101 protein-coding genes and 4 tRNA genes (2 of these 105 running past the window's edge) are annotated in these 114,570 nt (G+C 65.9%); 47 read left to right on the top strand and 58 right to left on the bottom strand.

The features are described 5' to 3' along the window. The 5 genes from EV687_RS18620 to EV687_RS19465 all read left to right on the top strand — a co-directional run. Nucleotides 1–516, top strand: the 3' portion of a protein-coding gene (locus tag EV687_RS18620; RefSeq protein ID WP_122225851.1) for an ABC transporter permease. 498 nt of this gene lie to the left of the window's left edge; the window shows 516 of its 1,014 coding nt (coding positions 499–1,014); its start codon lies beyond the left edge, outside the window; it ends in the stop codon at nt 514–516. 1 nt (nt 517) lies between these two features. Continuing rightward, entirely contained in the window at nt 518–1,414 is an 897-nt protein-coding gene (locus tag EV687_RS18615) for an ABC transporter permease (protein ID WP_122225850.1), read from the top strand. Then, nucleotides 1,411–3,147 carry a dipeptide ABC transporter ATP-binding protein gene (locus tag EV687_RS18610; protein WP_122225849.1) on the top strand — a complete coding sequence of 579 codons (1,737 nt, stop codon included), beginning with the start codon at nt 1,411–1,413 and terminating at the stop codon, nt 3,145–3,147. Before EV687_RS18615 ends, EV687_RS18610 begins: the two co-directional genes overlap by 4 nt. 76 nt (nt 3,148–3,223) lie before the next feature. Further along, the gene (locus EV687_RS18605; RefSeq protein ID WP_122225848.1) at nt 3,224–4,612 is read left to right on the top strand and encodes an LLM class flavin-dependent oxidoreductase; all 1,389 of its coding nucleotides are present in this window, start codon (nt 3,224–3,226) and stop codon (nt 4,610–4,612) included. Between the two features lie 199 nt (nt 4,613–4,811). Then, a complete protein-coding gene (locus EV687_RS19465) occupies nt 4,812–5,165 on the top strand; it encodes a tripartite tricarboxylate transporter permease (RefSeq protein ID WP_122225847.1) in 354 nt (117 codons plus the stop codon). Nucleotides 5,166–5,167: 2 nt separating this feature from the next. Here EV687_RS19465 and EV687_RS18595 read toward each other — a convergent pair whose 3' ends face one another. Then, a complete protein-coding gene (locus tag EV687_RS18595) occupies nt 5,168–5,890 on the bottom strand; it encodes a response regulator (protein ID WP_122225846.1) in 723 nt (240 codons plus the stop codon). Then, nucleotides 5,887–7,275 carry a sensor histidine kinase efflux regulator BaeS gene (gene baeS / locus EV687_RS18590; RefSeq protein ID WP_122225845.1) on the bottom strand — a complete coding sequence of 463 codons (1,389 nt, stop codon included), beginning with the start codon at nt 7,273–7,275 and terminating at the stop codon, nt 5,887–5,889. Before baeS ends, EV687_RS18595 begins: the two co-directional genes overlap by 4 nt. Before the next feature lie 245 nt (nt 7,276–7,520). On the opposite strand from baeS, the gene EV687_RS18585 reads away from it, so the two are divergent. The 5 genes from EV687_RS18585 (at nt 7,521) to EV687_RS18565 (ending at nt 17,201) form a co-directional block, all read left to right on the top strand. Next, nucleotides 7,521–8,732 carry an efflux RND transporter periplasmic adaptor subunit gene (locus EV687_RS18585; protein WP_122225844.1) on the top strand — a complete coding sequence of 404 codons (1,212 nt, stop codon included), beginning with the start codon at nt 7,521–7,523 and terminating at the stop codon, nt 8,730–8,732. A 30-nt stretch (nt 8,733–8,762) separates the two neighbouring features. After that, complete coding sequence (locus EV687_RS18580) at nt 8,763–11,924, top strand: efflux RND transporter permease subunit (protein ID WP_122225843.1); 3,162 nt, start codon at nt 8,763–8,765, stop codon at nt 11,922–11,924. Beyond that, nucleotides 11,924–13,378: an efflux transporter outer membrane subunit gene (locus EV687_RS18575; protein WP_122225842.1), complete on the top strand. Its 1,455-nt coding sequence runs from the start codon at nt 11,924–11,926 to the stop codon at nt 13,376–13,378. Before EV687_RS18580 ends, EV687_RS18575 begins: the two co-directional genes overlap by 1 nt. A 203-nt stretch (nt 13,379–13,581) precedes the next feature. After that, nucleotides 13,582–15,333, top strand: coding sequence for an ABC transporter ATP-binding protein (locus EV687_RS18570; RefSeq protein WP_122225841.1), 1,752 nt, complete (start codon nt 13,582–13,584; stop codon nt 15,331–15,333). Beyond that, the gene (locus tag EV687_RS18565) at nt 15,330–17,201 is read left to right on the top strand and encodes an ABC transporter ATP-binding protein (protein ID WP_122225840.1); all 1,872 of its coding nucleotides are present in this window, start codon (nt 15,330–15,332) and stop codon (nt 17,199–17,201) included. Before EV687_RS18570 ends, EV687_RS18565 begins: the two co-directional genes overlap by 4 nt. A 230-nt stretch (nt 17,202–17,431) precedes the next feature. Here the strand turns inward: EV687_RS18565 and EV687_RS18560 are convergent, their stop codons facing one another. Beyond that, a complete protein-coding gene (locus tag EV687_RS18560; RefSeq protein ID WP_122225839.1) occupies nt 17,432–18,652 on the bottom strand; it encodes an acyl-CoA dehydrogenase family protein in 1,221 nt (406 codons plus the stop codon). Nucleotides 18,653–19,175: 523 nt separating this feature from the next. Here EV687_RS18560 and EV687_RS18555 point away from each other — a divergent pair. The 7 genes from EV687_RS18555 (at nt 19,176) to EV687_RS18525 (ending at nt 25,868) form a co-directional block, all read left to right on the top strand. Next, the gene (locus EV687_RS18555; RefSeq protein ID WP_122225838.1) at nt 19,176–20,081 is read left to right on the top strand and encodes a LysR family transcriptional regulator; all 906 of its coding nucleotides are present in this window, start codon (nt 19,176–19,178) and stop codon (nt 20,079–20,081) included. A 72-nt stretch (nt 20,082–20,153) separates the two neighbouring features. After that, nucleotides 20,154–21,182, top strand: coding sequence for an amino acid ABC transporter substrate-binding protein (locus EV687_RS18550; RefSeq protein WP_207226505.1), 1,029 nt, complete (start codon nt 20,154–20,156; stop codon nt 21,180–21,182). A gap of 26 nt (nt 21,183–21,208) precedes the next feature. Continuing rightward, complete coding sequence (locus tag EV687_RS18545; protein WP_162846494.1) at nt 21,209–22,366, top strand: ABC transporter permease subunit; 1,158 nt, start codon at nt 21,209–21,211, stop codon at nt 22,364–22,366. Continuing rightward, nucleotides 22,350–23,417 carry an amino acid ABC transporter permease gene (locus tag EV687_RS18540; RefSeq protein ID WP_122225836.1) on the top strand — a complete coding sequence of 356 codons (1,068 nt, stop codon included), beginning with the start codon at nt 22,350–22,352 and terminating at the stop codon, nt 23,415–23,417. The genes EV687_RS18545 and EV687_RS18540 overlap by 17 nt, the downstream gene beginning before the upstream one ends. Beyond that, the gene (locus EV687_RS18535) at nt 23,407–24,174 is read left to right on the top strand and encodes an amino acid ABC transporter ATP-binding protein (RefSeq protein WP_122225835.1); all 768 of its coding nucleotides are present in this window, start codon (nt 23,407–23,409) and stop codon (nt 24,172–24,174) included. The genes EV687_RS18540 and EV687_RS18535 overlap by 11 nt, the downstream gene beginning before the upstream one ends. 43 nt (nt 24,175–24,217) lie before the next feature. Continuing rightward, a complete protein-coding gene (locus tag EV687_RS18530; protein WP_122225834.1) occupies nt 24,218–25,246 on the top strand; it encodes a D-cysteine desulfhydrase family protein in 1,029 nt (342 codons plus the stop codon). A gap of 148 nt (nt 25,247–25,394) precedes the next feature. Continuing rightward, nucleotides 25,395–25,868, top strand: a complete 474-nt coding sequence (locus tag EV687_RS18525) for a GNAT family N-acetyltransferase (RefSeq protein WP_165392841.1) — start codon at nt 25,395–25,397, stop codon at nt 25,866–25,868. 238 nt (nt 25,869–26,106) lie between these two features. Here EV687_RS18525 and EV687_RS18520 read toward each other — a convergent pair whose 3' ends face one another. From EV687_RS18520 to EV687_RS18440, 17 genes are all read right to left on the bottom strand, one after another. After that, nucleotides 26,107–26,931, bottom strand: coding sequence for an ABC transporter permease (locus tag EV687_RS18520; protein ID WP_122225832.1), 825 nt, complete (start codon nt 26,929–26,931; stop codon nt 26,107–26,109). Further along, nucleotides 26,928–27,950, bottom strand: coding sequence for an ABC transporter permease (locus EV687_RS18515; protein WP_122225831.1), 1,023 nt, complete (start codon nt 27,948–27,950; stop codon nt 26,928–26,930). The genes EV687_RS18520 and EV687_RS18515 overlap by 4 nt, the downstream gene beginning before the upstream one ends. 14 nt (nt 27,951–27,964) lie before the next feature. Beyond that, on the bottom strand, nt 27,965–29,665 hold the full coding sequence (locus EV687_RS18510) for an ABC transporter substrate-binding protein (RefSeq protein WP_122225830.1): 1,701 nt from the start codon (nt 29,663–29,665) through the stop codon (nt 27,965–27,967). Nucleotides 29,666–29,709: 44 nt separating this feature from the next. Beyond that, entirely contained in the window at nt 29,710–31,401 is a 1,692-nt protein-coding gene (locus EV687_RS18505) for an ABC transporter substrate-binding protein (RefSeq protein WP_122225829.1), read from the bottom strand. A gap of 40 nt (nt 31,402–31,441) precedes the next feature. Beyond that, on the bottom strand, nt 31,442–33,196 hold the full coding sequence (locus EV687_RS18500; RefSeq protein WP_122225828.1) for an ABC transporter ATP-binding protein: 1,755 nt from the start codon (nt 33,194–33,196) through the stop codon (nt 31,442–31,444). A 40-nt stretch (nt 33,197–33,236) separates the two neighbouring features. Then, entirely contained in the window at nt 33,237–34,472 is a 1,236-nt protein-coding gene (locus tag EV687_RS18495; RefSeq protein ID WP_122225827.1) for an acyl-CoA dehydrogenase family protein, read from the bottom strand. A gap of 56 nt (nt 34,473–34,528) precedes the next feature. Further along, entirely contained in the window at nt 34,529–35,344 is an 816-nt protein-coding gene (locus EV687_RS18490) for a MetQ/NlpA family ABC transporter substrate-binding protein (RefSeq protein WP_122225826.1), read from the bottom strand. 76 nt (nt 35,345–35,420) lie between these two features. Further along, nucleotides 35,421–36,782 (bottom strand): LLM class flavin-dependent oxidoreductase, encoded by a 1,362-nt coding sequence (locus tag EV687_RS18485; RefSeq protein WP_122225825.1) that lies wholly within the window; start codon nt 36,780–36,782, stop codon nt 35,421–35,423. Nucleotides 36,783–36,815: 33 nt separating this feature from the next. After that, complete coding sequence (locus EV687_RS18480) at nt 36,816–37,643, bottom strand: MetQ/NlpA family ABC transporter substrate-binding protein (RefSeq protein WP_122225824.1); 828 nt, start codon at nt 37,641–37,643, stop codon at nt 36,816–36,818. 56 nt (nt 37,644–37,699) lie between these two features. Then, nucleotides 37,700–38,581: a MetQ/NlpA family ABC transporter substrate-binding protein gene (locus EV687_RS18475; protein ID WP_122225823.1), complete on the bottom strand. Its 882-nt coding sequence runs from the start codon at nt 38,579–38,581 to the stop codon at nt 37,700–37,702. A gap of 4 nt (nt 38,582–38,585) precedes the next feature. Continuing rightward, entirely contained in the window at nt 38,586–39,989 is a 1,404-nt protein-coding gene (locus EV687_RS18470; protein ID WP_122225822.1) for an LLM class flavin-dependent oxidoreductase, read from the bottom strand. Then, nucleotides 39,989–41,269 (bottom strand): SfnB family sulfur acquisition oxidoreductase, encoded by a 1,281-nt coding sequence (locus EV687_RS18465; protein ID WP_122225821.1) that lies wholly within the window; start codon nt 41,267–41,269, stop codon nt 39,989–39,991. The genes EV687_RS18470 and EV687_RS18465 overlap by 1 nt, the downstream gene beginning before the upstream one ends. A gap of 37 nt (nt 41,270–41,306) precedes the next feature. After that, on the bottom strand, nt 41,307–42,590 hold the full coding sequence (locus EV687_RS18460) for an SfnB family sulfur acquisition oxidoreductase (RefSeq protein WP_122225820.1): 1,284 nt from the start codon (nt 42,588–42,590) through the stop codon (nt 41,307–41,309). 154 nt (nt 42,591–42,744) lie between these two features. Further along, entirely contained in the window at nt 42,745–43,407 is a 663-nt protein-coding gene (locus tag EV687_RS18455; protein WP_122225819.1) for a methionine ABC transporter permease, read from the bottom strand. Beyond that, nucleotides 43,379–44,572: a methionine ABC transporter ATP-binding protein gene (locus tag EV687_RS18450; protein WP_122225818.1), complete on the bottom strand. Its 1,194-nt coding sequence runs from the start codon at nt 44,570–44,572 to the stop codon at nt 43,379–43,381. Before EV687_RS18450 ends, EV687_RS18455 begins: the two co-directional genes overlap by 29 nt. 22 nt (nt 44,573–44,594) lie before the next feature. Then, on the bottom strand, nt 44,595–45,407 hold the full coding sequence (locus EV687_RS18445; protein ID WP_122225817.1) for a MetQ/NlpA family ABC transporter substrate-binding protein: 813 nt from the start codon (nt 45,405–45,407) through the stop codon (nt 44,595–44,597). A 48-nt stretch (nt 45,408–45,455) separates the two neighbouring features. Beyond that, nucleotides 45,456–46,268, bottom strand: coding sequence for a MetQ/NlpA family ABC transporter substrate-binding protein (locus EV687_RS18440; protein WP_122225816.1), 813 nt, complete (start codon nt 46,266–46,268; stop codon nt 45,456–45,458). 414 nt (nt 46,269–46,682) lie between these two features. Here EV687_RS18440 and EV687_RS18435 point away from each other — a divergent pair, with 414 nt between their 5' ends. Both EV687_RS18435 and EV687_RS18430 read left to right on the top strand, forming a co-directional pair. After that, nucleotides 46,683–47,456, top strand: a complete 774-nt coding sequence (locus tag EV687_RS18435; protein ID WP_122225815.1) for an SDR family oxidoreductase — start codon at nt 46,683–46,685, stop codon at nt 47,454–47,456. Between the two features lie 147 nt (nt 47,457–47,603). After that, the gene (locus tag EV687_RS18430; RefSeq protein ID WP_122227023.1) at nt 47,604–48,539 is read left to right on the top strand and encodes a LysR family transcriptional regulator; all 936 of its coding nucleotides are present in this window, start codon (nt 47,604–47,606) and stop codon (nt 48,537–48,539) included. Nucleotides 48,540–48,668: 129 nt separating this feature from the next. Here EV687_RS18430 and EV687_RS18425 read toward each other — a convergent pair whose 3' ends face one another. The 5 genes from EV687_RS18425 to EV687_RS18405 form a co-directional block, all read right to left on the bottom strand. Beyond that, nucleotides 48,669–50,810, bottom strand: coding sequence for a family 2A encapsulin nanocompartment cargo protein cysteine desulfurase (locus EV687_RS18425; RefSeq protein WP_170164183.1), 2,142 nt, complete (start codon nt 50,808–50,810; stop codon nt 48,669–48,671). 15 nt (nt 50,811–50,825) lie between these two features. After that, nucleotides 50,826–51,764 carry a family 2A encapsulin nanocompartment shell protein gene (locus EV687_RS18420; RefSeq protein WP_122225814.1) on the bottom strand — a complete coding sequence of 313 codons (939 nt, stop codon included), beginning with the start codon at nt 51,762–51,764 and terminating at the stop codon, nt 50,826–50,828. Between the two features lie 256 nt (nt 51,765–52,020). After that, nucleotides 52,021–52,320: a helix-turn-helix transcriptional regulator gene (locus EV687_RS18415; RefSeq protein ID WP_122227019.1), complete on the bottom strand. Its 300-nt coding sequence runs from the start codon at nt 52,318–52,320 to the stop codon at nt 52,021–52,023. A 101-nt stretch (nt 52,321–52,421) separates the two neighbouring features. Next, nucleotides 52,422–53,342, bottom strand: coding sequence for a serine O-acetyltransferase EpsC (epsC, locus tag EV687_RS18410; RefSeq protein WP_122225813.1), 921 nt, complete (start codon nt 53,340–53,342; stop codon nt 52,422–52,424). Nucleotides 53,343–53,408: 66 nt separating this feature from the next. Next, on the bottom strand, nt 53,409–53,888 hold the full coding sequence (locus EV687_RS18405) for a rhodanese-like domain-containing protein (RefSeq protein WP_122225812.1): 480 nt from the start codon (nt 53,886–53,888) through the stop codon (nt 53,409–53,411). Nucleotides 53,889–54,276: 388 nt separating this feature from the next. On the opposite strand from EV687_RS18405, the gene EV687_RS18400 reads away from it, so the two are divergent. Next, nucleotides 54,277–55,008, top strand: a complete 732-nt coding sequence (locus EV687_RS18400; protein WP_122225811.1) for a VIT1/CCC1 transporter family protein — start codon at nt 54,277–54,279, stop codon at nt 55,006–55,008. A 21-nt stretch (nt 55,009–55,029) separates the two neighbouring features. Here EV687_RS18400 and EV687_RS18395 read toward each other — a convergent pair whose 3' ends face one another. Next, the gene (locus tag EV687_RS18395) at nt 55,030–56,184 is read right to left on the bottom strand and encodes an anhydro-N-acetylmuramic acid kinase (protein ID WP_122227017.1); all 1,155 of its coding nucleotides are present in this window, start codon (nt 56,182–56,184) and stop codon (nt 55,030–55,032) included. A 356-nt stretch (nt 56,185–56,540) separates the two neighbouring features. Here EV687_RS18395 and EV687_RS18390 point away from each other — a divergent pair, with 356 nt between their 5' ends. Both EV687_RS18390 and EV687_RS18385 read left to right on the top strand, forming a co-directional pair. Next, nucleotides 56,541–58,544: an ABC-F family ATP-binding cassette domain-containing protein gene (locus EV687_RS18390; RefSeq protein ID WP_122225810.1), complete on the top strand. Its 2,004-nt coding sequence runs from the start codon at nt 56,541–56,543 to the stop codon at nt 58,542–58,544. A gap of 557 nt (nt 58,545–59,101) precedes the next feature. Beyond that, on the top strand, nt 59,102–59,584 hold the full coding sequence (locus EV687_RS18385) for an outer membrane lipoprotein (RefSeq protein WP_122225809.1): 483 nt from the start codon (nt 59,102–59,104) through the stop codon (nt 59,582–59,584). Between the two features lie 92 nt (nt 59,585–59,676). Here the strand turns inward: EV687_RS18385 and EV687_RS18380 are convergent, their stop codons facing one another. Then, on the bottom strand, nt 59,677–60,207 hold the full coding sequence (locus tag EV687_RS18380) for an FKBP-type peptidyl-prolyl cis-trans isomerase (RefSeq protein ID WP_122227015.1): 531 nt from the start codon (nt 60,205–60,207) through the stop codon (nt 59,677–59,679). Between the two features lie 124 nt (nt 60,208–60,331). Here EV687_RS18380 and EV687_RS18375 point away from each other — a divergent pair, with 124 nt between their 5' ends. The 4 genes from EV687_RS18375 (at nt 60,332) to EV687_RS18360 (ending at nt 63,243) form a co-directional block, all read left to right on the top strand. Next, on the top strand, nt 60,332–61,453 hold the full coding sequence (locus tag EV687_RS18375) for a cupin domain-containing protein (protein WP_122227013.1): 1,122 nt from the start codon (nt 60,332–60,334) through the stop codon (nt 61,451–61,453). Further along, complete coding sequence (locus EV687_RS18370; RefSeq protein ID WP_130466555.1) at nt 61,443–61,949, top strand: hypothetical protein; 507 nt, start codon at nt 61,443–61,445, stop codon at nt 61,947–61,949. The genes EV687_RS18375 and EV687_RS18370 overlap by 11 nt, the downstream gene beginning before the upstream one ends. 97 nt (nt 61,950–62,046) lie before the next feature. Then, on the top strand, nt 62,047–62,532 hold the full coding sequence (locus EV687_RS19240; RefSeq protein ID WP_242612717.1) for a hypothetical protein: 486 nt from the start codon (nt 62,047–62,049) through the stop codon (nt 62,530–62,532). Between the two features lie 303 nt (nt 62,533–62,835). Beyond that, nucleotides 62,836–63,243 carry a group II truncated hemoglobin gene (locus tag EV687_RS18360; protein WP_122225807.1) on the top strand — a complete coding sequence of 136 codons (408 nt, stop codon included), beginning with the start codon at nt 62,836–62,838 and terminating at the stop codon, nt 63,241–63,243. A 56-nt stretch (nt 63,244–63,299) separates the two neighbouring features. Here the strand turns inward: EV687_RS18360 and fnr are convergent, their stop codons facing one another. After that, a complete protein-coding gene (gene fnr, locus EV687_RS18355) occupies nt 63,300–64,013 on the bottom strand; it encodes a fumarate/nitrate reduction transcriptional regulator Fnr (RefSeq protein WP_122225806.1) in 714 nt (237 codons plus the stop codon). 308 nt (nt 64,014–64,321) lie between these two features. Between fnr and hemN the strand changes: the two genes are divergently transcribed. Together hemN and EV687_RS18345 are read left to right on the top strand one after the other, a co-directional pair. Then, a complete protein-coding gene (gene hemN / locus EV687_RS18350) occupies nt 64,322–65,752 on the top strand; it encodes an oxygen-independent coproporphyrinogen III oxidase (protein WP_122225805.1) in 1,431 nt (476 codons plus the stop codon). Nucleotides 65,753–65,784: 32 nt separating this feature from the next. Then, the gene (locus EV687_RS18345) at nt 65,785–66,579 is read left to right on the top strand and encodes a sulfite exporter TauE/SafE family protein (protein WP_122225804.1); all 795 of its coding nucleotides are present in this window, start codon (nt 65,785–65,787) and stop codon (nt 66,577–66,579) included. 99 nt (nt 66,580–66,678) lie between these two features. Here the strand turns inward: EV687_RS18345 and EV687_RS18340 are convergent, their stop codons facing one another. Continuing rightward, entirely contained in the window at nt 66,679–67,098 is a 420-nt protein-coding gene (locus tag EV687_RS18340) for a BLUF domain-containing protein (RefSeq protein WP_122225803.1), read from the bottom strand. A 38-nt stretch (nt 67,099–67,136) separates the two neighbouring features. Beyond that, entirely contained in the window at nt 67,137–67,859 is a 723-nt protein-coding gene (folE, locus tag EV687_RS18335; RefSeq protein ID WP_122225802.1) for a GTP cyclohydrolase I, read from the bottom strand. Between the two features lie 135 nt (nt 67,860–67,994). On the opposite strand from folE, the gene EV687_RS18330 reads away from it, so the two are divergent. Further along, nucleotides 67,995–69,440 (top strand): DUF2868 domain-containing protein, encoded by a 1,446-nt coding sequence (locus EV687_RS18330; protein ID WP_162846493.1) that lies wholly within the window; start codon nt 67,995–67,997, stop codon nt 69,438–69,440. Nucleotides 69,441–69,574: 134 nt separating this feature from the next. Then, a complete protein-coding gene (locus EV687_RS18325; RefSeq protein WP_162846492.1) occupies nt 69,575–71,110 on the top strand; it encodes a DUF3482 domain-containing protein in 1,536 nt (511 codons plus the stop codon). A gap of 57 nt (nt 71,111–71,167) precedes the next feature. Here the strand turns inward: EV687_RS18325 and EV687_RS18320 are convergent. The 13 genes from EV687_RS18320 to EV687_RS18260 form a co-directional block, all read right to left on the bottom strand. Further along, nucleotides 71,168–71,244, bottom strand: a tRNA-Asp gene (locus EV687_RS18320). Nucleotides 71,245–71,294: 50 nt separating this feature from the next. Next, nucleotides 71,295–71,370: transfer RNA gene (locus tag EV687_RS18315), tRNA-Glu, on the bottom strand. 19 nt (nt 71,371–71,389) lie between these two features. After that, nucleotides 71,390–71,466, bottom strand: a tRNA-Pro gene (locus EV687_RS18310). A 21-nt stretch (nt 71,467–71,487) separates the two neighbouring features. Then, the gene (locus EV687_RS18305) at nt 71,488–71,967 is read right to left on the bottom strand and encodes a MerR family transcriptional regulator (protein WP_122225799.1); all 480 of its coding nucleotides are present in this window, start codon (nt 71,965–71,967) and stop codon (nt 71,488–71,490) included. Nucleotides 71,968–72,137: 170 nt separating this feature from the next. After that, complete coding sequence (locus EV687_RS18300; protein ID WP_122225798.1) at nt 72,138–72,461, bottom strand: integration host factor subunit alpha; 324 nt, start codon at nt 72,459–72,461, stop codon at nt 72,138–72,140. Nucleotides 72,462–72,485: 24 nt separating this feature from the next. Then, nucleotides 72,486–74,945: a phenylalanine--tRNA ligase subunit beta gene (pheT, locus tag EV687_RS18295; RefSeq protein WP_122225797.1), complete on the bottom strand. Its 2,460-nt coding sequence runs from the start codon at nt 74,943–74,945 to the stop codon at nt 72,486–72,488. Nucleotides 74,946–74,990: 45 nt separating this feature from the next. Further along, nucleotides 74,991–76,049, bottom strand: coding sequence for a phenylalanine--tRNA ligase subunit alpha (gene pheS / locus EV687_RS18290; RefSeq protein ID WP_122225796.1), 1,059 nt, complete (start codon nt 76,047–76,049; stop codon nt 74,991–74,993). A gap of 158 nt (nt 76,050–76,207) precedes the next feature. Further along, on the bottom strand, nt 76,208–76,567 hold the full coding sequence (gene rplT / locus EV687_RS18285; protein WP_122225795.1) for a 50S ribosomal protein L20: 360 nt from the start codon (nt 76,565–76,567) through the stop codon (nt 76,208–76,210). 20 nt (nt 76,568–76,587) lie between these two features. Next, nucleotides 76,588–76,791 (bottom strand): 50S ribosomal protein L35, encoded by a 204-nt coding sequence (rpmI, locus tag EV687_RS18280; RefSeq protein ID WP_122225794.1) that lies wholly within the window; start codon nt 76,789–76,791, stop codon nt 76,588–76,590. Nucleotides 76,792–77,270: 479 nt separating this feature from the next. Then, nucleotides 77,271–77,897: a translation initiation factor IF-3 gene (gene infC / locus EV687_RS18275; protein ID WP_122227011.1), complete on the bottom strand. Its 627-nt coding sequence runs from the start codon at nt 77,895–77,897 to the stop codon at nt 77,271–77,273. A 66-nt stretch (nt 77,898–77,963) separates the two neighbouring features. Continuing rightward, a complete protein-coding gene (thrS, locus tag EV687_RS18270; RefSeq protein WP_122225793.1) occupies nt 77,964–79,883 on the bottom strand; it encodes a threonine--tRNA ligase in 1,920 nt (639 codons plus the stop codon). 255 nt (nt 79,884–80,138) lie between these two features. Further along, nucleotides 80,139–81,458: an isocitrate lyase gene (gene aceA / locus EV687_RS18265; protein WP_122225792.1), complete on the bottom strand. Its 1,320-nt coding sequence runs from the start codon at nt 81,456–81,458 to the stop codon at nt 80,139–80,141. Between the two features lie 509 nt (nt 81,459–81,967). Beyond that, nucleotides 81,968–82,044: transfer RNA gene (locus EV687_RS18260), tRNA-Pro, on the bottom strand. 253 nt (nt 82,045–82,297) lie between these two features. On the opposite strand from EV687_RS18260, the gene EV687_RS18255 reads away from it, so the two are divergent. Together EV687_RS18255 and EV687_RS18250 are read left to right on the top strand one after the other, a co-directional pair. Next, complete coding sequence (locus EV687_RS18255) at nt 82,298–82,741, top strand: universal stress protein (RefSeq protein ID WP_122227009.1); 444 nt, start codon at nt 82,298–82,300, stop codon at nt 82,739–82,741. A gap of 201 nt (nt 82,742–82,942) precedes the next feature. Beyond that, nucleotides 82,943–84,154: a CaiB/BaiF CoA transferase family protein gene (locus tag EV687_RS18250; protein ID WP_122225791.1), complete on the top strand. Its 1,212-nt coding sequence runs from the start codon at nt 82,943–82,945 to the stop codon at nt 84,152–84,154. Between the two features lie 144 nt (nt 84,155–84,298). On the opposite strand, the gene EV687_RS18245 is transcribed toward EV687_RS18250, so the two are convergent. The 6 genes from EV687_RS18245 to EV687_RS18220 all read right to left on the bottom strand — a co-directional run bounded on the left by EV687_RS18245 (nt 84,299) and on the right by EV687_RS18220 (nt 93,347). Further along, on the bottom strand, nt 84,299–86,599 hold the full coding sequence (locus EV687_RS18245) for an NADP-dependent malic enzyme (RefSeq protein WP_122225790.1): 2,301 nt from the start codon (nt 86,597–86,599) through the stop codon (nt 84,299–84,301). Between the two features lie 202 nt (nt 86,600–86,801). Then, complete coding sequence (gene leuA / locus EV687_RS18240; protein ID WP_122227007.1) at nt 86,802–88,484, bottom strand: 2-isopropylmalate synthase; 1,683 nt, start codon at nt 88,482–88,484, stop codon at nt 86,802–86,804. 221 nt (nt 88,485–88,705) lie between these two features. After that, nucleotides 88,706–89,464: a CDP-diacylglycerol--serine O-phosphatidyltransferase gene (gene pssA / locus EV687_RS18235; RefSeq protein WP_242612723.1), complete on the bottom strand. Its 759-nt coding sequence runs from the start codon at nt 89,462–89,464 to the stop codon at nt 88,706–88,708. A gap of 340 nt (nt 89,465–89,804) precedes the next feature. Continuing rightward, nucleotides 89,805–90,821, bottom strand: coding sequence for a ketol-acid reductoisomerase (gene ilvC, locus EV687_RS18230; protein WP_122225788.1), 1,017 nt, complete (start codon nt 90,819–90,821; stop codon nt 89,805–89,807). A gap of 91 nt (nt 90,822–90,912) precedes the next feature. Beyond that, nucleotides 90,913–91,404 (bottom strand): acetolactate synthase small subunit, encoded by a 492-nt coding sequence (gene ilvN / locus EV687_RS18225; protein ID WP_122225787.1) that lies wholly within the window; start codon nt 91,402–91,404, stop codon nt 90,913–90,915. A 161-nt stretch (nt 91,405–91,565) separates the two neighbouring features. Next, entirely contained in the window at nt 91,566–93,347 is a 1,782-nt protein-coding gene (locus tag EV687_RS18220) for an acetolactate synthase 3 catalytic subunit (protein ID WP_122225786.1), read from the bottom strand. 412 nt (nt 93,348–93,759) lie between these two features. On the opposite strand from EV687_RS18220, the gene EV687_RS18215 reads away from it, so the two are divergent. The 6 genes from EV687_RS18215 to EV687_RS18190 all read left to right on the top strand — a co-directional run bounded on the left by EV687_RS18215 (nt 93,760) and on the right by EV687_RS18190 (nt 97,459). Continuing rightward, complete coding sequence (locus EV687_RS18215; RefSeq protein WP_122225785.1) at nt 93,760–94,329, top strand: RNA polymerase sigma factor; 570 nt, start codon at nt 93,760–93,762, stop codon at nt 94,327–94,329. Beyond that, nucleotides 94,326–94,790, top strand: coding sequence for a DUF3619 family protein (locus tag EV687_RS18210; protein ID WP_122225784.1), 465 nt, complete (start codon nt 94,326–94,328; stop codon nt 94,788–94,790). Before EV687_RS18215 ends, EV687_RS18210 begins: the two co-directional genes overlap by 4 nt. A gap of 44 nt (nt 94,791–94,834) precedes the next feature. Next, complete coding sequence (locus tag EV687_RS18205; RefSeq protein WP_122225783.1) at nt 94,835–95,761, top strand: DUF3106 domain-containing protein; 927 nt, start codon at nt 94,835–94,837, stop codon at nt 95,759–95,761. 185 nt (nt 95,762–95,946) lie between these two features. Beyond that, entirely contained in the window at nt 95,947–96,420 is a 474-nt protein-coding gene (locus tag EV687_RS18200) for an RDD family protein (RefSeq protein ID WP_242612722.1), read from the top strand. 65 nt (nt 96,421–96,485) lie between these two features. Next, nucleotides 96,486–96,866 (top strand): diacylglycerol kinase, encoded by a 381-nt coding sequence (locus tag EV687_RS18195; protein WP_122225781.1) that lies wholly within the window; start codon nt 96,486–96,488, stop codon nt 96,864–96,866. Further along, complete coding sequence (locus tag EV687_RS18190) at nt 96,863–97,459, top strand: LOG family protein (RefSeq protein WP_122225780.1); 597 nt, start codon at nt 96,863–96,865, stop codon at nt 97,457–97,459. The genes EV687_RS18195 and EV687_RS18190 overlap by 4 nt, the downstream gene beginning before the upstream one ends. Nucleotides 97,460–97,489: 30 nt before the next feature. Here EV687_RS18190 and EV687_RS18185 read toward each other — a convergent pair whose 3' ends face one another. Continuing rightward, nucleotides 97,490–100,063 carry an ABC transporter permease gene (locus EV687_RS18185; protein ID WP_122225779.1) on the bottom strand — a complete coding sequence of 858 codons (2,574 nt, stop codon included), beginning with the start codon at nt 100,061–100,063 and terminating at the stop codon, nt 97,490–97,492. A 190-nt stretch (nt 100,064–100,253) separates the two neighbouring features. On the opposite strand from EV687_RS18185, the gene EV687_RS18180 reads away from it, so the two are divergent. Next, nucleotides 100,254–100,952 carry an RluA family pseudouridine synthase gene (locus EV687_RS18180; RefSeq protein WP_122225778.1) on the top strand — a complete coding sequence of 233 codons (699 nt, stop codon included), beginning with the start codon at nt 100,254–100,256 and terminating at the stop codon, nt 100,950–100,952. Between the two features lie 57 nt (nt 100,953–101,009). After that, nucleotides 101,010–101,798: an SDR family NAD(P)-dependent oxidoreductase gene (locus EV687_RS18175; RefSeq protein ID WP_242612716.1), complete on the top strand. Its 789-nt coding sequence runs from the start codon at nt 101,010–101,012 to the stop codon at nt 101,796–101,798. Nucleotides 101,799–101,838: 40 nt separating this feature from the next. Here the strand turns inward: EV687_RS18175 and EV687_RS18170 are convergent, their stop codons facing one another. Then, the gene (locus tag EV687_RS18170) at nt 101,839–102,705 is read right to left on the bottom strand and encodes a YbgC/FadM family acyl-CoA thioesterase (RefSeq protein ID WP_122225777.1); all 867 of its coding nucleotides are present in this window, start codon (nt 102,703–102,705) and stop codon (nt 101,839–101,841) included. A 137-nt stretch (nt 102,706–102,842) separates the two neighbouring features. Between EV687_RS18170 and hemH the strand changes: the two genes are divergently transcribed. Further along, a complete protein-coding gene (gene hemH, locus EV687_RS18165; RefSeq protein ID WP_122225776.1) occupies nt 102,843–103,904 on the top strand; it encodes a ferrochelatase in 1,062 nt (353 codons plus the stop codon). A 16-nt stretch (nt 103,905–103,920) separates the two neighbouring features. Here the strand turns inward: hemH and EV687_RS18160 are convergent, their stop codons facing one another. Then, complete coding sequence (locus EV687_RS18160; RefSeq protein WP_122225775.1) at nt 103,921–104,205, bottom strand: hypothetical protein; 285 nt, start codon at nt 104,203–104,205, stop codon at nt 103,921–103,923. Between the two features lie 206 nt (nt 104,206–104,411). On the opposite strand from EV687_RS18160, the gene hemA reads away from it, so the two are divergent. From hemA to recG, 4 genes are all read left to right on the top strand, one after another. Beyond that, nucleotides 104,412–105,710, top strand: a complete 1,299-nt coding sequence (gene hemA, locus EV687_RS18155; RefSeq protein ID WP_122225774.1) for a glutamyl-tRNA reductase — start codon at nt 104,412–104,414, stop codon at nt 105,708–105,710. Nucleotides 105,711–105,862: 152 nt separating this feature from the next. Then, the gene (gene prfA, locus EV687_RS18150; RefSeq protein ID WP_122225773.1) at nt 105,863–106,954 is read left to right on the top strand and encodes a peptide chain release factor 1; all 1,092 of its coding nucleotides are present in this window, start codon (nt 105,863–105,865) and stop codon (nt 106,952–106,954) included. A 14-nt stretch (nt 106,955–106,968) separates the two neighbouring features. Continuing rightward, the gene (gene prmC / locus EV687_RS18145) at nt 106,969–107,805 is read left to right on the top strand and encodes a peptide chain release factor N(5)-glutamine methyltransferase (RefSeq protein WP_122225772.1); all 837 of its coding nucleotides are present in this window, start codon (nt 106,969–106,971) and stop codon (nt 107,803–107,805) included. 81 nt (nt 107,806–107,886) lie between these two features. Further along, nucleotides 107,887–110,016: an ATP-dependent DNA helicase RecG gene (gene recG / locus EV687_RS18140; protein ID WP_242612715.1), complete on the top strand. Its 2,130-nt coding sequence runs from the start codon at nt 107,887–107,889 to the stop codon at nt 110,014–110,016. A 211-nt stretch (nt 110,017–110,227) separates the two neighbouring features. Here recG and erpA read toward each other — a convergent pair whose 3' ends face one another. From erpA to rplM, 5 genes are all read right to left on the bottom strand, one after another. Beyond that, nucleotides 110,228–110,593, bottom strand: a complete 366-nt coding sequence (gene erpA / locus EV687_RS18135) for an iron-sulfur cluster insertion protein ErpA (RefSeq protein ID WP_122225770.1) — start codon at nt 110,591–110,593, stop codon at nt 110,228–110,230. Between the two features lie 65 nt (nt 110,594–110,658). Next, nucleotides 110,659–111,225: a bactofilin family protein gene (locus EV687_RS19340; protein WP_122225769.1), complete on the bottom strand. Its 567-nt coding sequence runs from the start codon at nt 111,223–111,225 to the stop codon at nt 110,659–110,661. A 50-nt stretch (nt 111,226–111,275) separates the two neighbouring features. After that, nucleotides 111,276–111,953: a DUF6776 family protein gene (locus tag EV687_RS18125; RefSeq protein WP_130466554.1), complete on the bottom strand. Its 678-nt coding sequence runs from the start codon at nt 111,951–111,953 to the stop codon at nt 111,276–111,278. A gap of 251 nt (nt 111,954–112,204) precedes the next feature. Next, nucleotides 112,205–112,597 carry a 30S ribosomal protein S9 gene (gene rpsI, locus EV687_RS18120; RefSeq protein ID WP_122225767.1) on the bottom strand — a complete coding sequence of 131 codons (393 nt, stop codon included), beginning with the start codon at nt 112,595–112,597 and terminating at the stop codon, nt 112,205–112,207. Between the two features lie 12 nt (nt 112,598–112,609). Further along, a complete protein-coding gene (gene rplM / locus EV687_RS18115; RefSeq protein WP_122225766.1) occupies nt 112,610–113,038 on the bottom strand; it encodes a 50S ribosomal protein L13 in 429 nt (142 codons plus the stop codon). 252 nt (nt 113,039–113,290) lie between these two features. Here rplM and EV687_RS18110 point away from each other — a divergent pair, with 252 nt between their 5' ends. Both EV687_RS18110 and EV687_RS18105 read left to right on the top strand, forming a co-directional pair. Continuing rightward, nucleotides 113,291–114,217 (top strand): 23S rRNA (adenine(2030)-N(6))-methyltransferase RlmJ, encoded by a 927-nt coding sequence (locus tag EV687_RS18110; RefSeq protein WP_122227003.1) that lies wholly within the window; start codon nt 113,291–113,293, stop codon nt 114,215–114,217. Then, entirely contained in the window at nt 114,210–114,533 is a 324-nt protein-coding gene (locus EV687_RS18105) for an Rdx family protein (protein ID WP_122225765.1), read from the top strand. The genes EV687_RS18110 and EV687_RS18105 overlap by 8 nt, the downstream gene beginning before the upstream one ends. A gap of 34 nt (nt 114,534–114,567) precedes the next feature. Here EV687_RS18105 and EV687_RS18100 read toward each other — a convergent pair whose 3' ends face one another. Further along, on the bottom strand, nt 114,568–114,570 hold the final stretch of the coding sequence (locus EV687_RS18100; RefSeq protein ID WP_122225764.1) for a Fur family transcriptional regulator. It continues 504 nt past the right edge of the window; the window shows 3 of its 507 coding nt (coding positions 505–507); the start codon falls outside the window, past its right edge; its stop codon occupies nt 114,568–114,570.

Below are 114,570 nucleotides of genomic sequence, written 5' to 3'. Positions count from 1 at the left end.
GGCATGCCGCATTACTGGCTGGGGCTGTTGCTGCTGCTCTTCTTCGCGGTGCGGCTGGACTGGTTTCCGGTGGTCGGCGGCTCCGCGCTGGCCGGCCTGTGGCTGCCGGCCCTCACGCTGGCCCTGCCGCTGGCGGGCTTTCTCGGCCAGGCCACCCGGGCCGAATACGAGCGCACCCTGCAGCAGCCGCACGTGCTGTCATCCCGCGCGCGCGGCACGGCGGACCTGCGGGTGCGCGTGGTGCACGCGCTGCGCCCGGCGCTGATTCCGGGCATCACCCTCTCCGGCTGGGCGCTGGGCGCGCTGGTCTCGGGCGCGGTCATCGTCGAGAACGTGTTTTCCCGTCCGGGCATCGGCGCGCTGCTGGTCAGCGCCGTCGAACTCAAGGAGTTCGAGCTGATCTCCGGAATCATCCTGATCGTCAGCCTCGTATATGTACTGCTGACCTTCGTCACTGACTGGCTCTACACCGTGGTGGACCCGCGCGTGCGCCTGAGCTATGAGGGAGCCCACTGACATGGCCGCACCAGAACTCACGCTGGCCGCCGCGGCGCCAGCCTACCCCGCAGGACCCGCATCGCCGGGCCGGCGCCTGTGGCACGAAGCCCGGCGTGCGCCAGTGCTGGTCTGGCTCAGCGCCATCGTATTGCTGCTGACCGCCTGGGCCGCCATCGCCCCGGCGACGCTGGTGCGCTATTCGCCGCTGGAGACCGACCTGCTCAACACGCTGGCGCCGCTTTCGGCCCAACACTGGTTCGGCACCGACGAAATCGGCCGCGACCTGTATTCCCGCGTGGTCTACGGCGCACGAGAATCGGTACTGATCGGGCTGCTGGCGATGGCCATTGCGATTGCCGTGGCGGTACCGCTGGGCTTTCTGGCCGCGCTGACACCACCGCTGGCGCGCGGCGCGGTGGACCGCTTCATCGAGATCCTGCTGAGCTTTCCGACCCTGCTGGTGGCGCTGCTGTTCGTGACCATCCTCGGCCAGAGCCCGCTGAACGTGGCGATTGCGGTGGGCATCGGCTCGGCGCCCGGCTATGCCCGCCTGGTGCGCGGCCAGACCCTGCTGGTGCGCAGCAGCGCCTATGTGGAAGCCGCCATCGCGCTGGGCCATTCGCGCGCGCGCGTGCTGCTGCAGCACATCGTTCCCAACGCCATCCGGCCGCTGATCCCCGTCACCGGCCTGGGCGTGGGCAAATCCATCGTGTGGTCCTCCAGCCTGTCCTTTCTGGGCCTGGGCGTCAAGCCGCCCTCGTCGGAATGGGGCGCCCTGCTGGCCGCCGGCAAGGCCCAATTGCTGGAGGCACCGTGGCTGATGATCGTGCCGGGCACCGCCGTGGTGCTGGTGGCGCTGAGCTTCTCCACCCTCTTCAGCTACATCCAGGCCCGCTCGGAAGGGAGCAGAACATGACCGCCCACCCGCCATCCCCTGTCAAGCCCCTGAGTGATCCGCAAGAAAGCCGCCAGGCCGAACGCGAGTTGCTGCTGGACGTGCAGAGCCTCAACGTGGGCTTTCGCACGCCGCATGGCTACCGGCACATCGTCAGCCACTTCGACCTGCGCCTGCACCGGGGCGAGACCGTGGCCATCGTGGGCGAGTCGGGCTCCGGCAAGACCGTGGCCACGCGCGCGCTGATCGGGCTGGCAGGCGACAACGCCGTCATGAAGGCCGACGTGCTGCGCTTTCGCCAACAGTCGCTGCTCGCGGCCAGCCAGCGCGAACTGCAGGCGCTGCGCGGCGCCCAGATAGGCTATGTGCTGCAGGACGCACTGGTCTCGCTCGATCCGCTGCAGCCGGTGCGCCGCGAGATTGCCGAAGCCCTGCACGCCCACGTGCGGCTGGACAAGGCCGCAACCCGCCAGCGCACCATCGAACTGCTGACGGACGTGGGCGTGCCACAGCCGGAGATCCGCCAGGACCAATACCCTGCGGAGCTCTCGGGGGGGCTGCGCCAGCGCGCCCTGATCGCCACGGCGCTGGCGCAGAACCCGCCGGTCATCATCGCCGATGAGCCGACCACCGCGCTCGACGTGCTGGTGCAGGCACAGGTGCTGCAGGTCCTGCAGGGGCTGATCGCGCGCGGCACCAGCCTGATCCTGATCAGCCACGACCTCTCGGTGGTGGCGCAGCTGGCCGACCACATCCTCGTCATGAAAGCCGGCGAGGTGGTGGAATCGGGCCCGGCCGCGCAGGTGCTGGGCCAGCCACGGCACGCCTACACCCAGGCCCTGATCAAGGCCGTGCCCGGCCCCGGCACCCGCGGCCGGCGCCTGAGCGATGCGCCCGGCGCGCTGGCCGACCGCGCCGATGCCGCCCCTGTCGACAGCCCCGCCACCGGCGACTCAGGCACGGTGGTGCTCGAAGCGCGCGCGCTGAGCAAATCCTTCAAGGCACCCGATGGGCAGGCCATCCACGCGCTGCGGCAGGTCTCGCTGCAACTGCACAAGGGCGAGGTGCTGGGCATCGTCGGTGCCTCCGGCTCCGGCAAGAGCACGGTGGCGCGGGTGCTGCTGGGCCTGACGCCATATGACGAAGGCGCCGTGCTGTACCGAGGCCTGGAATGGCTCAAGGCCAGCGCCCCCGAGAGGCGCCGCGTGCGCGGCAGGATCGCCATGGTCTACCAGGACCCGTACAGTTCCTTCGACCCGCGCTGGACCGTGGCACGCATCCTCTCGGACGTGCTGAACCTGCACGGCCGGGGCCGCAAGGCCCGGCGCAAGGACATCCTCGCCCTGCTGCATACCGTGGGCCTGGACGAGCGGCACCTCGATGCCTATCCGCTGCATCTCTCGGGCGGACAGCGCCAGCGCGTGGCGATTGCGCGCGCGCTGGCCGTCAACCCGGACGTGCTGGTGCTGGATGAAGCCGTCTCGGCGCTCGACGTCAGCATCCAGGCGCAGATCCTGGACCTGCTGGTCGACCTGCGCGCGCGGTACGCGCTGAGCATCATCTTCATCTCGCACGACCTCGGCGTCATCCACCACATCGCCGACCGCGTGCTGGTGATGAAAGACGGCCAGATCGTCGAACAAGGCGAGGCCGAGGCCCTCTTCACCGCACCGCAGCACCCCTACACGCAAGAGCTGCTGGCGGCGCTGCCCCGGCTGGAGCCGGCGCAGGCTCCGGCACGGCGGGCGGCATGAGGCCCGGCACATCACACAACCTTGACGGCGTGCCCGCAAACGCCCTTGTCTCGATTCACCCCGCCCTCCAAGCAACATGACAGCCCTCTCCACCCAACCCTGGATCCTCAACGGCTTCGCGATGAACGTGGCCGGCCACATCAGCGCCGGGCTGTGGCGCCATCCCGACGACCAGGCCTATCGGCACACCGAACTGGATTACTGGCTGCATCTGGCGCGCATCCTCGACCAGGGTGGCTTCGACGCGTTGTTTCTCGCCGATGCACTGGGGCCGATGGACGTCTACCAGGGCAAGCCGGATGCGGCGCTGCGCCATGGCGCGCAGACGCCGATCACCGACCCGCTGCTGCTGGTCTCGGCCATGGCCGCAGCCACCGAGCACCTGGGCTTTGGCATCACCGTCTCGACCACCTACGAGCAGCCCTATCTGCTGGCGCGCAAGTTCACCACGCTGGACCACCTGACCAAGGGCCGCATCGCCTGGAACATCGTCACCTCGGTGCTCGAATCGGCCGCGCGCAACCTCGGCCTGGCGCAGCAAATCGAGCATGACGAGCGCTACGAGATCGCGCAGGAATTCCTCGACGTCGGCTACCAGTTGTGGGAAGCCTCGTGGGAAGACGATGCCGTGGTGCGCGACCGGGACCGCGGCATCTACGCCGATCCGGCCAAGGTGCACCCGATCCGCCATCAGGGCAAGTATTTTCGCGTCCATGATGCGGCGCTGAGCCAGCCCAGCGTGCAGCGCACGCCGGTGCTGTTCCAGGCCGGCGCGTCCTCGCGCGGGCGGACCTTCGCGGCGCGCAATGCCGAAGTGGTGTTCCTCGGCGGCGCCACCGCCGCCGACATCCGCCGCAGCATCGATCAGACCCGTGCCGAAGCCGTTGCGCTGGGTCGCGCGCCCGACAGCATCCGCTTCATCTCCGGCGTCACCGTGGTCACCGCCGCCACCGATGCCGAGGCCGAGGAGAAATACCGCAGCTACCTCGATGCTGCCAACATCGAGGCGGCGCTGGTGCTGTTCTCCGGCTGGACCGGCATCGACTGGTCCGCATACCCGCTGGACCACCCGCTCGAATACATCGAAACCAACGCCATCCGCTCGGCCCTGGCCAACTTCACCCGCATCGATGCCGAGAAGCGCTGGACGCTCGGCGAGATCGCCCGCTACATCGGTGTCGGCGGCCTGCACCCCACTTTCGTCGGCGGGCCACAGAAAGTCGCCGATGCGCTGGAGCAATACGCCGACGCCGCCGGCATCGACGGTTTCAACCTGGCTTATGCGGTCAGCCCCGGCAGCTTCGAGGATTTCATTGCATTCGTCATTCCCGAATTGCGCCGGCGCGGCCGCATCCGCGAGCGCCCCGCACAGCCGCAGACCCTGCGCGAGCGGCTGCAGGGCCAAGGCCAGCAGCGCCTGCGCAGCGATCACCCCGGCGCCCGCTGGGCATGCCCGCCATCCTGACCAACCGCGCACATGTGTCCGATGCCGAGGTGCTGCGCCTGGGCGGGCTACCGGAAGTTCAACACCCTCAGTCTCCTGAAGGGCACCGCCAACCTGGAAGAAGCGCAGCAGCCCTCCGGGCGTCGCCATCAAGTGGGTCGAGTCCCGTCCGCACCTGCCAGCTGCGAAGCGCTGAACACTGGCAGCATCGACGTGGCACATGCGGCCGACTCGAACAGAAGCTGGACGCACAGGTCACTACCGTGGCCTGCCCCGGTGGCGGGCCGGCGATGCTGGGCGCCATCGGGGGCCACGTGGATTCCATGGTCATCATCCTGCCCGCAGCCATAGAGAACATCCATGCGGGCAATCTGTGTTGCGCGTGCCCTACCGCGTGCTGTTTCCGGCGGTGCGGATGTTCTGCGCCAGCGGTGCCTACGCGGTCAGGGATTCGCTGCCCGACGTGTATCTGCTGGCCGGCTTCGGCAGCCTGGGCTATGCGATTGCCAAGTCTCCGCGACGATCGGCAGCGCCGTGCCACCGATCACCAGCGCGGCGGTGGGCTCGCCAGTAGCGTCACCCTCCCTCGAACCGATAACCCACGCCATACACCGAGCGGATCCAGTCCTCGGCCTGCACGGTGGCGAGTTTGCGGCGCAGGTTCTTGATGTGGCTGTCGACCGTGCGGTCGGTGACGACGCGGCGATCGGGGTAGGCGTGGTCCATCAGTTGATCGCGCGAGAGCACGCGCCCGGGCGCGGCGGCGAGCGCGCGCAGCAGGCGAAATTCGACCTGGGTCAGCTCCAGCACGCAGCCGTCCACGCTGGCGCGCCAGGCCTGGGAGTCCATGCGCAGCCGTGGCGCGGGCGCGGCAGCAGGCGCGTCTTGCGGCACGTGGTGATGGCGGCGCAGCACTGCGTGCACGCGCGCGATCACTTCGCGCGGGCTGAAGGGTTTGCAGATGTAGTCGTCGGCGCCGATCTCCAGGCCGAGCAGGCGGTCGACCTCGTCCACGCGCGCGGTCACCATGATCACCGGCACGGCGCTGAAGGTGCGCAGCTCGCGGCAGATCGCCACGCCGTCGCGGCCGGGCAGCATCAAGTCCAGCAGCACGAGTTGGGGCGACCAGGCCCGGATGGTGTCGATGGCGCTGGCGCCGTCGTGCCAGGCTTGGCCCTGGTAGCCCGCGGCCTGCAGGTACTTGACCAGTACGCTGGCCAGGCGCGGTTCGTCTTCGAGGACCAGCACGCGCGCGCCGTGCGGCAGCGGCGGGCTGGACGGTGCGACATCGCGCGTCATGCGGCCTCCGGCAGTTCGACGGTGATGCACAGTCCGCCCAGCGGCGAGGCGGTGGCGGTGATGCGCCCGCCGTGGGCCTCGACGATGTTGCGGCAAATCGCCAGGCCCAGCCCGCTGCCGCCGCTGCTGCGGTTGCGCGAGGCGTCGGCGCGGTAGAAGCGCTCGAACAGGTGCGAGAGCTTGTCCTCGGCCACCCCTGGCGCGCTGTCCTCCAGCGTCAGGCGCAGCCAATGCGCGTCGCCACGCTCGCCGTGCAGGCGCACCTGGCCACCGCGGTCGGTGTAGCGCAGGGCGTTGTTCAGAAGATTGGCCAGCAGTTGTTGCAGGCGCTGTTCATCGCCCACCAGCCGCAGCGGCTGCGCCGGCACGTCGGCCTGGAAGGCCAGGCCGGCGGCCTCGAAGCGCGCGGCCATGCCGGCAACGCTGGCGCGCACCACGGCGGCCAGGTCGATGGGCTCGTGCCGGTAGGCCAGCGTGCCGGCATCGGTGAGCGAGAGCTCGTGCAGGTCATCGACGAGTTGGCCGAGTTGGCCGACTTGCTGGTGCAAGGCGGCCAGGGCTTCGGCGTTGACGGGGCTGATGCCATCCTGCATGGCTTCCAGGTCGGCGCGCATGACGGCCAGCGGGGTGCGCAATTCGTGGGAGACGTCGGCCATCAGGCTGCGGCGCGCGCTTTCGTTGCGCCCCAGGCCCTGGGCCAGCAGGTTGAAGCTTTGCGCCAGCACGCCCAGTTCGTCGCGCGTGCTCACCGGCACGCGCGTGGCGAAGTCGCCTTCGGCCAGGCGCCGCACGGCATGGGTGACGCTGCGCAGCGGCCGCAGCAAGGCGCGCGCGAGCAGCCCGGCCAGCACGGCCGCGAGCAGCACGGAGCAGATGCCGATGATCCACCAGGCGCGCAACTGGGCTTCGTAGAAGCGCACGTCGCCGGCGATCAGGGCTTGCTCGAACGGCACCATGGCCAGCCACCCCACCGTGGCGCCATCGATTTCGACCGGCAGCAGGATGGAGCGGGCGCCGGCCTCGGGGTTGCCGGTGACGAGCCGGTAGTCGGGGTGCAGCAGGGCCATGCGGAAGATGGCGCCGGTCTGGTCCGACAGCGGCGGCACGCGCAAGGCATCGGCATCATCGCTGGACGGCGCGGCAGGCCGCATCAGCACGCCCAGCGCGGACAGGTCGCCCTGCAGGCGCTGCCAGCCGCCTTGCTCGCGCCACTCCTGGCGCAGGCGCGGCAGGATCTCCTGCATGCGCTGTACGCCCTGCTCGTTGAGGTAGTCCATGAAGCCGCGCTGAAAAGCGATGCGCCCGGCCAGGCCGTGGATGAGCACCACCAGCGCACAACTGGCCAGCATGGTCAGAAACAGCTTTGCCGTGACATTGGGCCTCATGCGCCGCGCTCCTCCGTGGGTAGACCAAAAACCGGGCTACTTTAGTCCCGATTGGCGCTGGCGCATGATTGCGCCTGCCATGTCCTGGGTCGGCGAAGAAACTTCTTAATTCCTGCAATTTTGTACCTTAGAGTCGCCTCCCGTCCCCTGGCAGGCCGTCCCGCCCTGCTCCCGGGCCACGGCGCCTGGCGCCGTGGCCCCATATCCAAGCATCGCCAAACATCGCGTTTTCCTGAGGTTTCCCCATGGCATTGAACTTCCGTGGCAGCAAGCGGCGCAGCCCCCTGCTGCCGGTCTTCACATTGGCGTTGTCGCTGGCGCTGGGCGCCTGTTCACAAGAGCCTGCGGCGCTGCCGCCACCGGCGGCGCCGCAGGTCGATGTCTGGCCGGTGAAGACACAGGCCGTGCAGGTAGAGCAGACGTTGTCTGGGCGCACGGTGGCCTACCTGGTGTCGGACGTGCGCCCGCAGGTCGGCGGCATCATCCAGCAGCGCCTGTTCACCGAGGGCCAGCAGGTCAAGGCGGGCGAGGTGCTCTACCAGATCGATCCGGCCAGCTACCAGGCCGCCTACGACAGCGCCCGCGCGACGCTGGCGCAGGCCGAGGCGGCGGTGCTCGCGGCCAAGCCCAAGGCCGAGCGCTACGCGCGCCTGAGCCGGCTCGACGCGGTCAGCCAGCAGGATCTGGACGAAGCGCAGGCCACGCTGCGCCAGAACGAGGCGGCCGTGCAGGCAGCCCGCGCCGCCGTGCAGACCGCGCGCATCGAGTTGGACTACACCCGCATCAAGGCCCCCATCGCCGGGCGCATCGGTACCTCGACGGTGACGCCGGGCGCGCTGGTGACGGCCAGCCAGGAGGCGGCGCTGGCCACCATCCGCCAGCTCGATCCGCTGTACGTGGATGTGACCCAGTCCAGCACGCAGTTGCTGGCGCTGCAGCGCCAGTTGGCCAGCGGCACGCTGCAGGCGGTCGATGGCAAGGTGCCGGTGCAACTGCTGCTCGAAGACGGCAGTGCCTACCCGCACGCCGGTACGCTGGAGGTGGTGGGCGATGCGGTCGATACCGGCACCGGCAACGTGACCTTGCGGGCGGTGGTGCCCAACCCGGACGGCATGCTGCTGCCGGGCATGTACGTGCGCGCGCAGTTGCCGCTGGCACTCAACCAGCAGGCCATCCTGGTGCCGCAAACGGCGGTGACCCGCAACACCAAGGGCGAGGCCACGGTGCTGCTGGTCGGCACCGACGACAAGGTCGAGCAACGCGTGATCGTGCTCGGAGACGCCCGTGCAGACCAATGGCTGGTGGGCAGCGGCCTGCAGGCGGGCGAGCGCCTGATCGTGGCGGGCGGCAGCGCCGCCAGTGCGGGCGCGACGGTGCAGACGCAAGTGGTGGACAAGCCGGTGGCGCAGAGTGCCGCAGCCTCAACCGCCGCATCGACCACCTCCGGGGCCCGCTGAGCCGGGCCCGACACGCAGAAGACCACCCCCATGTCACGCTTTTTCATCGATCGCCCGATCTTTGCCTGGGTGATCGCCATCGTCATCACGCTGGCGGGCATTCTGTCCATCACTTCATTGCCGCTGGAGCAGTACCCGGACATCGCGCCGCCTTCGGTGTCGATCAGCGCTTCCTACAACGGTGCGTCGGCCGAGACGGTCGAGAACTCGGTCACCCAGGTCATCGAGCAGCAGATGACCGGGCTGGACAACCTGATGTACATGTCCTCGTCGAGCTCGTCGTCAGGCAGCGCGCAGGTCACGCTGACCTTCGAGTCCGGCACCGATCCGGACACCGCCCAGGTGCAGGTGCAGAACAAGCTGCAGCAGGCCGAGTCCATGCTGCCCGATGCGGTGCAGAACGATGGCGTCACCGTCAGCAAATCCTCGGGCAACATCTTCATGGTGCTGTCGTTCTTCTCCGAAGACGGCAGCATGGACCGTACCGACATCGCCGACTACATGAGCGCCACGCTGCAGGATCCGATCAGCCGCGTCTCCGGCGTGGGCAACGTGCAGGTGATGGGCTCGAAGTATGCGATGCGCATCTGGCTCGACCCGGACAAGCTGCGCACCTATGCATTGATGCCTTCGGACATCGCCAGCGCCATCCAGGCCCAGAACAGCGATGTTTCCTCCGGCGCGCTGGGCGCGCTGCCGCAGGTGCAGGGCCAGCGCCTGAATGCCACCATCTCCGCGCGCAGCCGCCTGCAGACGGCCGAGCAGTTCCGCCAGATCGTGCTCAAGTCCGACCCCGGCGGCGCACTGGTGCGACTGGGCGACGTGGCCACCGTGGAGCTGGGCAGTGAGGGCTACAACATGGTCAGCTTCTTCAACGGCAAGCCGGCGGCGGGCATCGGCATCGAGCTGGCCAGCGGCGCCAATGCGCTGAACGTATCGGAAGCAGTGGACGCGCGCTTGAAAGAGTTGTCGGAATTCTTCCCGGCAGGGCTGACCTACGCGATCGCCTACGACACCACGCCGTTCGTGGAAATCTCCATCAAGGAAGTCGCCAAGACGCTGCTGGAGGCCATCGCGCTGGTGGTGCTCATCATGTACCTGTTCCTGCAGAACTGGCGCGCCACGCTGATTCCGGCGATCGCCGTGCCGGTGGTGCTGATGGGCACCTTTGGCGTGCTGGCGGCGCTGGGCTACTCGATCAACACGCTGAGCATGTTCGCGATGGTGCTGGCGATCGGCCTGCTGGTCGATGATGCCATCGTGGTGGTCGAGAACGTCGAGCGCCTGATGCGCGAGGAGGGCCTGTCGCCGCGCGCGGCCACGCGCAAGTCGATGGGGCAGATCACCGGCGCGCTGATCGGCATCGCGCTGGTGCTGACGGCCGTGTTCCTGCCGATGGCGTTCTTCGGCGGCTCCACCGGCATGATCTACCGCCAGTTCTCGGTGACCATTGCCGCGGCCATGCTGCTGTCGCTGCTGGTCGCCATCACCCTCACCCCGGCGCTGTGCGCCACCATCCTCAAGCACGTACCCGAGGGCAGCGAAGCACCGCCGCGCGGGCCGCTGGGGCGCTTCTTCGCCGCGTTCAACCGAGGCTTCGAGCGCGTCACCGGCCGCTACCACGATGGTGTGCGCGGCCTGCTGGGCCAGCGCGTGCTGGGCCTGCTGGGCTACGCCCTGCTGATCGGTGCGCTGGCGGTGCTGTTCATGCGCCTGCCCACCGCCTTCGTGCCGGATGAAGACCAGGGCATTCTGATGGTGCAGGTCAAGCTGCCGCCCGGCGCGACGCAGGAGCTGACGCTGGACGTGATGGACCAGCTCTCCGACTACGCGCTGGAGCAGCCGGAGGTCGAATCCGTCATGGCCGTGGCCGGCTTCAGCTTCGGCGGCAGCGGACAGAACAGCGGCATGGGCTTCGTCAAGCTCAAGGACTGGTCGCTGCGCGAGGCCGACGCACAGGCGATCGGCATGCGCATCACGATGGCGATGGCCGGCATCAAGGATGCCGAAATCTTCGCCATGGCGCCTTCGGGCATCCCCGGCATGGGCCAGAGCGCGGGCTTCACCCTGCAATTGCAGGACCTGGGCGGCGCCGGCCACGAGGCCCTGGTCGCCGCGCGCGAGCAACTGCTGGCCAGGGCTGCCCAACAACCCTCGTTGATCAATGTGCGCTACGGCAGCGCCGAGGACGCGCCCACCTTCGACATCGCCATCGACGATGCCAAGGCGGCGGCGCAGAACCTCACCATCGGCGACATCAACGACACCTTGTCGATCGCCATGGGCGGCTCCTACGTCAACGATTTCATCGACCGCGGCCGCATCAAGCGCGTGTACGTGCAAGGCCAGGCCGATGCGCGCATGCTGCCGCAGGACATCAACCGCTGGTCGGTGCGCAACAGCGACGGCGCGATGGTGCCCTTCGATGCCTTCGCCACCAGCGGCTGGAGCTTTGCACCGGCCTCGCTGGCGCGCTTCAACGGCACGGCCTCGATGGAAATCACCGGCGAGCCGGCCTCGGGCGTCAGCTCCGGCACCGCGATGGACGACATCGCCCGGCTGGTCGGCGAGCTGCCCTCGGGCATGGGCTACGCCTGGTCGGGCCTGTCCTACCAGGAGCAGCTCTCGGGCTCGCAGGCGCCGCTGCTGTACGCCGTCTCGCTGCTGTTCGTGTTCCTGTGCCTGGCGGCGTTGTACGAAAGCTGGTCGGTGCCGTTCTCGGTGATGCTGGCCGTGCCCATCGGCATCGTCGGCGCGGTGCTGCTGACCTCGCTGCGTGGCCTGTCCAACGACGTCTACTTCCAGGTCGGCCTGCTGGCCACCGTCGGCCTGGCAGCCAAGAACGGCATCCTCATCGTCGAATTCGCCAAGGAACTGGAGGAAAAGGGCCAATCGCTGATCGAGGCCACGCTGCATGCCGCGCGCATGCGCCTGCGGCCCATCCTGATGACCTCGCTGGCCTTTCTGCTCGGCGTGCTGCCGCTGGTCGTCAGCACGGGCGCAGGCGCGGGCGGGCGCCATTCGCTGGGCACCGGCGTGTTCGGCGGCACACTGGCCTCGACCCTGCTGGGCATCTTCTTCGTGCCGCTGTTCTACGTGCTCGTGCGCAGCCTGTTTCCCACCAAGCCCCGCGCCGCAGACGAGGCGCACGGCGAGACCCCAAATACAGCCGTGCCACCGGAGGCCATCTGATGCGTCGCAAGCAAACACTCCTGTCCACCAGCCTTGCACTCGTGCTGGCCGGTTGCGCCAGCCTGGCGCCTGACTACGAGCGCCCGGCGGCGCCCGTGCCGCAGCAATGGTCGACGCCGGCAGGCAGCAGCGCCAGCGCCACGGCCGTCGAGTGGCAACTGCCCGACTGGCGCGAAGTCTTCATCGACGCGCGCCTGCAACAGGTCATCGCCACCGCGCTGGCGCACAACCGCGACCTGCGCGTGGCGCTGCTCAACATCGAGCAGGCTCGCGCGCAGTACCGCATTCAGGATGCGGCGCAGTGGCCCACCGTCAACGCCGCCGGCGGCCAAAGCGCCGCGCGCAGCGCCAGTGGCACCACCAGCCGCAACTACAGCGCCGAAGTCGGCCTCAGCAGTTGGGAGCTGGACCTGTTCGGCCGCGTGCGCAGCCTGCGCGACCAGGCGCTGCAAAGCTACCTCGCCACGGCCGAAACGCAGCGCAGCACCCGCCTGAGCCTGATTGCCGAAGTCGCCAGCCAGTGGCTGAACGTGGCCGCCTACCAGCAACAACTGGCGCTGGCGCGGCAAACCCTGCAAAGCCAGCAACGCTCGCTGGCGTTGACGCAGCTGCGCCATGACGAAGGGATGGTCTCCGGCGTCGATCTGGCCTCGATGCAGGCCAGCGTCGAGACCGCGCGCGCCGACGTCGCCAGCTACGACACCACGCTGGCACAGGCGCGCAATGCGCTTGACCTGCTGGTGGGGGCGCCCATTCCCGAGGCACTGCTGCCGGCGCCAGAGCAGCCACTGGCCGACCTTGTGGCGCTGGCGCCGCTGCCCGCCAGGCTCGACTCCAGCGTGCTGCTGCAACGCCCGGACGTGCTGGCTGCAGAATACGAGCTGCAAGCGGCGAACGCCAACATCGGCGCCGCGCGCGCCGCATTCTTCCCCAGCTTCTCGCTGACCACTTCGGCTGGCGTCGGCAGCAGCACGCTCTCGGATCTGTTCAACGGCGCCAGCCGCATCTGGTCCTTCGTGCCCAACATCACCGTGCCCATCTTCAGTGCCGGCGCCTTGCAGGCGGAGCTGGACGTGGCCACCCTCTCGCGCGACATCACCGTGGCCGAGTACGAAAAAGCCATCCAGACCGCCTTTAGCGAAGTGGCCGACGCGCTCGACGAACGCGCCCGCATCGACGCGCGGCTGGACGCACAGCGCGCGCTGGTGGTAGCCACCGCGCGCAGCCACACCCTGGCCGACGCCCGCTGGCGCGAAGGAGTCGACAGCTCACTCGAAGCGCTCACCGCCCAGCGCAACCTCTACAGCGCCGAGCAGGGCCTGATCTCGCTGGCCCTGACGGAAGCCACCAACCGGGTCATGCTCTACAAGGTGCTGGGCGGCGAGGCGACAGGCGAGGCATCAGGCGAGCCACTAACCGCCCGCACCACGACCACCGGTGATGCGGGCAGATAATCCTGGAAACGGCAGTCGACCGCTCGCGCTCTTGTGCAAAGCCGCATGAACATTGAAATGTGCTGCTTCGTTGCCGCTGACCTGCCGGGTCAGAGCGCGTTCAACTGCCGTTTCCAGGATCATTGCCAAGGCCCGATCGCCCTTCGAGAAACGCTGAATAATCCAGCGTTTCCTTGACAACCAATCACTCTCCCGGAGTCACCATGCTGCCAACGCTGTTGCGGCGTTTCCTGCGCCCCTACAGTGCGCTGCTGCTGGCCGTTGGGCTGCTGCAATTGCTGCAGTCGCTGGCCTCGCTGTACCTGCCCAAGCTCAACGCCGACATCATCGACCGGGGTGTCCTGACCGGCGATACCGGCCACATCGTCACCACGGGCGCGGTGATGCTTGGCGTGTCGCTGCTGCAGATCGCCGCAGCCATTGCCGCCGTGTGGTTCGGCGCCAAGGTGGCGATGCGGCTGGGGCGCGATCTGCGCGCGGCGGTATTCGCGCAGGTGGCGCAGTTCTCCGAACGCGAGGTGCAGCAGTTCGGCGCGCCCAGCCTGCTCACGCGCAGCACCAACGACGTGCAGCAGGTGCAGATGCTGGTATTGATGGTTTGCTCCATGGCCTTCACCTCGCTGTTCCTGGCCGTTGGTGGCGTGGCCATGGCGCTGAGCCTGGATGTGGCGCTCTCGCGCGTGATGGTGCTGGCCGTGCCGGTATTGCTGGTGGTGCTGGGGCTGATCATCTCGCGCATGCTGCCGCTGTTCGAGCGCATGCAGGGCCAGACCGATGACCTCAACCGCGTGCTGCGCGAGCAGCTCTCGGGCATCCGCGTGATCCGCGCCTTCGTCACCGAGGACGTGGAGACGCAGCGCTTCGCCCAGGCCAACACGGCCATTACCGAGACCGCGCTGGGCGTGGGCCGGCTGTTCGCACTGATGTTCCCGGTCTCGATGCTGATCCTCAACCTCACCAGCGTGGCAGTCGTGTGGTTTGGCGCCAGCCGCATCGAGGCGGGCATGGAGGTAGGGGCGCTGATCGCCTTCCTGAGCTACCTGGTGCAGTTGCTGATGGCGATTCTGATCTCGACCATGCTGGCCTTCATCGCGCCGCGCGCGGCCGTCTCGGCACGGCGCATCGGCGAAGTGCTGAACACCAGCCCCAGTGTGCGCCTGGACGGCACGGCGACCACCGTGCCCACGCCCGGCCTGCTGGAGTTTTGCGACGTCGATTTCTCCTACCCCGGCGCCGAGCGCCCGGTGCTGCAAAACATCCGCTTCACCGCCGCACCCGGCACCACCACGGCCATCGTCGGCGCCACCGGCAGCGGCAAGACCACGCTGGTGAACCTGGCCGCGCGGCTGTTCGACGCCACCGCCGGCAGTGTGCGCATTGGCGGCGTGGACGTGCGGACACTGCATGAGGACACGCTGTACGCCCAACTCGCGCTGGTGCCGCAGCGGCCTTACCTGTTCTCCGGCACCGTGGCCTCGAACCTGCGCTATGGCGACCCGCAGGCCAGCGACGCACAACTGTGGCAGGCGCTGGAAATCGCCCAGGCGCGCGATTTCGTCGCCCAGCTCCCGCAAGGCCTGCAGGCACCGATCGCGCAGGGTGGCACCAACGTCTCCGGTGGCCAGCGCCAGCGCCTGTCGATCGCCCGCGCCGTGGTCAGGCGCCCGCGCATCTACCTGTTCGACGACTCCTTCTCGGCCCTGGACACCGCCACCGACGCCCGCCTGCGCCAGGCACTGGCCAGCCACAGCGATGGCGCCACCCGCATCGTCGTGGCGCAGCGCATCGCCTCCATCACCAGTGCCGATCAGATCCTGCTGCTGGAAGACGGCCGCATCAGTGCCCGCGGCACGCACGAGGAGCTGCTGCACGACTGCCCCGCCTATGCCGAAATCGCGCGCAGCCAGATGGAGCAGACGCCCACTGAAAACACCCCCCAGGAGGGGCGGCCATGAGCAGCACGTCGCACACCTCCTCCCGCAACGGCCCGGGCATGCCCCAGCATGGCGTGCCCACCGAGCGCTCGCGCGATCTGCGTGGCGCGCTGCGGCGCATCGCCAGCCTGCTGGCCCCCGAGCGCCGAGCCATCGTGCTGGCGCTGCTGCTGAGTGCGGCCAGCGTGGCGCTCTCGGCGCTGGGACCGCTGCTGCTGGGCGAGGCCACCAACGTCATCGTCGCGGGCGTGACCGGCGCCCCTGCCGACATGACAGACACCGCGGCCAGCAGCCCCGCGATCGCCATCGACTTCCCGCTGCTGGCGCGTTTTCTCGCCGCTGCCGTGGCGTTGTACCTGTTCTCGGCGCTGTTCGGCTGGGCGCAAGCATGGCTGCTCAACCGCATCACCCAGCGCACCACCTGGCGGCTGCGCGAGCGCGTCGAGGCCAAGCTGCACCGCCTGCCGCTGGCCTACTTCGACACCATGCCGCGCGGCGAACTGCTCAGCCGCGTCACCAACGACATCGACAACCTCTCGCAAAGCCTGCAGCAAACCTTCAACCAGATGCTCAATTCGGTGCTGACGCTGCTGGGCGTGGGCGTGATGATGTTCATCGTCTCCGTGCCACTGGCGCTGCTGACGCTGCTGGTGATTCCGCTGGTGTTCGCCATCACGCGCCTGATCGCGCGGCGCTCCAAACGGCTGTTCACCGCGCAATGGGCGCTGACCGGCGAGCTCAACGCACAGATCGAGGAGGCCTACAGCGGCCACGCACTGGTGCGCGTGTTCGGGCGCTGGCGCGAAGTCACCCGGCGTTTCGCACAGCAGAACCAGCAGCTCTACGAAGCCAGCTTCGGCGCACAATTCCTCAGCGGCATCGTGATGCCGGCGATGATGTTCATCGGCAACCTCGCCTACGTCGTGGTGGCCGTCGCCGGTGGGCTGATGGTGGCGGCAGGCAGCATCACGCTGGGCGGCGTGCAGGCCTTCATCCAGTACTCGCGCCAGTTCACCCAGCCGCTCAGCCAGCTCGGCTCGCTGGTCAACCTGGTGCAGTCCGGCGCAGCCAGCGCCGAGCGCGTGTTCGAACTGCTCGACGCGCAGGAGCAAACGCCCGACCCCACCGTGCCAGCCGTGCCGGCCACCCATTGCGGCCGCCTGGTGTTTGAACACGTGCGCTTTCGCTACCAGCCCGACAAGCCGCTGATCGAAGACCTGACACTGACCGTCGAACCCGGCGAATCCATCGCCATCGTCGGGCCCAGCGGCTCGGGCAAGACCACGCTGGTCAACCTCATCCTGCGCTTCTACGAGATCGACCAGGGGCGCATCACCCTCGACGGCATGGACATCCGCACCATGGCCCGCGCGCAACTGCGCCGCCGCACCGCCATGGTGTTGCAGGACACCTGGCTGTTTGGCGGCAGCATCCGCGCCAACATCGCCTATGGCCGCCCCGATGCCACGCCGGCGGAGATCCTCGAAGCCGCCCGCGCCACCTACGTCGATGCCTTCGTACGCCGCCTGCCCGATGGCTACGACACGGTGCTGGACGACGAGGCCTCCAGCCTCTCGGTCGGCCAGCGCCAGCTCATCACCATCGCCCGCGCCTTCCTGGCGCAGCCCAGCGTACTCATCCTCGACGAGGCCACCAGCTCGGTGGACACCCGCACCGAACTGCTGCTGCAAAAGGCCATGAACGCCCTGCGCGCCGAGCGCACCAGCTTCATCATCGCGCACCGCCTCTCCACCATCCGCGATGCCGACCGCATCATCGTGATGGAGGCCGGCCGCATCGTCGAGCAAGGCCGCCACGCCGAACTGCTGGCCGCCGGCGGCAGCTATGCGCGGCTGTATGCGGCGCAGTTTGCGGGGCAACAGGAGTAGTCACAGGACTGAGAACCTGTTCATGATCTCAGCGTGAGACCACGTACAGGCCCGCAGAACTGCGCTGCGGCTGAAGCATCAACCCGCCGCCCGCATGGCAGAACGCCTGGGCAAGCGCGGGCAGAGGCGGCAAGAATGCACGAGCTCGGGCGGATCAGGGTGATTACAAGCCAAGGACTTGTCCGTGAATGGCCGCATAAATGGCCGCACGGAGAATGCGCGGCACCCACTCACACCACGCCAATCTTCCACTGGTCCTGCGCCGGCGTGCCGTTGACGGCGAAATCGCCGGCGATGCGGTCCTTGTAGACGCGCGGGTTGTGCGTGGCCAGCGTGCGCACGTTGCGCCAGAAGCGGTCCAGCCCATGCTGCGGCAGCGTGGACGACGCACCCAGCGCGTCGAACAGGTGCGAGGACGATAGCAGGATCAACTCGATCACGATGGTCTGCGCCTGTGCCACCTCCAGGTCGACGATCTCGCGTGCCGCGCGCGTGGCAGCCTCATCACCGCTGGCACTGGCCTGCCAGGCGCGCTCGATGGCACGCGCGTTCTGCAGCACGATGGCCCCGGCGCTGTAGGCGGCGCCGCGCAGGCGGCCGACCACCTCCAGGATCTGCGGATCGTCGCGCACCAGCGGCGCATTGCCGCTGCTGAAGCTGCGCTTGCGCTCGCGCACCAGCGCAGCCGTTTCATCCGCGACGGCGCGGCCAATGCCGGCGATGTTGGCCAGGTGGAACAGCTGGTAGAACGCCTGCGAGTACGGGAATTTTTCGTCGTCCGAGCGGATCTCCGCCGCATCGACCACGACGTTGCGGTAATGCGTGGTGCCGCTGGAAGTCAGGCGCTGACCAAAGCCGTTCCAGTCGTCCACCACCTCCACGCCAGGCGCATCGCGGCGCACCACCACGGCATACGGCGTGCCATCGTCGCCGACTGCGCCCACGTCGGCCCAATCGGCATAGGCCAGCCCGGTGGAGTAGAACTTGGTGCCATTCAGAATCCATTGCTCGCCCTGCTTGGACAGCCGCGTGCCCAGCACGCCCTGCTTGACCTCGTCGCCGCGCTCGCCGCGGCCAGGGCCCACCAGCGCACCTTCGGCAATGCGCCGCAGCCAACGTTCGCGCCACTCGCCACGCTTGGAGTTGAGCACCACCTCGACAAAACCGGCATGCGCACGGATGGCCTGCACGAGGTTGGAATCGGCCGCCCCCAGCTCGATCAACAGCGCGAAGAATTCGCTCAGCGTCGCCCCGCCGCCGCCGTATTCCTTGGGCACGCGCAGCGCCGTCAGGCCCGCATCGGCCAGTTGGCGTACCTCCTGGTGCGGCAGGCCGCGCTCGCGCTCGATCGCACCAGCGCGAATTTCATCGAACAGGCCGCGAAAGCGCTGCGCCAGCGCCTCGTAATCGCCGCCGGGGCCTTCGCCCCAGCCTTGTGGTATGTGGGTCATGGGATGTCCAAAGCTTTTTTGGAAACGAGATAAAGCCGAGGACTCTACGTCGCCGCCGAAAACCACCGAACAATTGTTTTCTTATATCTTTCTTACTCCAGCATTTAAGGACCGACGGCAAATGGCGACTAGTAATGCACACGAGCACTGCAAAGTGCCGCCTACCGAAACACGAAGTGCAGGCCGGCCAAAACGCCAGCAGTCCAGAGGCTGGTGACAACAGGTGCAGCTAGTGGCAGCCAATCACCAACATCGAATCCATTGACGTCAAAAGACAACAAAAGAAAGCAAATCAACAAAGCATCAGCAGCTTCCCGTGTCGCTACAAAGCTCTGCCAGCGTGGCGCACCGCTGCTTTTCAAATGAATCGCCACCACGATCCAGGCATTACCGCCGCCACCCAGGAAACTGTTATTAGCAAATAACTATTTCTATTTTTGCGATGCACGCACAACTCTCAAAATTCACTGCATAACCACGGTTCGAAAAAGAAAATAGACTCCACTCAGCCCTGAACCACCCCATGGAACATAAACAATTAATCAGCCTCACGCTAGCCATCGAGCGCGGCTCGCTTTCCGCCGCGGCTGCATTGCTGGACGTGGACCCGTCATCGGTCAGCCGCAACATCCGCAAGCTGGAGGATGAGTTCGGCATTGCGCTGATCGAGCGCCGCCGCCATGGCATCGCCCCCACCGAAGCCGGCAAGCTGTTCGTCAAGTACCACCAGAACTACGTCAATGAAACCGATGCGCTGCGTACCCAGATCGAGGATCTGCGGGCGCTGCGCACCGGCTATCTGTCGATTGCGACGGGAGAAGTGTTCGTCAATGGGCTGATCGACCACGTGCTGAGGGACTTCACGCAAACCTACCCGAACATCGCAGTGGAGCTGCAGGTCGCCGACATCGGCATGCTCAAGGACATCCTGACCAACGGCATGGCCGACTTCGGACTCTCCTACAACGTCGGCTATGACGAAGAACTGCTGGTGGCCGCGCGGGCGCCCAGTCCGATCGTCCTGCTGGTAGCGCCGCAGCACCCGGCGGCACACCTGTCAGCTCCGGTCGAGCTAGGCGACATTGCGCAATACAACGTCGGCGTGCCGCAAAACATCTCGGCATTGCGCCGGCTGATCCATGAAGCCGAGCGGGCGGCCAACATCTCGCTGGGCTTTTCCTTCAAGACCAACTCGCTGGGCGCACTGGTTCAGTACGTGCGCAGCGGCCTGGGCGTCGCGCTGGTGCCGGGCTGCGCCATCTATGGCGCCAGCAGCGGCATCACCGCCATGCCGGTGGCCAGCGACATCCTCAGCAACGCCGAGGTCAATCTCATCACCCGGCGGGGCCGCAAGCTCTCCGCCAGCGCACAGATCTTCATCAACGCCGTACGGCGCAACCTCGAACGCATCGGCGCCGACAGGTGTTGACGTCGCCCCTCGCCTTACCCACACCGCCGCAGCGTCGGCACCTCTCTCCCCTTCCTCTCTCAGGAGCTTTTCATGTTGAAGAAAACACTGCTGGCGCTGGTCAGCGCCCTTGGTATCGCCGCAACCAGCCCCGTCGCCTGGGCCGGCAAGGATCTTGATGCAGTCAAGCAACGCGATACCTTGATTTGCGGCGTCGCGCCCGGCACGGCCGGTTTTGCCCTGCCCGGCAGTGATGGCCAATGGTCGGGCTTCGATGTCGACCTGTGCCGCGCCATCGCTATCGCCATTCTTGGCACCCCGGAGAAAACCCGCTACGTGCCGTTGTCCGATCAAGTGCGCTTTGCCACGCTCTCGGCCGGCGAGGTGGACGTGCTGACGCGCACCGCCACCTGGACATTGCAGCGCGATGCATCGCTGGGCCTGGACTGGACCGGCGTGAATTTCTATGACGGCCTGGCCCTGCTGGTGCGCAAGGATCTGGGTGTCAAGAGTGCCAAGGAGCTAGACGGCGCCACCATCTGCCTGCCGCAAGGCGGCACCGGCGAAGCGCATTTCCGCAGCTACTACGAAGGGCTGGAGAAGACCTTCACGCCGATTGCGTTCGAAAGCCAGGCCGAGCTGGTGTCCGCTTTCTTCGCCGGGCGCTGTGACGCACTGGGCTACGACTCGTCCGGCCTGGCAGGCTTTCGCGCCACGCGCGCACCCAAGCCGGACGATTACGTGATCCTGCCCGAGCGCATTGCCAAATCGCCGCTCGGCCCGGTGGTGCGCGAGGGCGATGCGCGCTTTGCCGACATCGTCCGCTGGACGCTGTTTGCGCTGGTCACCGCCGAGGAACTGGGCGTGACCTCGAAGAATATCGACAGCCCAGAAATTCGCGATACAAAGAATCCGACGATCCGGCAGTTGCTGGGCTTCACGCCGGGCAACGGCAAGGCGCTGGGGCTGCGTGAATCCTGGGCCTACGACATCATCAAGCACCTGGGCAACTACGGCGAACTGTTCGAGCGCCACCTCGGCAAGGACACGGTGCTCGGTCTGGAGCGCGGCCTGAACGATCTCTACACGCGCGGCGGCCTGCAGTACGCACCACCCCTGTAAGTGCATCCATGCGCCGATCCATACCCATGTCCGCAGCATCTCGCCAACCGCCGGCAGAACACCGGCGCACCACGCGCATCTGGCCATCGCTGCTGGCGTCGGTATTGCCCGTCGCGCTGTTCCTGGCCGTCGTGGCGGTCTGGCAATCGGGGCCGCAGCGCCCTGGCCTGGCGCTCGATCTGTCCTTCCTGGCCTATCCGGCCAACTTCGACCTGAGCGAATCGCTGATTCGCTACTCGGGCGCGGACAGCTACGCCCGTGCGCTGCTGGCAGGCTTGCTCAACACCTTGCTGGTGTCGGCCTGCGCGATCGCACTGGCCAGCGGCCTCGGTCTGCTGCTGGCGGCGGCGCGGCTTTCCAGCAATCCGCTGCTGAGCCGCCTGGCGGCAGCGGTGGTCGAGGCGGTCCGCAACGTCCCGCTGCTGCTGCAGTTGTTCGCCTGGTATGCGTTGCTGACGACCAGCCTGCCGGCCTTGCGCTCGGCCTGGTCGCCGCTGCCTGGCGTGCTGTTGAGCAACCGCGGGCTGTGGCTGCCACGGCTGGACGCGGCGGGCGCCGGCTGGTGGGCGGCCACTGCTGCGCTATTGGCGGCGCTGCTGGCAATCGCCTGGCTGCGTTACGCCGCGCGCAAGGCACGGCACGCCCGGCGCGGCTGGCGGCTGGTGCCCGTTGCGGCTGCGCTGCTGGCAGCGCTGGCGGTATTGCTGTGGCGCGGCCAATGGCCGCAATGGGAGCTGCCAACCCTGCAGGGCTTTCGCGTCACAGGCGGCGTCAGTCTCTCGCCAGAGCTGTGCGCCCTGCTGGCGGGTTTGTCGGTCTACACCAGCGGCTCGCTGGCCGAAGTGTTTCGTGCGGCCATTCGCGCCGTGCCCACCGGCCAGACCGAAGCGGCCAAGGCGATCGGCCTGGGCGTGCTGGCGCGCTGGCGCAAGGTGGTGCTGCCGCAGGCCGCCCGCATTGCCATGGCACCGACGACCAGCCAGTACGTCAACATCGTCAAGAACAGTTCGTTGGCCGTGGCCATCGGCTTTCCGGATGTGATGTCGGTCAGCAACACCATCATCAACCAGAGCGGTCAGGCGGTGACGATGGTCTTGCTGTTGATGGTGAGCTACTGTGCGATTGGCCTGCTGATCGCGTGGCTGATGCATGGACTGGAGGCGCGCCATGGCCAGCCGGACTGAACGCCAGCGCCAACGCCAGCGCCGCTGGCACCATCACCCGGCATTGCACCCCTGGTACAACGCCGTCCTCACGGCCGGCTTGAGCGTGGCACTGGCACTGGCCGCGCTGGCGGCCTGGCGTTGGGGCATCCGGGATGCGGTGCTGCTGCCGGCGGGGCCGGAGCAATGCCGGGCGGCGGCAGGCGCCTGCTGGGCCTTCGTGCAGGAGAAGGCGCAACTGCTGGCGGTCGGCCTGTTTCCGCGCGACATGCTGTGGCGACCCTGCACCGCCTTGGCGCTGCTGGCCTTGACGCTGGGCATCTCCGCCGCGCCGCGCTGCTGGTCGCGCTGGCTGGCGTTGCTGTGGGCCGCGGCCATCGCCCTGGTCATCGGGCTGCTGCACGGCGCCTGGCTGGGGCTGCCGGTGGTGCGCTCGGAGCAATGGGGCGGCCTGCTGCTGACGCTGCTGCTGATTCTCGGCAGCACGCTGCTGGCCTTCCCGGCAGGCCTGCTGCTGGCGTTCGGCCGGCGCTCGCGGCAGGCGCCGCTGCGCCTGCTCTGCACCACCTACATCGAGTTGATGCGCAGCGTGCCGCTGCTCGCGGTGCTGTTCTCCGTCTCGTTGCTGCTGCCGCTGCTGCTGCCCAGCGCGGGAGATGCGCCGAAGGTGCTGCGCGCGCTGTTTGGCATCGCCCTGTGCATGGCCGCCTACTTCGCCGAGGCGATACGCGGCGGCCTGAGCGCCGTGCCGGGCGGCCAGTGGGAAGCGGGCGCGAGCATCGGCCTTTCGCGCTGGCACGCGGTGCGGCTGGTGATCCTGCCGCAGGCCTTGCGGGTGGCGTTGCCAGCGCTGGTCACCACCTTCCTGGATTTCTTCAAAGGCACTTCGCTGGTGCTGCTGATCGGCGTGTTCGACCTGATGGGCGCCACCCGCGCGGCACTGGCCGACCTGCCCTGGCAGTCCTTCTTCCTGGAGCTCTACCTGACGGTGGGGCTGGTTTACTTCATCCTGTCCTTCATCGTCTCGCGCTATGGCGCCTGGCTGGAGGCAAAGCTGCACCATGGCGATTGAAACTTCCCCGCAGGCCAGTAGCGCACCGCTCGTGCGGATGCATGGCGTGCACAAATGGTATGGCCCGCACCATGTGCTGGTCGACATCGACCTGGAGCTCGCGCGCGGCGAGCGCATCGTGGTGTGCGGCCCGTCGGGCTCGGGCAAATCGACGCTGATCCGCTGCATCAACCGGCTGGAGGCGCATCAGCAGGGCGTCATCGAGGTCGATGGCGTGGAAGTCAACGACCGGCGCAGGAACTTGCAGCACGTGCGCCACCGTGTGGGCATGGTGTTCCAGCAGTTCAACCTGTTTCCGCACCTGAGCGTGCTGGAAAACCTCACGCTCGGGCAAATCTGGGCCTTGCGCCGCGCGGCCCCCGAAGCACGCGCCCGCGCCCATGCCGCACTGCAACGTGTGCACGTCGCCGCGCTGGCGGACAAGTACCCAGCCCGCCTCTCGGGCGGGCAACAGCAGCGCGTGGCGATTGCGCGAGCGCTGTGCCTGGACCCGCAGGTGCTGCTGCTCGATGAGCCCACCTCCGCGCTGGATCCGGAAATGGTCAAGGAAGTGCTCGACGTCATCACCGAACTGGCAGCGCAAAGCGGCGTGGCGATGCTGTGCGTGACCCATGAGATGGGCTTCGCGCGCCGCGTCGCCGATCGGGTGGTCTTCATGGACCACGGCCGCATCGTCGAAACCAATACACCAGAGCAGTTCTTCCAGGCCCCCAGCAGCCCACGGGCGCGCGAGTTCCTGGAGCAAATTCTGCATTGACACCGTCCTCGCCTTCCCCCCATTCATCCATTGCTGCCACACCATGCCCTCCCTCGATCAATTGCCACGCGAGCGCTTCTGCCACCTGCCCACGCCGCTGCAGCGCCTGCCGCGCATCAGCCGGCACCTCGGCGGGCCGGACCTCTGGATCAAACGCGATGACTGCACCGGTCTCGGCCTGGGCGGCAACAAGACCCGCAAACTCGAATACCTGATCGCCGATGCGCTGCGCCATGGCGCCACCCGCGTCATCACCGCCGGTCCCTTGCAATCCAACCATTGCCGCCAGACCGCCGCCGCGGCCGCCGCGGCCGGCCTGGAGTGCGAACTCGTCATCGACGACCGGCTGGACGATGCCGACCACGCCTACCGCACCAACGGCAACATCCTGCTGGACCGCCTGTTCCACGCCATCCTGCGCGTCGTGCCCGGCGGCACGGACGCCGAAACCGCACTGGAAGAAGCCGCGCGGGAACTGCGCGACCAAGGCGGCGTGCCCTACCGGATTCCCGTCGGCGCTTCGGCGCCGCTGGGCGCGGCCGGCTACGCCAATGCCAGCCTGGAAATCCATGCGCAGGCCCAGGCGCTGGGCTTGCGCTTCGATGGCATCGTCCACGCCACCGGCTCCGGCGGCACGCAGGCTGGCCTGCTCGCGGGCCACGCCCTATTGCGCAGCAGCACGCGCATCCATGGCATCGACATCCTCGGGCCGGCCGCCGCCGTCCAGGCCAACGTGCACGCGCTGGCGCAACAAACGCTGCACCTGCTGGGCCACCGCGACGACCTCATCCAGCCCGAAGACGTGCACGTCCACGGCGACTTCATCGGTGCAGGCTTCGGCAAACCTTCGGCCCGCACGCTGCAGGCCATCGACCTGCTGGCCAGGCAGGAAGCGATCCTGCTCGACCCGGTGCACACCGGCAAGGCCTTCGATGGCCTGCTGGGGCTGGTGGAACGGGGGGTGTTCACCAAAGGCCAGAACATCCTGTTCCTGCACACCGGCGGGCAGGCCTCGCTGTTCGCCTATGCAGGGCTGTGGAGCCAGCAAGAAGTGGGCTATCGCAGCCCATGAGTGGCAGGTGGGGCCCATCGGGCCTTGCAGGGTGCCGTGGCTTGCGTACACTTCCCGGCACCCTTGAACGTCGCCCGATCTGCCCATGTGCGCCAGTTGTCCGATCCCCTATGCCATCCGGCGCTACCAGTGCGGCGACAAGCCTGCCTTGCTGCGGCTGATCTTCGATATCCAGCAGCGGGAGTTCAATACCGGGCTGACCGAAACCGACCAACCCGACCTGCAAGACGTGCAGGCCAGCTACCGGGCCGGCGGTGGCGAATTCTGGGTTGCCGTACCGCCATGGCCAACGCACCAGGACCGCATCGTGGGATGCATCGGCGTGCAGCGCATCACCCATCACACCGGCGCGCTGAGAAAGCTGTTCGTCGCACCGCACCAGCGTGGCACAGGTCTGGCCCGAGCGCTGACCGACGTGCTGTTCGCGTGGGCCAGAGCCGAGCGTATGACCGATATCTATCTCGGCACCGCCCCCATGTTTCACGCCGCGCACCGCTTCTATGAGCGCGAAGGTTTCGCTCGCATGGATGAAGCCCGGCTTCCCCTTGGCTTTCCACGCATGGCGATCGACACCCGCTTCTACCACTACCACCTGACGAGCCACCTGCCGCCCAGTCCTTGACGGTCATTGCAAACCGCCCGGATCCGTGTTGCTCGCAAGAGCGCACCAGGCGTCGGATAGCTGCCGCCGCCAGGCCAGCGGGCGTAGTTGACCCGTAAGCCCGTCACCCCAGCGCCGGCACGTCGTGATGGCAAGCCAGCCGGTGGCCGGCCGGCAGCAGCCGCAGCAGCGGCTTTTCCTCGCAGCAGCAAATCATGCAAAAACTGTTCAAGTACCCTCTCTTGGGCAGCAAGCAGAATCACCGGCCGCGCCGCAGCTTCGGGTTCAGCGCGCCGTGCAGCGCGTCGCTCAGCAGGTTCAGCGCCAGCACCGTCAGCACGATGGCCAGGCCGGGGATGGCCGTCATGTACCAGCCGGTGCGCAGTGCGTCGCGGCCCAGGCCGATCATCGAGCCCCAGCTCACCACGTTCGGATCGCCCAGGCCCAGGAAGGACAAACCCGCTTCCGACAGAATGGCGTTGGCCACCAGCAGCGCGGTGGAGACGACCACCGGCGTCCAGGCGTTGGGCAGGATCTCGCGCAGCACCACGTGCGCATCGCTGGCGCCCAGGGCGATGCTGGCGCGCACGAACTCGCGCTCGCGCAGGGCGATGAACTCGCTGCGCACCAGCCGGGCGATGCTGGTCCACGAGGTCACGCCCAGCGCGAACACGATGGTCTTGACCGAAGGCTCCAGGATGGCCACCAGGATGATGGCCAGCAGGAAGGCCGGGATGGTCTGGAAGAACTCGGTAATGCGCGTGAGCACCGCATCGACCCAGCCGCCATAGAAGCCCGCCAATGCGCCCACGGTGATGCCGATCAACAAAGAGATGATGGCCGAGGACACGCCCACCAGCAGCGACACGCGCGCACCGTGCACCAGCCCGGCCAGCAGGTCGCGGCCCATCAGGTCGGTGCCCAGGGGCGTGGCCGCATCACTGCCCGGCCAGGTGTAGGGCGCGCCGACCATGTCGAGCGGATCGTCGGGGTACAGCCAGCCGGCCAGCAGCGCGGCGCCGGCCACCAGCAGCAGGATCAGCCCGCCCAGCAGGATCGAGGGTTGCAGATACCAGCGTTTCATGCGAACTCCTGCGCATCGGTTGTGGGTGTCTGCGCTGCGGCCTTGCGGGGTTTGCGCACGCGCGGGTCCAGCCAGGCCTGCGCCAGATCGACCAGGATGTTGGAGAGCACCACCAACACGGCGCTGAACAGCAGTACCGCCAGCAGCACCGGGATGTCGCGGCTCTTGATGGCCTCGAACGAGAGCTGGCCCAGGCCCGGCCAGCCGAACACCGTCTCGACCACGATGGAGCCGCCCAGCAGCGCGCTGCTTTGCACGCCCAGCATGGTCAGCACCGGCAGCACGGCATTGCGCAGCGCGTGGCGGAAGACCACGCGCCACTCGCGCGCGCCCTTGGCCTTGGCGGTGCGGATGTAGTCTTCGGCCAGCGTCTCGATGAACGAGGCGCGCGCCAGCCGCGCATAGACGGCGACGTAGTAGATCGACAGCGTCAGCACCGGCAGCACCAGATGCGTCAGCAGATCCCACGCGGCGCGCCAGCCGCTGTGGTTGGCGCTGATGTCGCGGATGCCGCCGATCGGCAGCCATTCGAGCTGCACGCCGAACAGCACGATCAGCATCAGCGCGGTCCAGAACATCGGCGCCGAATAGCCCAGCGTCGCCAGACCCGAGATGACGGTATCGGCCAGCCCATGCGGCTTGCGCGCCGAGGCAATGCCCAGCAGGATGCCGCCGCCGACCGACAGCAGCAGCGCACTGCCCACCAGCGCCAGCGTGGGCGGCAGCCGTTGCAGCACCAGCTCCAGCACCGGCTCGCCAAAGCGGAACGAGTAGCCCAGATCGCCCTGCGCCAGCCGGCCCACGTAGGCCACCAACTGCTCCAGCGTGCTGCGATCCAGTCCGTAGAGCTGGCGCAGTTGCGCCACATACTCCGGCGTGACGCTGCCGCTCTCGCTGGCGATCACATCCACCAGATCGCCCGGCAAGGCCTTGAGCAGCGCGAAGTTCAGCACCGCGATGGCCAGCACGATGCCAGCCAGTTGCAGCAGGCGGCGCAGCAGCGCAAGCAACACGTTCATGGCGCTCTGGCCTTTCAGGCGTTCTGGTCCAGCCAGATGCGCGCGAAGTTGTGCTGGCTGTGGTTGAAGGTGTCGGTGACGTTGCGCACGCGCTTGTCCCACACGCCGAACCAGCGGAATTCGAAGATGTTGAGCAAGCCCAAATCCTGCTGCGCCAGCTTCTGGAACTCCTGGTAGAGGGCGATGCGCTTGGCCTGGTCGGTCTCGGTCTGCGCGGCCTCGAGCAAGCGGTCGGCCTCGGCACTGGCATAGCCCGAGGCGTTGAACCACGGCGTGCCCTTGGATTCGGCCTTCGACCAGTAGTGCTGCTCGACGCCGATTTGCGGGTCTTGCCAGTTGATGCCCCAGGAGCTGATCAGGTCGAAATCGTAGTCGGCGAAGACGTTCTTGGTCCAGGTCGCCAGATCCAGCGCGCGCAGGGTGACGTCGATGCCGACGGCGCGCAGCGCCTGACGCACGAATTCGCCGGTGCGGCGGTAGTCGTCACCGAACGGGATGAAATCGTGGTTGAGCTTGAAACGCCAGCCATCGGCCTGCTTGGGGTAGCCGGCCTCGTCGAGCAGTGCCTCGGCCTTCTTGCGATCGAACGGATACTGCGGCGTATCGGGCGTGTAGAAGGTCTTGAGCAGCGAGGAGACCGGCCCGGTGGCCGGCACCGCATAGCCGCCCCAGACGGTCTTGACCAGCAGGTCGCGGTTGATCGCATGCAGGATGGCCTGGCGCACCTTCAGATTGCCGGTGATGGGGCGGCGCAGGTTGGGAATCAGCCACAGCCAGCCGGCAAAGCCGTTGTAGCCGTCGGTGCTGACCACCAGCTTGTCCGATTTCGCCAGCCGGTCGGCATCGGCAAAGGTCACCGGGTTGCGCTCGCCGTACTGCACCACACCGGTCTCCAGCGCGTTGGCGCGGCCCGAGACGTCGGGGATGATTTTCCAGGTGATGCCATCCAGATAGGGGCGGCCTTCCTGCCAGTACTGGCCGAACTTCTCCAGCCGGATGTGGCTGCCGCGCTGCCACTCCTTGAACACGAACGGCCCGGTGCCGACAGGGTTGTTGTTGTGCGGGTTGTTCGGAATGTCTGTGCCCTCGTACAAATGTTTGGGCAACACCGGCGCGGCCACCACGTCCAACGCGTTGATGATGACCGGCGTGGGCTTGGCCAGCGTCAGGATGACGGTGTGGTCGTCCGGCGCCTCCACTTTCGTCAGATGCTGGAAGATGCGCCGCGCCGTGGGCGCGTACTCCTTCCAGATCACCTCGGCGGAGAACTTCACGTCGGCCGACGTGAACGGCGTGCCGTCGTGCCAGAACACGTTCTTGCGCAGCTTGAAGATCCAGGTCAGGCCGTCGGCGGAGGGCTCGACGCTCTCGGCCAGTTGCGGGCGCGGCTGCAGGTCGGGGCCGTAGTCCAGCAGGCCGTCGAAGATCTTGCTGCTGACGGCCCGCCCTGGCGTGGAGGTGTTGATGAAGAACGCCAGCGTGGGCGGCTCCGGATGCACCACGGCTTCGAGGATGCCGCCGGGCGTGGCGCCTTCGACGGTGTTGGGCAGCGGCTCGGTCAGCGCATGGGCGATGCGCGCGGGCAGGCTGCTGAGAAGGCCACCGGCCAGCAGCGCGCCGGTCAGGCCGAACAGGGTGCGGCGCTGGATTTCGAGGAAGACTGCATCTTGCGCGTCGTCGTTGAACGCGTGGGGCAGGTCAGGTTTACGGCTCATGGTGGATACCTCGTCAATGCGTCAGTGAAGGAAGAAGCGGCGCTTCAGGCCTTTGGGTCGAACCAGACCTGGGCGAAGTTGTGCTGGCTGTGGATGTAGGTGTCGGTGACGTTGCGCAGGCGCTTGTCCCACACGCCGAACCAGCGGAACTCGAACAGGTTGATCAGCGGCAGGTCGGCCTGTGCCAGATGCTGGATCTGCTGCCACAGTTGCACACGCCGGGCGGTATCGGTCTCGACCTGGGCGGCCTCGACCAACTGGTCGAACCCGGCGCTGGCGTAGCCGGAGGCGTTCTGCCATGGCGTGCCCTTGGATTCGGCCTTGGACCAGTAGTGCTGCTCCACGCCGAGTTGCGGGTCTTGCCAGTTGACGCTCCAGGAGCTGGCCAATTCATAGTCGTAATCGCGGAAGACGTTGGTCAGCCAGGTCGGCAAGTCCAGGCTGCGCAAGGTCACGTCGATGCCAATGGCGCGCAGCGCCTGGCGCACGAATTCGCCGGTGCGGCGGTAGTCGTCGCCATAGGGGATGAAATCGTGCGTGAGCTTGAAGCGCCAGCCATCGGCTTGCTTGGGGTAGCCGGCCTCGTCCAGCAGCGCCTCAGCCTTCTTGCGGTCGAACGGGTATTGCGGCGTATCGGGCGTGTAGAACGTCTTGAGTTGCGACGTAATCGGGCCCGTCGCCGGCACCGCATAGCCGCCCCAGACGGTCTTGACCAACAGATCACGGTTGATGGCATGCAGGATGGCCTGGCGCACCTGGGGCTTGCCCAGGATCGGATGGCGCAGGTTCGGCAGCAGCCAGTACCAGCCGGAAAAGCCGTTGTAGCCGTCGGTGCTGACGACCAGCTTGTCGGATTTGGCCAGCCGGTCGGCATCGGCGAAGGTCACCGGGTTGCGCTCGCCATACTGCACCACGCCGGTCTCCAGCGCGTTGGCACGGCCCGAGACGTCGGGGATGATCTTCCAGGTGATGCCGTCCAGGTACGGGCGGCCCTCTTGCCAGTACTTGTCGAACTTCTCCAGCCGGATGTGGCTGCCGCGCTGCCATTCCTTGAACACGAACGGGCCGGTGCCGACCGGGTGGTTGTTGTGCGGGTTGTTGGGGATGTCGGTGCCTTCGTAGATGTGTTTGGGCAGCACCGGCGCGGCCACCACGTCCAGCGCGTTGATGATCACCGGCGCCGGTTGTGACAGCGTCAGGATGACGGTGTGCGCATCGGGCGCCTCCACACGGCTCAGGTTGCGAAACACGCGGCGGCCGGTCGGGGCGTACTGCCGCCAGATTTCCTCGGCGGAGAACTGTACGTCGGCCGACGTGAACGGCGTGCCGTCGTGCCAGAACACGCCCTTGCGCAGTTGGAGCGTCCAGCTCAGGCCATCGGCGGAGACCTGCACGTTCTCGGCCAGTTGCGGGCGCGGAACGAAGTCCGGCCCATAGTCCAGCAGGCCGTCGAAGATCTTGCTGACCACGGCGCGCGTGGGCGATGCCGTGTTGATGAAGAACGCCAGCGATGGCGGCTCAGGGTGGATCACCGCATCCAGCGTGCCGCCGCGCCGGGCGCCATCGGCGGTGCTGGTCTGCGGCAACGCCTGTGCGTGCGCGGCACGGCCAGCCAGCGTCGCCAGCAGGCCGCCGGCCAGCAGCGCGCCGGTCAGGCCGAACAGGGTGCGGCGCTGGATGTCGAGGAAGACGCGCTCGTCTTCGCAAGCGTGATCGGGACGGTGCGAATCGGACATGGAAATGCTCCTGTGGATAGGTGGTCGGTGCAGCGGCGGCTCAGCCAAAACGCTGCTGCGCCAGCGGTGTCTCCGTGGTTGCCAAACCGGCGCCGTGGCCGGGCGCAGCCGCCAGCAGCGTGCGGGTATACGGATGCTGCGGCTGCTGCCAGACCTGCTCGACGTTGCCGGCCTCGACGATTTGCCCGGCGTGCATCACCAGCACGCGGTCGGCGATGTAGCGCACCACCGCCAGGTCGTGCGAGATGAACAGGTAGGCCAGGCCATAGGCGTCCTTGAGATCGACCAGCAGGTTCAGGATCTGCGCCTGCACCGAAACGTCCAGCGCCGAGACCGGCTCGTCGCAGATCACCAGTTCGGGCCGCAGCACCAGCGCGCGCGCGATGCCGATGCGCTGGCGCTGGCCGCCGGAGAATTCATGCGGGTAGCGCAACCGTGCTGCGGCTGGCAAGCCCACGTCGTCGAGGATGGCGGTGATGCGCCGCGCGCGCTCGGCCCGGTCCTTTACGCCGTGGATGGCCAGCGCATGGCCCAGGATGTCCTCGATGCGCTGGCGCGGGTTGAGCGAGCTGTACGGATCCTGGAAGATCATCTGCACGCGCCGCCGCCACGGCAGCAAGGCGCGGCGCGAGAGCGGCAGCAGATCCGCGCCGTCGAACCGCACGCGGCCCGCCTGGGCCTGCGCCAGCCGCACGATGGCGCGCGACAGGCTGGACTTGCCGCAGCCGGATTCGCCCACCAGCCCCAGCGTCTCGCCACGCGCGATGGCGAACGACACGCCACGCACCGCCTGCACCACGGCGCCGGCCGACGGGTAGCTGATCTGCAGGTTCTCAACCTCCAGCAACGGCTTGCCAGGCGCCGGCTCCGGCAGGCGCGGCGCATCTGCCGCCTCGCGCACCGGCGGGCGCTGCAGCTCGAACGCGCCATCCGCATGGTGGCGGATCTCGGCCAGCCGCGCCGTGCGGTAGTGGATGCCCTGGTTGCCATGCAGCGAGGCGCCCAGCAAGCCCTGCGTGTAGGTGCTGGCGGGATGGGTGAACACCTGCGCAGCCGGGCCTTCCTCCAGCTTCTGGCCGCCGTACATCACCGCCACGCGATCGGCCCATTGCGCCACCACGCCCAGGTCATGCGTGATCAACAGCACTGCCATGCCCAGCTCGCGCCGCAGATCGTCAATCAGTTGCAGGATCTGCGCCTGGATGGTCACGTCGAGCGCGGTGGTGGGCTCGTCGGCAATCAGCAGTTTGGGCTTGCTGGCCACGGCCATCGCAATCATCACGCGCTGACGCTGGCCGCCCGAGAGCTGGTGCGGGTAATCGTCAAAACGCTGGCCGGGTTGCGGCAGGCGCACCAGCTCCAGCAACGCCAGCGCGCGGGCCTTGGCGGCCTGGCGCGAGAGCGGCTGGTGCAGGGTGATCGCCTCGACCACCTGCGCGCCGATGGACAGCACCGGGTTCAGCGAGGTCATCGGCTCCTGGAAGATGATGGAGATGGCATTGCCGCGCACCTGCGCCAGCTCCCGCTCGCGCAGCGCCAGCAGGTTGCGGCCCTCGAACTGGATGCTGCCCGCCAGCCGCGCGCGCGGCGAGAGCAGCCGCAGGATGGCCAGCGCCGTGGTCGATTTGCCGCAGCCGGATTCGCCCACCAGCGCCAGCGTCTCGCCCGCCCGGATCTGCAAATCCAGCGCCTGCACGGCGTGCTGCGCGCCGAAATGCACGTCCAGTCCGCGAACGTCGAGCAAGGGCCGCAGTGGCTCGCCCTGCCCCGCCGCATCCCGCCAGCCCCGGTCCATGCCCTGTGGTGTTCCCCGCGTCACGAGCCTGCTCCCGGAGTCATGGCGCCGCCACGCCAACGTTCCAGTAGTACACCGGCTCGGCATCGTTGAGCAGGATGTCGCCGACCGAGCGGGCCTTGTAGACCACCGGGTTGTGCGAAGCCAGGGTGCGCGCGTTGCGCCAGTGGCGGTCGAGCCGCAGATCCTCGGCCAGCGCGCTGGAGCCGCCGACGTCGAACAGGCGCGCGGCGGCGCGCTGCACCGGCTCGGCCACCGCCACCTGGGCCTGCGCGGTGCGCAGCTCCAGGGCATCGAGTTCGGCCTTGCTCACGTCTTCGCCTGCTACCCGCACGCGGGCGATGCGACCCAGCTCCGCCGCCACGTCGCGCACCACCAGTCCGGCCAGATAGGCGGTGCTGGCCAGCTCGCCGACGATTTGCTGCACCAGCGGATCGTCCTTGGGCAAGGTGGCACTGCCATGGCTGAAGACGCGCTTACGCGCCCGGACATAGGCCACCGCATCGCGCTGCAGCGCACGTGCAATGCCCGCCAGCGTGGCCAGATGCACCAGCTGGAAGTAGGCCACCAGCGGCGTGGGCTGCTGGCGCGGAAAACGGATCAACGCGTCCTCGACCACCCGCACCTGCCGCAGCACGGTGGTGCCCGAAGCCGTCAGGCGTTGGCCGAAGCCATGCCAGTCGTCCAGCCGCTCGACACCCGGCGCGGTGGTCTCCACCAGCGCATGCACGGTTTCATCGGCGCGGCCCGGCACCACGGTGCGCGCCACCACAGTGACCCAGTCGGCATAGAGCGTGCCGGTGCTGTAGAACTTGCGGCCATCGAGCAGCCAGCCACTGGGCCGCTCGGGATCGGGCACCAGCGTGGTCTGCAACTCACCGACCGTACCGCCACCGGTCTCGGTGGTGGCATTGCCAAAAATGGCGCCCTGCCCCGCCAGCGGCAGCCAGCGCGCCTGCGTGGCCGCATCGCGGTCGATCAGCAGGCGGTCGACGAAGCCCAGGTGCGGGCGCAGGATCTGCGCGACGTTCGAGTCGGCCTCGGCCAACTCCACCAGCAGCGCGAACAGTTGCTCGACGCTGGCGCCCAGGCCGCCGAAATGCGGCGGCACGCGCAGCCGTGTGAAACCGGCCTCGCGCAGCCAGGCGATGGGCTCATACGCCAGCGTGCGCGTATGCTCGCGCGCGGCGGCACCTTCGGCAATGCGCGCGAACACGGGGCGAAACCGCGCCTGCAATTCGGCGATGGAGGGAGGGTTGAATGGGGTTGTTGTCATGATGGCGTGGCCTTTTGCGTGCGCGGATGTGGATGCAGATGCAGATGCGAAGGCATTTACTTCACCCAGGGCAGCGAATAGAACCTGTCGTTGTTCGCATACGAGGCATGGATGCGCTCGCGCACCGCGGGGGCACTGTGGTAGATCTCGATGAACTTGCGCAGGCGCGCGTCGTCCTGGTTGTCCTCGCGGGTGACGAAGTGGATGGCCCATTGCACGTCGTCCACGCCCGAGAACAGCAGCCCATGGCGATCGGCGATATCGGCCTTGCCCGCGGCCACATAGTGCGAGGTCACGCCATAGGCCAGGTCCACATCCTCGAGCGAACGCACCAGCTGCGGCCCGTCCACCTCGACGAAGCGCAGCTTCTTAGGGTTGGCGGTGACGTCATCGAGGGTCGCCGCCGCACCCTTGCCCGGCGCCAGCGCGATCAGCCCGGAACGCTCGAGCAACAGCAGGCCACGGCCCTGGTTGGCCGGGTCGCTGGCCACCGCCACGCGGGCGCCTTCGGTCAGGTCCGCGAAGCTGGATACCTTCAGAGAGAACAGACCGACGTTGGGCAGCAGCCCGACAGCCACCGGCGCGAAGCGGTAGTTGCCGTCCCGGGCGGCATTGGCGAGAAACGGCAGGTGCTGGAAATAGTTGGCATCGAGGTCGCCCGCCGCCAGCGCGGTGTTGGGGCCGCGCCATTCCGAGAATTCGACCACCTCGACCTCCAGGCCCTGCTGGCGGGCCTCCTCGGCGGCGGTTTCGATGGAGTCGGCAATCGCTCCCGGCGTAACGCCGATCTTCAGCGGCGCCGCCCAGGCGGCTCCCGAGAACAACGCGGCGCCGACAGCCAGCCAAACGGCCTTGCGCAATGGTCCAAGCATGGAGATGTCCTTTTTCGATGAGATGCGGTGGGATTCGGTGGGACAGGCAGGAATGCGGGGAAATGCGACCTGCCGTTCAGGACCGGCGCCATTGCGCCGCCGGGTGCCGCGCGGGCAAGCGGTCGCCGTGGCCGAACAGCTGCTGGCGCAGCGTGCCCTCGCCATGGGCGGTCTTGTAGCGGCCGCGGTCCTGCAGCTCGGGCACGACCAGTTCGGCAAAATCCTCCCAGGTCTCGGGCACGACGATGCGCGTGAGGTTGAAGCCGTCGATCTCGCCCTCGTCGATCCACTGCGTGAGCCGGTCGGCCACCTGTGCCGGTGTGCCAACGATGGTGTTGTAGCGGCTGCCCAGCTTGAACTGCTCCAGCAATTGCCGACGCGTGCTCAGGCCGGCCTGCTGCGCGGCCTGGCCGGCCGACTGGATGGCGTTGCTGTTGCCATAGGCGATGGGCTCGTCGAGGTCGTATTGCGCGAAGTCGATGCCGGTGCTGGCCGCAAAGTGCGCCAGCCCGCCCTCCGGGTTGGCATGGGCAAGGTAATCCTCGTACTTCTCGCGCGCCTCGGCCTCGGTCCGGCCTGTGACGACGGCCACGCCCGCATAAATCTTCACGTCATCCGCCGCACGCCCGGCGTCGATGGCCGCCTGCCTGAGCTGGCGCGACGACGCACGCGCCGCCGCCGGATCGCGCGCGCCAATGAAAATGCCCTCGGCATGCTGGCCGGCAAAGCGCCGGCCACGCTCGGACGTGCCGGCCTGAAACAGCAGCGGCGTGCGCTGCGGCGAGGGCGCGCTCATGTGGATGGCGTTGGCGCGGTAGTACGGCCCCTCGTGCTGCACGGCATGCACCTTGTCCGGCAGCGCGTGGATGCGGCGCGCCTTGTCGGCGATCACCGCGCCATCTTCCCAACTGCCTTCCCAGAGCTTGTAGGCCAGTGCGAGGAAATCGTCGGCACGGTCATAGCGCGTGTCGTGCTCATCGAGGCTGTCGCGTCCCAGGCCGCGCGCGCCGCTGTCCACATAACCGGTGACGATGTTCCAGCCGATGCGGCCATTGCTGAGCTGGTCGAGCGTGGTCACATCACGCGCAAAGGTATACGGGTGCTCGGCGCTGACGGTGGCGGTGACGCCAAAGCCCAGGTGCTCGGTCACCGCCGCCATGGCCGACACCAGCAGCCACGGGTTGTTCACCGGCAATTGGATGCCCTCGCGCAGCGTCAGGTCCACGCCCTGCTGGTAGACGTCGTAGTAGCCGATCACGTCGGCGATGAAGAGCGCGTCGAACAGGCCTTTTTCGAGGATCCTGGCGATGTCCGTCCAGTACTTCAGCGTGTGGTACTCGGTCGAGCGGTCGCGCGGGTGCGTCCACAGGCCGTGGTGGATGTGGCCGACGCAGTTCATGTTGAACGCGTTGACGTGGATGTGCTTTGGCTGGCTCATGACAGCGTGCTCCTCGGCAAACGGGTCATGCCGTCAGTCCTTCAACCAGGTCAGGCGGTAAAGCTTTTGCTCATTGCGGTAGAAGTCGTGGATGCTCTTGCGCACCGCCGGTGAGGTCTTGTAGATCTCCAGGAACTGCGCGATGCGCGGGTCGTTCTTCTTGTCGTTGCGCGCGACGAAGTGGATCGCCCAGGAGTCGTCCTCGTAGCTGGTGTAGGCCAGCCCTTTGGTGGCGTCGAACGCATTCGAGGCCAGGATGAAGTAGGGATAGCCGACCGCCAGATCGACATCGGGCGTGGTGCGTACCAGTTGCGGACCTTCGACTTCCACGAACCGCAGCTTCTTGGGGTTCTCGATAATGTCGCTGGTCGTGCTCAGCAGGCCGGTGCCCTCCCGCAGCTTGATCAGGCCGGCGGACTCCACCAGACGCAGGCCGCGCCCCAGATTGACGGCATCGCTGCCGATGGCGACGCGGCCGCCCTCGGGAATGTCCGCCAGCGAGGCGTGCTTGAGCGAGTACAGCCCCAGGAACGAAAGAATGCCCGACTGCACGCTGCTGATGACAAAGCCGGTGTCGCGCACCGCGTTGGCGAGGTAGTTGCTGTTCTGGTAATAGTTCAGGTCGATGTCGCCGGCATTGAGCGCGACGTTGGGCGTGGCCCAATCGGTGAACTCGACGACATGCACGTCCAGCCCCTGCTTCTTCGCCTCTTGCGCGGCGACCTCAACCGAATCGGCAAACACGCCGGGCACGACACCGATTTTCAACGGCGCCGCCAGCGCCGTTCCCATGGCGGAAAACGCCAGCGAGGCGACAGCCAGAGATGCGAGAAGGTTTTTGAGGATGCGTGGGTGGGACATGGCTGGTTTCAATGAATGGTTGGATGAAATGGGAAGAACGCGCAAAAACGACGGACTCAAAACGCCGGGATGACGACGCCATCGAATTCCTTGAGGATGAAATCGCGCACCTCGTCGGTCTGGTAGGCCCGCACGAGCTGCTGCACCCAGGGCTGGTCCTTGTTCTTCTCCTGCACGGCGATCAGGCAGACGTAGGGGCTCTCGGCGCCCTCGGCCAGCAGCGAGTCGCGCACCGGGTTCAGGCCGGCCTTGTAGGCATAGTCGGCATTGATGGCGGCGGCATCGACGTCATCGAGCGAACGCACCAGCAACGGCGATTCCAGCTCGACGAAGCGCAGGCCGCGCGGGTTCTCGACGATGTCCTGCGTCGAGGCGAACACGCCGGTGACCGGATCGATGCCGGGCCTGAGCTTGATCAACCCACCCTTCTCCAGCAGCAGCAGCACACGTCCGCCATTGGCCGGGTCATTCGGGATCGAGATCTGCGCCTTCTCGGGCAACTGGTCCAGGCGCTGGTAGCGTTTGGAGAACAGCGCGATCGGCCCCACCCAGGTGCGGCCAAAGCCGGCCAGCTTGTAGCCGCGCGCACGGATCGCCGCCTGCAGGAACGGACCGTGCTGGAAGCTGTTGGCATCGAGGTCGCCCGCATCCAGCGCGGCATTGGGCAACACGTAGTCGCTGAACGAGATGATCTCGATCTTCAAGCCGTAGTCGCGCTCGGCCACCTTCTTGACGGCCTCGAAGATCTGCTCGTGCGGCCCGGAGGTCACGCCCACTTTCAGGACCTTGCCATCGCCGCTGCTGGCGACGGCCTGCGGCAGCCAGGCGCTGGTGGCCACCGCTGCGATGGCGGAGAGCGACGTGGACAGGAAGCGGCGGCGCGCGCCGGGCACGGCGGCGCGTGGAGATGCGGATGCGGGAATGTGTTGGTCGGTCATGGGATCAGGGATGGACAGCTTCGGGTTGGAGAGATGGGGCGGCGGCGCGGAAGCGCCATCCATCCACCGGATGGCGGGCGGGCAGGCGGTCGCCCTGGCCGAACAGCTTGTGGCGCAGCGTGCCGCCCTCGTAAGCCCGCTTGTGCAGACCGCGCGACTGCAGTTCGGGCACGACCAGGTCGATGAAATCGGTGAAGCTCTCGGGCACCACGGTGCGGGCGATGTTGAAGCCGTCGACACCGGCCTCGTCCACCCAGGACTGCAGCTCGCCCGCGATCTGCCCGGCATCGCCCACCACCGTGGCATAGCGCCCGCCGAGCGCCAGTTCGTCGAGCAGGTTGCCCAGCGTGTAATGCTCGCGGCCACCGGCAAGGCGGCGGATGCTGTTCTCGATGCCGTTGCTCTTGTGCTGGGCCAGCAGCGGGGTATCGCGCTGGTAGGCGGAGAAGTCGATGCCGGCGGTGGCCGCCAGGTGCGCCAGTGCCGCTTCCGGGCTGGCGTGGCGGCAGTATTCGCGGTACTTCTCCTCGGCGTCGCGCGGGGTGCGCCCCACCACCGGCGTGATGCCGACCAGCACCTTCACGTCACCCGGCTGGCGGCCGGCGCGCACCACTTCCTCGCGCAACTGGCGCACCAGCGCGGCGGTGGCGGCCTTGTCCTGAATCGCCATGAACACGCATTCGGCATGGCGTGCCGCAAAGCGCAGGCCACGGCCGGAGCTGCCGGCCTGGAATAGCACCGGCGTGCGCTGCGGCGAGGGCTCGGCCAGGTGGTAGCCCTCGACGTCGAAATAGCGGCCATGGTGCTGCACCGGCCGCACGCGCCGCGGATCGGCAAAGATGCGCTGCGTGCGGTCGCGCCGCACCGCGTCGTCGGCCCAACTGCCTTCCCAGAGCTGGTAGAGCACGTCGAGGAACTCGTCGGCACGGTCGTAGCGCTCATCGTGCGCGAGCTGCTGCGGCTGGCCCATGGCGCGGGCGGCCGAGTCCAGGTAGCCGGTGACGATGTTCCAGCCCACGCGGCCGCGCGTGAGGTGGTCGAGCGTCGAGAAGCGCCGCGCCAGCAGGTAGGGCTGCTCGTAGCTGAGGTTGACAGTGACGCCAAAGCCCAGGTACTGCGTCACCGCCGCCATCGCCGGCACTACCAGCGTCGGGTCGTTGATCGGCAACTGCACGGATTCGCGCAGCGTCACCTCGGCCGATTGCCCGTAGGTGTCGTAGACGCCGACGATGTCGGCGATGAACAGCCCGTCGAACAGGCCGCGCTCGAGCTCGCGCGCCAGATCGGTCCAGTATTCCAGCGTGTGGTAGTGGCTCGACTGGTCGCGCGGGTGCGTCCACAGGCCGTGGTTGATGTGCCCCACGCTGTTCATGTTGAAGGCGTTGAGGATGATCGGTGTGCGGCTCATCACAGCGCTCCGTGCCGCGGCGGGCGCACGCCATTGAGCGCGTGGTTGCCAATGGCGTGGTACTTCCAGCGCACCGGGTCGTGCAAGGTGTGCGTGCGGGCATTGCGCCAGAAGCGGTCCAGGCCGTGCTCGGCCAGTGTGGAGGCGGTTCCCGCCAGCTCGAAGAGCTTGCCGCCCGCCAGCAGGCTGGCCGTGGTGCTCAGGGCCTTGGCTCCGGCCACGGCAATGGAGGCCTCGGCCACGCTGTCCTCCGTGGGGTGCTGCTGCGCCGCGTCAACAATGCGTGCCGCGCGGGCGATCAACGCGTCGGCCGCGCGCAAGCGCAGGTGCACGTTGCCCAGTTGCTCGAGCAGCAGCGGATCGTCGCTGGCGCGCTCAACGCCGGAGTCGATCCAGGGCCGGGCATGCTCGCGGATGAACGGCAGCGTCGCGGCGAAGGCGCCGTGGCCGATGCCCACGTCCAGCGCCGCATGGATGATCTGCGCGAACGGACCGATGGTGGTGGGCTGCTCGAACGAACTGCTGAATGGCACCACCCACTCGGGCTCGACGCGCACCCGCTCGAACTGCACCGAGCCGCTGCCGGTGACGCGCTGGCCGAAGCCGTCCCAGTCATCCGTGATGGTCACGCCCGGCGCGCTGCGCGGCACGAACACCAGGTACATGCGCTCGCCGGCCTCCTCCTGCGCGCTCACCAGCGTGGGAATCCAGTGCGCATAGATGGCGCCGGTGCAATAGAACTTGCGGCCGCTGACGAACCAGCCGCCGGCCTCGCGCAGCAGTTGCGTGCGGCGCTTGAAATCCTTGTGGCCGATCTCGGCCAGCGCATTGCCCAGCCGCTCGCCGGCAAGCACGCGCTCGTAGAAGAACTGCTTTTGTGCGTGCGTGCCGCCCACGCGCAGCACCTCCAGCGCGTAATAGTGGTTCTGCGGGATATGGCCGAAATTGCCATCGGCCGCCGCGATGGAGGCCACCGCCTGCGTCAGCACGCCCGTGGAGACGCCCGCGCCGCCGTATTCGCGCGGAATGGTGATGCCCCACAGCCCGCTCTGGCTGAAGCGCTCGACCTCGGCCCAGGGCAAAATGCGCTCGCGGTCACGTTGCTGCGCTCCGGGCGCGATGGCCGCGGCGAATGTCTGGGCCGCCTGCAGCGCCTCGGCCTCGTCGCGGATGCGATGGGCCGGCGCCTGCGGCAGCGCAGCCGGCTCCGGATGGCTGCCGATGGCGTACGACAGCGGTGCGGCCACGGCGGAATGCTCCGATGGGGAATGCTTGGTCATGGGTTTTCCTTCTCCCTCTGCGTTCGGTTCTCTGCGCTCAGTTCCATTGGTGGCGCCGGGGCGCCACGCCGTTGAGCAGGTAATTGCCCAGCAAGTGGTATTTCCAGCGCACCGGGTCGTGCAGCGTGTGCACGCGGGCATTGCGCCAATGGCGATCGAGGTTGTGGGCAGCGCGCGTGGCCGAGGAGCCCGCCAGCGCGAAGAGCTGCTCGCTGGCATGCAGCGCCGCCTCGGTCGTCAGGATCTTGGCTTCGGCCACCGCCACCGAAGCCTGCGCGCTGGCCTCGGCATCGACCGGGCCAGCCGCAAGCGCATCCAGCCGCCGCGCCGTCTCCAGCAGCACGGCATGGGCAGCATCGACCTCGATCTGCAACTGCCCCACCTCCTGGATGAGGTGCGGGTCCGCGCTGGCGCTGTCGACGCCGGAATCCATCCACGGCCGGCTTTTCTCGCGCACGAAGCGCAGCGCATCCTGCAGCGCCCCTTTCGCAATGCCGGCGTCGATGGCGGCCTGGATCAGTTGCGAAACCGGCCCCGAGAGCGTCGGCCGCTCGGCATGGCGCCAGACCTCCACCACATCCTCCGCCTCGACCGGCACCTGCTCGAACACCACGCTGCCGCTGGCGGTGGTACGCTGGCCGAAGGCGTCCCAGTCGTCGATGACCTGCACGCCCGGCGCATCGCGCCGCACCCAGACCTGCACGCCGCGGCCCTCCTCGTCCAGCGCCCGAAACGGAATCCAGTGCGCGAAGATCGCGCCGGTCGAGTAGAAACGGCTGCCGCTGACCCTCAGCCGCCCCTGCGCATCGCGCTGCAGGCGGGCCGTGACATCGGTGATGCGGGCGGCGCGGCTCTTGCGCTCCGGCCCCGCATTGCCCAGGCGGTGGCCCGCCAACACATCGGCAAACCAGCGGTGCTGCTGTGCCTCGGTGCCGGTGTCCTTGAGGTTCTGGATGATGGCGAAATGGTTCTGCGGAATCTGCCCGAGCGACGGATCGGCTGCGCAGATGGTGGCGAACACCTGTGCCAGGGTCTCGTTCGAGGCACCCAGCCCGCCATGCGCCTTCGGGATGGTGATGGTGCCCAGGCCACTGGCGGTGTAGCGCTCGATCTCGTCCCAGGGCAGGCGGCGCTCGCGGTCGCGCTCGGCGGCGCCGGCGCGGAATGCCTCGGCCAGTTCGGCAGCGCTCTGCAAGGCCTCGGCCTCGCCGGCGATCCGGCGCGGCGGTCGTGGCGGCAAGGGCAGGTGCGTGGCAGCGTCTGCCCTGGTGGAAATCGGTTCTGCGGGCAATGCGCTGCCCTGAGCATCCGCGTGTGTCATTCGGTGCCTCATCAAACAGGGGTCAAAACGGGTGGAAGTCATGGCAGCGGCGCAAGCCGCTGGCCTGTTCCCGCCAGGACCACATGGGCCTGCGGGTCGCTCCCGCGGCGGCGCGGGAACGGTCAGAAAAGCACCGCCGGGTGCGCGCCGCCGCTCAGCGGTTGCGCAACCAGCGCGCGTAGTAATCGCCGCTGGCCTGCACGATGGTCACCAGCGCGATCAGCACGGCGATGACGATCAGCATCACCTGCGTGTCAAAGCGCTGGTAGCCGTAGCGGATTGCCAGGTCGCCAAGCCCGCCGGCACCCACGGCCCCGGCCATTGCCGAAGAGCTGATCAGCGCCACCAGCGTGATCGTGAAGCCGCCGATGATCCCCGGCAGCGCCTCGGGCAGGTAGACGTGGCGGATGATGTGCCACTTCTTGCAACCCATCGCCTGCGCCGCCTCGATCAGGCCCGGATCAACCTCGCGCAGGCTCACCTCCGCAATCCGCGCAAAGAACGGCGTGGCGCTGATCGCCAGTGGCACGATGGCCGCCCACACGCCGATCGTCGTGCCCGCCACCAGCCGCGTGAATGGAATCAAGGCCACCAGCAGCACGATGAAAGGCGTGGCACGAAAGCCGTTGACCACGCTGCCGACCACACGATTGACCTTGGGCGATTCGAGAAAGCCGCCCGGCGCGGTGACGATCAGCAAAATGGCCAATGGCACCCCGGCGGCAAAGGCGATGCCGGCCGATACGCCGACCATGGTCAGCGTATCGAGCAGGGCCTGCCAGTAGCGTTCAATGGGAATGGACAGATTCAGGGACATAACCGAGCACCTCGATATGGTGGGCAATGGCACCCGCGCCTTGCGTGAGTGCATGGAGGTCGGGCAGCACCGCCGCGCCATCGACGGCCAGCAACAGGCGCCCGTGCGCGTGGCCCTGGATGCGGTCGACACCGCCGTGCAGCAGCCGCACACCAGGCAGCGCCTGGCCGATGCGCACGAGGTCGGGCTCCAGCCCTCCCTCGCCGCTGTAGGAGAGCTGCAGGATCTGTTCGTAGCGCCCCGCCTGTGGCGCCTCTTTGACCAGCCGCGTCTGCAGGTCATCGGGCAGGCCATGCTGCAGCGGCGCCAGCAAGGCCCTGGTGGCCTCGTGCTGCGGTGCCCCGAAAACCTTCCAGACTGCGCCCAGCTCGGCAATCCGCCCTTGCTCGAGCACCAGCACCTGGTCCGCAATTTCCCTGATCACGCTCATCTCGTGGGTGATCAGGATCACCGTGATGCCCAGACGCCGGTTGATGTCCCGCAGCAGTTGCAGTATGGATTGCGTGGTCTCCGGGTCCAAGGCCGAGGTGGCTTCGTCACACAGCAGGATCTCCGGGCCGGTGGCGAGCGCACGGGCAATGCCCACGCGCTGCTTTTGCCCGCCCGAGAGACGCGCCGGGCGCACGTGGTGCTTGTCCTGCAGGCCCACCAGCGCCAGCAGTTCGTTCACGCGCCGCGTGACTTCGGCCCGGGGCACTCCCGCCACCTGCAGCGGCAGCGCCACGTTCTCGTACACGGTCTTGGCCGAGAGCAGGTTGAAGTGCTGGAAGATCATGCCGATGCGCCGGCGCAGCGCAACGAGTTCGGCCTCGCCCAGCGTGCCAATGTCCACGCCGTCGACGATCACCTGTCCGCTGCTGGGTTTCTCCAACCGGTTGATGGTGCGCAGCAGGCTCGACTTGCCCGCGCCGCTGCGTCCGATGATGCCGAATATGCTGCCTGCGGGCACCTCCAGGCTGATGTCCGCCAGCGCATGCACGGCCCCGCCGGACGATGGGTAGAACTTGGAGACCTTCCTGAACGACACCGCGCCACCGGCTGCCGCAGCCTGAGGCCCGACCTCGCCCGGGCCTGATGCGGCAGGCGCTGCGGACGCGTCATCGGCGTCAACGAACACCTCGGCCAGATGGTCCAGGCTGCGGCGCAATGCGAATGAACTTGACATGGGATGCTCTCCTGCCCTGGTCTCAGCGCTGCCAGGGCAGCGTGTAGAGGTTCTTGTTGTGGTCGAAACGCGCATCGATCACCTCGCGCACCTTCGGCGAGTTCTGGAACAGCTCGACGAAACGGCGCAGTCGGGGCTCGTCCTTGCGGTCCGAGCGCGCTGCAAACCCCATGGCGTAATAGGTATCGGCGATGCCCGAATACACCAGCGCCTCGCTGGCCTGCTCCTTCTTGCCGGCGTTCACGAAGTAGCTGGGCCAGACCACCGCCAGGTCCACATCCTGCAGCGAATGGATGAGCTGCGGGCCTTCGATCTCGAAGAGGCGGAGGTGTTTCGGATTGCCCACCACGTCATTGACGGTGGCGCCCGTGTCCTCGCCATTCCTGAGCGTGATCAGCCCGGCCTTTTGCAGCAGCAACAGTCCACGCCCCTGGTTCACCGGGTCATTGGGCACCGACACCCGCGCGCCATCGGGAATAGCATCGAGCGACCGGATCCGGTTCGAATACAGGCCGATGTTCTGCAGCAGGCCCAGGCCGATCAGCTCGATCCGGTAGCCACGCTCGCGCACGGCGTTCTCCAGAAAGGCCTGGTGCTGGAAGAAGTTCAGATCGATGTCGCCGTTGTTCAAGGCTTCGTTGGGCAGCGTCCAGTCGGTGAACTCGATCAACCGCACGTCCAACCCCTGCTCCCTGGCCTCGGCAACCAGGGCTTCGACGGCATCCGAGGTGGCGCCCGGCGTCGAGCCGACCCGCACGATCTCGCTGGCATGGCCAGCGGCGGCCAAAGCCATTGCCCCCAGCCATACCAGCCACGACTTGCATTTGAATGGCATCCGCACTCCTTTCACGTCATTGCGCGCTCTTGATGGCATCCACCGGTCTCACTTCTTCAGCCAGGCGAGCGTGTAGAGCCGGTCGTCATTGGAGAAGGCGCGGTGCGTCTCGTCCCTGACGGCCTGCGAGTTCTGGTAGATCTGGATGAACTTCTGCACCACCGGGTCCTGCACGCGGTCGTCCTTGACGACGAACTGGATGGCGAACTGCGCATCCTCGATGCCCGAGTACGCCAGGCCGCTGGACGGGTCGAAGGCCTTGGCGGCGACGATGAAGTGGGGGTACCCCTGCGCGATGTCCACATCCCCGGTGATGCGCACCAGTTGCGGCCCTTCCACTTCGGTGAAGCTCAGCTTCCTGGGGTTCTCGACGATGTCGTCGATGGTGCCCAGGTAACCGACATCGGGCTTGAGGGTGATCAGCCCCACCTTCTGCAGCAGCAGCAGGCCGCGCCCCTGGTTGACCGGGTCATTGGCGATGCCGACCTTGCCGCCCTGCGGCACCTGCCCGACCGATGGATGCTTGAGCGAATACAGGCCCACATTGGCCAGGATGCCGGTGCCCGCGCTGGCGAGCTTGAAGCCGTTCTTCTGCACCGCGTTGTCGAGGAAGGGCTGGTGCTGGAAGTAGTTGATGTCGATGTCGCCGCTGTTGACCGCTACATTGGGCGTGGTCCAGTCGGTGAATTCGATCACCTCCACGTCGATGCCCTGCGTCTTCGCATCCTTGGCCGCCACGTTGATCGAATCGGCATAGGCGCCCGGCACCACGCCGATGCGCAGCTTGTCGGCCGCCACCGCAGGCAGCACCGCCAGGGCCAACGCACTGACGGCAAGAAAACGGCGAATGTCTCTGATCATCTTCCCAATCCTTCTGAATGAATGGCATGCAATTCGCTGCGAGCGCAGGGAGAAGCCTGCTTGCAAGACGGCACCCCACCATGAACAAGGCCCCGATTGAACCGGCAAAGCCCGGTCGGCGCCACGACAGTTTTCTCATTTGCTTATGCGCCGCAAATGAAATTCAAGCCATTGAATGAAAAGACATTTTTTGCGATGACCGCATATACTCATATGCCGATTCGCATATGCCGCGCCGGCACCTGCACCGAACACGTCCACCACGGTGCCGCACCGCCACCGATGGCTGTAGCGCGGCATTGTTCGGTCCGGCTGGACAATGCATCCAGGCCCGGACGGTTTATCTGTGCGTCCCTTGCCTCTACGCTGGCTGCCTCATCCACCCATGCACTGTCACATCAAGGAGTCTTTCGCATGAGCCAGCATTCCATCGAGGGCAAGGTCGTCCTCATCGCCGGGGGCGCCAAGAACCTGGGCGGCCTGATCGCGCGCGACCTGGCCGCCCACGGCGCCAAGGCCGTGGCCATCCACTACCACAGCGACAGCAGCAAGGCTGACGCCGATGCCACCGTGGCGGCCATCGAAGCAACCGGCGCCAGAGCCGTGGCGCTGCAGGCCGATCTCGGCAGCGCCGCCGCCGTCGAAAAGCTGTTCACCGAGGCTTTCGTGGCAGTTGGCCGCCCCGACATCGCCATCAACACCGTCGGCAAGGTGCTCAAGAAGCCCATTGCCGAGACCAGCGAGGCCGAATACGACGAAATGGCGGCCGTCAACAGCAAATCGGCGTTCTTTTTCCTGAAGGAAGCGAGCCGCCACGTCAATGACCACGGCAAGGTGATCACGCTGGTGACCTCGCTGCTGGGCGCCTTCACGCCCTTCTATGCCTCTTACGCAGGCACCAAGGCGGCGGTGGAACACTTCACCCGCGCGGCCGCCAAGGAGCTGGGCGCTCGCGGCATCTCGGTCAATGCGGTCGGTCCGGGCCCGATGGATACGCCCTTCTTCTATGGTCAGGAAAGCGCCGAGGCCGTCGCCTATCACAAGAGCGCCGCCGCACTCTCGCCCTGCTCGCCCACCGGGCTGACCCAAATCGAGGATGTCGTGCCGTTCATCCGCCACCTCGCCAGCGACGGCTGGTGGATCACCGGCCAGACCATCCTGATCAACGGCGGCTACACCACCAAGTAAGCGGCCAGCGGCAGGCCGCAAGAGCGTGACAAGGCGCTGATAGCCCCCGGGCGCTTGCGGTGATTTGCGGCGATTTGCGGCTATCCTTGCCGCACCGCGGTTTTCATGGGTGACAAACCGCGGCCGCAACACCAGCCGGCAGTCAGCATGAATCCCTTGGAGCAGTACCGCGTGTTTGTCCAGGTGGCGGAGATGGGCAGCTTCATCAAGGCGGCCCACGCTCTGGACCTGCCACGCGCCACCGTATCGGCAGCCATCCAGCAATTGGAGAGCCGCCTGGCGGTGCGCCTGCTCAACCGCACGACCCGCCAGGTCAGCCTCACGGACGATGGCAGCCAGTTGATGGAACGCCTGCGCCCGCTGCTGGCCGAGGCCGAGAACATCGAGCAGATGTTCCTCGGCCCGTGCCAGCAGGAAGAGGTTGCGGGCCGCCTGCACATCAACGCACCCAGCCGCATCGCACGCCGCCTGATCGCCCCGGCGCTGCCGGGGCTGCTGCGCCGCCATCCGCAGCTGCAACTGGTGCTGGGTTCGAGCGACCGCACCACCGATCTGGTGCGTGACGGCGTCGATTGCGCCGTGCGCATCGGTCCGTTGCAGGACAGCAGCCTGGTGGCCCGGCCACTGGGGCAGCTCGAACTCATCAACTGCGCCAGTCCGGCCTATCTGCGCAACCACGGCGAACCGCACAGTCCGGCTGAACTGCGCGAAGGCCATTGCTGCGTGGGCTATGCCTCGCCACGCACCGGCCGTGCGATGCCCTGGGAATACCGGAACGCGGATGGCCACGACCAGGCCCTGTCGCTGCCCAGCCGGGTGCTCACCAACTCGGCCGAGAACTACATTGCCTGCTGCATCGCCGGGCTCGGGCTGATCCAGATCCCGCGTTTCGATGTGCAGCATTTGCTCGGCCGCGGCGCGCTGGTGGAAGTCATGCCCGCGCACCGCGCCGCGCCCATGCCGGTGTCGCTGGTCTATCCGCACCGGCGCCAGCGCTCGCGGCGCCTGGCCGTCTTCGAGTCATGGCTGCAGGATTTGCTGCGCCAGAACGCCGCACTGATCGCAGATGGCACGATGCAGTAACACCCAGGGCGCGTCTCTCGTGAAAAAAGCGGGCTTTCGCCCGCTTTCCCGCCACCTTTGCGTCACCGGCCGGGCGAGCGCGCCGGGAGCGTGTTCAAAGTCTCGCCACGCACCCGATGCGCAATGGCTTCAGCCGCTGCGCCGCTGCGATGCCAGCCGGCGGATGATGGCCACCAGTTGGTCGATCTCACCAAAGGTGTTGTAGAACGCCAGCGAGGGCCGCACCGCCGTCTCCACGCCAAAGCGGCGCAGGATCGGCTGGGCGCAGTGGTGGCCGGTGCGCACCGCAATGCCTTCGCTGTTGAGCACCTGGCCAACTTCATCGGTGCTGTAGCCATCGAGCACGAAAGACAGCACGCTGGCCTTGCCAGGCACCGTGCCGATCAGCCGCAGGCCGGGAATGGCACCCAGTTGCGCCATGCCGTAATCGACCAGCGAATGCTCGTACTGGCTGATGTTCTCGATGCCCAGGCGCTCGACATACTCCAGTGCCGCTCCCAAGCCCACCGCATCGGCGATGTTGCCGGTGCCGGCCTCGAAGGTGTTGGGCAGCGGCTGGAACACCGTTTTCTCGAAAGTCACGTCGGCAATCATGTTGCCGCCCCCCTGCCAGGGCGGTGTGTCTTCGAGCACCGCACGGCGGCCCCACAGCACGCCGATGCCGGTCGGGCCAAAGATCTTGTGCCCGGAGAACACGAAGAAATCGGCACCGAAGTCCTGCACGTCGACCGGCGTATGCGCGATCGACTGCGCGCCATCGATCACCGTGGTGATGCCGCGGCGCTTGGCGATCTCGACGATCTGCTTGACCGGAACCACCGTGCCCAGCGTGTTGGAGACATGCGCGACCGAGACGATCTTGGTGCGGTCGTTGATCAGCTTCTGGTACTCGTCCAGCCGCACCTGGCCCTGGTCATCGACCGGAATCACGCGCAGCTTGGCACCCTTGGCCTGCGCCAGTTGCTGCCACGGCACGATGTTGGCGTGGTGCTCCAGGTGGCTGACGATGATCTCGTCGCCCTCGCCCACGTGCTGGCCGCCCCAGGCCTTGGCCACCAGGTTGATGGCCTCGGTGGTACCGCGCAGGAAGATCACCTCGTTGACGTCGGGCGCGTTGATGAAGCGCCGCACGACCTCGCGGGCGTGCTCGTAGGCGTCGGTGGCGCGCGCCGCCAGCTCATGCGCGGCGCGGTGGATGTTCGAGTTCTCGTGCTCGTAGAAGTGCGAGATGCGCTCGATCACCTGGCGCGGCTTGTGCGTGGTGGCGGCGTTGTCCAGCCACACCAGTTGCTTGCCGTTGACACGTTCGGAGAGGATCGGAAAATCCCTCCGCACGGCGTTGACGTCGAATGCCGGGCGGTGGCCCCGCTCGGCCTGTGGCACCGCCTGCGCCCCGCCGTGGGGGTGGGGCTTGGCCGGCGTCACATAGCCACTGGGCAACACCACCGAATCGACGAAATAGTACTGCGGCGCACCAGCCGGCGCGGCACTCGCCGACGCGCTGTCCGCGCCTGGCAGGTTCGACGGCACCGAGGGCACGGCCTGCTGGCCCTGCCCATTGAGCGCCGCAATGGCCTGGCGGCTCAACGCGTCCAGCCCGAACCCGCCTGCGGCGGGCGCCGCAGGCGCGTCCGTGCCGGCGCCGCCGGGCGACGGCACACCATAGTCATCGCCGGAAAAGTAGAACGGCGCGGCGCCGCCGGCAGGGTGCTGGGCCGCGGCCGCGCCGGTGCCCGCATGCGCCTCTGGCACACCGGCGGTGATGCCGCCGAGCTTGGGCTCGTAGGCCGGCAGGCTGGTATAGGCCTTGTCCGGCACGCCATTGCCGGCCTGCGCATGCGGCAAGGCCACGCCGGCGCGATTGCCCAGCGACAGCACCTGCGCATGCGAAGAGGGGATGAAATTGGCCCCCGGCACCTGTCCCTGCGGGATTGGCGTGCCAGGCACATTCGGCGAGGTACCGGACGGGCTGGCCAGCGGCGAGCCGCCCGGCGCCAGATTGGCCTGGGGCTGTTTGCCGAACGGCAGCTCGTTGCTGACGGTACCTGCGCTGGCCGGCACCGTCAGCGGCGTGACGCCCGCGCCGCCGCTGGCCGACTGCAGGCCGGCCGGCGACCCGGCCTCCCCCGGCAGGGCCCGGAAGAACGCCGTGGCCAACTGCGCCAACGCAGTCGGATCGATCGGCGTCTCCGGTGCCTGCGGGAGCGCTGCGGCGTCGCGCGCATCCGCGCTGCCAGCCCCGGCTGGTTTGGAGGTTGCGGTAGAAGTCAAGACACTTCCCCCCGGTTACTTGTAGGTGTCGAGCACGGAATAGTCGTGGTACCTGTTGATCTCGACGTCGTCGAGCACGGCCAGCGCATCGGGCGTGAGCACGGCCAGCGAGCAGTACAGCGAGATCAGATAAGACGCGATGGCGTGGTTGTTGATGCCCATGAAACGCACCGACAGGCCCGGGCTTTGCTCGCCCGGCAGCCCCGGCTGGAACAGCCCCACCACGCCCTGGCGGCGATCGCCCACGCGCAGCAGCAGGATCTTGCTCTTGCCGTCGGCCACCGGCACCTTGTCCGACGGGATCAGCGGAATGCCGCGCCAGGTGATGAACTGCGAACCGAACAGGCTCACCGTCGGCGGCGGCGTGCCGCGGCGCGTGGCCTCGCGGCCGAAGGCGGCAATCGCCAGCGGGTGGGCCAGGAAAAAGGCCGGTTCCTTCCAGACCTTGGTCAGCAACTCATCGAGGTCGTCCGGCGTCGGTGCGCCCGAGAGCGGGAAGATGCGCTGCTCGTCCGTCACCTGTGCCAGCAGGCCATAGTCGGGGTTGTTGATCAGTTCGCTTTCCTGATTTTCCTTGATCGTCTCGATCGTCAGACGCAATTGCTCCTTGATCTGGTCGTGCGGGCTGCTGTAGAGGTCGGAGATGCGAGTGTGCACATCCAGCACGGTGGAGACGGCGTTGAGGAAGTACTCGCGCGGCTTTTCGTCGTAGTCGACATAGGTGCGCGGCAGCTGGTTCTCGTGCTCCTTGGCAGTGCAGGTGACCTTGATGTTCTCGGGGTTCTTGACCTGGTTGACCCGATAGATGCCCGCCTCGACCGGCACCCACTGCAGCAGGTGCGTCAGCCACCGCGGCGTGATGGTGGCCAGTTGCGGGGCGGTCTTGGTGGCGTTGGCCAGTTGTCTTGCGGCGTTGTCGCCAAGGGCGGTGGTGCCGCCAACGGTTGCGCTCATGGCAGTGCTCTCCGGTTGATTCAGAAGAAGGAAAGGGAAAAGGAAGAGGAAAAGAAAAAGGCGGATCAGGATGAAAGCCATTGAAGGCCATCGGCTCGATCACCCGAACAGCGATAGTGTCCCGACTGGCTCTGCACCGCTCAACCGGCTATCACCACCAAAACATTGCCAAAAGAAATATGTTTATACCGATTAGTCATATTCATAGGGGTTATTCATGGCCATCGCATGAAGCACGCAATGCCAGTCCCCCCCGTCAGCGTCTGCCATCTTCGTCCGGCAAGGATGAAGGCCGCAGCGCCGGCGGCGCGGAAGGCCTGGCGCGCAGACGTGCAATGGTCTCGCACTGCGCAAACAGATCGACGACGCTGACATCGAGCGCCTGCGCGATCTTCTGCGCCGTCACGACCGAAGCCACGACACGGCCACGCTCGACTTCCCCGACGTAGGAGCGGTTGAGGCCCGAGCGCTCGGCCAGTTCCTCCTGGGACCAGCCCTGCTTCTCGCGCAGCTGGCGCACCGCGATGCCGAGGTTTTCCACGAGAAGTGCCTTCAGGCCCGTGCTGGCATCGGCTCGGGCCTGCCCTTGCTTGACGGCAAAAGACAGCGGGGGAGAGAGGCTTGCAGAGGTCATGCTCATCCTTTGTACGGGTGCTGTCAGCTGGATCCAGGTTCGTCGCGCTGTTCCCGGCGCAGGCTGGCCTGCGACACACTGCCGCCGGCCGGAACACTCTCGGTAACCCAGACGTTGCCGCCGATCACGGCGCCCTTGCCCAGCGTCACGCGGCCGAGAATCGTCGCCCCGGCATAGATCACCACCCCGTCCTCGACGATGGGATGGCGCGGTTCCCCCTTGCGCAGATTGCCGGCCTCGTCGGTGGCGAAGCGCTTGGCGCCGAGCGTGACGGCCTGATAGATGCGCACGTTCTCGCCGATGCGTGCAGTCTCGCCGATGACGACGCCAGTGCCATGGTCGATGAAGAAGCCGGCGCCGATCTCCGCGCCGGGATGGATGTCGATGCCGGTGCGGCTGTGGGCCTGCTCGGCGATCAGCCGCGCCAACAGGCGCAGGCCGTGCTGATAGAGCACGTGCGCCACGCGATGGTGAATGATCGCCTGGATGCCCGGATAGGACAGCAAAATCTCGTCGACGCTCAGTGCCGCCGGATCCCCCTTGAAGGCGGCCACCACGTCGCTGTCGAGCAAGCGCCGGATGGCCGGTAGCTGCGCCGCCAGCGCGCCCACTGCTGCACCGGCACGGTCGCTGATGGCCTGGGCATCCGCCTCGCCGTTGCGGGCATTGAACGCCAGTTCCAGCCGTGCCTGGCGCTGCAGCGAATGCAGCGCCGCGCCCAGCGTGTAACCGACGTAGTAATCCTCATTCTCGTGGTGCAGGTCCTCCGGGCCCAGCCGCATCGGAAACAGCGCGCCCTTGAGCTGCTCGATGATGTGACGCACCGCCTCGGGCGATGGCAGCTCGCGCGCGGACGGGTCCCTCACCCGACTCTGGGAATCGCGCCAATCGTCGCGCACCTGGTGCAGTGCCTGGACGATGGCCTGGATATCGTAGTTCGCCATGTTTTTCTTTTCATGCGGAGACGAAAGCCAGCCGCGCCGATCGGCGCGGCTGGGCAGGCCCCGTCTTCAGTCCTGTATCCAGGGCAGGCCGTGAAAGCGCCAGCCGTCGCCGTGACCGCGCTGGCCGCTGGCATCGATCTCGCCCTCGAAACCCTCGAGCACATTGAACACATGGGTGAATCCGGCCTGGGTCGCCGCCTTGGCGGCCAGCACCGAACGCTTGCCCGAACGGCACAGCAGCAGCGCCACCGCCTCCTTGCCGCCATGCGAGGCCAGCTTGGCTTCCAGCTCGCGCACGAAGCGCGGATTGCGCGTCAACGCGGTGCCCGTGGCCCAGGCCACATGCACACTGCCGGGCACGCGACCGACGAAGGCCAGCTCCTCGCCAGACCGCACATCCACCAGCACGGCATCCCCCGCCTGCGCCAGCGACCAGGCCTCCTGGGGCGTAACGCCGCCGGCATAGCCCAGTTGCTCGCGTTCGGCCTCTGCCAGCCGCTCTTCCAGAATTCCGGCCAGCCGGCTCTCCACTACCTCTTCAGTCATGTCGTGATCTCCTGTGTCGATGAACGACGGTCGCTGCCCCCAATCCTTGTTCGAGGAAGCTTGCCGTCTATGACCAGCAAGAATTTAAGACTGCAGGCTCAAAACTCAAAAGACTAAAAAATCTTATTTAAATCAAAAAAAAGAATATAGAACACATCAGAACGTCCAAGACCACCAATATCGTCGACAAATGCAACCATCTCATCGCATCTTTTCCAATATTCATCCTTTTTGTCGTCAAAATTCATTTATATCAACATAGCCGGCACCCCTTGTTCGGACACGCAGGCGACCGTGGCCATGCCAAGGCGATCCATGCGAAGATGGCGCCTGGGTGCCAGACAGCACATACACCACCGCCGATTCCCTTCCCAGAAGCACCTTCGACATGGCCACTTCCTCCCAGACCCGTGCACAAGCTGCGGATGCCATGAATCCCGCCAGCATCTCCAACCGCCTCAACTGGCTGCGCGCCGGTGTGCTCGGAGCCAACGACGGCATCGTCTCCACGGCGGGCTTGGTGCTGGGCGTGGCCGGAGCAAGCACCTCGCAGTCGGCCCTGCTGGTGGCCGGCGTTGCTGGGCTGGTATCGGGCGCGCTATCGATGGCGGCGGGCGAATATGTATCGGTAAGCACCCAGCGCGATACCGAAAAGGCCGCCATCGCCCAGGAAAAGGACGAACTGGCCGCATTGCCACAGGCGGAGCTGGCCGAGCTCGCCACGCTGCTGGAGCAAAAGGGCCTGAGCCATGGGGTCGCGCAGCAGGCGGCCTGCGAGCTGACGCGCCACAACGCCTTGGCCGCCCACGCGGAGATGGAATTGGGCATCAAGCCCGGTCACTACACCAACCCATGGCAGGCCGCGGCGGCCTCCGCGCTGTCGTTCTCGATCGGCGCCCTGGTGCCGCTGCTGGCCGTGGCACTGGCACCGGCCGGTCCACGGTTGCCGATTGCGGTTCTGGCCGTTGCCATGGCGCTGTCGGTGACCGGCCTGGCGTCCGCAAAGCTTGGCAATGCGGCCATGCTGCCGGCGCTGGTGCGCAACGTCGGCGGTGGCCTGCTGGCCATGGGCGTGACCTTTTACGTGGGCCGACTGGTCGCGCCGCTGCTGGCGGCTTGAGCCTTCGCCAGGCCCGCCTGCTCAGACGGGGTAGATCGCGCCCAGCACCCGCGCCCCGCGCGCATGCGTGGCTCCCGGCTCATTGCCCGCCAGACCCAGCAAGCATTGGCGTGCCAGCCAGGCAAAAGCCATGGCCTCGACCCGGTCGGGCGCAATCCCCCAGTCCGCGGTCGACTGCACCTGCACATCCGCACCCAGGTGATGTTGCAGACGCCGCATCAGGTGCCGGTTGTAGGCACCGCCACCACATACGCCCAGTGTGGCCAGTTCGCTGCCGTGGCGCCGCAGGGCCTGGGCACAGGAAACAGCCGTCAGTTCCGCCAGACTGGCCTGGACATCGCGCGGATCGAGGGCCGGCAGGCGCGCCAGATGTGCCTCGAGCCAGCCCAGGTTGAAATGGTCCAGCCCCGTGCTCTTGGGCACCGCTGCGGCAAAGTACGGATCACCCAACATGGCCTGCAGCAAGGCCGGCTCCACCACACCTCCGGCAGCCCAGTCGCCATCGGCATCAAAAGCCTGGCCGGTGTGCCGCTGGCACCAGGCATCGAGCAGGGTGTTGGCGGGCCCGCTGTCGAAGCCCTGGGTGCGGCCATCGGCAAACAGCAGACTCAGGTTGGCAATGCCGCCCAAGTTGAGCACCGCCATGCCCTGCTTTGCTGTGCCGAACACGGCACGATGAAAGGGCGGCACCAACGGCGCGCCCTGGCCACCAGCGGCCATGTCGCGGCGGCGGAAATCGGCCACCACGGCAATGCCCGTCTGCTCCACCAGCAAAGCCGGATTGTTGAGCTGGATGGTATAGCACTCACGGGCCTGCCCGGCATTAGGGTGATGGCGCACCGTCTGCCCATGCGCACCGATCGCGCGCACCGCGCTGGCGGCAACACCGGCATCCCTGCACAGGGTCTGCACAACCTCGGCATAGGTCTGCGCCAACGTATTGGCGGCCACGGCTGCAGTGTGCAGTTCATCATTGCCAGGCTGGTTGAGGCGCCGCAGGCTGGCCACCAGTTCCGGCGCCAGAGGCCCATGCACATGGGCGAGGCACTGCACCCGCAACGCCCCCTGTCCTTCCTGCCCGCCGCTGGCGGCCACGAAGCGCACCAGCACGCCGTCCACGCCATCGAGTGAAGTGCCAGACATCAGGCCGATGTAACAGCCATCCCGATCCGCCATGCCGTCCATTCGCATCCATCCCATTTGCCGTATTCCATTGGGCTGTCATTTTCTCAGAGCGTGTTCAAAGTCTCGACACGCTTGCCGTTGTGCCAGAGAAATCGTGGCGGCAAGGCGCAAAACGCAGCCGAGCTGGTTGCCCGACGAGGGTTCGCAACGCCGCGGGCGCGGTTTTCCAGATGCTACCCGAAGGGCATGGTACAGCCATGCGGCTGCGTGGCGAGGCTTTGACCAGGCGCTCAGAAGCCAAGCATGATTTCTACATGCTCACATGCCCCACATGCTCCGACTGCCCGCCAAGAGGTCGAATACGCACCTGGCAGCGACGTGCAAACCGTGCCCGATAATCACACCCCATGATCACGCTGAAGAATATCGTCCTGCGCCGCGGCGCCAAGGTGCTGCTCGAGGGCACCTCCGTCACCATCAACCCGGGGGAACACGTCGCGCTGGTGGGCCGCAATGGCGCGGGCAAGTCATCCCTGTTCGCACTGCTGAACGGCAACCTGCACGAGGATGGCGGCGAGTTCAGCATTCCCCGCCACTGGCACATGGCCCAGGTGGCCCAGAACATGCCCGAAACCGAGGAAAGCGCCACCGACTTCGTGGTGGCGGGTGACGCCCGGCTCGTCGCGCTGCAGGCCGCCTTGCAAGAAGCCGATGCCAGCGGTGACGGCATGGCCATCGCCCAGGCCCACACCGAACTGGCCGATGCCGGCGCCTATGACGCCCAGGCCCGCGCGCAAGCGCTGATCCTCGGGCTGGGCTTTGCACCGGACGAACTCGAACGCCCCGTCAACAGCTTCTCGGGAGGCTGGCGCATGCGCCTGCAACTCGCCCGTGCACTGATGGCACCCAGCGACCTGCTGCTGCTCGACGAGCCCACCAACCACCTGGACCTGGATGCGCTGGTGTGGCTGGAGGGCTGGCTGGCACGTTACCCGGGCACCTTGGTCGTCATCAGCCACGACCGCGAATTTCTCGATGCCGTCACCCAGGTCACGCTGCACCTGGAGCACCAGGGCCTGACCCGCTATGGCGGCAACTACAGCTACTTCGAGGAACAGCGCGCCCTCAAGCTGGAGCAGCAGCAGGCGGCCTACTCGCGCCAACAGGGCCAGATCGCCCACCTGCAAAAATTCATCGACCGCTTCAAGGCCAAGGCCACCAAGGCCAAACAGGCGCAAAGCCGCGTCAAGGCGCTCGAGCGCATGGAACGCATCGCCCCGGTGCTGGCCGAGGCGGAATTCAGCTTCGAATTCGAAGAGCCGCTGCAGCTGCCCAACCCGATGCTGGCCATCCGCGACGCCGAGATGGGCTACCAGAGCAAGGATGGCAGCACGCGCAAGACCATTCTGCGCGGCGTCAATGCCTCGATACTGGCCGGCCAGCGCATCGGCATCCTGGGCGCCAACGGCCAGGGCAAGTCGACCTTCATCAAGTCGGTGGTCGGTGACATTCCGCTGCTCTCGGGCGAGATCACCCAGGGCAAGGGCCTGGCGATCGGCTACTTCGCCCAGCAGGAACTGGATGTGCTGCGCGAGGACGAGAACCCGCTGCAGCACTTCATGCACATGGCCCGCCAGTATGGCACCGAGGCGCCCAATGCCACGCGCGAGCAGGACCTGCGCAACTTCCTCGGCCGCTTCCAGTTCAGCGGCGACATGATGGCGCAGCCGGTCGGCTCGATGAGCGGCGGCGAGAAGGCCCGCCTGGTGCTGGCCATGCTGGTCTGGCAGCGCCCCAACCTGCTGCTGCTCGACGAGCCCACCAACCACCTGGACCTCGTCACCCGCGAGGCCCTGGGCATGGCGCTCAATGGCTTTGACGGCACGCTGATGCTGGTCAGCCACGACCGCGCACTGCTACGCGCTGTCTCCGACGATTTCTGGCTGGTCAGCGAAGGCCGCGTGCGCCCCTTCGATGGCGATCTGGAGGATTACCAGCAATACGTGCTGGAGCAGCAGCGCAGGCAACGCGCCGAACTGGCCAAATCGGCCCAGTCGGCCCCGCTCACACAGCGTGTGGCGCAATCCGACGACGCCGCCCCGGTAGCCGGCAGCGGCGCGGCGCCCAATCAGAAGGAACTGCGCCGGCAGGAAGCCCAGGCGCGCCAGAAGCTGCTGGAGCAGACGCGTCCGCTCAAGAAACGGCTGGAACAGCTGGAAAAACAGCTTGCCGCCTCGCAGGCGGACAAGCTGGCGCTGGAGCAGGAGTTGGCCGGCGGAGGTGCCTCCGCCCAGCAGTGGGCCGAGCAAGGCCGCAAGCTCAAGCAGCTGCAGGACGACATCGATGCCGCCGAGGAAGAGTGGCTGACGGTTTCCGAGACGCTGCAGGCACTGGCGCCACCCGATGCATGAGCCTCTGTTGGAACACAAAGATTTACAGCCTTCGCGGGATGGCCGCTGTCAACGCCACGACGGCAGCGGCGTTGAAGGTCCATGTGCCATTGAATGAACAAAGGACAGGACATGATCGACAAGAACACCACGAACAGCATCTGGCCCGACGACGAACGCGACCGCAAGCGTTGAGCACGGTGTGACCCGGCCCTGGCCGCATGCGCCATTAGCATTAGCCACCGGATATGCCGCATGGCACCGGCCTCCGCAATGCGTGCATCGCGGAATGCGCACAACAGAATCCGAACAGCACAACCCGAACAACAGCACAGGCCAAAGCCCCTGCAGCCCGCCATGGCGGGCTTTTTCTTTCCCGCTGCATCCCGGCGTCAAAGGGCCGCCGCCGACACGCCAACCAGCCATCGTCCCACAGGCGCCAAATGCTTACGGCGTTTACCCTTGCGACACGCAAGTCCATCCACAAGCCGGAGTTTGGGCTTAGCATAGATGACAAGTGCACTGCTGCCCAGGCGACAAGCACACCAACTATTTTTCCCATTCAAAGGAGAGCCCTCATGGCCATCACACTTCGCACCGCTTGCATGACCACCGCCATCGCAGCCAGTCTTGCCTTGGTCGGATGCCAGACCACCCAGCCCTATTACCAGCAACAGGGCAGTGCTGCGGTCGCACCGGCTCCCGCCAACACGCTCGAGTATGGCTATGTGACGCAGATCGACACCCTGCAGAACACTCATCGCGGCTCCACCGGTGCCGGCATCCTGCTGGGCGCCGTAGTCGGTGGCCTGCTGGGTAACCAGGTTGGCGGCGGCACGGGCCGCACCGCCGCCACGATCGCCGGCACCGTCGGTGGTGCCGTCGCTGGCAACACCATCGAAGGCCGCATGGATTCGGCCCAGCAAGGTCCTTATGGCTACCGCGTCACCATCCAGGTGGACAACGGCGCCTACCGCCTGTATGACGTGACCTCGCCCGGCGACCTGCGCGTGGGTGACCGTGTGCAGGTGCGCGACGGCCAGATCGCCCGTACCCGCTGAACGCGGCATGCCGCCGGGGCTTACTGCCGGCCGGCATCATTCTCCTATGCAAAGAGCGGCCCATGGCCGCTCTTTGTGCATGACGCAGGATTTCAATGCAAGGAGGGTGGCGGCTCGTCCGGCAGTTCCGGGGCAATCCGGAAAAAGCCCGCGCCGGCCGAGGCGGCCCGCTGTTCCGCCGGCGAGCTCGGGCGCACACTTTGCACCTTGGCATCGAGCCGCAATGCAATGCCGGCGAGCGGGTGATTGCCATCGAGTACCACATGCTCTGGATAGATCTCGGTGACCGTCAGCAGCAGAGTCGGATCCATGTCCTCCGAGAGGTGCCCATCCAGTGCCGAGGCCTCGAACACCATGCCTTCTTCCAGCTCCCTCGGAAAGAGGTCGCGCGGCTCGAGGAACACCAGGTTCTCGTCATAATCGCCAAACGCATGCTCGGGCTCCAGGTAGAGCGAAATGGCATCGCCCACCTGCTTGCCCTGCAGCGCCTCCTCAATGGTCGGCAGCAGGTCTGCGCCGCCCACGTAGAATTCCACCGGCTGATCCAGCGTGTCCAGCTCCTCGCCGAGACTGTCCTTGAGGGTCCAGGTCAGACCCACCACCGTCTTGTTCATGATTTGCATGCCGCGCATTGTCGCAGTTTTCAACCGGCCAGTCCCCTGACCCCAGCAGAAAGCCCATTCCGCCGTGACCGACGCCATTCTTCTTCCCCTGCCCTTGCTCGGCGGCCTCAGCGCCGCCGAATTCATGCAACGCTATTGGCAACGCAAGCCGCTGCTGATCCGTCAGGCCATCGCCGGCTTCAAGCCCCCCGTCGATGCCAAAGCCTTGTTCGCGCTGGCCGGCCGGGAGACGGTGGAGTCGCGGCTGATCCAGCACCACGGCAGCCACTGGAGCCTGCGGCACGGCCCGTTTCGCCGGCGCGAACTGCCAACCCTTTCTCAGGCTGCCTGGACCTTGCTGGTGCAGGGCGTGGACCTGCATGATCAGCGCACACACGCACTGCTGCAGCGCTTCAGCTTCATTCCGCAGGCACGGCTTGATGACCTGATGATCAGCTTTGCCACCGACGGTGGTGGCGTTGGCCCACATTTCGACAGCTACGACGTCTTCCTGCTGCAGGCACATGGCAAGCGCCGCTGGCGCATCGGCCGCCAAAAGGATATGCGCCTGCAGCCCGATGTGCCGTTGCGCATCCTGCAGAACTTCGAGCCCGAGCACGAATGGGTGCTCGAACCCGGCGACATGCTTTACCTGCCGCCGCGCTATGCGCATGACGGCATCGCCGAGGGCGACTGCATGACTTACTCGGTCGGCTTTCGCTCGCCCAAACGCGACGAACTGGGCGCCTCGCTGCTCGAGCGCCTCGCCGAATTCGCGCAGGACACTCCGGCCAGCACCCACGCGCTGGACGTACCGTTCTACCGCGACGCTGGCCAGCCAGCCGTCAGCGCCAGCGGCCTCATCCCAGAGACGCTGCAGACCTTCGCCCATGACGCGCTGGCGCGTGCGCTCAAGCAGCCCCACGTGGTTGAACAGGCTCTGGGCGAATACCTCAGTGAGCCCAAGCCGCAGGTCTTCTTCGACGAGGACGATGCGCCGGCCAACGGCGTGGCAGAGCCCGAGGCCGCCACCGCGGTGGTGCTCAGCCGCAAGACCCGCATGCTCTATGACCGCCGCTTTCTCTACATCAACGGCGAGAGCTACCGCTGCGCCGGCAGCGACGCCAGACACCTGCGCCAGCTGGCCGACCAGCGGCAGTTGCCGATTGCGCAGCTCGCGCGCATGAGCGGGGAGGCGCAGGAGATCGTGCAGGAATGGCATGACCAGGGCTGGTTGTTCTTCATCGATGCCGGACATGCAGGCTGAGCCAACGCAGCCGCAGGCTGGCGATGCCACCCTCGCCGGCCCGGCGCAATGGCAGGCGGCCCTGCTCGCCTGCATCGGCGCGGCCGCCGCTGCACCGGAAAGTCCCCTGGTGTTCTGCAGCCCCCGCTTCGCCGACTGGCCGCTGTCACAGACCCCAGTGCTGCAGGCCCTGCAGCACTGGGCCGGGCGCAACCGGCGCCTGGTGCTGATCGCCAACGAGTTCGACACGCTGGTGCGCCAGCAGCCACGCTTTCTGGCCTGGCGCCAGCAGTGGGACGCCATCATCACGGGCCGCAAAGTGATGCGATCTTTTCAAAACGACACCCCCAGCTTCGCATGGTGCCCGGCATACTCGGTGTGGCTGACCAACGCAGAGCGGCTGCGCGGCATCGCCGGCACCGATGCCGCCTGGCGCAGCCAGCTTGCCGAACTGGTCGACGAATGGCGCGAGCGCCGCTCCGTCAACGGATTCGCGGCCAGCACGTTGGGTCTATAGACGGCCTGCGGGCCGCTCATGCTTGAAAAGTCGGCTGCTTCCCATGGGGCTTGAGCCGGCCACCATTTCATTCGAAGTCATAGGAGGAATTATGAAGATGCATCACCTCATCGCCACGGCAGTGGCCGCCGCCGCCCTGGTCGCCTGCGGCAAGAAGGAAGAATCTGCGCCTGCCGCGCCGAGCACACCGCCGATCGAGCAACCGGCCCCCGCACCGGCACCGGCCCCCTCCAGCGAAGCCCCCGCCGTCTCGCCAGGCGAAACCGCCGGCAATGCTGCCAGCGCCGCCACCCAGGCCGCCAGCGAAGCGGCTGATGCAGCTGCACAGGCCAATTCGGCCGCGGCCCAAAGCGGCAGCAACACCGCTACCGAGGCGGCCAATGCCGCGCAGGATGCCGCAGGTGATGCTGCCAACGCTGCCCGCGACGCCGCCAACAGCGCCGCCGATGCGGCCACGACCGGCTCCGTCAACGCCGTTGACCAGGCTCAGCAAGCCCTCGACAACGCGCAACAGGCTGCTGACGAGGCCCGCAAGAAGGCAGAGGAAGCTGTCAGCGCCGCCAGCGGCACCCAGCCTCGATAAAGCCATCAAGAAAGTTCTGCGAAACTCTGCGGGAACACGCGCTGCATTCACCAGATGAATTTGCGCGTCAGCATGGGCTTGCAGACCTTCCACAAGGCGTACAAAACGGCGCCCGAGACAGCCACCCGGTTCTTGCAGTCCGGGTGGCTTTTTCTTTGCGGCGTATCAAGACCTCGGTAGAGCCAGGCGCCCGGTGCTGAGTACCGGCCCATTCTTCACGCACAATCCTTCAGCCGCCATTGCAGGTCCCGCCAATCGCAGCCATGCCATTCTCCCGCACCACCGGCACCTTCCAGAACACTCATGCCCGCCACGCCCACTGAGCATCCACCCCACGCCGACACGCCGTTCGAATGGATCGGTGGAGAGTCCGCCGTGAAGGCACTGGTCGAGCGCTTCTATGACCTGATGGACCTCGAGCCGGCCTACCAGGCCTTGCGCGCCAGCCACGGCGACAGCCTCGATGCGGCCCGGCAGAAACTGTTCTGGTTTCTTTGCGGCTGGCTGGGCGGGCCGGACCATTACATTGCGCGCTTTGGCCACCCGCGCCTGCGCATGCGCCACCTGCCCTTCTCGATCGGGATCCGTGAACGCGATGAATGGGTCGCCTGCATGGACCAGGCGATGCTGGAGACCTGCGTTCCGGAGGCGCTGCGCCAGCGCCTGGCCCAGAGCTTCATGCAGACAGCCGACTGGATGCGCAACCGCTGAAAAGCCGTCGTCCGTCGTCCCGCGGCTTCCCGCTGCCTCGCTGATCGTCGACGGGATCAGTTGCAGGAGCTCGCCAGCTCCTTGAGCGCGTCCACGTCGACGATGCGCACGTGGCGGTTGCGCACTTCGATCATGCCCGATTCGACCAGTTTGGAGAATGTGCGGCTGACGGTCTCGAGCTTGAGGCCGAGGTAGCTGCCGATCTCCTCGCGCGTCATCCGCAGCACCAGCTCGGATGATGAGAAGCCCCGCGCATTGAGACGCTGCACCATGTTGAGCAAAAAGGCCGCCACCCGCTCCTCCGCCCGCATGCTGCCCAGCAACAGCATCACGCCATGCTCGCGCACGATCTCGCGGCTCATGATCTTGTGCAGGTGACGCTGCAGTCCCGGGACCTCCTTGGCGATGTCATCGATGCGCTCCATCGGCAGGATGCAGACCTCCGAATCCTCAAGCGCAATGGCATCGCAGCTGTGACAATCCTCGACGATGCCATCCAGCCCGATGATCTCGCCAGCCATCTGGAAGCCGATGACCTGCTCCTTGCCCTGCTCGGTGTTCACCGCCGTCTTGAACATGCCCGTGCGAATCGCATACAACGCCTGGAAGGTCTCGCCATTGCGGAACAGCAGGCCGGACTTGGGGACCTTCTGCCGGTTCGCAACCAGGCCATCGATCTGCTGCAATTCCTGGAGATTCAGGCCTCCGGGCATGCACAGTTCGCGCAGATTGCAGTTTGAGCAGGCGACTTTGAGGGTATCCAGTTTCATGCGGGCATTTTCTCTGTAGGCGATTTCTAACGGGAGATTATCAACCAAGCCGGGAACTTTTGTGGAGTGCCCCCACACGCGGCCTTTGCCCACTTCCAGCGCCCCCTGGCAGGCCCTCTCCGGGGATGACATCGCACCCGCCATTGCAGCCTGTTCAAAGCCGATGAGCCGATGAGCCGATGAGCCGATGAGCCGATGAGCCGATGAGCCGATGAGCCGATGAGCCGATGTCTTGATGATCATCAATGAGCCGGGTGGCAATCGGTCGCACAGTATCAAAAAGTCAATCAATGTCTCCAATAAATTCCATGCCCACGAGCCCGAACACGACCGCCAGACCTCCATCCGCGCACTTGCTGCAGCGATTCGACGTCAATGGGCCACGCTACACCTCCTATCCGACGGCCGACCGCTTCGTCGAGGCCTTCACCGAACAGGATTACCTGCGCGCGCTGTGCCAGCGCCAAGCCGGCACTGGCACCGCCAACCGACCGCTCTCCATCTACGTGCACGTGCCGTTTTGCGAGTCCCTGTGCTACTACTGCGCCTGCAACAAGGTCATCACCAAGCACCATGAGCGTGCCGACGAGTACCTCGATTATCTGGCCAAGGAGCTCGATCTGATCACCGGCCAGTTCCAGACGTCGGCGCAAACAGGCGTTACCGAGAAACCCCAGGTCTCCCAGTTGCACCTCGGCGGCGGCAGCCCGACCTTTCTCGACGACCGCCAGCTCAGCCGTCTGATGGAATTGCTGCAGCAGCACTTTCGTTTCACCAAGGCGGCCGAATGCTCGATCGAAGTCGACCCGCGCACCATTGACACCCGGCGTCTGGCACATCTGCGCGCCCTCGGCTTCAATCGCATCAGCCTGGGGGTGCAGGACTTCGACACCGAAGTGCAAAAGGCCGTACACCGCATCCAGTCCACCGAACAGGTGTTCGAGCTGGTGGCGGCCGCGCGTCAGTTGGGCTTCGATTCGGTCAACGTCGATCTGATTTATGGCCTGCCACGCCAAACCCCGGCGTCGTTCGCCACCACGCTCGAGCAGGTCTGCGCACTGCGCCCCGACCGCATCGCGCTCTACGCCTATGCGCACCTGCCCGAGCGCTTCAAGCCGCAGCGCCGCATCGATGCCCTGGCACTGCCCAAGGCGGCCGACAAGGTCGGCATGCTGGCCCAAGCGCTCGAGGCCTTCAACAACGCCGGCTACGTCGACATCGGCATGGACCACTTCGCGCTGCCGCAGGACAGCCTGGCCCAGGCCAAGAGAAGCGGCCTGCTGCACCGCAACTTCCAAGGCTACAGCACCCAGGCCGACACCGATCTGATCGGGCTGGGCGTCTCCGCCATCAGCAAGGTGGGGCCGACCTACAGCCAGAACGACCGCCAGCTGGCCAACTATTACGACACCCTGGACCATGGCCGCCTGCCCATCATCCACGGCTTGGCACTTAGCAAGGACGACTTGATGCGACGCAGCATCATCATGGCTCTGATGTGCCAGGGACTGGTGAGCTTCGAATCGATCGAGCTGTCCTACCTGATAGACTTTCGCACCGAGTTCGCCCAGGAACTGGCCGTGCTGGCCAACTACGAGGCCAATGGGCTGGTCCACATCAACGACCAGTCCATCGAGGTCACCGAACTGGGCTGGACCTTCGTGCGAGGCATTGCCATGGTGTTCGACCGCTACCTGCAGTCCGACCGCAACCGCGCCCGTTTCTCGAAGATTCTCTGACAACAGGTTCCGAGGCATTTGACGAACATCCCATGTCGACAGCGCTGCTGGCAACGGCATTCCTGATGGGGCTCGCTGGCAGCCCCCATTGCGCCACCATGTGCGGCGTGGCCTGCGCCAGCCTGTGCCGCCGCCCGGCATCGGGTGACTCCGACACCCTGGCCACATCCGCCATAAGCACCCTGCCCCTGCTGCGGTTGGCGACGACCGATTCGCCCGGCCACCCACCAGCCGCCGCTCCCGCCCCGGCGATCAGTGCACTGAGCTGGCTTCTGCTCGGCCGCATGCTCGGCTATGCCGCAGCGGGCGCCATCGCCGCCTCGCTGGTCGGCAGCTTGCAGTGGATGGCCCAGCACTTCAGCGCGCTCAAGCCGGCCTGGACACTGTTTCAGGTCACGGTGCTCGCCTGGGGCTTGGTGCTGCTGCTGTTCGGCCGCCAGCCGCTCTGGCTCGACCAGCAGCTTGCGCGCTGGGGCCGCCAAGCCGGCCAGTTCATGCGGCCCGTGCTGCGCAGCCACGTCGGCAGCCTCGGCGTGGGCTTGGCCTGGGCCCTTTTGCCCTGCGGTCTGCTTTATTCGGCCCTGCTGCTGGCCGGCCTGGCCAACGGGCCATGGCAGGGCGCGGCCACCATGCTGGCATTTGCGCTCGGCAGCAGCGTGGGTCTGCTGGCCGTGCCACTGGCCTGGCGCCAGTGGCAGAAACTGCGCGAGCACCACCGTGAAGCCTGGATCAACCGGCTGGCCGGACTGGCACTGATTGGCGCGGCCGGCTGGGCCATGTGGATGCAATGGGGCCACGACTTCCTGGTCTGGTGCGGGCTGGCCTGAAAACCTCTCTGCGGTCTTTTCATGGGGCCCAAGGGCCGATTTACCCCGCTGACCCGGTAGGTGCAGTTCCGGCCGGCATCCGCACCGTTCAACTCGGCATCACTTGTGCGCGATCGCCGCGGTGGCGGCCAGATCCAGCAGCATGGCACGCACGGCAGCACCATTGAGCGCGTCGAGCTGCAGCGGCAGGCGCTCGGCATACTTGAGCACGGCCGATGCATTGAGCTTCTCCAGCCGCACATGCCCCAAGGTCCAGTTGGCAAAACCGCGCTCCTGGATCTCCGCGAAATACAGCAGTTCGGCATCGCGGTGGCGCGGGTCCTGCAGCACCTTGGCGTATATCTGGTTGACCGCGCTGCGGTTGCCTTCCATGAGTTGCAGGTAAATGCCATGCCCGTGGCAGAGCACGCCCGTAATGCCCTGGCGCGCATTGTGGCTGCGCCCCTGCGTGAGAATTTTGGCGACGGCCGCGTCATCGGGCTCGACGGCGACGCTTGCGAAAATCATTTGCACCAGCATGAGAGGCTCCCCGGCGTGCGTGAGATGGCTGAGATGGATTACTTCGGAATCAGCGACAGGAATTCACGGCGCAACGTCGCATCCTTGAGGAAGACGCCGCGCATGACCGAATTGAGCATGCGGCTGTCCATTTCCTTGACACCCCGCCAGGACATGCAGAAGTGGCTGGCCTGCATGACGATCGCCAGGCCGTCCGGCTGCGTCTTCTCCATGATCAGGTCGGCCAGCTGCACCACCGCTTCCTCCTGGATCTGCGGACGCGCCATCACCCACTCGACCAGCCGCGCGTACTTGGAAAGCCCAATGACATTGGTGTTCTGGTTGGGCAGCACGCCGATCCAGATCTTGCCGATCACCGGGCACAGGTGATGGCTGCAGGCGCTGCGCACCGTGATCGGGCCGACGATCATCAGCTCGTTGAGGCGCTCGGCATTCGGGAATTCGGTGATGGCGGGTTGCGGCAGGTAGCGGCCCTTGAAGACCTCGGTCAGGTACATCTTGGCCACACGCCGCGCGGTGTTGCCGGTGTTGTGGTCGGTGGCCGTGTCGATCACCATGCTGTCGAGCACGCCCTGCATCTTCTGCGTCACCTCGTCAAGCAGGGCTTCGAGATCTCCCGGCTGCAGCACGTCGGCGATGTTGTCATTGGCGTTGAAGCGACGCTGCTGTTCTCTCAGGCGCTCACGTATTCTGACGGATACCGGAACGCCCTCCTCGGAGTCCGCAGGCAGGCCGGGCAGGCTGGGGTTGAGTTTGCTCATGGGCGCGATGGTAACAGTGGACCGATTATCATAAGGCAACGCGGCCTTTTGCCGCCGTCCCCAAACATGTCAGCTGCCCCGCGTCAAGGTGCGCTGCGCACCCTGGTGCAGCCTGTCGCAGGCGGCCGAGAGACCATGAACGAACAACAACTGCGCGACATCCTGCTGGCCAAGGCCATCGAAACCGAACCGGCGCAGGGCCAGCCGGCGCTGCTGGACCAGGAGCAGGCCCAGGCTGCCACCGAGCAGGCCTTGTACGAACTGCGCGACCAGCAGCGCCTTGCCCCTTCCAGACGGCTTTCGCTGCTGCTGCAGCGGCGCGCCGAACGCATCGTGCGCGCCGCGCTCGCAATGCAGCCGCAGCTGGCGGCATTGCGTCAGCCCAACCGGCAGGTGCACTGGCTGTACGCTGCGCTGCCACTGCTGGCGTTTCTGACGGGCTTTCTCGGCGACCGCATTGGCGAACCCCACCGCGTCGACCTGCTGGCCGCGCCTCTGCTGGCGATCATCGGCTGGAACCTGCTGGCCTATGCCTTCATGCTGCTGGGCGGCCTGCGCCGCCTCCAGCCCGCCGCGGCAGCAGGCGCCGCGAGCGCCACGGATGCCCCGGTTGCCCTGTGGCGAAGCCTTTGGTCCCGGCGCTGGCTTCCGCTTGCGCAGGACCGCCAGCTCGGTACGCTGGCACGCGCCTTCCGCGCCGACTGGGCGCCATATGCCCAGGCCCTGCACCGCCGCTACTGGCGCCGCAGCCTGCACTGGAGCGCGGCCGCGCTGGCACTGGGCGTGACGGCCTCGCTCTGGACCACCGGCCTGCTGACCGAGTACCGCATCGGCTGGGAAAGCACGCTGCTGCAGCCCACGCACCTGCAAGGCCTTCTCAACGCGCTGACCTGGCCCGCACGCACACTGCTGCAGCAACCACCCTGGACGCTCGAACAGGTTCAGGCCCTGCAAGCATGGCCTTCGGGCAACCGGCAGGGCGGGCTGCAGTGGATCACGGCCTACAGCATTCTGCTGGCCGTTTGCGTGGTGCTGCCGCGCCTGCTGATGGGCCTATACCAGGAGTGGCGCGCCCACCACCAGGCCCGTCATCTGAGCCTGCCGCTGCAGACCCAGTACTTCCAGAAGCTGGCACGCGACTTCGCCAGCGATGCGCTCTCCATCTCGGTGCAGCCCTTCGACATGGCCATCAATGCAGCCCGCCAACAGCAGCTGCGCAACTTCATCCAGGCACAGTTCGGCAGTGCCGCCCATGTTGTCGTCGCGCCCACGCTGCAGTATGGCGATGGCGATGGCGGCAAATCCGCATTCACCGCCGTCGACGACAGTGCCCCCAGCCTGCGGGTCTTGCTGTTCAATCTGGCCGCAACACCCGAGCGGGAAATCCAGGGCCGTGCCATCGAACAATTGAGCCAGTCGCCCCAGGCCCAGGGCAGCGAATGCGCCGTATGGCTGTACGCCCATGAACTGGCCGAACGGCTCGGCGACGGCCAGCACCAGCGCCTCGAAGAACGCAAGCACCTCTGGCAGGGCTTTGCCGAGGCCCATGGTGTACCGAACGTCCGCTTCATCGGCGGCTGAACTCACCAACGCACCCGCTTCAGCCATAAGCTTCAAATTACGGCCCACTCCATCCATCCGGCCTCATGACTTCTTCCCCTCCCCTCCCGGCCCCTCCCGGCCCCACAGCGGCGCCAACCACCACCGAAGTGTCCGTGCCTGCTCAGACACGGATTCAGTGGTGCCTGATCTCGCACACCAACATCGGCAAGACCTCGCTGGCGCGCACGCTGCTGATGCAGGACGTGGGCGACATCCGCGATGCCGCCCACGTCACCGACTCCGCCGATGCCCATGTGCTGCTCGAGACGTCGGCCGGCGACATCCTGACGCTCTGGGACACGCCCGGTTTCGGCGACTCGGTGCGGCTTTACCAGCGCCTGCGTCAGCAGTCGAACCCGCTGGGCTGGTTCCTCAGCAACGTCTGGGACCGCTGGCGTGACAAACCTTTCTGGATGAGCCAGCGGGCCATGCGCGCCGCCCGCGACAACGCCGATGTGGTGCTCTATCTCGTCAACGCCGCCGAAGACCCGGCCGATGCCGGCTATCTGGATGCCGAAATGCACATCCTGCAATGGCTTGGCAAACCCGTTTTCGTGCTGCTCAACCAACTCGGCCAGCCGCAGCCCGGGACCGCGCAGCAGGCCGATGTCGAGCGCTGGCACGCGGCCGTCCGGCCCTACCAGCCGATGGTGCGAGGAGTGCTGGCACTCGATGCCTTCACGCGCAGCTGGGTGCACGAGCAATCGCTGTTCCATGCCGTTCAGGCCGCCATCGCTCCCGACAAGCAGGCCGCCTATGCGCGCATCGTGCAGGCCTGGGAGACGCGCAACCAGCAACGCTTTGCCGCCAGCATGGCCTGCCTTGCCACGCTGCTGGCCGAGGCTACCGGTTGGACGCAGCCGATCAGCGAACCGGTCAGCGCCTTGAGCTGGAAGCACCTGCAGAACGCGATGACCAGCAAAGCCGGCGCGGAGGCAGCGGCGGAAAACGACCCGGCCCGGCAAGCCATGCAGGCATTGCTGCGCCGGCTGCAAAAGGCCGATGAGGCCGCCATGCAGACGCTGCTGCAACTGCACCGGCTCGACGGCCACGCCGCCGCACAGATCCAGCAGCAACTCAACCAATACTTCACCGTGCAGCAGCCGCTCGACGCCCGCCAGATGGGGCTGCTGGGCGCTCTGACGACCGGCGCTGCCAGCGGGTTTGGCGCGGACCTCGCCACCGGCGGATTGAGCATGGGCACCGGCGCCCTGATCGGCGCGCTGGCCGGAGCCGCCGCTTTTGCCGGCGCTGCGCTGGGGCTCAACAAATGGCGTGCGCAATCCGCCCACCAGGTGCATCTCTCGGACAACCTGCTCGACGAACTACTGCGCGCGAGCCTGCTGAAGTACCTGGCAATTGCCCATTTCGGCCGCGGCCGCGGCAGCTATACAGCCAACGAGGCGCCGGCCCACTGGAATGCCGCGCTTGGCCAGGCATTGGCAAGCCGGCAGGAGACGCTGCACGCGTTGTGGCGAGGCCTGCGCGAACAGGCCCTGGCGGAGGCGGCAGCCCCGGAAGATCCCGCCCTGCGGGTGCGCCTGGAAAATGCGGTGACCGCCACCGCATTGGACACGCTCGGTCGGCTCTATCCCAGCCTGCAACTGCCGGGGCAAACCGCAGCCGACGGCACCGGCCAGCGGCCGTGACAAATGCAGCAAAAAAGAAAAGGGGTTGGTGCAACATGCACCAACCCCTTGAATGACTGGCGGAGTGGACGGGACTCGAACCCGCGACCCCCGGCGTGACAGGCCGGTATTCTAACCAACTGAACTACCACTCCTGGCAGGCAGGCTGTGCCGGTTTTGATCAACCGGCCAAGTGCTGCAAACTTGGCGACCCTACGGGGATTCGAACCCCGGTAACCACCGTGAAAGGGTGGTGTCCTAGGCCTCTAGACGATAGGGTCGAAGGACTTCAAAAACAAATGGTCGGCGTGGCGGGATTCGAACTCGCGACCCCTTGCACCCCATGCAAGTGCGCTACCTGGCTGCGCTACACGCCGAGAATCCGAGATTATAGCGGGTTAATTTCCTTCTTCAGACAAAATGGAACGAATTTCCAAAAGTTCTGCGCGAAGGCGGGACACGCCCCATGAAGCCTGGTGCTGCGGATCGGACGTGGCATCGAAATCAAGGCCCTGCTGGCCATTCTCGCCAGCCTTGAGGGAATGGTCTGGATGTGCACTGTGCGCCGCCGCATGGTACCCATTGACTGTGGGCGCTGCCTCGCCGTGCGAGGACTCGTCGGCACTCCAGTTCTGCAGGCGCGAACGCGCTCCGCTGATGGTGAAGCCCTGGCCGTACAGCAACTCGCGGATGCGGCGAATCATCAGCACCTCGTGGTGCTGGTAGTAGCGGCGATTGCCGCGCCGCTTCATCGGCCGCAACTGGGTGAATTCCTGCTCCCAGTAACGCAGCACATGCGGCTTGACGTCACACAGTTCGGCCACTTCACCAATGGTGAAATAGCGTTTGGCAGGAATCGATGGCAATGGCGCGTTCATGTACTGACCTGCTCGGGCGTTCTTTCAAGCGCCAATCATAACCCGAGGCCCGGCAACACAGCACCGCCAGCATGCCCACGGCAGTCGATGGTGCGCTTTTGCGACAGACACGCCGCCCAAGAACAGCCTCGCATGCGCCCCAGGGTGCAGAAGGGCATCCCGGGCGCATGTCAGGACTGCTGGACCTGCTCCTTGAGCTTGTTGCTGGCGTGGAAGGTGACGACCTTGCGCGCCTCGATCGGAATCACCTCGCCGGTGCGCGGGTTGCGCCCGGGACGCGCGCCCTTGGTGCGCACCTGGAAGTTGCCAAATCCGGAAATGCGCACGCTCTCGCCGTCGATCAGGCGGCGCACGATCAGCTCAAAGAAGGCATCGACGATGTCCTTGGACTCGCGCTTGGACAGGCCGATGCGCTCATACAGCAGATCGGCCAGCTGCGCCTTGGTCAGCGAGGTGGTCTCCAGGCTGTCGATGTCGATCGGGAAGTCGTTCATGGATCCGGTCCTTTACCGCCAATATCAGGCACGCAGGCGTGCTGCCAGCCGTTCCTGCAAGTTTTGTACCACGGCCTCAAGAGTAGCATCGATATCGGCATCGGTCAGCACGGTCTCGCCATCACCCAGCGTCAGGCGAATGGCCAGACTCTTCTCACCGGCTGCCACGCTGGCGTTGGCCTGTCCGGCCTGCGGGCGATAGATATCGAACAGCAGCACATCGGCAATGTGCCGGGCCTGGCGGCTGGTATCGATGGCGGCGCGCACCTGGGCAAAGGAAACCGACTCGGATACCACGATGGCCAGGTCGCGCTCGACCAGTTGTTGCCGTGCCACCGGCCGGGCCCATGGCACGGGCAGCTCCAGCACCGCATCGAGCTCCAGCTCGAACAGCACCGGTGCCTGCGGCAACTCCCATTGCTGGCGCCACTTGGGATGCAGCTCCCCGACGACACCAATGACCGCATCACCGAGCAGCACACGGGCGCTGCGGCCTGGATGCAGCGCGGGGTGTTCGGCCGCCTCGAAACGAAGATCCAGCGGTGCCAGCAGGGCCTGCACATCACCCTTGGCGTCGAAGAAATCGCTGCGGCGCTCGGCCTGGCCCCACTGGCGTCCGGCCACATCGCCATAGGCGATGCCGGCCACGCGCATGGGCTGGCGAACCCCCTTGACGGTGGCCTCCCCCGTTGGCACGCTGGCGTCACGCAGGAAGACGCGGCCGATCTCGAAGAGGCGCACGCGGCTGGCCCTGCGGTCCAGGTTGTACTTGAGGGCCCCCAGCAGCGAACCGATCAGGCTCGAGCGCATCACGCTCATCGGTGCGGCGATCGGGTTGAGCAGGCGGATCGGCTCGGCATTGCCGGCCAGTTCCGCTTCCCAGGCCGCCTCGACGAAGCTGAAGTTGATGGTCTCCTGGTAACCCAACTCGGCCAGCAGATGGCGCACGGCGAACTTGCTGCGCGAGGCCTCGGGCCGAATGCGCGCCATCACCGGCGCCAGCGGTGGCGTATCGGGCAGCGCGTTGAAACCGATGATGCGCGCCACTTCCTCGATCAGATCGGCCTCGATCTGGATGTCGAAGCGATGCGGCGGCGGCATCACCACCAGCACCGGGCCGCCGTCTGCCGCCGTCTCCTGCGCATAGGGCAGATCAAGGCGGCGCAGCGCGTCCTCGCACTGCGCGGCGCTGACGGGCATGCCGATGACCTTGGCGGCGCGGGCCACGCGCAGCGCCACCGGTTGCGGCCGGGGCAGGCTCAGTACCTGATCGTCGATGGCGCCAACACGCGTCTGCGGCGTGCCGCACACCTGCAGCACCAATTGGGTGATGCGCTCGATGATGTCCACCGTGTGGCTGGGATCGACGCCGCGCTCGAAACGGTGTCCGGCATCGGTGGAGAAATTGAAACGGCGCGAGCGCCCCTGAATGGCCGCCGGCCACCAGAATGCCGCCTCGATGTAGATGTTGCGCGTCTCGTCCGAGACGGCCGTGGCATCGCCTCCCATGATGCCGGCAAGCGATTCGACAGCCTGCTCGTCGGCGATCACGCCCACCTGCTCGTCCACGCCAATGGTGTTGCCATTGAGCAGCTTGAGCTGCTCACCGGGCCGTCCCCAGCGCACCTGCAGGCCGCCGTGAATCTTGTCCAGATCGAAGATATGGCTGGGCTGGCCATATTCGAACATCACGAAATTGGAAATGTCCACCAACGGCGAGACGCTGCGCTGGCCGCAGCGCGCCAGCTTGTCGACCATCCACTTCGGTGTCGGCACCCGGGTGTCGACACCCTGCACCACGCGGCCCGAGAAGCGCCCGCACAGATCGCTGGCCTGCACATCCACCGCCACACGCGCCTCGCCACTCGCGGCCACCGGCACAATCGCCGGAGTCTGCAGCGGCGTGCCCGTCAATGCAGCAAGCTCGCGTGCCACGCCGTATATGCTCAGGCCATGCGCCAGGTTGGGCGTGAGCTTGAGCGTGAACACCTGGTCGTCAAGCCGCAGATAGCTGCGGATGTCCTGCCCCACCGGCGCGTCGGCCGGCAGCTCCAGCAAGCCGGCATGCTCGTCGGCGAGCTGGAGTTCACGCGCCGAGCACAGCATGCCATGGCTGGCGACGCCACGCAGCTTGCCGACCTTGATGCGAAATGGCTTGCCATCCTCGCCCGGCGGCAATTCCGCCCCCACCATCGCGCAGGGCACCTTGATGCCCACGCGGGCATTGGGCGCGCCGCAGACGATCTGCAGCAGTTCGCCCTCGGGGCCGGCGCTGCCAACATCGACCTTGCAGACGCGCAGGCGATCGGCATCGGGATGCTGGACGGCCTCCTTGATTTCACCAACGACGATACCGGTGAAAGGCGGTGCCACCGGGGCGACCTCCTCCACCTCGAAGCCGCCCATGGTCAGGGTATCGGCCAGTTCCTGGGTGGACAGGGGCGGGTTGCAAAATTCACGCAACCAGGATTCAGGAAATTGCATAGGGACTCTCTCGACACGCGCGTGGTGCTCGGGCCACGGGCGAAATTACTGGAACTGGCTCAGGAAACGGATGTCGCCATCGAAGAACAGGCGCAAGTCATTGACACCGTAACGCAGCATGGTCAGGCGGTCGGGTCCCATGCCGAAGGCAAAGCCGATGTACTTCTCAGGGTCCAGTCCCATGTTGGCAACCACCGTCGGATGCACTTGACCGGAGCCAGCCACCTCCAGCCAGCGTCCAGCCAGCGGCCCGCTGGCGAACTGGATGTCGATCTCGGCGCTCGGCTCGGTGAACGGGAAGAAGCTCGGGCGAAAGCGCAGCACCAGATCCTCCTGCTCGAAGAATGCCTTGCAGAAGTTCGTGAACACGTACTTCAGATCCTTGAAGCTGACGTTCTCGCCCAGCCACAGCCCCTCGCACTGGTGGAACATCGGCGAGTGCGTGGCATCGCTGTCGACCCGGTAGGTGCGGCCCGGCGCGATCACGCGCACCTCGGGCAGCGCACCGCCGGCATCGACGACGGCCTGGTATTTCCGGACATGCTGGCGTGCATAGCGCACCTGCATCGGACTGGTGTGCGGACGCAGGTTGTAGTGCAGGCCGGATTCATCTTGCAGATCCACGTAAAAGGTATCCTGCATCGAGCGGGCCGGGTGGTTGGGCGGGTTGTTGAGCGAAGTGAAGCTGTGCCAGTCGGACTCGATTTCCGGGCCATCGGCCACATCGAAACCCATCGAGCCGAAGATCTGCTCGATGCGCTCCATGGTGCGCGAGACCGGATGCAGCCCGCCAGGCAGGCGCCGGCGGCCGGGCAGCGTCACATCCAGCGCCTCGGCCTTGAGCTGGGCAGCCAGTTCGGCATCGGAGAGGGCCTGGCGACGCTCCTGCAGGGCCCGTTCGATGGCCTGCTTGGCCTGGTTGATGGCGGCTCCGCGGCTCTTCTTCTCCTCGACGCTCAGCTGCGCCATGCCCTTCATCAGCTCGGTGATGCGGCCGCTCTTGCCCAGGAAGCGGGCCTTGGCATCTTCCAGCGCGGCCGGCGTGGTGCTTTGCGAAAACTGGCTGCGGGCCTGCTCGACCAGCATCTCCAACTCGGTGCTCATGTGTCTGTCCTGTTCGTCACGGTGCCCGGCGGGTGCATCGCGCACACATGCGCTCCGCCAAGAAAAAAGGCTGGCGCTTTGGGAACCTGTGAGCAGATTCGCGAAGCCCAGCCCTGTGCGGGGAGGGTTTGCGCAGCCAATGCGCAAACCACATGGTTTTAAGCTGCCAGTTTGGCCTTCGCCTGCTCGACCAGGCTGCCAAAAGCGGCTTTGTCATGGATGGCCAGATCGGCCAGCACCTTGCGATCGATCTCGATCTGGGCCTTCTTCAGGCCATTGGTGAACTGGCTGTAGGTCAGGCCCAGTTCACGCGAGGCGGCGTTTATACGCGCAATCCACAGTTGGCGGAACACGCGCTTCTTGGTGCGGCGGTCACGATAGGCGTATTGACCAGCCTTCATCACCGCTTGCTTGGCAACGCGGAAGACGTTGCCGCGGCGACCGCGGAAGCCCTTGGCCAGCTTCAGGATTTTTTTATGACGGGCATGTGCCGTGACACCACGTTTGACGCGAGGCATGTGCGTTACTCCTTATCCGATTACAGACCAGCGAATGGCAGCATTTGCGCCATGTGGCCGAGGTTGGTTTCATGCACATTCACGGCGCCGCGCAGATGGCGCTTGTTCTTGGTGCTCTTCTTGGTCAGGATGTGGCGCTTGAAAGCCTGACCGCGCTTGACGGTCCCACCTGGACGCACGCGAAAACGCTTCTTCGCGCTGCTCTTGCTCTTCATTTTAGGCATGGATCAATTCCTGCTTGACGTTGTGCGATGAAGGCGTGCGCAAGCCAATGCGCCCTTTTGTTGGCCCCACCACACTTTTTATGAACTTCGCCGATCTGCCACTGACAAGGCCACCCTCCGAAACAAAGGCGAAAAAGGCGAACCTTAGCCTCACAAATCAAGCGAAGCCTTCGATTATACACAATGTGCCGACAATGCACCAAGGTCCAGCAAGAACCCCAGCGAAGATCTACCGTAGCGATGCACCGATGCCACACCGACAGCATTGCCCCACTTCCCGCCGGCATCTGACTTATCCACGGTCGATGGAGCCGCCAGAGAAAACGGCAGCCCGAAAGCTGCCGTCCCATCCCTGCGCCTGTCCAGCAGCCCCGTAGAGCCGCAAACAGACAACCTGCGCCAAGATCAGTACTGACGGGAGGGAAGTTGTATCGAATCACCCAGTGATCAGAAACCCGACCAAGCTCACCAGCTTATCCTCAGCCGGCTCCGTTCTCGGTGATGGCATCGTCCTGCTCGGACGGCTTGGGCTTGGCCTGGCCGCCTGTGGCCTTCTTGCGCTGCGGTGCGATCATCATGATCATCTGCCGACCTTCAAGCTTGGGGAACTGCTCGACCACGATGCTGTCGGCCAGTTCGTCGCGCAGGCGATTGAGCAGATCCAGACCCAGGTTCTGATGGGTGATCTCACGACCACGGAAACGCAGCGTCACCTTGACCTTGTCACCATCCTCGAGAAATCGGCGGATGTTGCGCAGCTTGATGTTGTAGTCGCCATCGTCGGTACCGGGACGGAACTTGACTTCCTTGATGTCGATCACGGTTTGCTTGGCCTTGGCCTCGGCAGCGCGCTTTTGCTCCTGGTACTTGAACTTGCCGTAATCGATCAGCCGCGCGACGGGCGGAGACGCCATGGGCGCGATCTCGACCAGATCCACATCCAGATCGCCGGCCATGCGCAAGGCTTCGGTGAGACTCAAGATGCCGATGGGCTCATTGTCCGGCCCCGTCACCCGCAGTTCCTGGGCATTGATTTCTCGATTCAAGCGGTGCTTGCGCTCTTCCCGCTGACGACGATCACGATATTCCGTAGCGATGGTTCTCACCTTCAATGGTTGGTTTCAACGAAGCGGCCGACCATCCTCGTCCGGATCCATGGCCGCTGTCATGCCTTATTGCCTCGACTCGATGCGCTCGCGCAGCAACGCGATGAAATCATCGAGCTTCATGACTCCCAGATCCTGGTTGCCACGCCCGCGTACCGCCACCGTGCCGGCTTCCTTCTCCTTGTCGCCAACGACGAGAATGAACGGCACTTTCTGCAATGCATGCTCGCGTATTTTATAAGTGATCTTCTCGTTGCGCAGATCGATGCCGGCGCGGATCGGCTGATAAGGCAAGGCTTTTTGGAGTTTTGCAACAATTTCACGACAGTAGTCGGCCTGCGCATCGGTGATGTTGAGCACACTGACCTGCTGCGGCGAGAGCCACACCGGCAGGGCACCGGCGTAATGCTCGATAAGGATGCCGATGAAGCGCTCCAAACTGCCGACGATGGCGCGATGCAGCATCAGCGGGCGGTGGCGTGCACCATCCTCGCCGACATACTCGGCGTCCAGGCGCTCGGGCATCGACGGGTCGACCTGGATGGTGCCGCACTGCCATTCGCGGCCGAGCGCATCGCGCAGCGTGTATTCGAGCTTGGGGCCGTAGAAGGCGCCATCCCCCTCGGCGATGCGGTACTCGCAGCCCGAGGCTTTGAGACTTTCGATCAGCGCGGCCTCGGCCTTGTCCCAGCTCTCCTCCGAACCAATGCGCTTTTCCGGACGCGTGGCGACCTTGTAGATGATGTCGGTGAAGCCGAAGTCCTTGTAGACCCGCTGCAGCACCTCGGTGAAGTGATGCACCTCCTGCTGCAGTTGCTCTTCCGTGCAGAAGATGTGGCCATCATCCTGCGTGAAGGCACGCACGCGCATGATGCCATGCAGACCGCCCGAAGGCTCGTTGCGGTGACACTGGCCGAACTCGCCGTAGCGCAGCGGCAGATCGCGGTAGCTCTTGATGCCCTGATTGAAGATCAGCAGGTGGCCCGGGCAGTTCATCGGCTTGAGCGCATAGTCGCGCTTTTCGCTCTCGGTGACGAACATGTTCTCGCGGTACTTGTCCCAGTGACCGGTCTTCTCCCACAGGCCCTTGTCGAGGATCTGCGGCCCCTTGACTTCCTGGTAGCCGTTTTCGCGGTAGACATTGCGCATGTACTGCTCGACCTGCTGCCAGATGATCCAGCCCTTGGGATGCCAGAACACGGTGCCAGGCGAATGCTCGTCCTGGTGGAACAGATCGAGCTCCTTGCCCAGGCGCCGGTGGTCACGCTTCTCGGCCTCCTCGATGCGCTGGATGTAGGCATCGAGCTGTTTCTTGTCGGCCCAGGCCGTGCCATAGATGCGCTGCAGCTGTTCGTTGCGCGAATCGCCGCGCCAGTAGGCGCCCGCCAGCTTGGTCAGCTTGAAAGCCTTCAGGAAACGCGTATTGGGCACGTGCGGGCCCCGGCACATGTCAACGTACTCCTCGTGGAAGTACATGCCCATCTGCGTTTCATCGGGCATGTCCTCGATGAGGCGCAGCTTGTAGTTCTCGCCCCGCGCCTTGAAGATGCGGATGACTTCCTCGCGCGGCAGCACGCGCTTGATGACGTCGTAGTCCTTGGCGATCAGCTCCTTCATGCGCGCCTCGATGGCAGCCAGATCCTCCATGGTGAACGGACGTTCGTAGGAGATGTCGTAATAGAAGCCCTCATCAATCACCGGCCCGATCACCATCTCGGCGTTCGGGAAAAGCTGCTTGACGGCATGCCCGACCAAGTGGGCGCAGGAGTGGCGGATGATCTCCAGCCCTTCCGGGTCCTTGGGGGTGATGATCTGCAGGCGTGCATCATGGTCGATCACATCGCAGGCATCCACCAGACGGCCATCGACCTTGCCTGCCACGGTATTCTTGGCCAGGCCAGGACCAATGGCTGCCGCCACCTCGGAGACCGAAATGGCGTGGTCGAACTCGCGCTGCGAACCGTCTGGAAGGGTAATATGAATCATGAGAATGCCAAAAGAAAAACGCGGCCGGTGCCGCGCTGACGGGTTGTCAAAGAACAGGCAAGCACTTGGCGCAACCTCCGCGGGATGGTGCCAGGCAAGTCCACTGCAGATCATCCTGCCATGGTCATTGCCCCCCGCCCTCTAGTCACTGACCTTAAACGATGTATTTTCCCACAAAAAGGCCCGCATCGCTGCGGGCCTTTTCCGTGCTGGACAGCTGGCGGACTCCGCCCGAGCTGCGGCCACGTCGCGCCATCAATGGAACTGCTCTTCCTCGGTGGAACCTGTCAGCGCCTTGACGCTGGAAGAGCCGCCCTGGATCACGGTGGTCACATCGTCGAAGTAGCCCGCCCCCACTTCCTGCTGGTGCGACACGAAGGTGTAACCTTGCTCACGGGCGGCGAATTCAGGCTCCTGCACCATCTCGACGTAGTGCTTCATGCCCTGCCCGCCAGCGTAGGCATGGGCGAACCGGAAAGTGTTGTACCAGTTGACATGGATGCCCGCCAGCGTGATGAACTGGTACTTGTAGCCGAGCGCCGAGAGCTCGTCCTGGAAGGCGGCGATGGTCTTGTCGTCGAGGTTCTTCTTCCAGTTGAAGGACGGCGAGCAGTTATACGACAGCAGCTTGCCTGGGTTGGCCGCGTGCACGGCCTGCGCGAACTCGCGGGCGAAGCCCAGGTCGGGCGTACCGGTCTCACACCAGACCAGATCGGCATAAGGCGCGTAGGCAACACCGCGGCTGATGGCCTGCTCCAGGCCATTCTTGACGCGATAAAAGCCTTCCTGCGTGCGCTCGCCGGTCAGGAACGGCTTGTCATTGGCGTCATGGTCGCTGGTGATCAGGTTGGCGGCCTCGGCGTCAGTGCGGGCCAGCACGATGGTGGGCACGCCCAGCACATCGGCGGCAAAACGTGCCGCCACCAGCTTTTCGATGGCCTCCTGGGTTGGCACCAACACCTTGCCGCCCATGTGGCCGCATTTCTTCACGGCCGCGAGCTGGTCCTCGAAGTGCACGCCGGCAGCGCCCGCGACGATCATGTTCTTCATCAGCTCGAAGGCATTGAGCACACCGCCGAAACCGGCTTCCGCATCGGCGACGATCGGCAGGAAGTAATCAACGAACTCCGGGTCACCAGGGTTAACGCCCTTGGCCCACTGAATCTCGTCGGCACGCTTGAAGGTGTTATTGATGCGGCGCACCATGGTCGGTACCGAATCATAGGCGTAGAGCGACTGGTCGGGGTACATGGTCTCGGAGGTGTTGCCATCGGCCGCAACCTGCCAGCCCGACAGATACACCGCCTCCAGCCCGGCCTTGGCCTGTTGCATGGCCTGACCAGCCGTAATGGCGCCGAATGCATTCACATAACCCTTCTTGGCCGTGCCGTTGATGCGGGACCAGAGCTTCTCCGCGCCCTGCTGGGCCAGCGTATGCTCGATCTGCTGGCTGCCGCGCAGACGCACCACGTCGGCGGCGGAATAGGCACGCTTGATGCCCTTCCAGCGTGGATTTTCCGCCCAGTCCTTTTCCAGGGCGGCGATTTGTTGTTCACGGCTGAGCGACTTTGTCATCGGGATACTCCTGTGTTGAGAATGACGTTGCGATGGGCTTACTGTAATCGCCACACCACCCACAAAAGCATCTTATGTCTTATATAAGACATATTTTTAATCATTAAAATTCAATGGCTTGAGCACAACATTTTGCAATTCGGAAAATTGATTCTCAAGACAAAAAGCATTGCTGCTGCGCAGCAATGCTTTATTCCAAAGCACAAACAATGATTCCGCATTGTGAATTCAACGAGTGCGGCATCCGGTATCCTTGCAGCGCCATGCACATCGTTCAAGTTGCTGGACTTCGATACCCCTTCGGAGACACTCCGCCGCACAGTCCCCACACCGCATGACGTAGCTCACCCAAGGAGGCACCACAAGAACCCGATGCAAGACACCAGCAACCATTGCATCAACCCCAACTCGGCCATTGGGACGCCACAGCACCAACATCCCACGCCAGCAGGAGATGCGAAGACAAAATAAAAGGGCTTACGGCATGACACCGTAAGCCCTCGCAAAAATGGTCGGAGCGGCGGGATTCGAACTCGCGACCCTCTGCTCCCAAAGCAGATGCGCTACCAGGCTGCGCTACGCTCCGACAAGCCGATCATTATATGATGGAATTCGAACCCCACCGTGCCCGAGAAACGGATTGGCCGGAAATATTTCACCGAGGGCCGGCAACGGCACCATGCGACCTGTCCCCCGCGACGCATGTTCCGCCGGGCAAGCCATAGAATATACGGCGCTGACAAAGGTCAAGGCTTTGCAAATACGAATAAGATAGGCTGATGGCAGCTCGAAATCCGAGACCCATTCCAACCCTCTGAAGGAGAAGATTCCCTATGTCGATCTACAAGCACATCCTCGTTTCGACCGATGGTTCCGAGCTGTCCGAGAAGGCTGCCAATCATGCGCTGGAGCTGGCCAAGCTCACTGGCGCGGATCTGGTTGCCATTACCGTGACGCCCAGCTATCCGGTCACGTACCTGGAAGGCAGCATGCCCATCAACAGCGACCAGGCCAAGGAGATCGAAGCGAAGTGGCGCGCCGAGTCGCAAAAGTATGTGGCTTCCATCGAGGAGGCTGGCCGTCAGCAGGGCGTTGCCGTGCAGGCCATCATCGTCAACAACGACAACATCTCTGAAGCCATCCTCAAGACGGCAGCCGAAAAGAATGTCGATCTGATCATCATGGCCTCGCATGGCCGCAAAGGCATCGCTCGCCTGCTGCTTGGCAGCGAGACCCAGCACGTGCTGACCAATGCCAAGGTACCGGTCCTGGTGCTGCGCTAAGAACGCGCAGCATTGCCAGGGCCACAGGCCCCTGCGCACTTCGGCCCGCCCGAAGGCATGAAGGGTTGCCCTCCCCTGGCATAGCCACCCCCTGCAAGCCGTATCGCCGTGACTGGCCGTACGGCTTTGTTGTCTTTACCAACGTACACGGCCTGTTCGCACCCCATGCGCGTGCCGGTGCCGGCCACACATCGCTTCCCCATGCCGACAACCAGTCACAGCCCGGACTCCCGGCGCCCCTTGCAAGGCCTGCGCGTCGTAGAGTTCTCCCACATGGTCATGGGCCCGGCCTGCGGCATGATCCTGGCCGACCTGGGCGCCGAGGTCATCAAGGTGGAGCCACCCGGCGGCGACGGCACACGCCATCTGCTCGGGGCTGGCGCCGGCTTCTTTCCGATGTTCAACCGCAACAAGCAAAGCATCGCCATCGACCTGAAGAGCCCGCAGGGACTGGAGGTGGCGTTGAAGCTTTGCGCCACAGCCGATGTGGTGCTGCAGAACTTCAAGCCAGGCGTGCTGGCGCGGTTGGGCTTGGACTACCCGAATCTGCGCCGCCTCAATCCGCGGCTGGTGTATGTCAACCTGAGTGGTTTCCTGCCTGGTCCGTATGAGAGCCGCACCGCGCTGGACGAGGTGGTGCAGATGATGGGCGGACTGGCCTACATGACGGGCCGCCCGGGCGATCCACTGCGTGCGGGCAGCAGCGTCAACGACATCATGGGCGGCATGTTCGGCGCGATTGGCGCCATGGCGGCGCTGATGCAGCGCGGCAACACCGGGCATGGCCAGGAGGTGGATGCCGCACTGTTCGAGAACAATGTGCTGCTGGTGGGCCAGCACATGCTGCAGTACGAAGTCACCGGGCAGGCCGCCGCGCCGATGCCAGAGCGCATCTCTCCTTGGGGCATCTACGACATTTTCACCGTGCGCGACGGGCAGCAGATCTTCCTCTGCGCCGTCAGCGACGCCCACTGGCTGGCCATGTGCGACGCCTTCGACTGGCCCGATTTCAAGGCCCATGCCGATTTGCACAGCAACAATGCACGCGTGCAGGCCCGCCCCTGGCTGCTGCCGCTGTTGCGCGAGCGGCTGGCCGACCGGCCCGTCGAGGAGGTGGCCAGGCGCTTCGAATCCCACGGCCTGCCGCACGCGCGGATCATGCGCCCCGAGCAGTTGTTCGATGATCCGCACCTGCAGGCCACCGGCGGACTGGAGCCGATTGAACTGAGCGATGGTGACCGGGCCGGCCAGATCGTGCATGCGGCGCTGCTGCCGATCCGCATGGACGGCGAACGCCTGCGCAGCTACCGCAACCCGCCGCGCCTGGGCGAGCACAGCCAGGCGATCCTGCGATCACTCGGTCTGAACGAGGCACAGATCGCCGATTTGCACGCACAGGGCGCGGTGGGCTGACGCATTCGGGGCGCAACAGTCAGGCCCGACTGGCGAATCCTCCCCCGCCTACCGAATCCCACAGCAGAATGGCCCCGCATGGCATTGCCATGCGGGGCCAGGGTCTCAGGTCATGTGCCACCCGCCAAGGGCGGCTGCGCGCTTTCAGGAAACCGCGCCGACGTTGGCCGCCGCCAGTGCCGTCATGTTGACGATGCGGCGCACGGTGGCCGAAGGCGTCAGCACGTGGGCCGGTGCGGCCGCCCCCATCAGGACGGGACCGATGGTCGTGCCATGGCCGCTGACTTCCTTGAGCACATTGAAGAGGATGTTGGCCGAATCCAGATTCGGGCAGATCAGGATGTTGGCATCGGAGCTCAGCGTCGAATCAGGCAGCGTGCGATGACGCACCGCCTCGGACAATGCGGCATCGCCGTGCATCTCGCCATCGCATTCGATGTCGGGATAGCGCTGCTTGAAGAGTTCAGTGGCGCGGCGCATCTTCAGTGCACTGGGGCGCGAGGATGAGCCGAAGTTCGAATGCGAGAGGAAGGCCACCTTTGGTGGCACGCCAAAGCGCTGCACTTCGCGCACTGCCATGTGGGCGATGGAGACCAGCCCTTCGGGATCCGGATCCTCATGAATGTAGGTGTCGGCCACGAACATCGTACGGTTCTCCAGCAGCAATGCATTGATGGTGGCGAGGCCTTCGGAACCATCGCGCACGCCGAGAATGTCCTTGATGCGGCGCAGGTGGTTGTCGAAGCGGCCGACCATGCCGCACAGCATGGCATCGGCATCGCCCAGATGGATCATCAATGCGGCGATGATGGTGTTGGAGCGGCGCACCGCCGTCTTGGCAGCCTCTGGCGTGACGCCATTGCGGCCCATGATCTTGTAATAGGCTTCCCAATATTGGCGGAAACGCGGATCGTCCTCTGGATTGACGTTCTCGACGTCCTTGCCCAGTTCGATGCGCAGGCCGGCGCGCTTGATGCGATCGGCAATCACGGCAGGGCGGCCCACCAGGATCGGCTTGGCCAGGCGTTCGTCCACCACCACCTGAGCGGCGCGCAGCACGCGCTCGTCCTCGCCCTCGGCATAGGCAACGCGGCGCAGGTTGGCCTTGGCGGCATGGAACACCGGCTTCATGAACATGCCGGTCTGGTAGACGAAGCGCTGCAGGCTGTCGCGGTAGGCGTCGATGTCCTCGATCGGCCGCGTGGCCACGCCCGACTCGGCAGCCGCTTTGGCCACGGCCGGCGCGATGCGCAGGATCAGGCGCACATCGAAAGGCGTGGGAATCAGGTAATCCGGGCCGAAGGAGAGCTCTTGGCCGGAATAGGCAGCGGCCACCTCGTCGCTCGCTTCGGCCTTGGCCAGCGCGGCGATTTCATGGACGCAGGCGAGCTTCATCGCCTCGGTGATCTTGGTAGCACCACAGTCAAGCGCGCCGCGGAAGATGTAAGGGAAGCACAGGACGTTATTGACCTGGTTCGGGTAATCCGAGCGGCCGGTAGCGATGATCACGTCCGGGCGCACGGCCTTGGCGAGTTCAGGGCGGATTTCCGGTTCGGGATTGGCCAAGGCCAGCACGATCGGCTTGTCGGCCATGGTACCCAGCATCTCGGCCGTCAGCACACCGGGCGCCGAACAGCCCAGGAACACATCGGCGCCGGCGACGATGTCGGCCAGCGTGCGCGCCTCGGTCTGCTGCGCAAAGCGCGCCTTGGACGGGTCCAGGTTGCTGCGTCCTGCATGGATGACGCCCTTGGAGTCGGCCACGAACACGTTTTCGAGCTTGACCCCCAGGCCAATCATGACGTTGATGCAGGCAATCGCCGCCGCACCGGCGCCCGAGACCGCCACCTTCACATCACCGATCTTTTTGCCCACCAGCTCCAGGCCATTGAGCAACGCAGCCGAGGAAATGATGGCGGTGCCATGCTGGTCGTCATGGAACACCGGAATGTTCATGCGCTTGGAGAGTTCCTGCTCAATGTAAAAACACTCGGGCGCCTTGATGTCCTCGAGGTTGATGCCGCCGAGCGTCGGCTCCAGCGCAGCGATGATCTCGACGAGCTTGTCCGGATCACGCTCGGCCAGTTCGATGTCGAACACATCCACGCCGGCGAACTTCTTGAAGAGGCAGCCCTTGCCTTCCATCACCGGCTTGCCCGCCAGCGGGCCGATGTCGCCCAGGCCCAGCACTGCCGTGCCATTGGTGATCACGCCGACCAGGTTGCCGCGCGAGGTGTACTCGGCGGCAAGCGCCGGATCAGCCTGGATGTCCAGGCACGGATAGGCAACACCCGGCGAATAGGCCAGCGAGAGGTCGCGCTGGTTGGAGAGGGGCTTGGTGGGCGTGACGGCGATCTTGCCCCGGCTTGGCGAGCGGTGGTAGTCCAGCGCGGCGGCGCGCAGCGCCTGTTCGGCATCGGATAGCGGCTTCTTGTTCGAATGCATAGAAATGGGTTCTCAAGGAAAGGGAACGGCATGCGCTGTCAAGGCGCAGCACCAAAGCATGCCATGGCGGCGCCCGCAGGTCTCCAGATGTCTGTCGGACGCCGGTTTGCGCAGGCTGCGAACGATAGCAGAAGGGCGCCGCCCGGCCAAGTGCATGCGCTGCACCGGCCCCGCTTGCGGCCCGGCCGGCATCAGGCCACCATCAGCTGGCCGTGGCGGCCTCGCCCTGCAGCGCGCGCAGATCGACACCCGCGCGCTCAAGTCCAGAGAGGATCGCCTTGATCGAGGCCGTGACGATGTTCGGATTGCTGCCGACGCCCCAGGCATGGATGTCGTCGACACTGACCTCCACATAGGCCATGGCCTGCGCATTGGCGCCAGCCCCCACCGCGTGCTCGGCGTAATCGAGCACGCGCACGTCCCTGCCGGTGGCCTGGCTCAATGCATGCACGAAGGCATCGATCGGTCCTTCGCCATGGCCCGTGACCTTGGCAGCAGCGCCACTCTTGCGAATGGTGGCCTCGATGCTGGTCTGCGCGCCATCGCCACCGAGCTGGTAGCTGGGTGCTGTCTCCTCGAGACGGAACTCCTGCTGGAAGATCGTCCAGATGTCCTTGGCGGTCAGTTCGGTGCCTTCGCTGTCCATGGTCTTTTGCACCACCTGGCTGAATTCGATCTGCAGCTTGCGTGGCAACACCACCTTGTACTCGCTCTCGAGCAGATAGGAGATGCCGCCCTTGCCGGACTGGCTGTTGACACGGATCACCGCTTCGTAGCTGCGGCCCAGGTCCTTCGGGTCGATCGGCAGATAGGGCATGTCCCAGATGTCGCCTTCCTTGCGGGCGTTGAAAGCCTTCTTGATGGCATCCTGGTGCGAACCCGAGAACGAAGTGAACACCAGCTCGCCCACATACGGGTGACGCGGGTGCACAGGCAGCTGGTTGCAGTGCTCGACGGTGCGCTTGATTTCGTCGATGTGGGAGAAATCCAGCTCGGGATCGACGCCCTGGATGTACATGTTCAGCGCGACATTGACGATGTCGAGGTTGCCGGTGCGTTCGCCGTTGCCGAACAGGCAGCCCTCGAGTCGATCGGCACCGGCCATCAGCGCCAGCTCGGCGGTGGCGGTGCCGGTGCCGCGGTCATTGTGCGGATGCACCGACAGCACGATGGCATCGCGACGCAGCAGGTTGCGGCCGGTCCACTCGACCATGTCGGCAAAGATGTTCGGTGTCGAATGCTCGACCGTGGTCGGCAGGTTGATGATGCACTTCTTCTCCGGCGTGGGCTGCCATACCTCGGTGACGGCATCGACGACGCGCTTGCTGAAGGCCAGCTCGGTATCCGAATACATCTCGGGCGAATACTCGAACACCCAGTCGGTCTCCGGGTACTGCGCGGCAATGTCCTTGAAGAGCTGCGCATTGCTGCGCGCAAGCGCGACGATCTCGTCCTCGCTCATGCCCAGCACCACCTCGCGCATCACCGGTGCGGTGGCGTTGTAGAGGTGCACGATGGCGCGGCGCACGCCCTTGAGGGATTCGAAGGTGCGGCGCACCAGGTGCTCGCGAGCCTGCGTCAGCACCTGCACCGTCACATCCTCGGGAATCAGGTCTTCCTCGATGAGCCGGCGCGTGAAATCGAATTCGATCTGCGAGGCCGATGGAAAGCCGATCTCGATCTCCTTGAAGCCGATCTCCACCAGCGTCTTGAACATGCGCAGCTTGCGCTCCATGTCCATCGGCTCGATCAGCGCCTGATTGCCGTCGCGCAGGTCCACGCTGCACCACACCGGCGGCTTGGTGATCACCGCGTCCGGCCAGGTGCGATCCTTGAGGTGCACCGGGGCAAACGGACGGTACTTGGTGGCGGGGTTCTTCAACATCATGGTCGGGGTTCCTGTTCAATGAAGGTTGATGCTGCCAGCGGAAAAAGGGGAAAAGCAAAACGGCCCGTCGCTGACAAGCATACGGGCCGTTGGGAAAGTAGGGTCTACAAAAACTATGCGCGCACTACCAAACCCGCCCGTTGGACGTTGGCTAGTAGCACTAGGGAAAGCTTTTGCATCGGATAAGTGTAGCGCAATTTCTGCGCTGCGGCCAAACTTTATTTATGCAGGCCCTGCTCTTCAGGCTCGTCGGTGGAGATGCTGATGACGCTGGTGGGCTGGCCACGCGCACGGCGGCGCACATAGACGATGAACCCACTGAGCGCATACAGCACGAACATGCCGAACAGCACCAGCGGCGGGTCGATGTTGATGACCGCGATCAGCAGCACCACCAGCACCACGCTGACAAAGGGCACCGAGCGGCGCGCCTGCAGGTCTTTGAAGCTGTAGAACGGCAGGTTGGTGACCATGGTGATGCCCGCATACAGCGTGATGGCGAACATCAGCCAGGCCTCGACACTGGTGGAAACATAGGCGTCGTAGCCGCGTCCCTCGTCCGTCATCAGCCAGATGAAACCGGCCACCAGCGCAGCCGCCGACGGCGAAGGCAGGCCCTGGAACCAGCGCTTGTCCACCACCGAAGTATTGACGTTGAAGCGCGCCAAGCGCAAGGCCGCGCAGGCACAGTAGACGAAGGCGGCGATCCAGCCCCAGCGCCCCAGGCCCTGCAGAGCCCATTCGTAGGCGACCAGCGCCGGCGCAGCGCCGAAGGAGACCATGTCCGAGAGCGAATCCATTTGCTCGCCAAAGGCGCTTTGCGTGCGAGTCAGGCGTGCCACGCGGCCATCGAGCCCGTCGAGGATCATCGCGGCGAAGATCGCGGTGGTCGCCAGATCAAAGCGCTTGTTCATCGCCATGACGATGGCATAGAAGCCGCAGAATAGCGCAGCCAGCGTCACCATGTTGGGCAGCATGTAGATGCCCTTGCGCGGCGGTGGCCGCTGGGTGACGGGCTCCGCCTCGGTGGCGGATGGCGTTGCGGCAGGGTCGGTGGGCGGCTGGTCTTGTGGTGTCATAGATTGGAGAGTGTGCGTCACGGCCCGCGTGGGGCATGGCGCAATATACACCGGCACATCGGTGCGCCGGCCTTGCCCGCCCTGCCGGCGGGAGCAAAGGACCGGCCGGTAGGCCCGGCATGGACCTGCAAAGAAAAAGGGCCACGCATGGGCCCTTCGGAAATCCGGCGCAGCCGGCAGTCGCATGGCCAGTCGCACAGCCAGACGCCGTGCGGTGGCCGCAATCAACGATCAGCGATCAGTTGCGGCTCTTGTCGACCAGCTTGTTCTTGGCGATCCAGGGCATCATCGAGCGCAGCTGACCACCGACGACCTCGATCGGATGTTCGGCAGTGTTGCGGCGGCGTGCCGTCATGGACGGATAGTTCAGGCGCCCTTCCTGGATGAACATCTTGGCGTAGTCACCGTTCTGGATGCGCTTGAGCGCGTTGCGCATGGCTGCGCGCGACGTCTCGTTGACGACTTCGGGGCCGGTCACATACTCGCCGAACTCGGCGTTGTTGGAGATCGAGTAGTTCATGTTGCCGATGCCGCCTTCGTAGATCAGGTCGACGATGAGCTTCAGCTCATGCAGGCACTCGAAGTAGGCCATCTCGGGCGCATAACCGGCCTCCACCAGCGTCTCGAAGCCCATCTTGATGAGCTCGACGGCGCCGCCGCACAACACGGCTTGCTCGCCGAACAGATCGGTCTCGGTCTCTTCCTTGAAGCTGGTCTCGATGATGCCGGCCTTGCCGCCGCCATTGGCCATGGCGTAGGACAGCGCCAGATCACGCGCCTTGCCGGATTGATCCTGGTGCACGGCGATCAGGTGCGGCACACCGCCGCCCTGGGCGTAGGTGCTGCGCACGGTGTGACCAGGCGCCTTGGGGGCAACCATCCAGACGTCCAGGTCCGCGCGCGGCACGACCTGGTTGTAGTGCACGTTGAAGCCGTGTGCGAACACCAGCGAGGCGCCCTTCTTGATGTTGGGCTCGACCTGCTCCTTGTAGACGGCGGCGATGTCCTCGTCGGGCAGCAGGATCATGACCACGTCGGCCTTCTTGACCGCCGCGGCCACTTCCATGACCTTCAGGCCGGCGGCCTCGGCCTTGGGCCAGGAGGCACCGCCCTTGCGCAGGCCGACGATCACCTTGACCTTGCTGTCGTTGAGGTTCTGAGCGTGCGCGTGGCCCTGGCTGCCATAGCCGATGATGGCCACGGTCTTGCCCTTGATGAGGCTGAGATCACAGTCCTTGTCGTAAAAAACTTTCATGGTTTGCTCCTGCTTGGGTTGTTCAAAAAAAAGGGGTGCTGAAAAAAGGGGCCGGCCGCCCGGCGCAATGGAAGGGCGGCCGGCCGAGGCATCACACGCGCAGAATGCGCTCGCCGCGGCCGATGCCGTTGGGGCCGGTGCGCACCGTCTCCAGGATGGCACTGCGGTCGAGCGCGCCCAGGAAGGCGTCGATCTTGCCCTGATCACCGGTCAGCTCGATGGTGTAGCTCTTGTCGGTGACGTCGATGATGCGGCCGCGGAAGATGTCGGTGGTGCGCTTGACCTCCTCACGCTCCTTGCCGGAGGCGCGCACCTTGACGATCAACAGCTCGCGTTCGGTGTAGGCGCCCTCGGTGAGGTCGACGACCTTAACGACCTCGATGAGGCGGTTGAGGTGCTTGGTGATCTGCTCGATGGTGTCGTCCGAACCCACCGTCTGGATGGTCATGCGCGAGAGCGACGGATCTTCCGTCGGCGCCACGGTGAGGGATTCGATGTTGTAGCCGCGTGCCGAGAACAGACCGACAACGCGCGAGAGCGCACCCGGTTCGTTCTCGAGCAACACTGCAATGATGTGTCGCATGGAGGGACTCCTCTTTTCGCCGCCCTCGCCCCGGCACGGTAATGCCCGGGTCTGGCTGGCAATTGATTCATCTGGCGAAGATGGAAACCCAGGGCAGCAGCCGTTGCGGCCCTGGCGCGGGGGAAGGGAAAACGGGAATCAGTGTGCCGCAGCCGGCGCGTTCACAGGTCGTCGGCGCCTAGCAGCATCTCGGTGATGCCCTTGCCCGCCTGCACCATCGGAAACACGTTCTCGCTGGGGTCGGTGCGGAAGTCGAGGAAAACCGTGCGGTCCTTGAGCTTGCGCGCCTCGCGCAGCGCCCCTTCGACATCCTGCGGCCGCTCGATCAGCAGGCCCACATGGCCGTAGGCCTCGGCCAGCTTGACGAAATTGGGCAACGCATCCATGTAGCTGTGGCTGTAGCGGCCGGAGTATTCGATCTCCTGCCACTGGCGCACCATGCCCAGATATCGGTTGTTGAGCGCGCAGATCTTGATCGGCGTGTTGTACTGCAGGCAGGTCGACAGTTCCTGGATGTTCATCTGCACCGAGCCCTCGCCGGTGATGCAGAAGACCTCGCTCTGCGGCTTGGCCAGCTTGATGCCCATGGCGTAGGGAATGCCCACGCCCATGGTGCCCAGCCCCCCGGAATTGATCCAGCGGCGTGGTTCATCGAAGCGGTAGTACTGCGCGGCCCACATCTGGTGCTGACCAACGTCGGAGGTGACATAAACGTCATCGCCGCGGGTCATGTTCCACAGCGTCTCGACCACGTACTGCGGCTTGATCACGTCCTTGTTGCCACGGTCGTAATCGAGGCACCGGCGTTCGCGCCAACCTTCAATGGTGTTCCACCAGTCCTTGAGCGCAGCCGGATCGGGCCGCTCGTCGGTCTCGTCCAGCATGCCCAGCAGTTCGGTCAGTACGTCCCTGCAGTCGCCAACGATGGGCACCTGCACCTTGACACGCTTGGAGATCACCGACGGATCGACGTCGATGTGGATGATCTTGCGCTCGTTCTGCGCGAAATGCTTGGGGTTGCCGATCACCCGGTCGTCGAAGCGCGCACCAATGGCCAGCAGCACATCGCAGTTCTGCATGGCATTGTTGGCCTCGATGGTGCCGTGCATGCCCAGCATGCCCAGGAACTTCGGGTCGGAGGCCGGGAAGGCCCCCAGCCCCATCAGCGTATTGGTGACCGGCACGCCCAGCTTGTCGGCCAGGGCGCGAAGCTCGCCGGTGGCATTGGCCAGGATCACGCCGCCGCCGGCATAGATATAGGGACGCTTGGCCGCCAGCAGGTATTGCAAAGCCTTGCGGATCTGCCCACTGTGGCCCTTGCGCACCGGATTGTAGGAGCGCATCTCCAGCTTGTCGGGGTAGCCGGCGAATGCCACCTTCTTGAAGGACACATCCTTCGGGATGTCGATCACCACCGGGCCGGGCCGACCCGAGCGCGCGATGTGAAAAGCCTTCTTGACGGTGATGGCGATGTCCTCGGCGTTCTTGACCAGGAAGTTGTGCTTGACGATCGGGCGGGTGATGCCCACGGTGTCGCACTCCTGGAAGGCATCCTGGCCGATCGCCGCGGTGGGCACCTGGCCGGAGATGATCACCATCGGAATGCTGTCCATGTAGGCGGTGGCAATGCCGGTGACGGCATTCGTCAGGCCCGGCCCGGAGGTCACCAGGGCCACGCCCACCTCGCCGGTGGCGCGGGCGAAGCCATCGGCCGCGTGCACGGCGGCCTGTTCATGGCGCACCAGCACGTGCTGCACGGCCTCCTGCCGGTACAGCGCATCGTAGATGTACAGCACCGCGCCACCGGGATAGCCCCAGATGTGCTTGGTGCCTTCAGCGGCGAGGCATTGAATGAGGATGTCGGCGCCCATCTGTTCGGCGGGGGCGCGCGATTGCGCTGCAGCGGACGCTGCAGACTGGTGTTCTGCCTTGGAGATTTCCATGAGATGAACCTGCTGAGAATTTCAAAACTGAAAAACCTGCGGTGCCCATTGCCAAGCTCTTGTGGAGCCGACTCAGGACTTGGGAGCGTGGCCATGGACGGGTAGCCGGCGCTTTCGCGCCTGTCGAACCATGCTCCGTTTGCAAAGTCGTAAACGGTGTGCGGGGCATTATTGCACTGAATCACCGGCAATTCCCGCGGCTGCCCGAAAATTTTGCGCCACTCGGCGATAATGCGACGCTTTGGCATGGGTGCTGCGGCATCCGTGGCGGCCTTGGACCGCCCTGCCGCCACCCTACCGTGGCCATAACGCCGCATGGGGTCCGCAGCCATCCCCAGAATCAGAAATTCCCAGAACCAGAGCCGCCCGCCGCAGATGCGGGAACGGCATCATCACTGGCAACGCAAACACCTTGGCTTCCGAGCAAGAACTCTCCCAATTCCTTGAAGAGGTGGAAAAACGCGCCTTCAAACGCGCCTACTTCCACGTCAAGGACGAAGATGCCGCGCTGGACATCGTGCAAGAGAGCATGATGCGCCTGGCCGAGAACTACGCCGACAAGCCCATCGAGGAAATCCGGATGCTGTTTGGCCGCATCCTGACGAACTCGACGCTGGACTGGTTCCGGCGCCAGAAGACCCGCAACGCGATCTTCACCAACATGAGCGAGTTCGAGCGCCATGACGACGAAGGCGGTGCCTTTTCGCTGCTGGACACCTATGCCGGACCGGACGGCTCGCAACTGGTGGAAAGCGCCGAGGATGCGACCGGCCGCCGGCAGGTGTTCGAAGCCATCGAAAGCGCACTGAAAAAGCTGCCAGCACGTCAACGCGAAGCTTTCATCATGCGTTACTGGGAAGACATGGACGTGGCCGAGACCGCCGCGGCAATGGGCTGCTCCGAAGGGAGCGTCAAAACCCACTGCCACCGGGCCGTACAGGCACTTGGCAACATGCTCTCGGGCATGGGAATCAGCTTATGACAAACACCAGCAACGATTGGACCACCGACGCCCGCAGCGAGATCGAGACGGAACGCCTCGGTCGTGCGCTCGCCAGCCAGTTGCGGCAAGGCGAGGCCGCGCTGGGCCACGACATCACCGCGCGCCTGCGCGCAGCACGCATGCAGGCGCTGGAGGCGCACCGCAAGGCTCTGGCCACCCAGCCCGCCGATCAGGCCATTGCATCATCCCCATCCCGCTCGGTATGGTGGAAACGCCTGCTGGCGGCGGTGCCGATCGCCGCGGCTGGTGCGGGCGCCATCTTCATGCAGGGCGCCGTCAGCGACGATGGCGCAGCGGAGATCGTGGATGTCGACGTCAAGCTGCTCTCCGGTGATGTGCCGCCGCAGGCCTTTGCCGACCCGGCCTTCCTCGAATACCTCAAGAACCGCGCCCAGGCGCCTGCGGCCAAGGCACCCGCTGCCGCAACGCAACAACCCTGAGCGGGGCCGCCGCAGCGACGCAATCGCCCCCCCTTATTGCCCTGATGGCAGATTCCTCGTCCCACCACAGCTTCAATGAACCCTCCCGCCCGCCGCTGGCGGGCGTTGCCGTTGCCGCAGTGCTGCTGGCGGCGTTGCTGGGGGTGTGGAACCAGAAGCAGCGGCCGCTGCTCTCGCCAACCCTGCCGCCCGGCCTGGTCTATGACGGTCCCTTGACCCTCTCCGGGCATCCATTGCCACCGCTGGTGCCGGCTGCTGCCAGTGCCGCCGGGCAACCAGCGACCTCCAGTCCGCAGACGCGGGGCATCCACATCACGCGGCCGATCTGGCGCGATCTCTCGGATCAGCAGCAAACCGTGCTGGCAGGGCTGGAGCCGGTGTGGCCCTACATCAGCAATGCGGAGAAGCGCCGCTGGCTGGCAATTGCCCGGCAGGCCCGCAGCATGGAGCCCGAACAGCAGCAGCAACTCATTGCCAACATTGCCGACTGGAGCCATCTCAGCGAAGCGCAGCGCATGCAGATCCGCCAGCAGTACCGCCAGTACGAAGCGACGCAAGCGGATTCGGATGCGGGTGATGCCGTGCTGATCCAGCAAGCCTGGCTCGACTTCAGCGCGCTGGACGAAGCCGAGCGGCGCCAATGGGCCCGCAAGGCCGCCGGCATCACCACCGCCAAGAAACGTCCGGCCACCCGCCGCACCGCGCTGGTGCGCATTCCGGCCGCCAGCCAGGCCAGGCCGGGGCTTTCCAACCTGCCCAAGATTCCGCTGGAGCCGGTGTCCTTCCGCCAGGTCGGCAGCGCTGGCGCACCACCCCAGGCGGCCAGCGCCATCACCCATGTGGAGGCGCCCAGCGCTATGCCAGCCGCCCCACCATCCGGCAACGGCAGCAGCGATGGGAAGCGGGTGATCTACTGGAATGGCATCCCGATCACCCCACCCGATCCCCTGCCCCCGGTCTACGCCAATTGAGGGAATGGCCGGCTGACACCGGCTGATGCCAGGTGACGACCAACCTGGCACCGTCACCTCCTGCTGCTACCATTACGGCCGCCATGACACACACCGCAGCATCCGCCCCGCCTGCCGCCTCCAGCCAGCGCCCCCTTCCTCAGCAAACGCAGCAGACACTGCAGGCCCCTGGCATCACACGCCGCATGGCCGCCTGGCTGTACGAAGGCATGCTGCTGTTCGGTGTAGTGTTCATCGCCGCCTACCTGTTCGGCACACTCAGCCAGACGCGCAACGCCATGGACAACCGCGTGGTGCTGCAGGGCTTCATCTTCACCGTGCTCGGCATCTACTTCGTCTGGTTCTGGCACAAGGGCCAGACGCTGGCCATGAAAACCTGGCGCATCCGCATCACCGATCGCGATGGTCGTCCCGTCAGCCAAACCCGAGCCACGCTGCGCTACCTGCTCAGCTGGATCTGGTTTGCCCCGATGGTGGTTGCCGCGTTCTGGCCCCACGGTCTGCCATGGGCCGAGGTGCTGGTGCTGCAGACCGGCTGGATACTGGTCTGGGCGATCCTGGCGCGCTTTCATCCCACCCGCCAGTTCTGGCATGACGCCTGGGCCGGCACAAGGCTGGTCCACGATGATCGCCCCGCCAAGGGCGCGCCCAAGGCCTGAGCCCCTGGCCGGCACTTTCACCGGATCGCTCCCGCCGATTTTCCGCGCACCCGATTCTTCCTCCCATGTCCGATCTTCACGACTCCCGCAAACGCGGCCTCGCCCGGCTGGTCTCGGCCTTCAGGAATTCCATGGCAGGCTTTGCCGCCGTATGGCAGGAGCCGGCCTTCCGCCAGGAGAGTGCACTGGCATTGGTGCTGGTGCCCGCCGCCTTCTGGGTAGGACAAAGCTGGGTCGAGGTAGCCCTGCTGTGTGCACTGGTGCTGCTGGTGCTGGTGGTGGAAATCCTCAACTCGGCCATCGAGGCCGTGGTCGACCGGGTCGGACCCGAATGGCATGCGCTCTCGAAGTCCGCCAAGGACATGGGCAGCGCCGCCGTACTGCTGAGCCTGCTGCTATGTGCACTGGTCTGGGGCTGGGCCATTTATGAAAGACTGACAGCATGAACCAACCCGCTTTTTCGATTTGTGTGTATTGCGCCTCGCGCGACGGCACGGCCGCTCAAATCCGCCAGGCCGCCCAGGACGTCGGCGAATGGATCGGCCGCCATGGCGGCCAGCTTGTCTATGGCGGCGGCAAGACCGGGCTGATGGGCATCGTCGCACGCGCCACCCGCGACGCCGGCGGCCGCGTGGTCGGCATCATTCCCACCGCGCTGGTCGACAAGGAACTGGCCAACCAGGATTGCGACGAACTGCACGTGGTGGAGACCATGCACCAGCGCAAGGCCATGATGGCCGCGCGCAGCGATGCCTTTCTGACCCTGCCCGGCGGCATCGGCACCTTCGAGGAACTGTTCGAGATCTGGACCTGGAAGCAACTGGGCTACCACGACAAACCCATCGGCATTCTCAACGTCAATGGCTACTACGACGGCCTGCAGCAATTCCTGCAGCACTGCGTGGCAGGCGGCTACCTCAGCGACTGGCAGATGGACCTGATCGCCAGCGATGCCGATGCCCAGACGCTGCTGAAGTCCCTGGTGCAGGCCGCCGGCATGAATGCCGAGAACGGCCAGTTGCTGCAGCAGAACATCTGAAGAAACCTCCTCGCCCGAGGGCGAACCGCGTCACTGCGCCGCCATGCCGCGCAGGCTCTCGCTGACCGGCCGGCGCAGCACCCCGCGCAGCCCCCACCAGCCGGCCAGCCAGGCCAGCACGGCACCGGCGAGCGCGCCGGCGAGCGGCACCCACCAGGGCGCATTCCAGCTGAAGTCGAACACGAAGCGCGCCAGCGCCCAGCCCACGGCCATGGCCACGGCGCTGGCAAGCGCACCCGCCAGCGTACCCACGCCCAGCAACTCGGCACGCTGCACGCGCGCGAGCAGGCGGCTGCTCGCGCCCATGGCGCGCATCACCGCATACTCCCGGGCCCGCTCGTCGCGCGTGGCGGTGACGGCCGCGAACAGCACGATCAGCCCGGCCGCCAGCGCGAACAGGAACAGGAACTCCACCGCCTGGCTGACCTGCCCCAGCACCCGCTGCACCTGCGCCAGCGTGGCCGTCATGTCGACGTTGGTGATGTTCGGGAATTGCCGCACCAGCGCATTGTCGAAACCGGGCTGGTCCGGCGCCCGGTAGGCGGCCAGGTAGGTCACCGGCAGATCAGGCATGGCCGCCACCGGGTACAACACGAAGAAATTCGCATTCATGCTGCCCCAATCGAGCTTGCGCAGCGAGGTCACAGTGGCCTCGTGCACGATGCCGCCGATGTCGAAGCGCAAGCGATCGCCCAGGTGAATGCCCAGGCGCTCGGCGATCTCCACCTCCATGCTCAGGCCGTCAGCCTCACCGGGCGTCCAGCGGCCCGCCACCACTGCATTGCCCTCGGGCAGGCGGTCGGCGTGGCTGAGGTTGAATTCGCGCTCGACCTGGCGCGCGGCATCCTCGTCCGCATAGTCGCCGGCGCTGACGGCGCGGTCATTGATGGCGGTGAGGCGGCCACGGATCATCGGATACCACTGGTACTCGCTCACACCACCTGCGCGCAGCGCCTGCTGGAAGGCCTCGGCCTGGTCCGGCTGGATGTTGATGACGAAGCGGTTGTTCGCATCCGGCGGCGCGGACTGCTGCCAGCTCGCCAGCAAATCGGTACGCAGCAGCACCAACAGCACCAGCGCCAGCAGGCCCACGGCGAGGCTGCTGACCTGGATGACCGCAAACCAGGGCCGCGCGGCAATCTGCCGCGTTGCCAGCAGCAGCCAGCTCGGCGCGCGGCCTTCGCGCACCAGCGTGCGCAGCGCCCGGATGGCCAGCGCAGCCAGCACGGCGAACAGCAGCACCGCCAGAGCGAACCCGCCTACGGCAATGCCGCCCAGGCGCGCATTGCCGCTGACGACGAAAAGCAGCACGGCAAAACCCGCCAGACCCGCTGCGATGACGCCGCGCGAAGCCGGCCGCAATGCGCCCACGTCGCGGCGCATCACGCGCAGCGGCGGCACCTGCGCCAGTTGCAGCACCGGCGCCAGCCCGAAGGCCAGCAGCAGCGTCAGGCCCATGCCAAGGCCCAACAGCACCGGCCAGCCGCTGGCCGCCGGCAGGCTGACCTGCACCAGCCCCGCCAGCATGGCGATGAAGACATGGTGCACGGCATAGCCGATCAGCACGCCGGCCAGACTGGCGAACAGGCCGGCCAGCACGAATTCCAGCAGATAGGCGCCGATGATGGCGCGTTGGCTCAGCCCCAGCACGCGCAGCAGCGCCGCCCCGTCGAGGTGCCGCTGGGCAAAGGAGCGTGCCGCCAATGCCACGCCGACGGCCGCCAGCAGCGCCACCAGCAAGGCCACCAGCCGCAAAAAGGATTCGGCGCGCTCGATGGTGCGCTGCATCTGCGGGCTGCCGCTCTCGAGCGTCATCAGGCGCAGGCCGCGCTCGGCGCCGGCGTCGATGCGCTCCTGCGCGTCGCGCACGAAGCGCGCCAGCGCCGGCGCGTCATCGCCCGCGACCAGCAGGCGCCAGTTCAGGCGGCTGGCTGGCTGCACGAGGCCGGTGCCCTCCAGTTCATCCATGCGCATCATCACCCGCGGCGAAAAGCTCATGAAACCCGCGCCCCGGTCGGGCTCGAGGGTGATCACCCGCGCAAGCCGGAAGGCGGCATCGCCCAGGTGCAGGGTGTCGCCCAACTGCAGCTCAAGACCGGCCAGCAGCGCCGCGTCGGCCCAGACCTCGCCGCGGCCCGGACCATCCGGCGCGGGCTGGCCCGTGGCCATCAACGCCGCATTGCCCAGGTCGGAGCGCCACTGCGTGCTGGTCTGCACGCTGCCGCGCAGCGGATAGGCGGGCTCGACCGCCTTGAGCGACACCAGCCGGCTGGCGCCGCCCTGGGCATCATCGGCACGTGCCATGGTCGGAAAAACCACCGTCACCGCGCTGCGCAGGCCCAGCGACTGGGCCTGCGCGCGCATCGCATCATCGATGCCATGGTCGCTGGCCACCACGGCATCGCCGCCGAGCAGTTGGCGCGCATCGCGCTGCAGGCCACCCTGCAGCCGATCGGCGAAAAAACCGACCGCCGTCAGCGCCGCCACGGCCAGCGTGACGGCCATCAACAGCACAGTCAGTTCGCCAGCGCGCAGGTCGCGCCGCAGACTGTTCCAGCCAAGGTGCAGGATTCGGGCGAAGGGCGAAGAGTGAGGATCGGACATGGCGGCTCGGCAAGGGATTGCACCCATTCTGGCATTTCCACGCCACAAGCCGCAGCGGCACACCTCTCACCCTTGCATTGCAGGCGGTTTTTGCCAGGGTGGGCCGCACGGCGCCGAGCGAGGCCCCACCATGTCCGCCAGAGCCGCTCGATACAATGCGGGGCTTCGCCTCCCACCCTGCCTTGCCTCCATGGATACCGCGACCGACCTGCCCCGCATCAAGCCCGAGGCCTTGTATGAAGACAAGCACCTGCTGGTGCTCTTCAAGCCGCACGAGCTGCTGAGCGTGCCCGGGCGGGGCGAGCACAAGCTCGACTCGCTGAGCTGGCGCGCCCAGCAGTATTGGCGCAACGCGCTGATCGTGCACCGGCTGGACATGTCCACCTCCGGCCTGCTGGTGATGGCACGCAGCCCCGAGGTGCACCGCGCCCTCTCGATCGCCTTTGCCGAGCGCCGCGTGCACAAGCGCTACACCGCCGTGGTGCATGGGCAACTGCAGCCCCCCGTCAGCGCCGATGGCTGGGGACTGATCGACAAGCCGCTGATGCTTGACTGGGAGCGGCGGCCACTGCACATCGTCGATACCGAGCACGGCAAGCCCAGCCAGACGCGCTGGCGCATCATCGACATGGCAGAGGCATCCTCTGGTACCGGCCCGGCATATGGCGTGCCGCACACCCGGCTCGATCTGGAACCCGTCACCGGCCGCACCCACCAGTTGCGCGTCCACCTGCAAAGCCTCGGCCACCCGATCCTGGGCGACCCACTTTACGCCAGCGGCACAGCACTGGAGGCCGCACCGCGCCTGCTGCTGCACGCGCGCGAGCTGGCATTCACACACCCCGTCAACGGCAAGGAAATGCGTTTCGAGCGGCCGCCGGAGTTCTGACCATCTGCTGACGATTTTTTTCATGAGGCCCACCTGTCGCCAACCCTCTTCCCAGCCATGACCGCAGCCACCCGCATGCCAGCCCCATCCAACACCCTCACCATCCTCACCGGTGCCTCGCGCGGCATGGGCCATGCCATGGCCGAGCAATTGCTACGGCAACCGGGCACCGGCACGCTGCTGTGCCTCTCGCGCCAAAGCAGCGATGCGCTGGCAAACCTGGCCTGGCAACACGGCAAGACCCTGCTGCAATGGCAGGTCGACCTCGCCGATGCTCCGGCCGTGGCCGCGCGACTGCAAGACTGGCTGCTCGCCCAGACCGATGAGTCGTGGGATGAAGTGCGGCTGATCAACAACGCCGGCGTGATCCCGCCGATCGCACCGCTGGCGCACACGGCCGCCGCCGACATCGCCCAAGGCCTGCGCGTGGGGCTGGAGGCGGCCATGGTGCTGAGTGCGGTCTTCCTGCATGCCACCGGCCACTGGCCGATGCCGCGCAAGCTACTCAATATCTCCTCGGGCCTGGGGCGCTACCCGATGGCCTCGCAGGCGGTGTACTGCGCCGCCAAGGCCGGCATCGACCACTTCAGCCGCTGCGTGGCATTGGAGGAAGCGCAGCACCCCAATGGTGCAAAGGTCTGCGCGCTGGCGCCTGGCGTGGTGGCCACCGACATGCAGCAGCAATTGCGCAGCGCCGCGCCCAAAGACTTTCCGGACGTGCAGAAATTCATCGGTCTGCACGCCACGGGCAGCCTGCAAAGCCCGGCAGCGGCGGCAGCGCTGGTGCTCGCGCGCCTGGCGCGCGAGGACTTCGGCAACGAACCCATCGCGGACGTCCGCAAGTAAGCACCCACCCTGCTGCTGCGGCGGCGACCGGGCCCTGCCATCAATCGGCCTGCAAGGGTTTGACCATCAGGATGTGCGGCACGCCTTCCTCATCGAAGGGCTCGCCGTCCGCCACATAGCCGATGCGGCGGTAGAAGGCTTCGGCCTGGCACTGCGCGTGGAGTTCGAGCAACCGGTCGCCGCGCTGCCGCGCGGCCTGTTCCAACGCCGCCATCACCTGCGCGCCAAACTGGCCGCCGCGCAGGCTTTTCTCCACGCACACCCGGCCGATGCGGCCCAGTCCCGGCCCAGGCTGCAGCAGCCGGCCGGTGGCAATCGCCTCCCCGAGCCGGTTGTAGACCACGGCATGCAGAGCGGCCTCGTCGCGGCCATCCCATTCCTCGGCCTCGCCAAACCCCTGCTCCTGCACGAAGACACGGCGGCGCAAGCGGCCGGCATCACGGCCGAGATCGTTCCAGGAGCCGATGGCCGAGCGGCTCATGGCCTCCCCGGCCGCAAAGGCATCGAGCACACCGCGCATCGAGGGCGGAATCGGCTGCGAAGTCTGGCTGGCGGGGTCGGCGAACACATAGATCAGTTCGCCCGAGACCAGCAGCCGGGTATCGCGGAACATGCCCACCGTCATGGTCAGCGACGAGCGGCCGAGCCGCGCCACCTGCACGCCGATATCGAGCTGGTCATCGAGCTGCGCCGAGGCGTGGTATTCGAGCGTGGCCTTGCGCACGTAGAGATCCCCGCCGAGGGCCTGCATTGACAAGGCATACGGCAGCGCCAGCGCGCGCCAGAAATCCATCATGGCGCTGTCGGCATAGGTGAGGTAATGGCCATTGAAGACGATTTGCTGCATGTCCACCTCGGGCCAGCGGACCCGGTGACGGGCAAGGAAGCGGAAATCACTGCGCAACATGACAATCTTTCATTCTGAATTTCGGGTGGAAGGTTGGGTGGACGGCTCAGGCAACGGAAAGACCAGGCCGGCCATCGGCATGGGTCCGGTGGTCAATAATACGGGCCCGCTCCGCACACGGATGTCAAAACAGAGTCATGACCGCCCCCCAACCCACGCCTGCCCCACGCCCGTCGCCCTCCATCGGCATCCTGCTGTGCAACCTCGGCACCCCCGACGAGCCGACGCCCGCCGCAGTGCGCCGCTACCTGGCCGAATTCCTGGGTGACCCGCGCGTGGTCGAAATCCCACCGCTGCTGTGGAAGCCGATTTTGCACGGCATCATCCTGCGCCGCCGCCCCGCCGAATCGGCACGCAAATACCGCAGCGTCTGGACGGAGGACGGCTCGCCATTGCTGGCTTACAGCCAGAAACAGGCGAGCCTGCTGCGCGGCTGGCTGGGCGAGGCCGGGCTCGGGCCGCTGCAGGTCGCCCTTGGCATGCGCTATGGCTCACCCGGCATCGTTGCGCAGCTCGAGACCTTTCGCGCCCAGGGCATCGAGCGTGTGCTGGTGGTGCCGCTCTACCCGCAGTACTCGGCCACCACCACCGCCAGCGTGCTCGACCAGATCCACCAATGGAACATGCGCCAGCGCAACATGCTGGATCTGCGCATCATCAAGGATTACGCGGCGCATCCCGGCTACATCGCCGCGCTGGCGCGCCGCACACTCGAGCACTGGCAAACCCATGGACGACCGGACAAGCTGGTCATGAGCTACCACGGCATCCCGCAGCGCAACATCGACCTTGGCGACCCCTACCAGCAGCGCTGCCTGCTGACGGCGCGCCTGCTGGCCGAGCAGTTGGGCCTGCGTGAATCGCAGTATCGCGTGACCTTCCAGTCGCGCTTTGGCCGTGCCCAATGGCTGCAGCCTTACACCCAGCCGACGCTGGAAGAAGAGGCCCACCAGGGCCTGCAGGTCGTCGATGTGATGTGCCCCGGCTTTGCGAGCGATTGCCTGGAAACCCTCGAGGAAATCAACATGGAGGTGCGCGAGGCCTTTCTGCACCAGGGCGGCAAGGCGTTCCGCTACATTCCCTGCCTCAACGACCATCCGTCCTGGATCGACGGCCTCGGCGATTTGGTGCTGGAAAACCTGGGCGGCTGGCTACCAGCCGACGCCATCGCCCGTCAGCCACGCGGCTCCAGGACCTGAGTCCTCGACCCTTGGCTCACCCGCCGGCCGGGGCCGGCCGCAGCAGCGCCCACTGCAGGCTGGCCATGCCGAGCACCAGCACGAAATAGGTAAGCACCCGGCCATCCTCGCCGCCAAGCACCAGGCCGGCGAGCAGGATGGCGCTGCCGAACAGACCGCTGGCGGCCAGGTTGGCCCACCAGGACAGGCGCCATGGCTGGTGCCGATACACCAGCCGCGACAGCGGCACCAGCAGCAAGGCCACGCCCCAGGCCGGCGCCAGCAGGGTCAGGAAATGGACGATGAAAGTCGGAATGGACATGCAACGGACACGCTAGTGCGAAGTAGCGAAAATGGCGGAAATCTCGGCGCATGAACAGCTTCTGACGCCTGCCTGGCAGGCTATCACCAGCCGAAAATCGTGAAGAAAAATCATTCTCACCGCTGGTTTTGCGCCATGTCAACAAATGCGCCACAAGCAAAGACCACGCAGTGTACGCAAATCCTTACAAAACTATAATAACGCCCATGGCAGTCTGGACTCTCGGCATCAATCACAACACAGCCCCACTCGATCTCCGGGGCCGTTTTGCGTTCGCAATGGACCAGATCGCGCCCGCGCTGCATGGCCTGCGCCAGTCGCTCGCCGGCGGCCAGTCGCCCGAGCGCGTCGAAACCGCCATCCTCTCGACCTGCAACCGCACCGAGATCTACTGCTCGGCACCCGCAGCCGCACAGGAAGCCACGCTGGACTGGATGGCCAAGAGCGGCGGTATCAACGTCTACGAGCTGGCCGAGCACTCCTACACGCTTGAGAAGGATCTGGCCGCGCGCCATGCCTTCCGCGTGGCCAGCGGGCTCGACTCGATGGTACTGGGCGAGGCCCAGATCCTCGGCCAGATGAAAAACGCCGTGCGCATCGCCGATGAGGCCGGCGTGCTCGGCACCACGCTCAACCAGCTGTTCCAGCGCTCCTTTGCAGTGGCCAAGGAAGTGCGCTCGAGTACCGAGATCGGCGCCCACTCGATCAGCATGGCTGCCGCCGCCGTGCGGCTGGCCAGTCAGCTGTTCGAGGATTTCACCAAACTCAAGGTCCTGTTTGTCGGCGCCGGCGAGATGGTCGAACTGGTCGCCACCCACTTTGCCGCGCAGAACCCGCAGGCGATGGTCATCGCCAACCGCACGCTGGAGCGCGGCGAGAAGCTGGCGGCCCGCCTTGGGGCACACACGCTGCGCATCGCCGACCTGCCCGACAGCCTGCACGACTTCGACATCGTCGTCTCCTGCACGGCCAGCAGCGTACCCATCATCGGCCTGGGGGCCGTCGAGCGAGCCCTCAAGCGCCGCCGCAACAAGCCGATCTTCATGGTCGATCTGGCCGTGCCGCGCGACATCGAGCCGGAAGTGCAGCAGCAGGACAACGTCTACCTCTACACCGTCGATGACTTGGCCAATGTGGTGCAGGCCGGCAAGGCCAACCGTCAGGCCGCCGTGGCGCAGGCCGAGGCAATCATCGACTCGGGCGTGCAGAACTTCGTGCGCTGGCTGGAACTGCGCAACGCCGACAACCCGGTGGTGCCGCTGATCCAGCAGATCCACTCCCAGGCCGACACCTGGAGTCAACTCGAAGTGGCCCGTGCCCGCCGGATGCTGGCCAAGGGCGAGGACATCGACGCTGTGCTGCAGGCGCTGGCCAGCGGCATGGCCAAGAAGATGCTGCATGGCGCCGTCACCGAGCTGCGCAACAGCGACGTGCAGGAGCGCGCCCAGACCGCCCAGCTGGTTTCGCGCATGTTCCTGCGCGGCGAGACCCCGACCCGCCATTAGCGACCTGCCCGGCCTTGCCCCGGCAGACGCGGCTTGCGCCTGCCGTGCCGCCGGTTGCGGCACAATCCCATGCGGCGCAGCGCCTGCCGCGTCCAGACCCGCACCTCCCTCCATTCCACCGCGTCAGCCCGGTGCCGACACCACACCCCGCCATGCAAGCCTATCTGCTGCACCAGCTTGAACGCCAGGCCGAGCGCCTCCAGGAACTGGACTTCCTGCTCTCGCGCGAAGACATCATGGCCGACATGCAGCAATACCGCCGCATTGCCAGCGAGCATGCCGAAGTCACCCAGATTGCCGGACGCCACGCGCGCTACCAGGCCCTGCAGGCCGACCTGCAGACCGCCGAGGAACTGCTGGCCGATCCGCATTGCGATACCGAGACCGCGCAGATGGCCCGCGAAGAGATCGAGCATGCCCAGGCCCAGCTGCAAAGCCTGGAGGAGGAAGTCCAGCGCCTGCTGCTGCCTCGCGACCCGGACGACGCCCGCAACGCCTTCCTGGAAGTGCGCGCCGGCACCGGCGGCGATGAATCGGCGCTGTTCGCCGCCGATCTGCTGCGCATGTACGCCCGCTATGCCGACTCGGTCGGCTGGCGTGTCGAAGTCATCAGCGCCAGCGAAAGCGAACTGGGCGGCTACAAGGAAGTGGTGATCCGCATCGAGGGCGAACGTGCCTACGGTCTGCTGCGCTATGAGTCGGGCGGCCACCGCGTGCAGCGCGTGCCGGTCACCGAGACCCAGGGACGCATCCACACCAGCGCCTGCACGGTAGCCGTGCTGCCCGAGCCCGACGAGGCCGCAGCCGTGCAGATCAACCCGGCCGAGCTGCGCATCGACACCTTCCGCGCCAGCGGCGCCGGCGGCCAGCACATCAACAAGACCGACTCGGCCGTGCGCATCACCCACCTTCCCACCGGCATGGTGGCCGAATGCCAGGACGACCGCAGCCAGCACCGCAACAAGGCCAAGGCCCTGCAGGTGCTGGCCGCGCGCCTGCAGGAGAAGGAGCGCAGCGAGCGTGCCGCCAGGGACGCCGAGCAGCGCCGCAGCCTGATCGGCAGCGGCGACCGCTCTGACCGCATCCGCACCTACAACTATCCGCAGGGCCGCGTCACCGACCACCGCATCAACCTCACGCTCTACAAGCTGCCCAGCATCATGGAAGGCCATCTGCAGGAGTTGCTCGACGCGCTGCAGGCGGCCCGGGAGGCTGAGCTGATCGCCCAATTACAGCCGCAATGAATCCCCACCCCGCCATGCCGACCATCGCCCAGGCCTTGCGGCAGGCCCAGGCCGAAGGCCTGGATCGGCTCGACGCCCAGCTGCTGCTGCTGCATGCCCTGGGCCAGCCGCGCCAGAGCCGTGCCTGGCTGCTCAGCCATGACGAATGCGCGCTTGACCAGGCCGAACAGGCGCTCTATCAACAACTGTGCACGCAGCGGCGCGACGGCGTGCCACTGGCCTATCTGGTGGGCGAGCGGGAATTCTTCGGCCTGCCGCTGCAGGTTGGCCCGGCCGTGCTCGACCCCCGCCCCGATACCGAAACGCTGGTGGAATGGGCGCTCGACACCCTGCGGCTGCTGCCCGCCACCGCCCGGGTGCTCGATCTTGGCACCGGCAGCGGCGCCATCGCGCTGGCCATCCAGAGCCAGCGCCCCGATGCCCAGGTCTGGGCCAGCGATGCCAGCGCCGCCGCGCTGGCGCAGGCGCGCGCCAACGGCGGCGCACTGGGCCTGCCGGTTCACTGGCTCGAAGGCAGCTGGTTCGAACCGGTGGCGGCGGCGGGACTGGCGGCGTTCGACCTGATCGTCTCCAACCCACCCTACATCGCCGAGGACGACCCGCATCTGGCCGCGCTGCGCCATGAACCCATCAGCGCCCTCAGCAGCGGCCCCGATGGCCTGCGCGACCTGCACCACATCATCGCCACGGCACCCGCCTACCTGCGGCCAGGCGGCCACCTGCTGCTCGAACATGGCTGGCAGCAACACGCCGCCGTCGCGGACTATCTGAACCAATACGGGTATGTGGACGTGGGCGGCCGGCGAGATCTTGCCGGTCATTGGCGCTGCACCGGCGGGCGCCGGCCATGAATCCGCGATGCCGGCTGAGCACCTGCCGCCAGGGCTCGACTATGATCGATGGCTTGCGCTCCTCATCCAATTGAAAGGGACATGACTCCGGCCATCCGCAAAGCCCTCGACAAGCTCGGCCTGCTGCGCGACATCGATCTGGTGCTGCATCTGCCGCTGCGCTACGAGGACGAGACGCGCATCACCCCGATCGCCAGCTGCCGCGAAGGCCAGATGGTGCAGATCGAGGCCGCCGTGCTCAACAGTGAAGTGCAGTTGCAGCCGCGCCGCCAGTTGGTCGTCACCGTGCAGGATGCCAGCGGCGAATGCCAGTTGCGCTTTCTGCACTTCTATCCTTCGCAGCAGAAAGCCATGGCGCCTGGCAAGCGGCTGCGCATCCATGGCGAAGTGCGTGGCGGATTCTGGGGCCGGCAGATGCTGCACCCGCAGATCCGCAAGGCCGAAGGTCCGCTGCCAGCAGCCCTCACACCCATATACCCCATCAGCAAGGGCCTGCCGCAGGCCTATCTGCGGCGCATGATCGCCGTGGCGCTGCAACGCATCCAGATCGAGGAAACCCTGCCCGGGACCGTGCTGGCGCTTGCCGGGCCACCGCCCATTGCCGCCGGGCATGGCGCGGCCGCGGGCAGCGCCTGGTGGCCGCTGCACCAAGCTCTGCAGTTCCTGCACAACCCGGCGCCCGACGTGGCGCTGCAGACGCTCGAAGACCACAGCCATCCGGCCTGGCAGCGCCTCAAGGCCGAGGAGCTGCTGGCGCAGCAGCTCTCGCAGTTCAAGGTCCGGCAGACCCGCGCCGGCCTGGGTGCACCAGCGCTGTCGCCGCCAGCCGACATCAGCAGCGCATTGCCGCTGCATGAGCAACTGCTGGCGCGCCTGCCCTTCGAGCTGACGGCTGCGCAGCGGCGCGTCTGCGCCGAGATTGCCGCCGACATCGCCCAGCCACGCCCCATGCACCGGCTGCTGCAAGGCGATGTGGGCTCTGGCAAGACCGTGGTGGCCGCCATGGCGGCCTGCCTGTGCATCGATGCCGGCTGGCAGTGCGCACTGATGGCGCCCACCGAGATCCTGGCCGAGCAACACTTTCGCAAGCTGACCGAATGGCTCTCGCCGCTGCTGGCCGAACGCGAGCAGAGCGTGGCCTGGCTGGCCGGCGCGCAAAAGAAGAAGGAGCGCGCCGCAATGCTCGAAGCGGTGGCCGCCGGCAGCGCCATGCTGGTCGTCGGCACCCACGCGGTGATCCAGGACAGCGTCGAATTCGCGCGCCTCGGGCTGGTGCTGATCGACGAGCAACACCGCTTCGGCGTCGAGCAGCGCCTGAGCCTGCGCAAACGCCAGTCCACCGCCCCCGAAGACGCCCGCGCGCACGACAAGGGCATGGAGCCGCACATGTTGATGATGACGGCCACACCGATCCCGCGCACCCTGGCAATGACGTACTACGCGGACCTGAGCGTCTCGACCATCGACGAGCTGCCACCTGGGCGAACACCCATCGTCACGCGCCTGATCGCCGAGAGCCGCCGCGATGAACTGATCGAGCGCCTGGCCACCCAGGTGGCACAGGGACGCCAGGCCTACTGGGTGTGTCCGCTGATCGAGGAGAGCGAAGCGCTCGACCTCTCCAACGCCACAGCCACCTTCGAGGACCTGCAGCAGGCCATGCCCGGCGCGCGCATCGGGCTGCTGCACTCGCGCATGCCGGCTGCCGACAAGCAGGCCGTGATGGCGGGCTTCTCGGCCGGCGAGATCGGCGTGCTGGTGGCCACCACCGTCATCGAAGTCGGCGTGGATGTGCCGAACGCTTCGGTCATGGTCATCGAGCATGCCGAGCGCTTCGGCCTCTCGCAGTTGCACCAGTTGCGCGGGCGCGTGGGGCGCGGCAGCAAGGAATCGGCCTGCATCCTGCTCTACGCCACCGGCGACAACGGCCAACTCGGCGATACCGCCAAGGAACGCCTGCGCGCGATGGCGCAGACCAATGATGGCTTCGAGATTGCCCGCCGCGATCTGGAAATCCGCGGCCCCGGCGAATTCATGGGAGCGCGCCAGTCAGGCGCGGCGCTGCTGCGCTTTGCCGATCTGGATACCGATCAGGCCTTGCTGGAATGGGCCCGCCAGCTGGCGCCTCAAATGCTGCGGCAGCAGCCGCGCCTGGCCGAGCTGCACATGCAGCGCTGGCTGGGTGGCAAGTGGGATTATCTGAAAGCCTAGTGTCGGCCCTCAGGCTGGTTCCAGAACCTGTTTACGATCTTTTCGTGAGGGTCACGCGGGAGGTCAAGAATGCAGTGGACAAGACCCCCCGTCGCAGCCCGGACTGGCCGTCTGGGCAAGGCGGGCAATGCCGCCCGGTGCGTTTTTGACCTCCTGCCCCTTCGGGTTGCCCGGTTGCCCGCGGGAAGATCGTAAACAGGTTTTCAGCCGATCAGACCGAGAAGCTCGAACCGCAGCCGCAGGTGGTCGAGGCGTTGGGATTCTTGATGACGAACTGCGCGCCCTGCAGGTCTTCCTTGTAGTCGATCTCGGCGCCCACCAGGTATTGATAGCTCATGGCATCGATCAGCAGCGAGACGCCATTCTTGGTCATCGTGGTGTCGTCGTCATTGGCAATCTCATCGAAGGTGAAGCCATACTGGAAACCCGAGCAACCACCACCCTGGACGAAGACCCGCAGCTTCAGGTCGGGGTTGCCCTCTTCGGCGATGAGGTCGGCCACCTTGGCGGCGGCCGAATCGGTGAAGTTGATAGGCGCGGGCATTTCGGTGGGAAGGGTTTCGGTCACGGCATTCATGGTGGATCTCCAACAAAGCGGAAATTTGGTAATCGGCCAATGTTAGAGCAAATTCGATGACAGCATCAGCCTGCTGGTTTCTGGGCCTTGCCCGCGTCCACGGCTTCGTCCGCTCCGCCCAACCCGCTCGGCTCCCCTGCCTCGCCCTGCGCCGGCAATGCGCGCAGCACCTGGCCATTGGCAGCGCCGGCTCCGCGGGGCTCGACCAGTTGAGGCAGCGGCTCCTGGCCGGGCAGCAGGGCTCGCTCGGCCTTGCCGTCCTCTCCGGCGGGCGTGACCATTGGCAGCATGCGGCCGGAGAGCAATGCGCCGGGATGCATTTCCAACTGGCGGTAGCTGACATCGCCGGTAATGCGGGCCTTGGGCTGCAGCTCCAGCAGCTGCGTGGCGTGGATGGGGCCATCGACCCGGCCATTGATCACAACCACATCGGCGCGGATGCCGCCACTGACGCGGCCATGTTCCGAGATGAATACCAGCGTGCCCTTCTTGCTGGCACTGGCCTCGCCCGACACCAGACCCTGCACCGCACCATCAATGCGAATGCCATCGCTGAAGACGATATCACCCTGCACCTGGCACCCTTCGGCCACCAGGCTGCGAAGCGGGGGCTGTTTTCTTTTCGTGAACATCAATCATCCCTTGATTCAAATGCCGCAAAGGCCGAACGCCTGTCCGGCCCTCATGGCTGCAATTCGATCGTCTGGCTGCTGCGCTCCTGGCGCCCCTCGAACACGCGTGCCGTCACACTCGAAATCTGCACATCGGCCGGCACGCTCAATTGACCCTCGATCCGCTGATAGCGGCTGAATTCCAGCGCCTGCTGGGCCTTACCTGTCGGCAGGGACCAGGGCTCGCCGTCCTTCTGGCCACGCACTTCCCACTCAAGGCGGCCCTTGAACGTGCCGGCATCGCGACGCGGCTGCATCACCAGCAGTTGCCAGGACAGCTCCGTGGGCGTTCTGCGTTCGGCCTGCAGACTGCGGATGGCAATCGTCCCGTTGCCATTGGCCGGCAGCAGGTTCTCATAGAACCCCAGGTCGTCACGCAGACGCTGATTCTCCGCCTGCAGGTCGCGCACTTGCTGGGCCAGCAGCTCGCTGGTCGTGTGGTCGACCATGGCAAGTGCGTCGGACGAGCCAGCGCCGTCAGGCGCTTTGACGGTCGCCACCGCTTCTTCCTCACGCGCGGCCAGCTGCGCCTGCAGCGCCGCAAGCGTCTCCTGCAGCCGCTGCACTTCCTGTTGCCGGGCAGCCATCTCGGCCGACGGCCAGTGGCTGCGCTCGCAGGTCCAGATGATGAACACAGCACCGGTGCCAAGAATCACGAACAGCACCATCATCCGAAGCGGCCACGGCATGTGCTGCCGAATGGTGACACGGCGACTGATGGCCGGATGGCGGCGTCGGAACAAACGCAAACGCATGGATGTCGGGGGTCAGCCGACCGGTACTCAACGTGCCGGCCTCATGGCTGCTTGAGCCTCAAAAAGTCAAACATTATCAACGCATGCTGGCCGCTCTTGCAAAAAGACAAGAAAAAAGCCACGCAACCGAAGCGGCGTGGCCTTTTGCACGGCAGCTGCCGCCACAACGGGCGGCCCAGCGCCGATCAGCGCTTGGAGAACTGCTTGCGGCGGCGTGCGGAGTGCAGACCGACCTTCTTACGTTCGACTTCGCGGGCGTCGCGGGTGACGTAACCGGCCGCGCTCAGGGCGGGCTTGAGCGTCTCGTCATAGTCGATCAGGGCGCGAGTGATGCCATGACGCACCGCACCGGCCTGGCCGGATTCACCGCCGCCGTCGACGTTGACCAGGATGTCGAAGGTCTCGACATGGTTGGTCAGCACCAGCGGCTGCTTGGCAATCATGATGGAGGTCTGACGGCCGAAGTAGGACTCGACGTCCTTGCCGTTGACCGTGATCTTGCCGGAGCCTTTTTTCAGGAAAACACGTGCCACGCTGGACTTGCGGCGGCCAGTGCCATTGTTCCAATCACCAATCATCTTCAAAGCTCCTTAGATATCCAGCACTTTGGGCTGTTGGGCAGAATGCGGATGCTCCGCGCCACCGTACACCTTGAGCTTCTTGATCATGGCGTAGCCCAGCGGGCCCTTGGGCAGCATACCCTTGACGGCCTTTTCCAGGGCACGGCCAGGGTGCTTGGCCTGCAGATCGCGGAAGTTGATGGAACGGATGCCACCCGGGTAACCGGTGTGGCGATAATAGAATTTGTCCAGGGCCTTGTTGCCCGTGACCTTGAGCTTCGAGGCATTGATCACGACGATGAAATCGCCGGTATCGACGTGAGGCGTATAAATGGCCTTGTGCTTGCCGCGCAGACGGAGGGCAACTTCGCTGGCTACCCGTCCGAGCACCTTGTCGGTGGCGTCAATCACAAACCACTCATGTTGCACCTCAGCGGGCTTTGCGCTGACTGTATACATGAATCATTCCTTGATAGTGGTTTCGCAAGTCCTTTTCCACGGTCGGTGCCCTTCTGGAGTGGAGCCTCTTAGGTGGGAGTTGCAAGACCGGTGCGTGGCGTGCACGCACTGGCCCTGTTTTGCCGCGGGACTTCAAATCGCTGCAAACCGCGCATTCTATCCTGGTTCAACTCAAACACCAAATACAAGCGATGAGAAACATGAACGATGGCCGCCAATGGCCGCGGCAATGCATGCCCCATAATGCGCCCCATGTTCAGTTATCGCCACGCCTTCCATGCCGGCAACCACGCCGATGTGCTCAAGCACGTCGTGCTCAGTGCCACCCTGCGCTATCTCGTCCAGAAGGAGACCGCACTGTCGATCCTGGACATCCACGCAGGCTGCGGCCTGTACCGGCTCGACGGAGACTATGCCCGCACCAGCAGCGAAAGCCAGCAGGGCATCCAGCAACTGCTGGCCAGCCGCCGCGCCGCGCCGGACAGTCCGGTCGCAGCCGCCGTCGCCGGCTACCTGGATATCCTGCAGGCCTACAACCCAGGCATGGCTGATGGCGGATCGCCACGCATTTACCCCGGCTCTCCGGCCATCATGCAGCATTTTCTTCGCCCACAGGACCAGATGCAGCTTTTCGAGTTGCAGCCCGCCGACATGCGGGCCCTGGAGGGCAACATGGCCAATCTGCCACTGGCGCGCCGCACCCACGTCTGGCATGAGGACGGTTTCAACGGCTGCCTGCGATTTCTGCCGCCGCCGTCGCGGCGCGCACTGGTGCTTTGCGACCCCAGCTACGAGCTCAAGAGCGACTATGCCCAGGTCGTGCGCTGGCTGGATGCGGCACTGACCCGCTTTGCGACCGGCACCTACCTCATCTGGTACCCCATCATCCCGCGTCCCGAGGCACACGAGTTGCCGCGCAAGCTCAAGACCCTGGCCCGCCAGGCCGGCAAGTCCTGGCTGCATGCCACGCTCAGCATCAAAAGCGGGGTGCAGTCGGGTGTGCACATTCCTGGCGAGAAGGTCAAGCGCGGCGGCATGGCCGCCAGTGGCGTGGTCGTCATCAACCCGCCCTACACCCTGCATGCCGAACTGAAGGACGCCCTGCCGCAACTGCGCGACTGGATGGGGCAGGACCACCTGGCAGGTTTCCATCTCGAGAAAAGCCCCGACCATGGCTGAAGCTCCCGATACCCGTTCCACCGAAACCGTGGCGCTCCCTGCGCCAGGGCCGCGCATCACCATCCATTACTGCACGCTGTGCCAGTGGCTGCTGCGCGCCGGCTGGATGGCGCAGGAACTGCTCTCGACCTTCGGCACCGAACTGGGCGAAGTGGCGCTGATCCCCGGAACCGGCGGCATTTTCCAGATCCATTGCGATGGCGTGCTGATCTGGGACCGCCAGCGCGATGGCGGCTTCCCCGATGTCAAGACACTCAAGCAACGGGTGCGGGACCAAGTCGTACCGGAGCGCCAGCTCGGCCATATCGATCGCTGAACAATAGCCGAACCAGCGCCACACGCGCCTGGAATCA

This window comes from Corticibacter populi (assembly GCF_004217315.1).
GTDB classification, from domain to species: domain Bacteria; phylum Pseudomonadota; class Gammaproteobacteria; order Burkholderiales; family Burkholderiaceae_C; genus Lampropedia; species Lampropedia populi.
This window is presented reverse-complemented; position numbering and strand designations above follow the sequence as displayed.

Bases quoted from the DNA above. Each gene is read 5' to 3' on its own strand.
- EV687_RS18615 (WP_122225850.1), top strand. From the start codon at position 518: ATGGCCGCACCAGAACTCACGCTGGCCGCCGCGGCGCCAGCCTACCCC.
- EV687_RS18610 (WP_122225849.1), top strand. From the start codon at position 1,411: ATGACCGCCCACCCGCCATCCCCTGTCAAGCCCCTGAGTGATCCGCAA.
- EV687_RS18605 (WP_122225848.1), top strand. From the start codon at position 3,224: ATGACAGCCCTCTCCACCCAACCCTGGATCCTCAACGGCTTCGCGATG.
- EV687_RS19465 (WP_122225847.1), top strand. From the start codon at position 4,812: ATGCGGCCGACTCGAACAGAAGCTGGACGCACAGGTCACTACCGTGGC.
- EV687_RS18595 (WP_122225846.1), bottom strand. From the start codon at position 5,890: ATGACGCGCGATGTCGCACCGTCCAGCCCGCCGCTGCCGCACGGCGCG.
- baeS (WP_122225845.1), bottom strand. From the start codon at position 7,275: ATGAGGCCCAATGTCACGGCAAAGCTGTTTCTGACCATGCTGGCCAGT.
- EV687_RS18585 (WP_122225844.1), top strand. From the start codon at position 7,521: ATGGCATTGAACTTCCGTGGCAGCAAGCGGCGCAGCCCCCTGCTGCCG.
- EV687_RS18580 (WP_122225843.1), top strand. From the start codon at position 8,763: ATGTCACGCTTTTTCATCGATCGCCCGATCTTTGCCTGGGTGATCGCC.
- EV687_RS18575 (WP_122225842.1), top strand. From the start codon at position 11,924: ATGCGTCGCAAGCAAACACTCCTGTCCACCAGCCTTGCACTCGTGCTG.
- EV687_RS18570 (WP_122225841.1), top strand. From the start codon at position 13,582: ATGCTGCCAACGCTGTTGCGGCGTTTCCTGCGCCCCTACAGTGCGCTG.
- EV687_RS18565 (WP_122225840.1), top strand. From the start codon at position 15,330: ATGAGCAGCACGTCGCACACCTCCTCCCGCAACGGCCCGGGCATGCCC.
- EV687_RS18560 (WP_122225839.1), bottom strand. From the start codon at position 18,652: ATGACCCACATACCACAAGGCTGGGGCGAAGGCCCCGGCGGCGATTAC.
- EV687_RS18555 (WP_122225838.1), top strand. From the start codon at position 19,176: ATGGAACATAAACAATTAATCAGCCTCACGCTAGCCATCGAGCGCGGC.
- EV687_RS18550 (WP_207226505.1), top strand. From the start codon at position 20,154: ATGTTGAAGAAAACACTGCTGGCGCTGGTCAGCGCCCTTGGTATCGCC.
- EV687_RS18545 (WP_162846494.1), top strand. From the start codon at position 21,209: ATGTCCGCAGCATCTCGCCAACCGCCGGCAGAACACCGGCGCACCACG.
- EV687_RS18540 (WP_122225836.1), top strand. From the start codon at position 22,350: ATGGCCAGCCGGACTGAACGCCAGCGCCAACGCCAGCGCCGCTGGCAC.
- EV687_RS18535 (WP_122225835.1), top strand. From the start codon at position 23,407: ATGGCGATTGAAACTTCCCCGCAGGCCAGTAGCGCACCGCTCGTGCGG.
- EV687_RS18530 (WP_122225834.1), top strand. From the start codon at position 24,218: ATGCCCTCCCTCGATCAATTGCCACGCGAGCGCTTCTGCCACCTGCCC.
- EV687_RS18520 (WP_122225832.1), bottom strand. From the start codon at position 26,931: ATGAAACGCTGGTATCTGCAACCCTCGATCCTGCTGGGCGGGCTGATC.
- EV687_RS18515 (WP_122225831.1), bottom strand. From the start codon at position 27,950: ATGAACGTGTTGCTTGCGCTGCTGCGCCGCCTGCTGCAACTGGCTGGC.
- EV687_RS18510 (WP_122225830.1), bottom strand. From the start codon at position 29,665: ATGAGCCGTAAACCTGACCTGCCCCACGCGTTCAACGACGACGCGCAA.
- EV687_RS18505 (WP_122225829.1), bottom strand. From the start codon at position 31,401: ATGTCCGATTCGCACCGTCCCGATCACGCTTGCGAAGACGAGCGCGTC.
- EV687_RS18500 (WP_122225828.1), bottom strand. From the start codon at position 33,196: ATGGACCGGGGCTGGCGGGATGCGGCGGGGCAGGGCGAGCCACTGCGG.
- EV687_RS18495 (WP_122225827.1), bottom strand. From the start codon at position 34,472: ATGACAACAACCCCATTCAACCCTCCCTCCATCGCCGAATTGCAGGCG.
- EV687_RS18490 (WP_122225826.1), bottom strand. From the start codon at position 35,344: ATGCTTGGACCATTGCGCAAGGCCGTTTGGCTGGCTGTCGGCGCCGCG.
- EV687_RS18485 (WP_122225825.1), bottom strand. From the start codon at position 36,782: ATGAGCCAGCCAAAGCACATCCACGTCAACGCGTTCAACATGAACTGC.
- EV687_RS18480 (WP_122225824.1), bottom strand. From the start codon at position 37,643: ATGTCCCACCCACGCATCCTCAAAAACCTTCTCGCATCTCTGGCTGTC.
- EV687_RS18475 (WP_122225823.1), bottom strand. From the start codon at position 38,581: ATGACCGACCAACACATTCCCGCATCCGCATCTCCACGCGCCGCCGTG.
- EV687_RS18470 (WP_122225822.1), bottom strand. From the start codon at position 39,989: ATGAGCCGCACACCGATCATCCTCAACGCCTTCAACATGAACAGCGTG.
- EV687_RS18465 (WP_122225821.1), bottom strand. From the start codon at position 41,269: ATGACCAAGCATTCCCCATCGGAGCATTCCGCCGTGGCCGCACCGCTG.
- EV687_RS18460 (WP_122225820.1), bottom strand. From the start codon at position 42,590: ATGACACACGCGGATGCTCAGGGCAGCGCATTGCCCGCAGAACCGATT.
- EV687_RS18455 (WP_122225819.1), bottom strand. From the start codon at position 43,407: ATGTCCCTGAATCTGTCCATTCCCATTGAACGCTACTGGCAGGCCCTG.
- EV687_RS18450 (WP_122225818.1), bottom strand. From the start codon at position 44,572: ATGTCAAGTTCATTCGCATTGCGCCGCAGCCTGGACCATCTGGCCGAG.
- EV687_RS18445 (WP_122225817.1), bottom strand. From the start codon at position 45,407: ATGCCATTCAAATGCAAGTCGTGGCTGGTATGGCTGGGGGCAATGGCT.
- EV687_RS18440 (WP_122225816.1), bottom strand. From the start codon at position 46,268: ATGATCAGAGACATTCGCCGTTTTCTTGCCGTCAGTGCGTTGGCCCTG.
- EV687_RS18435 (WP_122225815.1), top strand. From the start codon at position 46,683: ATGAGCCAGCATTCCATCGAGGGCAAGGTCGTCCTCATCGCCGGGGGC.
- EV687_RS18430 (WP_122227023.1), top strand. From the start codon at position 47,604: ATGAATCCCTTGGAGCAGTACCGCGTGTTTGTCCAGGTGGCGGAGATG.
- EV687_RS18420 (WP_122225814.1), bottom strand. From the start codon at position 51,764: ATGAGCGCAACCGTTGGCGGCACCACCGCCCTTGGCGACAACGCCGCA.
- epsC (WP_122225813.1), bottom strand. From the start codon at position 53,342: ATGGCGAACTACGATATCCAGGCCATCGTCCAGGCACTGCACCAGGTG.
- EV687_RS18405 (WP_122225812.1), bottom strand. From the start codon at position 53,888: ATGACTGAAGAGGTAGTGGAGAGCCGGCTGGCCGGAATTCTGGAAGAG.
- EV687_RS18400 (WP_122225811.1), top strand. From the start codon at position 54,277: ATGGCCACTTCCTCCCAGACCCGTGCACAAGCTGCGGATGCCATGAAT.
- EV687_RS18395 (WP_122227017.1), bottom strand. From the start codon at position 56,184: ATGGCGGATCGGGATGGCTGTTACATCGGCCTGATGTCTGGCACTTCA.
- EV687_RS18390 (WP_122225810.1), top strand. From the start codon at position 56,541: ATGATCACGCTGAAGAATATCGTCCTGCGCCGCGGCGCCAAGGTGCTG.
- EV687_RS18385 (WP_122225809.1), top strand. From the start codon at position 59,102: ATGGCCATCACACTTCGCACCGCTTGCATGACCACCGCCATCGCAGCC.
- EV687_RS18380 (WP_122227015.1), bottom strand. From the start codon at position 60,207: ATGCAAATCATGAACAAGACGGTGGTGGGTCTGACCTGGACCCTCAAG.
- EV687_RS18375 (WP_122227013.1), top strand. From the start codon at position 60,332: ATGCAACGCTATTGGCAACGCAAGCCGCTGCTGATCCGTCAGGCCATC.
- EV687_RS18370 (WP_130466555.1), top strand. From the start codon at position 61,443: ATGCAGGCTGAGCCAACGCAGCCGCAGGCTGGCGATGCCACCCTCGCC.
- EV687_RS19240 (WP_242612717.1), top strand. From the start codon at position 62,047: ATGCATCACCTCATCGCCACGGCAGTGGCCGCCGCCGCCCTGGTCGCC.
- EV687_RS18360 (WP_122225807.1), top strand. From the start codon at position 62,836: ATGCCCGCCACGCCCACTGAGCATCCACCCCACGCCGACACGCCGTTC.
- fnr (WP_122225806.1), bottom strand. From the start codon at position 64,013: ATGAAACTGGATACCCTCAAAGTCGCCTGCTCAAACTGCAATCTGCGC.
- hemN (WP_122225805.1), top strand. From the start codon at position 64,322: ATGCCCACGAGCCCGAACACGACCGCCAGACCTCCATCCGCGCACTTG.
- EV687_RS18345 (WP_122225804.1), top strand. From the start codon at position 65,785: ATGTCGACAGCGCTGCTGGCAACGGCATTCCTGATGGGGCTCGCTGGC.
- EV687_RS18340 (WP_122225803.1), bottom strand. From the start codon at position 67,098: ATGCTGGTGCAAATGATTTTCGCAAGCGTCGCCGTCGAGCCCGATGAC.
- folE (WP_122225802.1), bottom strand. From the start codon at position 67,859: ATGAGCAAACTCAACCCCAGCCTGCCCGGCCTGCCTGCGGACTCCGAG.
- EV687_RS18330 (WP_162846493.1), top strand. From the start codon at position 67,995: ATGAACGAACAACAACTGCGCGACATCCTGCTGGCCAAGGCCATCGAA.
- EV687_RS18305 (WP_122225799.1), bottom strand. From the start codon at position 71,967: ATGAACGCGCCATTGCCATCGATTCCTGCCAAACGCTATTTCACCATT.
- EV687_RS18300 (WP_122225798.1), bottom strand. From the start codon at position 72,461: ATGAACGACTTCCCGATCGACATCGACAGCCTGGAGACCACCTCGCTG.
- pheT (WP_122225797.1), bottom strand. From the start codon at position 74,945: ATGCAATTTCCTGAATCCTGGTTGCGTGAATTTTGCAACCCGCCCCTG.
- pheS (WP_122225796.1), bottom strand. From the start codon at position 76,049: ATGAGCACCGAGTTGGAGATGCTGGTCGAGCAGGCCCGCAGCCAGTTT.
- rplT (WP_122225795.1), bottom strand. From the start codon at position 76,567: ATGCCTCGCGTCAAACGTGGTGTCACGGCACATGCCCGTCATAAAAAA.
- rpmI (WP_122225794.1), bottom strand. From the start codon at position 76,791: ATGCCTAAAATGAAGAGCAAGAGCAGCGCGAAGAAGCGTTTTCGCGTG.
- thrS (WP_122225793.1), bottom strand. From the start codon at position 79,883: ATGATTCATATTACCCTTCCAGACGGTTCGCAGCGCGAGTTCGACCAC.
- aceA (WP_122225792.1), bottom strand. From the start codon at position 81,458: ATGACAAAGTCGCTCAGCCGTGAACAACAAATCGCCGCCCTGGAAAAG.
- EV687_RS18250 (WP_122225791.1), top strand. From the start codon at position 82,943: ATGCCGACAACCAGTCACAGCCCGGACTCCCGGCGCCCCTTGCAAGGC.
- EV687_RS18245 (WP_122225790.1), bottom strand. From the start codon at position 86,599: ATGCATTCGAACAAGAAGCCGCTATCCGATGCCGAACAGGCGCTGCGC.
- leuA (WP_122227007.1), bottom strand. From the start codon at position 88,484: ATGTTGAAGAACCCCGCCACCAAGTACCGTCCGTTTGCCCCGGTGCAC.
- pssA (WP_242612723.1), bottom strand. From the start codon at position 89,464: ATGCTGCCCAACATGGTGACGCTGGCTGCGCTATTCTGCGGCTTCTAT.
- ilvC (WP_122225788.1), bottom strand. From the start codon at position 90,821: ATGAAAGTTTTTTACGACAAGGACTGTGATCTCAGCCTCATCAAGGGC.
- ilvN (WP_122225787.1), bottom strand. From the start codon at position 91,404: ATGCGACACATCATTGCAGTGTTGCTCGAGAACGAACCGGGTGCGCTC.
- EV687_RS18220 (WP_122225786.1), bottom strand. From the start codon at position 93,347: ATGGAAATCTCCAAGGCAGAACACCAGTCTGCAGCGTCCGCTGCAGCG.
- EV687_RS18210 (WP_122225784.1), top strand. From the start codon at position 94,326: ATGACAAACACCAGCAACGATTGGACCACCGACGCCCGCAGCGAGATC.
- EV687_RS18205 (WP_122225783.1), top strand. From the start codon at position 94,835: ATGGCAGATTCCTCGTCCCACCACAGCTTCAATGAACCCTCCCGCCCG.
- EV687_RS18200 (WP_242612722.1), top strand. From the start codon at position 95,947: ATGGCCGCCTGGCTGTACGAAGGCATGCTGCTGTTCGGTGTAGTGTTC.
- EV687_RS18195 (WP_122225781.1), top strand. From the start codon at position 96,486: ATGTCCGATCTTCACGACTCCCGCAAACGCGGCCTCGCCCGGCTGGTC.
- EV687_RS18190 (WP_122225780.1), top strand. From the start codon at position 96,863: ATGAACCAACCCGCTTTTTCGATTTGTGTGTATTGCGCCTCGCGCGAC.
- EV687_RS18185 (WP_122225779.1), bottom strand. From the start codon at position 100,063: ATGTCCGATCCTCACTCTTCGCCCTTCGCCCGAATCCTGCACCTTGGC.
- EV687_RS18180 (WP_122225778.1), top strand. From the start codon at position 100,254: ATGGATACCGCGACCGACCTGCCCCGCATCAAGCCCGAGGCCTTGTAT.
- EV687_RS18175 (WP_242612716.1), top strand. From the start codon at position 101,010: ATGACCGCAGCCACCCGCATGCCAGCCCCATCCAACACCCTCACCATC.
- EV687_RS18170 (WP_122225777.1), bottom strand. From the start codon at position 102,705: ATGTTGCGCAGTGATTTCCGCTTCCTTGCCCGTCACCGGGTCCGCTGG.
- hemH (WP_122225776.1), top strand. From the start codon at position 102,843: ATGACCGCCCCCCAACCCACGCCTGCCCCACGCCCGTCGCCCTCCATC.
- EV687_RS18160 (WP_122225775.1), bottom strand. From the start codon at position 104,205: ATGTCCATTCCGACTTTCATCGTCCATTTCCTGACCCTGCTGGCGCCG.
- hemA (WP_122225774.1), top strand. From the start codon at position 104,412: ATGGCAGTCTGGACTCTCGGCATCAATCACAACACAGCCCCACTCGAT.
- prfA (WP_122225773.1), top strand. From the start codon at position 105,863: ATGCAAGCCTATCTGCTGCACCAGCTTGAACGCCAGGCCGAGCGCCTC.
- prmC (WP_122225772.1), top strand. From the start codon at position 106,969: ATGCCGACCATCGCCCAGGCCTTGCGGCAGGCCCAGGCCGAAGGCCTG.
- recG (WP_242612715.1), top strand. From the start codon at position 107,887: ATGACTCCGGCCATCCGCAAAGCCCTCGACAAGCTCGGCCTGCTGCGC.
- erpA (WP_122225770.1), bottom strand. From the start codon at position 110,593: ATGAATGCCGTGACCGAAACCCTTCCCACCGAAATGCCCGCGCCTATC.
- EV687_RS19340 (WP_122225769.1), bottom strand. From the start codon at position 111,225: ATGTTCACGAAAAGAAAACAGCCCCCGCTTCGCAGCCTGGTGGCCGAA.
- EV687_RS18125 (WP_130466554.1), bottom strand. From the start codon at position 111,953: ATGCCGTGGCCGCTTCGGATGATGGTGCTGTTCGTGATTCTTGGCACC.
- rpsI (WP_122225767.1), bottom strand. From the start codon at position 112,597: ATGATTGGTGATTGGAACAATGGCACTGGCCGCCGCAAGTCCAGCGTG.
- rplM (WP_122225766.1), bottom strand. From the start codon at position 113,038: ATGTATACAGTCAGCGCAAAGCCCGCTGAGGTGCAACATGAGTGGTTT.
- EV687_RS18110 (WP_122227003.1), top strand. From the start codon at position 113,291: ATGTTCAGTTATCGCCACGCCTTCCATGCCGGCAACCACGCCGATGTG.
- EV687_RS18105 (WP_122225765.1), top strand. From the start codon at position 114,210: ATGGCTGAAGCTCCCGATACCCGTTCCACCGAAACCGTGGCGCTCCCT.